Source organism: Variovorax sp. LARHSF232 (assembly GCF_052871435.1).
Window position 1 is genome coordinate 336,997 of sequence record NZ_JBIXJS010000003.1, and the last position, 113,404, is coordinate 450,400.

Annotated in this window: 100 protein-coding genes and 3 pseudogenes (2 of these 103 running past the window's edge); 51 read left to right on the top strand and 52 right to left on the bottom strand. The window is 67.8% G+C overall.

The features are described 5' to 3' along the window. The 6 genes in view from ACIPRI_RS10415 to fdrA (ACIPRI_RS10440) are tightly spaced (at most 38 nt apart) and all read right to left on the bottom strand, a layout consistent with a single transcriptional unit that may run on beyond the window. Positions 1-1,820, bottom strand: partial view of a branched-chain amino acid ABC transporter ATP-binding protein/permease gene (locus tag ACIPRI_RS10415; protein ID WP_446621357.1) — the 5' portion only. It extends 661 nt beyond the left edge of the window; only the first 1,820 of its 2,481 coding nucleotides appear in the window; its start codon is at positions 1,818-1,820; its stop codon lies off the left edge, out of view. Continuing rightward, positions 1,817-2,686, bottom strand: a complete 870-nt coding sequence (locus ACIPRI_RS10420) for a branched-chain amino acid ABC transporter permease (protein WP_446621358.1) — start codon at positions 2,684-2,686, stop codon at positions 1,817-1,819. The genes ACIPRI_RS10415 and ACIPRI_RS10420 overlap by 4 nt, the downstream gene beginning before the upstream one ends. 38 nt (positions 2,687-2,724) lie before the next feature. Further along, on the bottom strand, positions 2,725-4,308 hold the full coding sequence (locus ACIPRI_RS10425) for a gamma-glutamyltransferase family protein (RefSeq protein ID WP_446621359.1): 1,584 nt from the start codon (positions 4,306-4,308) through the stop codon (positions 2,725-2,727). Then, the gene (locus tag ACIPRI_RS10430; protein ID WP_446621360.1) at positions 4,302-5,747 is read right to left on the bottom strand and encodes a DUF1116 domain-containing protein; all 1,446 of its coding nucleotides are present in this window, start codon (positions 5,745-5,747) and stop codon (positions 4,302-4,304) included. Before ACIPRI_RS10430 ends, ACIPRI_RS10425 begins: the two co-directional genes overlap by 7 nt. A gap of 26 nt (positions 5,748-5,773) precedes the next feature. Continuing rightward, positions 5,774-6,763: a carbamate kinase gene (locus ACIPRI_RS10435; RefSeq protein WP_446621361.1), complete on the bottom strand. Its 990-nt coding sequence runs from the start codon at positions 6,761-6,763 to the stop codon at positions 5,774-5,776. Beyond that, on the bottom strand, positions 6,763-8,313 hold the full coding sequence (gene fdrA, locus ACIPRI_RS10440; RefSeq protein ID WP_446621362.1) for an acyl-CoA synthetase FdrA: 1,551 nt from the start codon (positions 8,311-8,313) through the stop codon (positions 6,763-6,765). The genes ACIPRI_RS10435 and fdrA (ACIPRI_RS10440) overlap by 1 nt, the downstream gene beginning before the upstream one ends. 106 nt (positions 8,314-8,419) lie before the next feature. Here fdrA (ACIPRI_RS10440) and ACIPRI_RS10445 point away from each other — a divergent pair, with 106 nt between their 5' ends. The 3 genes from ACIPRI_RS10445 (at position 8,420) to ACIPRI_RS10455 (ending at position 13,273) form a co-directional block, all read left to right on the top strand. Next, positions 8,420-9,331 (top strand): LysR family transcriptional regulator, encoded by a 912-nt coding sequence (locus ACIPRI_RS10445; protein ID WP_446621363.1) that lies wholly within the window; start codon positions 8,420-8,422, stop codon positions 9,329-9,331. Positions 9,332-9,478: 147 nt separating this feature from the next. Further along, the gene (locus tag ACIPRI_RS10450; RefSeq protein WP_446621364.1) at positions 9,479-10,678 is read left to right on the top strand and encodes an ABC transporter substrate-binding protein; all 1,200 of its coding nucleotides are present in this window, start codon (positions 9,479-9,481) and stop codon (positions 10,676-10,678) included. 159 nt (positions 10,679-10,837) lie between these two features. Beyond that, positions 10,838-13,273, top strand: a complete 2,436-nt coding sequence (locus ACIPRI_RS10455) for a DUF6351 family protein (RefSeq protein ID WP_446621365.1) — start codon at positions 10,838-10,840, stop codon at positions 13,271-13,273. A gap of 35 nt (positions 13,274-13,308) precedes the next feature. Here ACIPRI_RS10455 and ACIPRI_RS10460 read toward each other — a convergent pair whose 3' ends face one another. Genes ACIPRI_RS10460 through ACIPRI_RS10470 form a run of 3 tightly spaced genes read right to left on the bottom strand, consistent with a single transcriptional unit; the run spans position 13,309 to position 16,832 of the window. After that, positions 13,309-14,559, bottom strand: a complete 1,251-nt coding sequence (locus ACIPRI_RS10460) for a dihydrolipoamide acetyltransferase family protein (RefSeq protein WP_446621366.1) — start codon at positions 14,557-14,559, stop codon at positions 13,309-13,311. A 4-nt stretch (positions 14,560-14,563) separates the two neighbouring features. After that, a complete protein-coding gene (locus ACIPRI_RS10465) occupies positions 14,564-15,577 on the bottom strand; it encodes an alpha-ketoacid dehydrogenase subunit beta (protein ID WP_446621367.1) in 1,014 nt (337 codons plus the stop codon). Positions 15,578-15,581: 4 nt separating this feature from the next. Beyond that, positions 15,582-16,832 (bottom strand): thiamine pyrophosphate-dependent enzyme, encoded by a 1,251-nt coding sequence (locus ACIPRI_RS10470; protein WP_446621368.1) that lies wholly within the window; start codon positions 16,830-16,832, stop codon positions 15,582-15,584. A gap of 233 nt (positions 16,833-17,065) precedes the next feature. Between ACIPRI_RS10470 and ACIPRI_RS10475 the strand changes: the two genes are divergently transcribed. Next, positions 17,066-17,608, top strand: coding sequence for a hypothetical protein (locus ACIPRI_RS10475; protein ID WP_446621369.1), 543 nt, complete (start codon positions 17,066-17,068; stop codon positions 17,606-17,608). A 72-nt stretch (positions 17,609-17,680) separates the two neighbouring features. On the opposite strand, the gene ACIPRI_RS10480 is transcribed toward ACIPRI_RS10475, so the two are convergent. From ACIPRI_RS10480 to ACIPRI_RS10520, 9 genes are read right to left on the bottom strand one after another with little or no spacing between them, the layout of a single operon-like run. Next, the gene (locus ACIPRI_RS10480) at positions 17,681-19,108 is read right to left on the bottom strand and encodes an oxamate carbamoyltransferase subunit AllG family protein (RefSeq protein ID WP_446621370.1); all 1,428 of its coding nucleotides are present in this window, start codon (positions 19,106-19,108) and stop codon (positions 17,681-17,683) included. Beyond that, positions 19,105-20,664 (bottom strand): acyl-CoA synthetase FdrA, encoded by a 1,560-nt coding sequence (gene fdrA, locus ACIPRI_RS10485; RefSeq protein WP_446621371.1) that lies wholly within the window; start codon positions 20,662-20,664, stop codon positions 19,105-19,107. Before fdrA (ACIPRI_RS10485) ends, ACIPRI_RS10480 begins: the two co-directional genes overlap by 4 nt. Beyond that, positions 20,649-21,599 (bottom strand): DUF2877 domain-containing protein, encoded by a 951-nt coding sequence (locus tag ACIPRI_RS10490; protein ID WP_446621372.1) that lies wholly within the window; start codon positions 21,597-21,599, stop codon positions 20,649-20,651. Before ACIPRI_RS10490 ends, fdrA (ACIPRI_RS10485) begins: the two co-directional genes overlap by 16 nt. 11 nt (positions 21,600-21,610) lie before the next feature. After that, a complete protein-coding gene (locus ACIPRI_RS10495) occupies positions 21,611-22,825 on the bottom strand; it encodes an ankyrin repeat domain-containing protein (RefSeq protein ID WP_446621373.1) in 1,215 nt (404 codons plus the stop codon). 5 nt (positions 22,826-22,830) lie between these two features. Then, positions 22,831-23,646 carry a cysteine hydrolase family protein gene (locus ACIPRI_RS10500; protein ID WP_446621374.1) on the bottom strand — a complete coding sequence of 272 codons (816 nt, stop codon included), beginning with the start codon at positions 23,644-23,646 and terminating at the stop codon, positions 22,831-22,833. Positions 23,647-23,689: 43 nt separating this feature from the next. Further along, the gene (locus ACIPRI_RS10505) at positions 23,690-24,613 is read right to left on the bottom strand and encodes an ABC transporter permease (protein ID WP_446621375.1); all 924 of its coding nucleotides are present in this window, start codon (positions 24,611-24,613) and stop codon (positions 23,690-23,692) included. Further along, positions 24,610-25,728 (bottom strand): ABC transporter permease, encoded by a 1,119-nt coding sequence (locus ACIPRI_RS10510; RefSeq protein ID WP_446621376.1) that lies wholly within the window; start codon positions 25,726-25,728, stop codon positions 24,610-24,612. Before ACIPRI_RS10510 ends, ACIPRI_RS10505 begins: the two co-directional genes overlap by 4 nt. Next, positions 25,721-27,286 carry an ABC transporter ATP-binding protein gene (locus tag ACIPRI_RS10515; protein WP_446621377.1) on the bottom strand — a complete coding sequence of 522 codons (1,566 nt, stop codon included), beginning with the start codon at positions 27,284-27,286 and terminating at the stop codon, positions 25,721-25,723. The genes ACIPRI_RS10510 and ACIPRI_RS10515 overlap by 8 nt, the downstream gene beginning before the upstream one ends. 12 nt (positions 27,287-27,298) lie before the next feature. Then, complete coding sequence (locus ACIPRI_RS10520) at positions 27,299-28,288, bottom strand: BMP family protein (protein WP_446621378.1); 990 nt, start codon at positions 28,286-28,288, stop codon at positions 27,299-27,301. A gap of 287 nt (positions 28,289-28,575) precedes the next feature. On the opposite strand from ACIPRI_RS10520, the gene ACIPRI_RS10525 reads away from it, so the two are divergent. The 4 genes from ACIPRI_RS10525 to ACIPRI_RS10540 all read left to right on the top strand — a co-directional run bounded on the left by ACIPRI_RS10525 (position 28,576) and on the right by ACIPRI_RS10540 (position 31,485). After that, on the top strand, positions 28,576-29,049 hold the full coding sequence (locus ACIPRI_RS10525) for a nucleoside deaminase (protein WP_446621379.1): 474 nt from the start codon (positions 28,576-28,578) through the stop codon (positions 29,047-29,049). 68 nt (positions 29,050-29,117) lie between these two features. After that, a complete protein-coding gene (locus ACIPRI_RS10530; protein ID WP_446621380.1) occupies positions 29,118-30,038 on the top strand; it encodes a polysaccharide deacetylase family protein in 921 nt (306 codons plus the stop codon). A gap of 154 nt (positions 30,039-30,192) precedes the next feature. Then, entirely contained in the window at positions 30,193-31,035 is an 843-nt protein-coding gene (locus tag ACIPRI_RS10535) for a restriction endonuclease (protein WP_446621381.1), read from the top strand. Between the two features lie 96 nt (positions 31,036-31,131). After that, on the top strand, positions 31,132-31,485 hold the full coding sequence (locus ACIPRI_RS10540; RefSeq protein WP_446621382.1) for an antibiotic biosynthesis monooxygenase: 354 nt from the start codon (positions 31,132-31,134) through the stop codon (positions 31,483-31,485). 17 nt (positions 31,486-31,502) lie between these two features. Here the strand turns inward: ACIPRI_RS10540 and ACIPRI_RS10545 are convergent, their stop codons facing one another. After that, positions 31,503-32,276 (bottom strand): hypothetical protein, encoded by a 774-nt coding sequence (locus tag ACIPRI_RS10545; RefSeq protein WP_446621383.1) that lies wholly within the window; start codon positions 32,274-32,276, stop codon positions 31,503-31,505. Positions 32,277-32,370: 94 nt separating this feature from the next. Then, the gene (locus ACIPRI_RS10550; protein ID WP_446621384.1) at positions 32,371-33,084 is read right to left on the bottom strand and encodes an autoinducer binding domain-containing protein; all 714 of its coding nucleotides are present in this window, start codon (positions 33,082-33,084) and stop codon (positions 32,371-32,373) included. A 262-nt stretch (positions 33,085-33,346) separates the two neighbouring features. On the opposite strand from ACIPRI_RS10550, the gene ACIPRI_RS10555 reads away from it, so the two are divergent. From ACIPRI_RS10555 to ACIPRI_RS10580, 6 genes are all read left to right on the top strand, one after another. Next, complete coding sequence (locus ACIPRI_RS10555) at positions 33,347-33,751, top strand: DUF4902 domain-containing protein (protein WP_446621385.1); 405 nt, start codon at positions 33,347-33,349, stop codon at positions 33,749-33,751. Between the two features lie 60 nt (positions 33,752-33,811). Beyond that, a complete protein-coding gene (locus ACIPRI_RS10560) occupies positions 33,812-34,399 on the top strand; it encodes an acyl-homoserine-lactone synthase (protein ID WP_446621386.1) in 588 nt (195 codons plus the stop codon). 168 nt (positions 34,400-34,567) lie between these two features. After that, positions 34,568-35,554, top strand: a complete 987-nt coding sequence (locus ACIPRI_RS10565; RefSeq protein ID WP_446621387.1) for an exostosin domain-containing protein — start codon at positions 34,568-34,570, stop codon at positions 35,552-35,554. Between the two features lie 115 nt (positions 35,555-35,669). Further along, positions 35,670-36,032, top strand: coding sequence for a response regulator (locus ACIPRI_RS10570; RefSeq protein ID WP_446621388.1), 363 nt, complete (start codon positions 35,670-35,672; stop codon positions 36,030-36,032). 222 nt (positions 36,033-36,254) lie between these two features. Beyond that, the gene (locus tag ACIPRI_RS10575; protein ID WP_446621389.1) at positions 36,255-36,383 is read left to right on the top strand and encodes a hypothetical protein; all 129 of its coding nucleotides are present in this window, start codon (positions 36,255-36,257) and stop codon (positions 36,381-36,383) included. Positions 36,384-36,651: 268 nt separating this feature from the next. After that, positions 36,652-38,205, top strand: a complete 1,554-nt coding sequence (locus ACIPRI_RS10580; RefSeq protein WP_446621390.1) for an autotransporter domain-containing protein — start codon at positions 36,652-36,654, stop codon at positions 38,203-38,205. Position 38,206: 1 nt separating this feature from the next. Here the strand turns inward: ACIPRI_RS10580 and ACIPRI_RS10585 are convergent, their stop codons facing one another. Beyond that, positions 38,207-39,304 carry a helix-turn-helix domain-containing protein gene (locus ACIPRI_RS10585; RefSeq protein ID WP_446621391.1) on the bottom strand — a complete coding sequence of 366 codons (1,098 nt, stop codon included), beginning with the start codon at positions 39,302-39,304 and terminating at the stop codon, positions 38,207-38,209. A 161-nt stretch (positions 39,305-39,465) separates the two neighbouring features. Here ACIPRI_RS10585 and ACIPRI_RS10590 point away from each other — a divergent pair, with 161 nt between their 5' ends. Further along, entirely contained in the window at positions 39,466-40,290 is an 825-nt protein-coding gene (locus ACIPRI_RS10590; protein ID WP_446621392.1) for a sterol desaturase family protein, read from the top strand. 6 nt (positions 40,291-40,296) lie between these two features. Here the strand turns inward: ACIPRI_RS10590 and ACIPRI_RS10595 are convergent, their stop codons facing one another. After that, positions 40,297-41,238, bottom strand: coding sequence for an ABC transporter substrate-binding protein (locus ACIPRI_RS10595; RefSeq protein WP_446621393.1), 942 nt, complete (start codon positions 41,236-41,238; stop codon positions 40,297-40,299). Positions 41,239-41,481: 243 nt separating this feature from the next. Here ACIPRI_RS10595 and ACIPRI_RS10600 point away from each other — a divergent pair, with 243 nt between their 5' ends. The 11 genes from ACIPRI_RS10600 (at position 41,482) to ACIPRI_RS10650 (ending at position 54,456) form a co-directional block, all read left to right on the top strand. After that, entirely contained in the window at positions 41,482-44,178 is a 2,697-nt protein-coding gene (locus ACIPRI_RS10600) for a LuxR C-terminal-related transcriptional regulator (RefSeq protein WP_446621394.1), read from the top strand. A gap of 200 nt (positions 44,179-44,378) precedes the next feature. After that, positions 44,379-45,227 (top strand): TauD/TfdA dioxygenase family protein, encoded by an 849-nt coding sequence (locus ACIPRI_RS10605; protein ID WP_446621702.1) that lies wholly within the window; start codon positions 44,379-44,381, stop codon positions 45,225-45,227. 44 nt (positions 45,228-45,271) lie between these two features. Beyond that, complete coding sequence (locus ACIPRI_RS10610; RefSeq protein ID WP_446621395.1) at positions 45,272-46,330, top strand: 3-keto-5-aminohexanoate cleavage protein; 1,059 nt, start codon at positions 45,272-45,274, stop codon at positions 46,328-46,330. Positions 46,331-46,333: 3 nt separating this feature from the next. Further along, positions 46,334-46,735, top strand: coding sequence for a carboxymuconolactone decarboxylase family protein (locus ACIPRI_RS10615; RefSeq protein WP_446621396.1), 402 nt, complete (start codon positions 46,334-46,336; stop codon positions 46,733-46,735). A gap of 5 nt (positions 46,736-46,740) precedes the next feature. Then, the gene (locus ACIPRI_RS10620; protein ID WP_446621397.1) at positions 46,741-47,742 is read left to right on the top strand and encodes a Bug family tripartite tricarboxylate transporter substrate binding protein; all 1,002 of its coding nucleotides are present in this window, start codon (positions 46,741-46,743) and stop codon (positions 47,740-47,742) included. After that, positions 47,739-48,314 (top strand): RBBP9/YdeN family alpha/beta hydrolase, encoded by a 576-nt coding sequence (locus tag ACIPRI_RS10625; protein WP_446621398.1) that lies wholly within the window; start codon positions 47,739-47,741, stop codon positions 48,312-48,314. Before ACIPRI_RS10620 ends, ACIPRI_RS10625 begins: the two co-directional genes overlap by 4 nt. Positions 48,315-48,370: 56 nt before the next feature. After that, the gene (locus tag ACIPRI_RS10630) at positions 48,371-49,342 is read left to right on the top strand and encodes a quinone oxidoreductase family protein (protein WP_446621399.1); all 972 of its coding nucleotides are present in this window, start codon (positions 48,371-48,373) and stop codon (positions 49,340-49,342) included. Between the two features lie 11 nt (positions 49,343-49,353). Then, positions 49,354-50,718: an MFS transporter gene (locus ACIPRI_RS10635; protein ID WP_446621400.1), complete on the top strand. Its 1,365-nt coding sequence runs from the start codon at positions 49,354-49,356 to the stop codon at positions 50,716-50,718. A 40-nt stretch (positions 50,719-50,758) separates the two neighbouring features. Beyond that, positions 50,759-52,387, top strand: a complete 1,629-nt coding sequence (locus ACIPRI_RS10640; protein WP_446621401.1) for a 3-(methylthio)propionyl-CoA ligase — start codon at positions 50,759-50,761, stop codon at positions 52,385-52,387. A gap of 8 nt (positions 52,388-52,395) precedes the next feature. Next, positions 52,396-53,415, top strand: coding sequence for a YeiH family protein (locus tag ACIPRI_RS10645; RefSeq protein WP_446621402.1), 1,020 nt, complete (start codon positions 52,396-52,398; stop codon positions 53,413-53,415). 24 nt (positions 53,416-53,439) lie between these two features. After that, the gene (locus tag ACIPRI_RS10650) at positions 53,440-54,456 is read left to right on the top strand and encodes a Bug family tripartite tricarboxylate transporter substrate binding protein (protein ID WP_446621403.1); all 1,017 of its coding nucleotides are present in this window, start codon (positions 53,440-53,442) and stop codon (positions 54,454-54,456) included. Here ACIPRI_RS10650 and ACIPRI_RS10655 read toward each other — a convergent pair. From ACIPRI_RS10655 to ACIPRI_RS10695, 9 genes and pseudogenes are all read right to left on the bottom strand, one after another. Further along, positions 54,443-55,216 (bottom strand): class I SAM-dependent methyltransferase, encoded by a 774-nt coding sequence (locus ACIPRI_RS10655; protein WP_446621404.1) that lies wholly within the window; start codon positions 55,214-55,216, stop codon positions 54,443-54,445. The two genes, ACIPRI_RS10650 and ACIPRI_RS10655, sit on opposite strands and share 14 nt — an antisense overlap. 78 nt (positions 55,217-55,294) lie before the next feature. Then, the gene (locus ACIPRI_RS10660; protein ID WP_446621405.1) at positions 55,295-55,540 is read right to left on the bottom strand and encodes a hypothetical protein; all 246 of its coding nucleotides are present in this window, start codon (positions 55,538-55,540) and stop codon (positions 55,295-55,297) included. A 225-nt stretch (positions 55,541-55,765) separates the two neighbouring features. Beyond that, positions 55,766-55,934 (bottom strand): annotated as a pseudogene (locus ACIPRI_RS10665) (AraC family transcriptional regulator); the annotation flags it as partial. A 27-nt stretch (positions 55,935-55,961) separates the two neighbouring features. Continuing rightward, complete coding sequence (locus ACIPRI_RS10670; protein WP_446621406.1) at positions 55,962-56,552, bottom strand: cysteine dioxygenase; 591 nt, start codon at positions 56,550-56,552, stop codon at positions 55,962-55,964. A 78-nt stretch (positions 56,553-56,630) separates the two neighbouring features. After that, positions 56,631-59,081 (bottom strand): efflux RND transporter permease subunit, encoded by a 2,451-nt coding sequence (locus tag ACIPRI_RS10675; protein WP_446621407.1) that lies wholly within the window; start codon positions 59,079-59,081, stop codon positions 56,631-56,633. A 22-nt stretch (positions 59,082-59,103) separates the two neighbouring features. Then, complete coding sequence (locus ACIPRI_RS10680; RefSeq protein WP_446621408.1) at positions 59,104-60,114, bottom strand: WD40/YVTN/BNR-like repeat-containing protein; 1,011 nt, start codon at positions 60,112-60,114, stop codon at positions 59,104-59,106. Positions 60,115-60,131: 17 nt separating this feature from the next. Beyond that, a complete protein-coding gene (locus ACIPRI_RS10685; protein WP_446621409.1) occupies positions 60,132-61,481 on the bottom strand; it encodes a DUF1329 domain-containing protein in 1,350 nt (449 codons plus the stop codon). Positions 61,482-61,494: 13 nt separating this feature from the next. After that, a complete protein-coding gene (locus tag ACIPRI_RS10690) occupies positions 61,495-63,177 on the bottom strand; it encodes a DUF1302 domain-containing protein (protein ID WP_446621410.1) in 1,683 nt (560 codons plus the stop codon). Positions 63,178-63,373: 196 nt separating this feature from the next. Beyond that, positions 63,374-63,811 carry a MarR family winged helix-turn-helix transcriptional regulator gene (locus tag ACIPRI_RS10695; protein WP_446621411.1) on the bottom strand — a complete coding sequence of 146 codons (438 nt, stop codon included), beginning with the start codon at positions 63,809-63,811 and terminating at the stop codon, positions 63,374-63,376. Between the two features lie 178 nt (positions 63,812-63,989). Between ACIPRI_RS10695 and ACIPRI_RS10700 the strand changes: the two genes are divergently transcribed. Together ACIPRI_RS10700 and ACIPRI_RS10705 are read left to right on the top strand one after the other, a co-directional pair. Further along, positions 63,990-64,487: a tripartite tricarboxylate transporter TctB family protein gene (locus ACIPRI_RS10700; RefSeq protein WP_446621412.1), complete on the top strand. Its 498-nt coding sequence runs from the start codon at positions 63,990-63,992 to the stop codon at positions 64,485-64,487. A gap of 17 nt (positions 64,488-64,504) precedes the next feature. Further along, positions 64,505-66,019 (top strand): tripartite tricarboxylate transporter permease, encoded by a 1,515-nt coding sequence (locus tag ACIPRI_RS10705; protein ID WP_446621413.1) that lies wholly within the window; start codon positions 64,505-64,507, stop codon positions 66,017-66,019. Here ACIPRI_RS10705 and ACIPRI_RS10710 read toward each other — a convergent pair. Beyond that, complete coding sequence (locus tag ACIPRI_RS10710) at positions 66,016-66,951, bottom strand: LysR substrate-binding domain-containing protein (protein WP_446621414.1); 936 nt, start codon at positions 66,949-66,951, stop codon at positions 66,016-66,018. The genes ACIPRI_RS10705 and ACIPRI_RS10710 overlap by 4 nt on opposite strands. An 82-nt stretch (positions 66,952-67,033) precedes the next feature. Between ACIPRI_RS10710 and ACIPRI_RS10715 the strand changes: the two genes are divergently transcribed. Further along, positions 67,034-67,744 carry an FMN-dependent NADH-azoreductase gene (locus ACIPRI_RS10715; RefSeq protein WP_446621415.1) on the top strand — a complete coding sequence of 237 codons (711 nt, stop codon included), beginning with the start codon at positions 67,034-67,036 and terminating at the stop codon, positions 67,742-67,744. A gap of 54 nt (positions 67,745-67,798) precedes the next feature. Next, the gene (locus tag ACIPRI_RS10720; protein ID WP_446621416.1) at positions 67,799-69,067 is read left to right on the top strand and encodes an MFS transporter; all 1,269 of its coding nucleotides are present in this window, start codon (positions 67,799-67,801) and stop codon (positions 69,065-69,067) included. 25 nt (positions 69,068-69,092) lie between these two features. Here ACIPRI_RS10720 and ACIPRI_RS10725 read toward each other — a convergent pair whose 3' ends face one another. After that, positions 69,093-69,656, bottom strand: coding sequence for a BPSL1445 family SYLF domain-containing lipoprotein (locus ACIPRI_RS10725; RefSeq protein WP_446621417.1), 564 nt, complete (start codon positions 69,654-69,656; stop codon positions 69,093-69,095). A 94-nt stretch (positions 69,657-69,750) separates the two neighbouring features. Further along, positions 69,751-70,692 (bottom strand): class A beta-lactamase, encoded by a 942-nt coding sequence (gene bla, locus ACIPRI_RS10730; protein WP_446621418.1) that lies wholly within the window; start codon positions 70,690-70,692, stop codon positions 69,751-69,753. Positions 70,693-70,824: 132 nt separating this feature from the next. Between bla and ACIPRI_RS10735 the strand changes: the two genes are divergently transcribed. Continuing rightward, positions 70,825-72,399 carry a hypothetical protein gene (locus ACIPRI_RS10735; protein WP_446621419.1) on the top strand — a complete coding sequence of 525 codons (1,575 nt, stop codon included), beginning with the start codon at positions 70,825-70,827 and terminating at the stop codon, positions 72,397-72,399. A 19-nt stretch (positions 72,400-72,418) separates the two neighbouring features. Here ACIPRI_RS10735 and ACIPRI_RS10740 read toward each other — a convergent pair whose 3' ends face one another. Then, positions 72,419-74,113, bottom strand: coding sequence for a tannase/feruloyl esterase family alpha/beta hydrolase (locus ACIPRI_RS10740; protein ID WP_446621420.1), 1,695 nt, complete (start codon positions 74,111-74,113; stop codon positions 72,419-72,421). Between the two features lie 432 nt (positions 74,114-74,545). On the opposite strand from ACIPRI_RS10740, the gene ACIPRI_RS10745 reads away from it, so the two are divergent. Next, a complete protein-coding gene (locus ACIPRI_RS10745) occupies positions 74,546-76,129 on the top strand; it encodes a CYTH and CHAD domain-containing protein (protein ID WP_446621421.1) in 1,584 nt (527 codons plus the stop codon). 37 nt (positions 76,130-76,166) lie between these two features. On the opposite strand, the gene ACIPRI_RS10750 is transcribed toward ACIPRI_RS10745, so the two are convergent. Genes ACIPRI_RS10750 through ACIPRI_RS10800 form a run of 11 tightly spaced genes read right to left on the bottom strand, consistent with a single transcriptional unit; the run spans position 76,167 to position 86,649 of the window. Beyond that, positions 76,167-77,306 (bottom strand): 3-deoxy-7-phosphoheptulonate synthase, encoded by a 1,140-nt coding sequence (locus ACIPRI_RS10750; RefSeq protein ID WP_446621422.1) that lies wholly within the window; start codon positions 77,304-77,306, stop codon positions 76,167-76,169. Between the two features lie 30 nt (positions 77,307-77,336). After that, a complete protein-coding gene (locus ACIPRI_RS10755; protein WP_446621423.1) occupies positions 77,337-77,945 on the bottom strand; it encodes a glutathione S-transferase in 609 nt (202 codons plus the stop codon). 19 nt (positions 77,946-77,964) lie between these two features. Beyond that, positions 77,965-79,686 carry an FAD-dependent oxidoreductase gene (locus ACIPRI_RS10760; protein WP_446621424.1) on the bottom strand — a complete coding sequence of 574 codons (1,722 nt, stop codon included), beginning with the start codon at positions 79,684-79,686 and terminating at the stop codon, positions 77,965-77,967. Further along, positions 79,686-80,429, bottom strand: a complete 744-nt coding sequence (locus ACIPRI_RS10765; protein ID WP_446621425.1) for an SDR family NAD(P)-dependent oxidoreductase — start codon at positions 80,427-80,429, stop codon at positions 79,686-79,688. The genes ACIPRI_RS10760 and ACIPRI_RS10765 overlap by 1 nt, the downstream gene beginning before the upstream one ends. 24 nt (positions 80,430-80,453) lie before the next feature. After that, positions 80,454-81,203, bottom strand: a complete 750-nt coding sequence (locus tag ACIPRI_RS10770; protein ID WP_446621426.1) for an SDR family NAD(P)-dependent oxidoreductase — start codon at positions 81,201-81,203, stop codon at positions 80,454-80,456. A gap of 26 nt (positions 81,204-81,229) precedes the next feature. Next, positions 81,230-81,949 carry an ABC transporter ATP-binding protein gene (locus tag ACIPRI_RS10775; protein WP_446621427.1) on the bottom strand — a complete coding sequence of 240 codons (720 nt, stop codon included), beginning with the start codon at positions 81,947-81,949 and terminating at the stop codon, positions 81,230-81,232. After that, a complete protein-coding gene (locus ACIPRI_RS10780) occupies positions 81,942-82,706 on the bottom strand; it encodes an ABC transporter ATP-binding protein (protein ID WP_446621428.1) in 765 nt (254 codons plus the stop codon). The genes ACIPRI_RS10775 and ACIPRI_RS10780 overlap by 8 nt, the downstream gene beginning before the upstream one ends. Beyond that, entirely contained in the window at positions 82,703-83,686 is a 984-nt protein-coding gene (locus tag ACIPRI_RS10785; protein WP_446621429.1) for a branched-chain amino acid ABC transporter permease, read from the bottom strand. Before ACIPRI_RS10785 ends, ACIPRI_RS10780 begins: the two co-directional genes overlap by 4 nt. After that, positions 83,683-84,585 (bottom strand): branched-chain amino acid ABC transporter permease, encoded by a 903-nt coding sequence (locus ACIPRI_RS10790; RefSeq protein WP_446621430.1) that lies wholly within the window; start codon positions 84,583-84,585, stop codon positions 83,683-83,685. Before ACIPRI_RS10790 ends, ACIPRI_RS10785 begins: the two co-directional genes overlap by 4 nt. Before the next feature lie 22 nt (positions 84,586-84,607). Beyond that, positions 84,608-85,822 (bottom strand): ABC transporter substrate-binding protein, encoded by a 1,215-nt coding sequence (locus ACIPRI_RS10795; protein ID WP_446621431.1) that lies wholly within the window; start codon positions 85,820-85,822, stop codon positions 84,608-84,610. A gap of 47 nt (positions 85,823-85,869) precedes the next feature. After that, entirely contained in the window at positions 85,870-86,649 is a 780-nt protein-coding gene (locus ACIPRI_RS10800; RefSeq protein WP_446621432.1) for an SDR family NAD(P)-dependent oxidoreductase, read from the bottom strand. A 145-nt stretch (positions 86,650-86,794) separates the two neighbouring features. On the opposite strand from ACIPRI_RS10800, the gene ACIPRI_RS10805 reads away from it, so the two are divergent. Continuing rightward, positions 86,795-87,514, top strand: a complete 720-nt coding sequence (locus ACIPRI_RS10805; protein ID WP_446621433.1) for a GntR family transcriptional regulator — start codon at positions 86,795-86,797, stop codon at positions 87,512-87,514. A 4-nt stretch (positions 87,515-87,518) separates the two neighbouring features. Here ACIPRI_RS10805 and ACIPRI_RS10810 read toward each other — a convergent pair whose 3' ends face one another. Then, on the bottom strand, positions 87,519-88,541 hold the full coding sequence (locus tag ACIPRI_RS10810) for a class I fructose-bisphosphate aldolase (RefSeq protein ID WP_446621434.1): 1,023 nt from the start codon (positions 88,539-88,541) through the stop codon (positions 87,519-87,521). Between the two features lie 150 nt (positions 88,542-88,691). Here ACIPRI_RS10810 and ACIPRI_RS10815 point away from each other — a divergent pair, with 150 nt between their 5' ends. Genes ACIPRI_RS10815 through ACIPRI_RS10825 form a run of 3 tightly spaced genes read left to right on the top strand, consistent with a single transcriptional unit; the run spans position 88,692 to position 95,430 of the window. Continuing rightward, complete coding sequence (locus tag ACIPRI_RS10815) at positions 88,692-93,551, top strand: NAD-glutamate dehydrogenase (RefSeq protein WP_446621435.1); 4,860 nt, start codon at positions 88,692-88,694, stop codon at positions 93,549-93,551. Between the two features lie 41 nt (positions 93,552-93,592). After that, positions 93,593-94,693 (top strand): AI-2E family transporter YdiK, encoded by a 1,101-nt coding sequence (gene ydiK / locus ACIPRI_RS10820; protein ID WP_446621436.1) that lies wholly within the window; start codon positions 93,593-93,595, stop codon positions 94,691-94,693. Then, positions 94,690-95,430 carry a Crp/Fnr family transcriptional regulator gene (locus ACIPRI_RS10825; RefSeq protein WP_446621437.1) on the top strand — a complete coding sequence of 247 codons (741 nt, stop codon included), beginning with the start codon at positions 94,690-94,692 and terminating at the stop codon, positions 95,428-95,430. Before ydiK ends, ACIPRI_RS10825 begins: the two co-directional genes overlap by 4 nt. Positions 95,431-95,452: 22 nt before the next feature. Here ACIPRI_RS10825 and ACIPRI_RS10830 read toward each other — a convergent pair whose 3' ends face one another. Continuing rightward, complete coding sequence (locus ACIPRI_RS10830; RefSeq protein WP_446621438.1) at positions 95,453-95,998, bottom strand: ORF6N domain-containing protein; 546 nt, start codon at positions 95,996-95,998, stop codon at positions 95,453-95,455. 157 nt (positions 95,999-96,155) lie between these two features. On the opposite strand from ACIPRI_RS10830, the gene ACIPRI_RS10835 reads away from it, so the two are divergent. From ACIPRI_RS10835 to ACIPRI_RS10865, 7 genes are all read left to right on the top strand, one after another. Further along, a complete protein-coding gene (locus ACIPRI_RS10835; RefSeq protein ID WP_446621439.1) occupies positions 96,156-97,031 on the top strand; it encodes a hypothetical protein in 876 nt (291 codons plus the stop codon). 46 nt (positions 97,032-97,077) lie between these two features. Continuing rightward, positions 97,078-97,965 carry a RibD family protein gene (locus ACIPRI_RS10840; RefSeq protein WP_446621440.1) on the top strand — a complete coding sequence of 296 codons (888 nt, stop codon included), beginning with the start codon at positions 97,078-97,080 and terminating at the stop codon, positions 97,963-97,965. 186 nt (positions 97,966-98,151) lie between these two features. Further along, complete coding sequence (locus ACIPRI_RS10845; protein WP_446621441.1) at positions 98,152-98,835, top strand: hypothetical protein; 684 nt, start codon at positions 98,152-98,154, stop codon at positions 98,833-98,835. Between the two features lie 194 nt (positions 98,836-99,029). Continuing rightward, a complete protein-coding gene (locus ACIPRI_RS10850) occupies positions 99,030-100,313 on the top strand; it encodes a hypothetical protein (RefSeq protein WP_446621442.1) in 1,284 nt (427 codons plus the stop codon). An 89-nt stretch (positions 100,314-100,402) separates the two neighbouring features. Continuing rightward, positions 100,403-102,517 (top strand): LamG-like jellyroll fold domain-containing protein, encoded by a 2,115-nt coding sequence (locus tag ACIPRI_RS10855; RefSeq protein ID WP_446621443.1) that lies wholly within the window; start codon positions 100,403-100,405, stop codon positions 102,515-102,517. A 272-nt stretch (positions 102,518-102,789) separates the two neighbouring features. Next, positions 102,790-103,194, top strand: a complete 405-nt coding sequence (locus ACIPRI_RS10860) for a VOC family protein (protein WP_446621444.1) — start codon at positions 102,790-102,792, stop codon at positions 103,192-103,194. A gap of 151 nt (positions 103,195-103,345) precedes the next feature. Next, positions 103,346-103,774, top strand: a complete 429-nt coding sequence (locus ACIPRI_RS10865; RefSeq protein ID WP_446621445.1) for a hypothetical protein — start codon at positions 103,346-103,348, stop codon at positions 103,772-103,774. Positions 103,775-103,796: 22 nt separating this feature from the next. On the opposite strand, the gene ACIPRI_RS10870 is transcribed toward ACIPRI_RS10865, so the two are convergent. After that, a complete protein-coding gene (locus ACIPRI_RS10870; RefSeq protein ID WP_446621446.1) occupies positions 103,797-104,615 on the bottom strand; it encodes a hypothetical protein in 819 nt (272 codons plus the stop codon). 90 nt (positions 104,616-104,705) lie between these two features. On the opposite strand from ACIPRI_RS10870, the gene ACIPRI_RS10875 reads away from it, so the two are divergent. Then, on the top strand, positions 104,706-105,599 hold the full coding sequence (locus tag ACIPRI_RS10875; protein ID WP_446621703.1) for a LysR substrate-binding domain-containing protein: 894 nt from the start codon (positions 104,706-104,708) through the stop codon (positions 105,597-105,599). A 69-nt stretch (positions 105,600-105,668) separates the two neighbouring features. Here ACIPRI_RS10875 and ACIPRI_RS10880 read toward each other — a convergent pair. Beyond that, a pseudogene (locus ACIPRI_RS10880) lies at positions 105,669-106,838 on the bottom strand (MFS transporter); the annotation flags it as partial. 127 nt (positions 106,839-106,965) lie between these two features. On the opposite strand from ACIPRI_RS10880, the gene ACIPRI_RS10885 reads away from it, so the two are divergent. The 7 genes and pseudogenes from ACIPRI_RS10885 (at position 106,966) to ACIPRI_RS10915 (ending at position 112,501) form a co-directional block, all read left to right on the top strand. Next, positions 106,966-107,409, top strand: coding sequence for a winged helix-turn-helix transcriptional regulator (locus ACIPRI_RS10885; protein WP_446621447.1), 444 nt, complete (start codon positions 106,966-106,968; stop codon positions 107,407-107,409). Positions 107,410-107,836: 427 nt separating this feature from the next. Beyond that, positions 107,837-108,079, top strand: a pseudogene (locus ACIPRI_RS10890) (serine hydrolase); the annotation flags it as partial. A 1-nt stretch (position 108,080) separates the two neighbouring features. Then, entirely contained in the window at positions 108,081-108,596 is a 516-nt protein-coding gene (locus ACIPRI_RS10895) for a serine hydrolase (RefSeq protein ID WP_446621448.1), read from the top strand. Continuing rightward, positions 108,505-109,749: an MFS transporter gene (locus ACIPRI_RS10900; protein WP_446621449.1), complete on the top strand. Its 1,245-nt coding sequence runs from the start codon at positions 108,505-108,507 to the stop codon at positions 109,747-109,749. Before ACIPRI_RS10895 ends, ACIPRI_RS10900 begins: the two co-directional genes overlap by 92 nt. A 270-nt stretch (positions 109,750-110,019) precedes the next feature. Then, complete coding sequence (locus ACIPRI_RS10905) at positions 110,020-111,009, top strand: ABC transporter substrate-binding protein (RefSeq protein ID WP_446621450.1); 990 nt, start codon at positions 110,020-110,022, stop codon at positions 111,007-111,009. 172 nt (positions 111,010-111,181) lie between these two features. Next, a complete protein-coding gene (locus ACIPRI_RS10910; protein ID WP_446621451.1) occupies positions 111,182-111,568 on the top strand; it encodes a hypothetical protein in 387 nt (128 codons plus the stop codon). 132 nt (positions 111,569-111,700) lie between these two features. Further along, positions 111,701-112,501 (top strand): transporter substrate-binding domain-containing protein, encoded by an 801-nt coding sequence (locus tag ACIPRI_RS10915; protein WP_446621452.1) that lies wholly within the window; start codon positions 111,701-111,703, stop codon positions 112,499-112,501. A 183-nt stretch (positions 112,502-112,684) separates the two neighbouring features. Here ACIPRI_RS10915 and ACIPRI_RS10920 read toward each other — a convergent pair whose 3' ends face one another. Beyond that, positions 112,685-113,170: a SixA phosphatase family protein gene (locus ACIPRI_RS10920; RefSeq protein ID WP_446621453.1), complete on the bottom strand. Its 486-nt coding sequence runs from the start codon at positions 113,168-113,170 to the stop codon at positions 112,685-112,687. 176 nt (positions 113,171-113,346) lie between these two features. Continuing rightward, positions 113,347-113,404, bottom strand: partial view of a hypothetical protein gene (locus ACIPRI_RS10925; RefSeq protein ID WP_446621454.1) — the 3' portion only. It continues 671 nt past the right edge of the window; the window shows 58 of its 729 coding nt (coding positions 672-729); its start codon lies off the right edge, out of view — the gene reads right to left on this strand; it ends in the stop codon at positions 113,347-113,349.

Genomic DNA, 113,404 nt, shown 5'->3' on the forward strand with positions numbered 1-113,404 from the left:
GTGCCGCCGTAGCCGGCGTTCACGCCCTTGACCACCAGCAGCTGATCCGGTGCCGGCCGCCAGCCCGGTGCGCGCGGACGGGTCGAGAACTGCGCGCCGCCCAGGTAGGCCTCGATCACGGCCTTGTCGGCGCGCACGGCTTCCGGTTTTCCGTGCGCCAGGCGCCGGCCGGCGTCGAGCACCACGATGTGGTCGGAGATGCCCATCACCAGCGTCATGTCGTGCTCGATGAGCACCACGGCCAGGCCGGCGTCCGCGATGGTGCGCAGCAGCTTGGCCAACGCCACCTTGTCGGAATGGTTGAGGCCGGCGGCCGGTTCGTCGAGCATGAGCACGCCGGGCCGCAGCGCCAGCGCGCGGGCGATTTCCAGCAGGCGCTTGTCGATGTGGGCCAGGTCGCCGGCCAGGCGCTGCAGGTCGCCGCGGTAGCCCACGTATTCCAGCAGCGCGCGCGCCCGGTGCACGGCCGCGCCGGCCGCGTCGGATTCCAGGTCATTCACCGGCGAATGCAGCGCGCCGCCTTCCATTGCCACCAGCAGGTTCTCCAGCACGGTCATCTGGTCGAACAGCTGCGGCGTCTGGAAGGTGCGCGCAATGCCGGCGCGCGCCACCTTGAACGCCGGCTGGCCAGCCAGCTCCGCCGCGCCCAGCCGCACCGCGCCGCCGCTGGGACGGTAGAAGCCGCAGATCAGGTTCAGCAGCGTGGTCTTGCCGGCACCGTTCGGGCCGATGATGCTGGTGACCTGCCCGGCCTTCATGCGCGTCGACACGTCCGCCACCGCGCGCAGCCCGCCGAAGGTGATGCCCAGCGCGTCGATCTCGAGCGCCTCCCGCGTCGGGCGGGCGCCCACCAGCAGCTGCGCGGACACCGGCGCCGGCGCCGGCTCCTCGGGCCGCGCGCGGCTCCAGCGCCGGGCCAGCGCGCCGGCCACGCCGCTGGGCGCGAAGCGCAGCACCGCCAGCAGCAGCACGCCGAACAGCAGCACGCGGTACTCGGCCAGGTCCGACAGCGCCTCGGGCAGCGCCACGACGATGGCGGCCCCGATCACCGGCCCGTAGGTGCGGCCGGAGCCGCCAATGACCACGGCCAGCACGAACAGGATCGACTGGAAGAACGAGAAGGCGCTGGGCGTCACGAAGGTGGTGGCGGCCGCGTAGAAGGAGCCGGCCACGCCCGCCAGCACAGCCGAAAGCGTGAAGGCCAGCGTGCGCACCGCCAGCGGGTTGACGCCCATCGAGCCGGCGGCGATCTCCGAGTCGCGCACCGCGCGCATCGCCAGGCCCCAGCTGCTGCGCACCAGCAGCTTGTAGAACACCAGCGTGGCCAGCATTAGCACCACCGCCGCAATGGCCACCCCGCGCTCGCCGAGCGACCAGCCGGCCAGCGCCGGGTACGGGATGTTCATCAGCCCGTTCTGCCCGCCGGTCACGTGCTCCCATTCGACTGCGGTGAACTCCACCACGAAGCCGAAGGCGATGGTGACCATGGCCAGGTAGGGCCCCTTCACCCGCAGGGCCACCAGGCCGAGCAAGGCGCCCAGCACGCCGGTGATGAGCATGCTGACAGGCAGCGTCCACCAGAAGCTCCAGCCCAGCTTGGTGCTGAGCGCCGCCGTCGCGTACGCGCCGATGGCGTAGAAGCCGACGTGGCCGAAGGAGACCAGCCCCGTCAGCCCCATCAGCACGTTCAGGCCGACACCGACGATGACGGTGAGTGCGCCGATGATCAGCAGGAACAGGTAGTACTGGTCCGCCAGCGCGGCGAAGGCGAGCGTGGTCGCGGCCAGCGCCAAAAGAATGGAATCGCGCGGTGCATTCATACCTTTTTCACCCCCGCCTTGCCGAGCAGCCCGTGCGGCCGGACGGCCAGGGCAAAGATCACCAGGCCGAAGGCCAGGATGTTGGTGTAGGCCGACCCCAGCATGGAGGTGATGAGCGCCTCCACGATGCCGAAGATGAAGCCCGCGAGCACCACGCCGCGCGCGCTGCTCAGCCCGCCCAGGATGGCCACCGCGAAGGCCTTCACGCCGAACAGCGTGCCCATCTCTGCCGACACCGAAAAGAGCGGCGCGATGAGGATGCCCGCGATGCCCGCCAGCACCGTCGATGCGGCGTAGCAGTACATCACCGTGCGCGGAACGTCCACGCCCATCAGACTCGCGGCCTGCGGGTTCTGCACGACGGAGAGCATGGCCTTGCCGTACTTCGTGCGGGTAGAGAACGCATGCAGGCCCGAGGCGACCCCGATGGCCACGACCAGGATGGCGATCTGCAGTGGCGAGACCGCCAGGCCGCCGACCGAGAAGGCCTCACCCGAGACCGGCAGCACCAGCGAGCGCGGCTCCTTGCCGAAGGTGAACATCACCGAATGCTCGAGGATGATGCCCACCGCGATGGTCGCCATGAGCCACGCGTTGGAGCCGGCGCGCACGAAGGGCCGCACCGCCGTGCGCTCGATCAGCATGCCCCACAGCGCGCACAGCGCTAGCGCGGCGACAATCGCCAGCCCGATCGGCCAGCCCCAACTGGCCGAGAACACGTAGCAGAGCACCGCGCCCAGCATGAGCGAGGTGCCGTGCGCGAAGTTGACCGTGTTCGACACGGCAAAGGTGATGTGAAAGCCCAGTGCCAGGAGGCCATACATGCCTCCCATGCACAGGCCCGAGACGAGTGCCAGTGATATCAATTTTTGTCTCCATCATTTCTAGTTGCCCAACCTGCACTTCAGAGCGCTGCCACCGCGCCGTCGGAACGCGGATCGGCCGCGCCCGAGATCATTCCGTTCGGGTGGCGCACCAGCGCGCCCGCATGGCCGACGAAATCCGAAAAGCCACTGATGAGTTCCACGTCGTGGCCTGCGTCGCGCAGCGCCGCCACCACGGCCGGATCGAGCCGGTCCTCGACCTTCAGGCTCACGCTCATCTGGCCCCAGGTGCGGCCCAGCAACCAGCGCGGCGCGGTGACGGCCTGCTGCAGATCCTGGCTGAACATCGCGTAGCGGCTGAAGACAGCGGCCTGGCTCTGCGGCTGGCCGTCGCCACCCATGTTGCCGTAGACCATCTCGCGCCCGTCGGAGAGCCGCGCCAGCGCCGGGTTCAGCGTGTGGAAGGGCCTGCGCCCCGGCGCGAGCGCGAGGTGCGAAGCGGGGTCCAGCGAGAAGCTCGAGCCCCGGTTCTGCCAGTTGACGCCCGTGTCCTGCAGCACCACGCCCGAGCCGAACTCCCAGTAAACGCTCTGGATGTAGCTCACCGCGCAGCCCTCGCTGTCCATTGCGCCCATCCAGACCGTGTCGCCCTTGATGGCCGGTTCGGGCCAGGGGAGTGCGCGCGCCGGGTCGATGGCCTCGGCGCGCTCGTCCAGCGCCGCGCCGCGCAGGAAGTCGGCCGGGTCGACCGTCATCGCTTCGGGGTCGCAGACATGGCGGTTGCGCACCAGAAAGGCCTGCTTGGTCGCCTCGACCAGGCCGTGCACATGCGCAAAGCCGTCGGCTGCCGCGCCGTGCCGGATGCGATCGAAGATCGCCAGAATCATCAAGGACGCGAGCCCTTGCGTGGGCGGCGGCATGTTGTATGCCGTGCCGACCGAAAGCTCCACCGCCAGCGGCGCGACGAGCGAGGCATGGTGGCGCCGCAGGTCTTCCACGCGCAGCGGGCTGCCCAGGCGCTCGAGCTCCGCGGCCAGGGCATGCGCGAGTTCTCCGCGATAGAAGTCGGGCAGGCCGCGGCGTGCCAATTGCTCCAGCGTGGCCGCGAGCGCCGGAAAGCGCTGCACGCTGTGCGCCGCCGGCAGGTCGCCGTCACGCAGGAAGGTCTGCGCGAAGCCGGGCTGCGGTGCCAGCTCCTCACGGAACTTCTGCGTGTAGTCGACCTGGCTCTGCGTGACCGGCGCACCGTTGCGCGCATACCAGATGGCGTCCTGCAGCACGCGCGACAGCGGCAGCGAGCCGCCGGCATGCTCCAGCGCGGCCTGCCAGCCAGACACCGCGCCAGCCACCGTGTTGGCCGCCAGCGGCCCGCGCGCGGGAATCGCATCGTGCCCGGCGTCGCGGTACCACTCGCGCGTGGCCAGGCCCGCGGCGCGCCCGCAGGCCTCGATGCCCTGCGGCGGTTTGCCCGGCCGGCTGACGAGCCAGAAGCCGTCGCCGCCGATGCTGTTCATGTGCGGATAGACAACGGCGATGACCGCGGCCGCCGCCACCATCGCCTCGACCGCATTGCCGCCGTCGCGCAGCACGCCGGCGCCGGCCTGCGCGGCCAGGTGGTGGGGCGCGGTCACCATGCCGCGCGGGGAACTGAGCGCCCTCAGCATGCCGACCGCTCCTGGGTCTGCGCCAGGGCCATCACCGCCTGCGTGAAGCAGTCCATCGGCGAGCGCACGATGCCCGCGCCGATCTGCCCCACGCCGGCCTGTTTGTGCGCGATGCCGGTGGTGACCACCGGCCGGATGCCGTTGTCCACCACCTTGCGCACGTCGATGCCGCACGGCGCGCCGGCGAAGTCCAGGTTGGGCAGCGACAGCGCCGCGTTGCGCGCGGCCGTGATCTCGTACATCTCGCGCGAGTAGCCCACTGCCTGCGCCACCGTGCCGCCCACCAACTGCACCAGCGCTGGTGAGGCCGCGAGCGAGGAGCCGCCGTAGCCGGCCGTCTCGCAGATCGCGCTGTCGCCCAGGTCGGGGTTGCCGTCGGCGGCAACGAAGCCGGGGAAGTACAGGCCCTGGGGCATCTCCGAGGGCGACTGGAACCACTGCTTGCCCAGGCCGCTGACGCGCACACCCGTGGTCACGCCGTTGCGCGCGATGGCGGTGACGATGCTGCAGTTCTCGATGCCGTGCACGGCGTCCATCGTGGCCTTGGACGAGCTCATCGACAGGTTCAGGAAGAACTGCGAGTTGCCCGCGATGAACGCCAGCGTCTCGCGCACCGGCCCGCGGTCGCCGGGCGAGTCGGCCAGCGGCACCGAGATGGCGGCCAGGAATTGCAGCGTGGCCGCGGCATTGCGGCTGTGGACCTCGTCGCCCATGAGCAGCGCCTGGGCCTGGATCGCCCGCAGGTCCAGCCCGCCGATGCGCCGCACCGCCGTCTGCAGCGTGGGCGCCAGCACGTTCTCGATCCAGCGCAGGCGGTCGATCACGTCCTGCCCGTTGGCGCCGAAGCGCAACACGCGTCCGATGCCTTCGCTCATGTTCGAGTAGGCCATGTTGCCGAAGGTCTCGTTGCGCACCACGAACAGCGGCATCGACGACGAGATCACGCCGGCCATCGGCCCGACGGCACCGTAGTCGTGGCACTGGGCGAACTTGAAGTCTCCGCGCGCGAGCATCGCCTCGGCCTGGCTCTCGGAGTCGGCCCAGCCTTCGTACAGCACCGCGCCGACCATGGCGCCGCGCATCGGGCCGCACATCTTGTCCCAGGCGATCGGCGCGCCCGCATGCAGCAGCGTGCGCCCCATGTCCGGCCACACGTCGCGCGCGTGCAGCGCCACGTCCACCAGCATCGGCTGCGCGGCGGTGATCCGCGCGACCGCTTCCTTGTTGGCGCGGTCGATACGCGAGCCGATGCAGTCGGGGTCGTCGGCATCACCGGCCAGGCCGGCCAGCGCCCAGGCCAGCGCGGCATCGCCATTGCCCGGCGGCTGCCAGTCCAGTTGCAGGGCCTGGCCGCCGCTGTCGGCCACGCTGCGCGTGAACGATTCGAGGCCCACGTTGATCACGCTGAGATGGGGTTGCGCCAGAAGCTCGACACTCATGTTTTCTCCTTCTTGTAGGCCCGTTGTCACGGGACGATCCGGGTTCCGGCGGTGCCCTGCAGCGCGTCGTGCAGGCACTCGATGGAGGTGATGATCACTTCGGTGCCGCCGCCGTCCAGGTAGTGCAGCGCGGCCTCGATCTTGGGGCCCATGCTGCCGGGCGGGAACTGCCCTTCGGCGTGGTGGCGGCGGGCCTCGGCGGCGGTCATAAGCGCCATCGCGCGCTGGGTCGGCTTACCGAAGTCGAGTGCCACGCGATCGACGCCGGTCAGCATCACCAGCGACTGGGCGCCCAGCGCGACGGCCAGCATCGCGCTGGTCAGGTCCTTGTCGATCACGGCCGAGACGCCGTGGTAGCAGCCGTGCGCGTCGCGCGTGACCGGAATGCCTCCGCCGCCGACGGTGATGGGAATCACGTCCGCCGCCAGCAAGGCTTCCATCGCCCCCAGCTCGACGATGCGCTTGGGCTGCGGCGAGGGCACCACGCGCCGGTAGCCGCGGCCCGAATCCTCGACAAAGCGCCAGTCCTGCTCGCGCGTGAGCTTCTCGGCTTCCTCCTGGCTGAAGAAACGGCCGACCGGCTTGGTCGGGTTGGCAAAGCCGGGGTCGTTGGCGTCCACCTCGACCTGCGTGATGATGGCGCCGACCTCCATGTCCACGCCGTGTTCGTGCAGCACATTGGCCAGGGTCTGCTGCAGCATGTAGCCGATGCCGCCCTGCGAGTGCGCAACGCACACGTCCATCGGCATCGGAGGCAGCTCGTTGGCGGTGCGCGCCATGCGGAACAGGATGTTGCCCACCACCGGCCCGTTGCCGTGCGTGACGACGATCTTGAAGCCGTCCTGCACGATGCGCGCGAGATGCTCGCAGGCCTGCGCCATCAACGAGATCTGTTCCGAGGCCAGGCCCTTGATGTTGGGCGGGTAAGCGGCGTTGCCGCCAAAGGCAATGACGACGCGGCGCTGGGCGGCCCGCAAATCGCGCTGCGCGGCGATGGCGTCTATCCGGCTGTTCATCACTTCACCGCTTCCAGCGAAGGTTGCTCCACGCGCGCCGCGGCGCGCTGCCCGATCTCGCCGGCCATGCGCGCGGCGGCGGTGCTGCTGGGCAGCATCAGCGCCCCGGCCTCGCGCAGGCACGCCTGCTGGGCCGACAGCCGCTGCGGGTCGCGTTCGGTGCCGCACACGAAGGTCACCACCGACAGATGCCGTCCCGCCTGCGCGCACGCTGCCTTGGCGCTGGCAATGGCCGGCGCCAGCGCGCCGGCGGGGTCCTCGTGGCCGGCGTAGCCCAGCACCACGTCCAGCACGATCACCGCGGTGGCCGGATCGGCCGCCTCGCGCGCGATGTGTTCCAGCCGGGCGTTCGGGTCGATCATGGGATGCGGGCGGCCGACGGTGTATTGGTCGTCGCCCAGGTCGATGGCCTCGTGCCCGTCCTGCACGCGCAGGCCGAGCCGGCTCCAGAGGATCTGCGCCTCCGAGGCGAAGGTGCCGCCCGAATAGAGGCCCCGCACCGCATGCTGGCCGCGCGCCAAGCGCTGCGCCTCGGCCTGAGCCGCGCGCACCGATTCCTCGCTTTGCCGCGACGCCGCGAAGGGCTTGCCCTCGAGCAGCGCAACGGCGCCCGCGGCTGCATCGAAGAGCGTGCTCACCACGACGATGTTCGGCGGCAGCTGGCGCGCCGGCGGTTCGGCGCCGAGGAAGAGGACCACGGCCGGCTTGTCCACCGCCTCCAGCTGCTCGAAGATGCGCGCGGCCACCTCGGGCGCCGGCGGCTTGGAGACGATGCCGATCACGCGCGTGGCCGGGTCGGCGGCCAGGAGGTCGATCGCCTGGCGCATGGTGGTGCCGCCGATCTCGGCATACACGTCGCGCCCACCGGTGCCGATCGCGTGGCGGATGCCCTGGCCCAGCTTGTCGATCTGGCTGCTCACTTCCTGCAGGCCCGTGCCGGATGCGCCCACCAGTCCGATGGCGCCGTCCTGCACCACGTTCGCGAAGCCCAGCGGCGTGCCGCGGATGATGGCGGTGCCGCAATCGGGCCCCATCACCAGCAGGCCCTTGCGCGCCGCCAATTCCTTGAGCGCGCGCTCCTGCTCCAGCGGCACGTTGTCGCTGAACAGGAAGACGTGCATGCCGTTGCGCAGCGCCTTCATGGCCTCGCCCGCCGCGTAGGGGCCGGGCACCGAGATCTGCGCCAGCACCGCGTCGCAGCGGGTGCGTGCCATGGCGATGGAGCGCAGCGGCAGCTTGGCGGCCTCGGCGCCGCCAGACTCAGCTTGGTCCTTGCGCTGCGTGCCTTCGAGCTGCGATGCGACCTCGGCAAGCGCCGCATCGAGCTGCTCGCTGTCCGCCTCGACGCTGATCATCACATCGCCGGGGCGCGCGGCCTCCAGCGCCGGGTCGAGCAGGCCGGAGGCGGCAAGGATCGCCTTGTTGGCGGGTGTTCCCATCAGCAAGGTCACGCGCTGCACGCCCTCTTGCGCCAGCGCGAGCTGGCCGATGCGCATCAACGCGACTGAATCCTTGTACAGGTTCGGTTTGATAGAGACGGAGACTGGCACGTGATCCCTTTCGTCGGTTCGGTGCAACGGTGGTGTTGTGCGGGCACTGTATGAATTGGGTGCATGGGGTGTCCAGACGGCATCGGATATGTTTAAGATTCACGCCGTGGATAACAGCCTCCGCCTCAGCTCGCTGGATCTCAACCTGCTCGTGGTGTTCGACGCGATCCTGAAAGACCGCAACATCACGGCCGCGGGCAGGCGCATCGGCCTGTCGCAGCCGGCCATGAGCAACGCGCTCGCGCGCCTGCGCAAGACGTTCAACGACCCGCTGTTCGTGCGCACCGGCGGCGGCATGCAGCCCACGCCCTATGCGGAAATGCTCGGCCCACCGATCCAGCGCGCCTGCGAGCTGGTGGCCAATTCGCTGAACATCGACACCACCTTCGAGCCGCTGTCGGCAACCTGCACCTTCAACTTCTACGTCACCGACATCGGCGCAGCCGTGTTCCTGCCCAAGCTGCTCGGCACCATGGTGCAGCGCGCCCCAAATACCAAGGTCAATGTGCTGCGCATTCCGGAATACGGCGAGCAGGCCGCGATGGCCTCGGGCGACGTGGACCTGGCCATCGGGTTTTTCCCCGATCTACGGGCGGGTTTCTATCAACAGCGCCTGTACGTCGACAACTTCGTCTGCCTGCTGCGCGCCGACCATCCCCGCGCGCGCGGCCGCGTCAGCATCGAGCAGTTCACCGGCATGCGGCATGCCGTCATCACTACGCCGGGCACCGGCCACGCGGCGGTGGTGCAGCGCGCGTTTGCGCGGCACCGGCTGCCGGTGGCACTGACCATTCCGCACTTCACCGCCGTGCCGATCATCGTGAGCCAGTCCGACTACGTGGTCACGGTGCCGCGCCGCCTGGCGCTGGCCTTCGCGGAATTCCCGGGCATCAAGATGATCGAGTCGCCCATCAAGATTCCTTCGTTCGAGATCAAGCAGCACTGGCACGAGCGCTATCACCACGATCCGGCCAACCGTTGGATCCGCTCGCTGATCGCCGAACTGCTGGTGCAGTGAGCCGCGAAGGCGGCGGCGCACCGCCCGCCCGCGCGCGCCACTCTATTCACTACATGAATTCGGACTATGCGCCTGGGCAGGCTGCGAACGCCTTGGGCTGGGACTAAATTGCGCTGGCGTTCCACACATATATATATGGAGACAAGCATGCCCGGAAACCGTTCCAGCCGTGTGCGCATTGCGCGCCGGCACCTGATTGCTGCCGTGTGCGGCGCCCTGCTCACCGGCCCGCTGGCAGCAGCGGAGGCCGTGAAGATCGGCCTGGTGACGGCCTTGTCCGGCCAGTCGGCAAAAGCTGGCGAAGCCATCCACCGGGGGCTGTCGATTGCCATCGACGAGATCAACGCCAAGGGCGGCGTGCTGGGCGGCCGCCAACTGCAGCTGGTGCGGCGCGACGACGAAGCCAACCCCGCCAAGGGCCAGGTCGCCGCGCGCGAGCTGATCTTCAAGGAGAAGGTGGCGGTGCTCATCGGCGGTCTCGACACGCCCGTGTCGCTTGCCATCATCCAGATCACCAACGAGCAGAAGGTGCCCTTCATGGGCCCATGGGCCGCGGGCACGCCGATCACCCGCAACGGGGCCAACCCCAACTATGTGTTCCGGGTCTCCGCCGTCGACGAGATCGTGGACCGCGCGATGCTGCAATACGCGCAGAACCGCTACGCCGCCAAGAACCCCGGCGTGATCGTCGTCAACAACCCCTGGGGCGAATCGAACCTGAACGGCCTGCTCGCCGCGCTCAAGGCCAAGGGCCTGAAGCCCGCCGGCGTGGAGAAGTTCGAGGCCAACGACGTGGACGTGACGCCGCAGCTGTCGCGCCTGAAGTCGGCCGGCGCCGACGCGCTGCTGATGGTGGGCAATGTCGGCCCGTCGGCGCAGGTGGTGAAGTCGCTCGACCGCATGGCCTGGAAGCCGCCGATCGTCTCGCACTGGGGGCCGGCCGGCGGACGCTTCAGCGAGCTCGCGGGGCCGAATGCGAAGGACGTGGTCTTCGTGCAGACCTACAGCTTCTTCGGCAAGCAGACGCCGGTGGGCGACAAGGTGCTCGACGCGCTGAAGAAGAAGTACTCCGACATCAAGGGCCCGGGCGACGTGACGCCCGCGGTGGGCGTGGCCAATGCGTATGACGCAATGCACCTGGTGGCCATGGCCATCGACAAGGCCGGCAGCACCAGCGGCGACGCGATTCGGCAAGGCTTCTACAAGATCGACAAGTACGAAGGATTGATCAAGACCTACAACAAGCCGTTCACGCCGGAGAACCACGACGCCATCAACGAGAACGACTATGTGTGGACCCGCTTCGTGGGCAATGAGATCTTGCCGGTGGATGTGAACGCGAAGTAGGTGATGCGGGTTTCCTTGCCCCTACGCCCTATGGTCATGCAAAGCCAAAAGGTCTAGTCTTCGCGCCGCGGCGCCCGCGTGCGGGCGATCTGCAGCGCAGGGCCGGCGTGTCCGGCTCCGACAACGACAACAAAGGCCTGGGGGCCTCGAGGAGACGCAATGACATCCAAAGGTCTGGCGGCCGCTTGGGCCGCGTGTGCAGTGCTGCTGGCTTCCTGCGGCGGGGGCAGCGGTGGCGGAGGCGCCGGATCGGGCGTCAGCGCCGGCAGCGCGAAAAGCAGCGCCGAGAGCGACACCGCGCAGCAGGCGAGCACCGTGCGCCTGCGCGTGCTGTCGAGCGCGCCCGAGCACGTCTCGGGCGGCGATGCGCGCATCGAGGTGCGCGCCGCGCCGGGCCTGCGCGACAAGCTGGAACTATGGCTCAACGGCATGCGCCTCGATGTGGCGCTCGCCGAAACCGCGGCCGGCCTCGAAGGCGTGATCAGCGGCCTGAAGGTGGGTGCCAACACGCTGGAGGTGCGCCATCGCAGCGACAGCGGCCAGCCGCGCGACCAGCTCACCCTGACCAACTACCCGATCACGGGCCCGATGTTCACCGGGCCGCAGCAGACGCCCTTCGTCTGCACCACGATCCAGGGGGCAGTGGGCAAGCAGCCGCTGGTGGACAGCGCCTCGCCGCCGGGCTACCCGGTGCGCGATGCCCAGGCCACCCTGCTGGGCTACAGCCGCGACTGCTCGATCGCCACCTTCGTGAGCTACCAGTACCGCAGCACGGCGGGCGGGCTCAAGCCACTGCCGGCCGACGGCTCGCGGCCGTCCGACATGGCCCAGGCGACGCTGGCGGACGGGCGCACGGTGGACTTCGTCGTGCGCCGCGAAATCGGCAGCATCAACCGTTTCCTCTACAGCATCGCGATGCTCGCGCCCATGCCGGCGGCCGACAACGGCACGCAGACCGACACCTCGCTGTGGAACGGCAAGCTCTTGTATTGGTTCCAGGGCGGCGTGGCCATCGGCCACAGCCAGGGCACGGTGCATGGCGGCTCGATGAACCTCGACGTGCTCGGCCGTGGCTGGGCCATCGTGCACTCCAGTGGCAACAACACCGGCACGCACTACAACATGAACCTGGCCGGCGAGACCGCGATGATGACCAAGGAGCGCTTCGTCGAGCGCTATGGCGTGCCGGTCTACACCGTCGGCCTGGGCGGCTCGGGCGGCGCCATCCAGCAGTACATGATCGCGCAGAACAACCCGGGCGTGCTCGACGGCCTGCTGCCGGTGCAGAGCTACCCCGACATGGTCACGCAGACCCTCCACGTGGGCGACTGCGAGCTGCTGGAGCACTACATGGACGCGACCGACCGCACCAACGGCAAGTGGCGCGTGACCAAGAACCGCAGCTGGCTGGTGGGCATGAACGCCGAGGAGAACCCCGAAGGCGGCCCCAACCCGCGCGTGAACGATGCGCTCGCGCCGCTGAAGACCGCGCTGGGCTACAGCACCGCCAAGGGCTCGACCGAATGCGTGCCGGCCTGGCGCGGCCTCACGCCGCTGACGCTGAACCCCTGGTACGGCCAGGCGCCCAACCAGCAGCTGTACGAGCCGCAGAGCGACATCGCGGCCATCCGCTGGACCCACTACGACGACCTGCGCAACGTGTACGGCGTGGACGCCACCGGCGCGGCGCGCGTCACCTGGGACAACGTGGGCGTGCAGTACGGCCTGAAGTCCCTGCGCGCGGGCCACATCACCATGGACGAGTTCGTGCACCTGAACTGGCACGTGGGCGGCTGGAAACACCCCAGCGACATGGTGCAGGAGGGCTTCCCCTTCTTCGGCACCACGCCGGCCGAGGTCAACAAGGCGCTCACCGTGCCCGGCTACTTCGACCCCTGGAGCGTGCGCAACATGCGCCTGGCCACGTCGGCCGATGCGCCGGCGCCGCGCACCGCGGGCGACCCGATCGCGATGCGCGCCGCCTACACCTCGGGCCATGTGTTCACCGGCCGGCTGGACGTACCGGCCATCGACCACCGCCAGTACATGGAGCGCGAGCTGGACATGCACAACAGCCACCAGTCCTTCGCCGTGCGCCAGCGCGTGCTGCAGAGCATGGGCAGCAGCGACAACCTGGTCGTGTGGTTCACCGACACCACGCCCGGCGTGCCCAAGGCCAGCCAGTCGATGCAGGCACTCGACGTGATGGACCAGTGGCTTGCCAACATGCGCAACAACCCCGCAGGCGGCATCACGGGCAACAAGCCGGCCGACGCGGTGGATGCCTGCTTCAACCTGCAGGGCCAGCGCATGAGCGCCGGGTCCGGCGTGTGGGCCGGCATCCTGGACAGCCAGTCGGCGGGCGCCTGTACGCAGGCCTTCCCGCTCTACGGCACCTCGCGCACCGTGGCTGGTGCGCCCATCGAGGGCGGCATCTACCGCTGCGCGCTCAAGCCGGTGGAGCAGGCCCTGGCGGATGGCACCTATGGCAATTCGGCGCCCAGTGCACAGCAGGTCGAACAGCTCAAGCGCATTTTTCCGGCAGGGGTGTGCGACTACGCGCGGCCGGATCAGGCGCGGCCTGCTGCCGGGTAAGCAGCGCCGAATCGAGCGGGCCGGCTTCGTCGCTGCTAGTCGATGAAAAGCAGCGCTGGCGACTCCAGCGCCGCCCGCACCGCCTGCACAAAGCCGGCCGCGCACTGGCCGTCGATGACGCGGTGGTCGAAGGAGCATGACAGGTTCATCATGCTGCGGGGCAGCATCGCGCCGTCGCGCACGACCGGCCGCAGCACGATGCGGTTGACCCCCACGATCGCCACCTCGGGCAGGTTGATGATCGGTGTGGAAGCGATGCCGCCCAGAGCCCCCAGGCTGGTGATGGTGATGGTGGAGCCGCTCAGCTCGTCGCGCGTTGCATGGCCGGCGCGCGCGGCGGCGGCCAGTCGCGCGATCTCGGCCGCGCTGGACCACGGGTCGCGCGCCTCGGCATGGCGCAGCACCGGCACCATGAGGCCGGCCTCGGTCTGGGTGGCGATGCCCACGTGCATTGCGCCGTGGCGCGTGAGCACGCCGGCCTCGTCGTCGAAGCGACCATTGACCTGGGGATAGCGCTGCACCGCCAGCACCAGGGCGCGCACCAGCAGGGGCAGCAGCGTCAGGTGCGGGCGCTCGCCGTCCCACCGCTCGTTGAGCTGCGCGCGCAGGCGCTCCACTTCACCGACGTCGACTTCCTCGACGTAGGTGAAATGCGGGATGCGGCGCGCCGACTCCTGGGTGCGCTGCGCGATGCGTCGGCGCACGCCGGTGATGGGCACGGCCTCTTCGTCGTGGCGCTCCACGCCGCGCAGCGCGCTCGCGCAGGGCTGCTGCGGCGCACTCTGTACGCCGGGATGGCGGGCCTGCCAGGCGTCGAGGTCGGCCTGGACGATGCGGCCGGCGGTGCCGCTGGCGGGTATCTGCCGCAGGTCGACGCCGAGCTCCCATGCGCGGCGCCGCACGGCGGGCGAGGCGATGGGGCGCTCGCCCGGCTGCGCGGGCGCGGGCTTGACGGCTGAAGTGGCGGGCGGGCGCACTGGTGCTGGCGCCGGCGCCAGCGTGGGCCCGGCCTTCTGCGTGCCAGCCACCTCCACGTTGCCGCCCCCCTCCACCTCGAGGCGAATCAGCTCCGCACCCACCGCGATCAGCTGCCCCACCGTGCCCCCCAGCGAGAGCACCTTGCCGGCGACCGGCGAGGGAAGCTCGACGGTGGCCTTGTCGGTCATCACGTCGGCCAGTACCTGGTCTTCCGCCACCGGATCGCCCGGCTGGACCCGCCAGGCGACCAGCTCCACTTCGGCGATGCCTTCGCCGATGTCCGGCACTTTGATCGCAAGCTCGCCCATTCGCTCAGTCCTCCATCACGCGCCGGAAGGCGGCGCCGACGCGCGCCGGGCCGGGGAAGTAGGCCCACTCCTGCGCATGCGGATAGGGCGTGTCCCAGCCGGCCACGCGCTCGATCGGCGCCTCGAGGTGGTAGAAGCAGTGCTCCTGCACCAGCGCCGTCAGCTCGGCGCCGAAGCCGCTGGTGCGCGTGGCCTCGTGCACGATCACGCAGCGGCCGGTCTTCTTGACCGAGTCCACCAACGTGGGCAGGTCCAGCGGCCACAGGCTGCGCAGGTCGATGATCTCCACATCGATGCCGGTCTCGCGCGCCGCCGCCTCGCAGACGAAGACCATGGTGCCGTAGGTGATGGCCGTGAGCGCGCTGCCGGGCCGGAACACCGTGGCCGACTCCAGCGGCACCGTGTAGTAGCCCTCGGGCACCTCGCCCAGCGGATGCTGGGACCAGGGCACCAGCGGCTGGTCGTGGTGGCCGTCGAAGGGGCCGTTGTAGAGGCGCTTGGGCTCCAGGAAGATCACCGGGTCGTCGTTCTCGATCGAGGCGATCAGCAGGCCTTTGGCGTCGCGCGGATTCGAGGGCATCACCGTGCGCAGCCCGCAGACATGGGTGAACAGCACCTCCGGGCTCTGGCTGTGCGTCTGCCCGCCGTAGATGCCGCCGCCGCAGGGCATGCGGATGGTGATGGGCGCGAAGAAGTCGCCGGCCGAGCGAAAGCGCAGCCGCGCCGCCTCCGACACGATCTGGTCGTAGGCCGGGTAGAAGTAGTCGGCGAACTGCACCTCCACCACCGGCCTGAGGCCGTAGGCCCCCATGCCGATGGCCGAGCCGACGATGCCGCCCTCGGAGATCGGCGCATCGAACACGCGCGAGCGGCCGTACTTGGCCTGCAGGCCTTCGGTCACGCGGAACACGCCGCCGAAGTAGCCCACGTCCTGGCCGTAGATCACGACGTTGTCGTCGCGCGCGAGCATCAGGTCCATGGCCGAGCGCAGCGCCTGGATCATGGTCATGGCGGGCATTGCTTCAACCTTTCTGGAACTGCGAGAGCTGGCGGCGCTGTTCCTGCAGGTGCGGCGGCACGCGCTGGTAGACATCCTCGAACATGGCCGCGGCGCTGTGCAGGTGGCCGTCGGCCAGCGAGCCGTAGCGCTCGGCCTCCTTCAGCGCCGCGCTTACCTGGGCTTCGAGCTCGGCTTGCGTCTTCTCGTGCTCCTCCTCGGACCAGGCGCCGATGCCGCGCAGGTGCTGCGCCAGGCGCGCAATTGGATCGCCGAGCGGGAAGTGCTGCCAGTCGTCGGCCGGCCGGTAGCGCGAGGGATCGTCCGAGGTGGAATGCGCGCCCGCGCGGTAGGTGACCCATTCGATCAGGGACGGCCCCAGGTTGCTGCGCGCGCGCTCGGCCGCCCAGCGCGAAGCGGCCAGCACGGCGAGCCAATCGTTGCCGTCCACGCGCAGCGACGCGATGCCGCATCCGACACCGCGTGCGGCGAAGGTGGTGGCCTCGCCGCCGGCGATGGCCTGGAAGGTCGAGATCGCCCACTGGTTGTTGACCACATTGAGGATCACCGGCGCGCGGTACACGTGCGCGAAGGTCAGCGCGGTGTGGAAGTCGGACTCGGCGGTGGCGCCGTCGCCGATCCAGGCCGATGCGATCCGGGTGTCGCCCTTGATGGCCGAGGCCATGCCCCAGCCCACCGCCTGGATGAACTGCGTGGCCAGGTTGCCTGAGACCGAGAAGAAGCCGGCGCGCTTCATCGAATAGCACACCGGCAGCTGCCGTCCCTTGAGCGGGTCGCGCTCGTTGGACAACAGCTCGCAGATCATGTCCACCATCGAGACGTCGTTGCGGGCCAGCAGCAGGCCCTGCTGGCGGTAGGTGGGAAAGCACATGTCGCCCTGCGCAAGCGCCAGCGCATGGCCGGTGGCGACGGCTTCCTCGCCCAGGCACTGGATGTAGAAGGAGATCTTCTTCTGCCGCTGGGCGATCAGCATGCGGGCGTCGAAGACCCGCGTCTTCATCATCGCGACCAGGCCGCGGCGCAGCAGCGCGGCATCGGCCTCGGGCACCCAGGGGCCGACCGCCCGGCCCTCCTCGTCGAGCACGCGCACCAGGGTGTAGGCCAGGTCGCTGGTGTCGGCCGGAGCGGCCTCCACCGGTGGCCGCCGCACTTCGCCGGCGCGCGAGAGATGCAGGTAGGAGAAATCGGTCTCGCGGCCCGGCCGCCCGGTGGGCTCCGGCACATGCAGACGAAGAGGGGTGGCGCCCTGGCTCATCGCGTTGTCTCCCGAGCTCGTTGTTGTCGCTTGCAAGGCAAAGCCTAGCGAAATTCGCGCGTTCGCGCAGCCGGGCAACCGCGCGAGTTCCCATTGACACCCGGCGGCCGAGCGGCCCCGCACCGATGGCCACAGGGTTGGCTGCGTGCGACCGACACCGAAAAGGGCGTTTGAACTTACTATCCTCCAAAAGCAAGGTTGCTCCCTACTCTGACTGCGACAAGGAGAATGCGATGACCATAGTCACTGGCTTGTTCAAGGACAAGGACAGCGCGGAGCTCGCTTTCCAGTTCGTTGTCGATCTGGGCTACGACAAAAGCGATGTCAATGTGGTCATGTCCGACGAAGTTCGCCAACGATACTTTCTCGCCCACAACCCGACCACAGATGATCCAGATGCGACTGATCTGGAAGAGAAGGCCGCCGCAGGAGATATCAACAACCCAGCGAACAACACGTGGGGTGGTCCGGTGGGTGGGACGGTTGGCACGCTTGCACCCGTAGTTGCAGCTGTGGGCGTGCTACTGATTCCTGGCTTCGGGATAGCTGCCGGGCCGTTGGCCATATCACTGATAGCTTCCGCAGCGACTGGTGTAGCGATCGGCCTCATGGGAATACTCAAGAATTGGGGCATTCCGGACTCGCGCGTCGAGCAGTACGAAGTCGGACTCCGTGCAGGCGGCATTCTGCTTGGAGTGAAAGCGCACTCCGACGCAGATGCCTTGCAAATCCAGCAACGTTGGCAAGAAAGCGGTGGAGAACACATTCATTCGTAGGCCCCTGAGCCATCGCGCTGGCAGTCACCTCGAAGGGCCACCCGATTTCCTTGTCCCGGAACCGCTACACAACTACGAATCGAACTTGGCCGCAAACGCCAACACCGCCTTCTCAAACGCCTCAGCCGGCGGATGCGTGATCCCCGCCCCGATCATCCCGATCCCCGGCTCCTTGTGCGCAATCGCCGTGCTGATCACCGGCAGGATGCCCGTCTGCACCACCTTGCACACATCGATGCCGGTCGCAATGCCGCGGAAATCCAGCAGCGGAATGGTCACGTTGGGGTTGGTCGTCGTCGTGATCTCGCCCATGCTCAGCGAATACGCCACCGCGTCATCGGCGGTGCCCCCGATGAGCGCTACGATCGCCGGCGCCGCCGCCATTGCGAAGCCGCCCAGGCCATAGGTCTCGGTGATGGCGCTGTCGCCGATGTCCAAGCCTGAATCCTCCGGCTTGTAGCCCGCAAACATTGGCCCGATCACTGGTTGCGCCGGGCCGGTGAACCAGGTGTTGCCGGCCATGCCGCTGACGCGGATGCCGAACTCCACGCCGTTGCGGCACATGGTGGTGACCACCGTGCTGCCCTCGACGCCGTGCGCCGCATCGAGCGCGCATTTGCACAGCACCATCCAGGTCGGCCCCGAGAAGTAGTCGCTGCTGGCCACGAAGTCGAAGACCTCGCGCTTTTGCGCCGTGGGAAAGTCAGTCTCCAGGATGTAGGGCGCCAGCTTCTGGATGAGGAGGCAGGTGCCGGCGTTGTTGCGGTTGTGGCACTCGTCGCCCATGTGCAGCGCCTGCGACAGCATCAGGCGCAGGTCGATCTCGCCGGCCTTGTCCATCGCCGCGGCGAGGATGGGGCCGAGCACGTCGCGCATCCAGTTCAGCCGCTCAATCACGCTGGCGTCGTTCGCGCCCATGCGCAATATCTTCGCCATCTGCTCGCTCAGGTTCGTGTAGGCCACGTTGCCGTAGGTGCGGTTTCTCACCACGTGCACGTACATCGACGCGGAGGTCACGCCGGCCATGGAGCCGACGCAGTCGTGCTCGTTGCAGGGCGAGAAGGCGATGTCGCCCGACGCGGCCACGCGCGCCGCTTCGTCCAGATCCCTGGCCAGACCTTCGAACACCAGTGCGCCGGTGACCGCGCCCTTCATCGCGCCGTTCATGCGCTCCCAGCTGATCGGCGGGCCTGAATGCAGGATGGTCGTCTTCGTCATGCCCGGAACGACGTCGATGGCGCGTGCGAATCCCACCAGCATGGGCTGCGAGGTGACGATGCGCCGCACCGCCTCCTCGTTGGCCGCGGCGATGCGTGCCGCTGCTTCGGGGCTGGCCAGGCGGTCCAGCGCCGCGATGACCTCGGGCTTGCCGCCGCCCGGCGGGCGCCAGTCGACGTGGGCCACGGGCGCACCCTGCCGGAGGATGTCCCCCTTGAAGAACTCGATGCCGACGTTGATGGCGCTGACGCCTTCTTCAAACAACTGGTGGATGCGACTCATGGCTGTGCGCCCTTCTTCGTGACAAAGCCGCGTGCCAGCAGGCCCGCGTTGGTACAGCTGCTGGCCAGCGTGACGCCCGCATCCGTGAGCTTGCGGGTCTGCTCGCCCAGCGACGGCGTGTCGTGCTCGGTGCCGAGCACATACGCCAATATCTCCAGGTGCCGGCCTTCGCGCCGGGCGAGCGCCTGGCCCTCCAGGATCGCCGGCAAGGTGACGCCCACCGGGTCTTCGTGCGCGCCAAAGCCCAGGATGAAGTCCAGCACGATCACGCCCACCGAAGGGTCGCGCGCCTCTTGCAGCAACCGTTCGATGCGCAGCGACGGGTCGATCATCGGGTGCGGCCTGCCACGGGTGAACTCGTCGTCGCCAAAGTCGATAAAGCTGTGCGCGCGGCTGCGGCCCGCATCCTCCAGGCGGTGCGCCGGGTCTTTGGCGATGTTGCTGTAGACATTGGGCAAGGTCTCGCGGGCGATGAGCGACAACTCCTCGCACAGCGTGCCGCCACACATCAACCCTCGGATGTACTGCTGCTGCGGCCCGAGCTTGGCGCGCACCTCCTCGATCAGCGGCAGGTTGAGTGCGCGCTTGTTGATCTCGCTTTCCTTCTGGCCGCCCAGGATCACGGCCTTGAGCGCCGCTTCCTTGGTGGTGCGCGCAAAGTGCCCGCCGGCCTGCGTGACCGGGGCCTGCGAGCCGCCCAGGAAACACACGACCACCGGTTTGCCGCATTCCGCAACGGCGGCGAGCACTTTCTTTTCGACGCTCTTGGCCGGCGGCTTGGACACCAGCACGATCACCTCGGTGGCCGGGTCGTTGGCCAGCGCGCGCATGCCGTCGAGCATCATGATCCCGCCCACGGCCTCGCTCAGGTCGCGCCCGCCGGTGCCGATCAGCTGTGTGATGCCGCCGCCGAAGTCGTGGATGCGCACGCTCAGCTCCTGGCTGCCGGTGCCCGACGCGCCCACGATGCCGATGTTGCCGCGCCGCACCGCATTGGCGAAGCACAGGCCGACGCCGCCCAGGATCGCGGTGCCGCAGTCCGGCCCCATCAGCAGCAGGCCCTTGTCGTGCGCGGCCTGCTTGAGCGCGATTTCGTCCTCGATGCCCATGTTGTCGCTGAACAGCAGCACGTGCAGGTCCCTGTCGAGCGCCGCCCTGGCTTCGCGTGCCGCGTATTCGCCCGGCACGGAGATGATCGCCAGGTTGGCGCCGGCCACGTTCTCGGCCGCGCTGGCCAGCGTGGCATAGCGGATCTCGCTGCCGGCGCCACCGCGAGGCTTGTCGCGCTTGTCCAGCAACTTCGCGACTTCGCCCAGCGCGCTTTCGCAGCGCGCGTCGCTCGCGGCCTTGACCACGATCAGCAGGTCGCCGTTGCCCGCGGCATCGACCTCGGGCGTGAACAGGCCGACGTTGCGCAGCACGCCCTTGTTCATCTCCGTGCCCATGGCGACCACGGCTTGCTCGATGCCTTCGATCTGGTTCGCCCTGGTCGACAGGGACATCAGCGAGACGGAATCGAAGTACGTGTTCTTCCGAACGATCACCTTGACTGGCATGAGCGCCTTCCTTCGTGTGAGATGTTGAGTTCGAGGCCGCAGCGGACCCCGGCGACGATGTCGGTGCCCGAGGTGGACCCGATCGCGAGCACCCGCCGCAGCGCCGGCCCAAGTTCCCCCGGCGCGCCGTACATGAGGTGGCCGATGAGCGACGCGATGGTTTCTCGCACCCGGCCGCGGGCGGCCTGGGTCAGCGCCGCAAGGCTGATTGCATGGGTGGATCGTTCGGCGCCGGCCAGCACCTCGGCGCCGCCGCCCAGCCAGCCGCAGCACGGGCTTGCGGAGATGTTCAGCACCGCGAAAAGCCCGACCAGAAAATCGTCGCCGGATGGCGTGAGGCCCGGGCCCAGTCCGAACAGGCTGCTCGCATGCTTGCGCGCGGCCGCATGGTCGCCGTGCGCCAGCGCATCGGACAGCTGGGCTGAGCGCTGTGCCAGCGTGTCCGCCACGGCCAACTCGAATGCGCTTCCGCCGCGCGGCGGCGCGAGCATGCCGCCGGCCGCGCCCAAACGATCGAGCTGCGCCTGCAGCCAGCGCAGGTTGGCTCGCAGCCGGATCGTCTTGAGGGGATAGGCAGGCAAGGCGCATTCCCATGGGGATGCGTCCGACAGCTCGATCCAAAGCCGCTCGCCAACCTGTATGCCCGCCGCATCGCCCCGGACGGCGTCCCCTTCGGTGATGCCCGATCCGCCGAAACCCGACAGGCGGACGATGACCGTGTTCGGCGCGCTGTCGAGACCGCGGCAGGCCAGCGTGAACAGCTCGCCGCCCTGCTGCTCGATGTTCACCACGCGCTCGAACACGCTGTGCACGCGCCCGTGAAATCCCTCGCGTTGCAGCGCTTGGAGGAAGGCCGTTTCGATGCTCGCTGCGCGCACTTCGCCGGCGCTACGGCACGGCCGTGCGGCGGGTGCTGTCGATGTCGCGCTGGCCATGCCCGCTCCGCTCAAGCCCGATGCGCCACCGCGCCGGCGTTGGATGCGGCGCGGCCCGGCGCGCGCAGTTCCAGCGAGCGAGCGCGGTGCGCAAGGAAGAGCGCATTCGTGGCATCGACGGCCAGCGCTTCCTCGATGGCCGCCAGCGCCTCCTCGTGCCGTGCCAGCGAGCGCAGGCTGTTGGCCGCGTGGAACCAGTAGTCGGCGCGCCGCGGTTGCTGCGCGAGCAGCACCTCCATCTCGGTCAGCGCCTGGTCGTGCCGGTTCAGTTCGCGCAGGTAGTTCGACTTCTGGTAGCGCGCGAACGCCGCGCCGGGCTGCAACGCAATCGCCGCGTCCCACTCGTGCAAGGCCTCCTCGGCAAGCTGCAGCCGGCGCAGGCACTGGGCGATGTAGGCATGGAACTCGATGGCCTTGGGCTCGGCGTCGAGCGCCTGCCGGTACTGGGCGATGCTGTCCTCGAAGCGGCCCAGCTCGCCCAGCAGGTAGCCGCGGTAGTAGTGCAGGTCGAGCGGATCGCACTCGAATCCGCTGTCTTCGCCGAGCATGTCGAGCGCGGCGCCGTACGACTGGCGGCGGATCAGTTCGCGCACGCGGTCCAGCGGCGGCGGCCCCGGCGGATGCGCGCCGGCAACGCAGATGTGCAGCACCAGCGGCTGGTCCTGGGCTTCGGCATGCCAGATCGCCGAGTGCCCGGCCCGGTCGCGCAGGTGGCTGTCCGCGCCGGCCGCCACCAGCGTGGCCACGACGTCGGCGAAGAGCCGCCCGCCATCGCCCAGGATCACCGCCTCCAGCAGCGCCGTCCAGCCCAGGCCATTGAGGTGGTCCGGCGCAAGGCCCGCGTCCAGGCACAGCTGCACCGTGCGCAGGTAGCCCTTCTCCGCGGCCGGCAGCAGCGGGGTGGCGCCGAAACGGTTGAGGCTGTCCAGGTCGGCTCCGCCCTCGATGCTGGTGCGGAATATTGCGTCGAAGCCGTTCGCGCCGGCGTACAGATAGGGCGACAGCTGCGTCTCGTCTCGCGCGTTGACATCGCAGCCGGCCCGGATCAGGCGCTGCGCGAGCACCACGTTGTTGGCCTGCGTGGCGGCCATGAGCGCCGTGCGCCCCCGCGCATCGCGCCAGTCCAGCGGCGCGCTGCCCTTGAGCAGGCGCTCCACCGTGCGCACATCGCCGCGCTCCACGGCCGCCAGCAGTTCATCGCCTTGTTCTTTTTCTTGCATCGCCATGCCTCTCATTCCTTGAGCGTGCGCAGCGCGTTCGTCACGTGCTCGGAGCGCGTGACGAAGCCGAAGCACTTCTTCACGTTGAAGATCGTCGCCTCGGTGCAGCAGGCCGGTGAGGTGGTGGCGCAGCAGTCCTCCAGCATCACGCAGCCATAGCCCAGGAAGTTGGCGTCCTGCAGCGAGCACATCACGCACTGGTCGGTGTTGACGCCCGCGAACAGCAGGCTGCGCACGCCCATGTTGCGCAGGATGCTGTCCAGCGGCGTGTCCCAGAAGCCGCTGATGCGGTACTTGTCGACGCAGATGTCGCCGGGCTGCTTCTCCAGCTCGTCGACCACCGCGGCGGCCCAGCTGTCTTTCTCCAGCACATGCGCGCCGTGGCCCGGCAGCGGCTCGCCCAGGCCGATGCCCACGCCATGGGGCTTGTACAGGTGCAGCTGGTTGGGCGGCATGTTCATCAGGTCCGGCCGGTTGCCCCAGTTCACCCAGATCACGGGCACGCCGGCCGCACGCAGTTCGGGCATCAGCCGCTGCAGCGGACCGATGGGGGCGCGGTCGGGCGTGTAGTCCACGCCCAGGTGGTCGACCCAGCCCCGCTCGGCGCAGAAGTCGTTCTGCATGTCGATCACCACCAGCGCGCTGCGGCGCAGGTCGATGGTGAGGGTTTGCGGTTCGGCATGAAAGGTCAGCGGCAGTGGCGCCGGGGCCGGCGCCGCCATGTCCACATGCGATGCGTTGACGCGCCATTTGTAGACGGGCCCCGAGCCCAGCTCGAACGACTGCTCGCTGGCGGCCTGCGACGTAAGGGATGCGATCGTGCTCATGGTTGCTGTCTCCGGCGTTGAAGTTGTGATTGCAATGGCGGTCCTAGCCGCCCCGCCTGAACGCCAGCGTGAGTGCGGCCGGCTGGCGGCTGGTGCCGACGAAGCCGGCCACCGCGAACAGCGCCAGCACGTAAGGGAGCATCAGCAGCAGCGCCACGGGCACGTCCAGCTTGAGCGTGGGCACCAGGAACTGCAGCGCGGTCGCGAAGCCGAAGAGCAGACAGGCGGCCAGCGTCTTCCACGGATTCCAGCCGCCGAAGATCACGGCCGTGATCGCCAGGTAGCCCGCGCCCTTGGTCATGCCCTCGGTGAAGGTGTTGCTGTCGGCCACCGACATGAAAGCGCCGCCCAGCCCGGCCAGCGCGCCGGCATACAGCACGCCCAGGTAACGGGTGCGCGTCACATTGATGCCGGCCTGGTCGGCCGCACGCGGATCCTCGCCGACCGCGCGCACCGCCAGGCCAAAGGACGTGTACTTCAGCAGGGCCCAGGTGGCCAGCACCAGCGCGAACGCGACGTAGGTGAGCCCGGTCTGGTTGAACAGCGCCGGCCCGATCACCGGGATCTCGCTCAGCCCCGGCACCGCCACTTTGCCGAAGCCCGGAATGGTGTCGCGCGACAGCGGCCCGAAGATCTCGCGGTAGAGAAAGGTGGTGGCCCCCAGCGCGAGGATGTTGAAGCCGATGCCCACCACCAGCTGGTTGGCGCGCAAGCTCACGCTGAGAATGGCCTGGAAGAAGGCAAACACCAGGCTGGCCAGCACGCCCACCAGCAGCCCCACCATGGGCGACTTGGTGAGCCATGCCGCCAGCGCCGCGGCGAAAGCAGCGGTGAGCATCATGCCGTCCAGGCTCAGGTTGAGCACGCCGGCGCGCTGGCTCAGCAGCTCGCCCGTACCGGCCAGCAGGATGGGCATGGCCAGGCGCAAGCCCGAGCCGATGAACACGGCGAGTTGGTCTTCGGTCATCTTCTTCCCGCTTTCTTGTCGACCAGCCAGGTGGACCCGGCCACCGCGATCACGATCAGGGCCTGGCAGATCAGCACCACGGCGGCCGGCACCTGCGCGCTGATCTCCATGGCGATGCTTCCCGAGCGCAGGAAGCCGAACAGCAGCGCGCCCACCACCACGCCCAGCGGCGAGCCGCGCGACAGCAGGCCCACCACCAGCCCGTCGAAGCCGTAGCCTGAGGAGAACTCGCTGGTCAGGTAGTGGTTCTGCCCCTGGATCAACACCGCGCCGGCCAGGCCGCCCAGCCCGCCGGCCGCGGCCATCGCCAGCACCACCAGCCGGCCCGTCTGGATGCCGGCGCGGCGCGAGGCCATGTCGTTCAGGCCCACCGCGCGCAGCTTCAGCCCGAAGGCGCTGCGCTTGAGCAGCACCCACACCACCACCACCGCGGCCACGAACAGCAGCAGCCCGATGTGCAGCGGCGAGGTCGGGTCGGCGGGGAACAGCATGGGCAGCTGGGTCTGCACAGCGATCTCCGCAGACTCGGGCAGCGACGACACCTCGGTCATCGGCTTGCGCAAAAGGCGCACCGACTCGACCGACCAGTACACCACCGGCAGCGCGATGAAGGTGAGCAGCAGCGTGGTGATCACCTCGTTGGTGCCGCGCCAGGACTTGAGCCAACCGGCCACGCCGCCCCACAGCGCGCCGGCCGCGGCGCCCGCCAGCAGCGGCAGCACGAAGGCCAGGCCGAAGGGCAGCGCCGCCGCGCCGTGCAGCGCGACGGCGGTGGCGATCATCCCGCCGATCGCGAGCTGGCCTTCGCCGCCCACGTTGGTCAGGTTGGCCCGGTTCGCAAAGATGAAGCCCAGCCCCACGAAGCCGAGGCTGATCGCGCGGTTGACCGAGGCGCCGATGTTGTAGCTGCTGCCGGCCATGCCGTCCCAGAAGGCTTCCATCGAGTCGGCCACCGAGCTGCCCGTGCTGGCGATGATGATGAGGCCGACGAGCAGCGCCGCCACGGTCGCAACCACCGGAACGGCGATCTTGAGCAGGGTGCCCGGACCCAGGCTGCGCGGGCTGACTGGCGACTGGATGGGCTGCATCGCCAGGGTGCCTGATTGCCTATTCATGTGCGTGTCCGGACATCATTGAGCCGATGGCTTCGCGGTTGGCCGCGGTGGCTTCCATTTCGCCGACGATCCGGCCGCGGTACATCACGGCGACCCGGTCGGAGACGGCAATCAGTTCATTGAGTTCGCTGGAGATCAGCAGCACGCCCAGCCCCTTGTCGCGCGCCGCCTGGATGCGGCCGTACACCGCTTCGACCGCGCTCACGTCCAGCCCGCGGGTGGGCTGCGCCGCCAAGAGCAGCTTCAGCGGCGACAGCGTGAGCTCGCGCGCCAGCACCGCCTTCTGCTGGTTGCCGCCCGAGAGGCTGGACATGGGCGCATCGGCATGGCTCGCGCGCACGTCGAACTCGCGCATCAGCGCCGTCGCTGCCTTCCTCATCGCTGCGCGGTCGAGCAGGCCGAAGCGGCTGAAGCGCCGGGTGGCGCCCAGGAACATGTTCTCGGCGATGCTCAGCTCCGACACGACGGCCACCGCATGGCGGTCTTCCGGCACGATGCCGACGCCGCAGGCGGTGATGTCCTTGGGCGTCGCTGCTGTCAGGTCGGTGCCGTCCACGACGATGCTGCCCTCGCTGGCGCGGGCCAGCCCGGCCAGGATTGCGCCCAGTTCGCTCTGCCCGTTGCCCTCGACGCCGGCGATGCCGACCACCTCGCCCGGCCGCACCTTGAGCGAGACCTCGTCCAGACGCGTGACGCCGCCCGCGTCGCGGTAGCTCACGCCCTTGAGCTCGAGCGCCGGTGTGCCGGCAGCGGCGGCGGCCGCGGGCTGCGGCGCCGGCGGCGCGCGACCCTCGGCCGGCGCATCGGCCAGGCCGAGCGTCGCGGCGAGCACGCCACCACCGCTCTGGATCTCGTGGCCGATCATCGAGCGCACCAGCGCGCGCATGTCGGCCCCCGCCATCGGCACGGTCTCGATCACGGTGCCTTGGCGCAGCACCGTCGTGCGGTCGGCCACCTTGGCGATCTCGGCCAGCTTGTGCGTCACCAGGATCACGGCGCGCCCGTCGTCGGCCACGCGGCGGCACACGGCCAGGAAGGAATCCACCTCGCCCGGCGGCAGCACCGCGGTGGGCTCGTCGAGCACCAGCAGCTTCGGGTCGCCCAGCAGGCACTTGATGATCTCCACTTGCTGGCGCTCGCCCACCGACAGTTCGCGCACCACGCGCCAGGGGTCGATCTCCAGCTTGTATTCGTTGGCCAGGCGCTTCATGCGCGCCACCACCTGCGATGCATCGAGGATGGGCCCGGTGCGGCCCATCATCAGGTTCTCGACCACCGTCATCGTGCCCACCAGGCTGAAGTGCTGATGGACCATGCCGATGCCCTGGCGCAGCGCGTCGGCCGGCCCGTCCGGCGCGAAGGGCATGCCGCCAAAGGCGATGCGGCCCGCGTCGGGGCGGTGCACGCCGAAGATCAGGTTGCACAGCGTCGATTTGCCGGCCCCGTTCTCGCCGAGCAGGCAGTGCACCTCGCCGCGTTCGACGTCGAGGGTGATGTCGGTCAGGGCGGCAACTGCGCCGAAGCGCTTGCACACGCCTGCAAGTTCGAGCAGCGCCACGGCGTCAGCCCGTCAGCCGATGGCGACCTTGATCTTGCCCGCCAGGAGGTCCTGCTGGATCTCCTTGATCTTGGCGGCTATCTGGGGCGTGCCGCCGCCGCACACTTCCATGCCCGCCGAGCTTGGCCCCATCGCCAGGCCGAACTGCTTGTACTCGGGCTTCCAGGTGCCGGCCATGAACTGGTCGATGGCGTACTCGACCATGAAGCCGATGCCGCTGACCGTGTAGGCCGCGTAGAGTGGGTTGGCGTCGGCGCAGTAGTTGGCGTAGCTGCCGATCAGCCGGGTGCTCTTCTCGCGCGCTGCCTGTTCCATGCCGCGGATGCCCAGGTTCAGGATGTTGTAGTGCACGTCCGCGCCCTGCGCAATGGCCGCCAGCGTGGCCTCCTTGGCCTTGGCCACGTCGTCGAAGTCACCGGTGTAGGCATCGAAGTACTTGATGTCGGGCCGCACGTAGCGCGCGCCGTTGCCGAACTCCTTGCCCGTGTTCACGATGGCCGGGATCTCCATGCCGCCGACGTAGCTCACGGCGCCGTTCTTCGACAGCATGGCCGCCACGGCGCCGGCCACGAAGCCGATCTGCGCCTGCAGCACGTCGTACTGCGCCACGTTGTCGGTGGGCGTGCCGGTCGGCCCGACGATGGAGAACTTGACCTTGGGGAAGCGCTTGGCGACTTTCAGCACCGAGGCCTGGGTCTGTCCGCCGCAGCCGATGACCAGGTCGTTCTTGGAAGCCAGCGCCACCAGCGCCTGCTCCATGTCGCCGAACTTCACGTTCTCGATGTAGGTGATCTTGGCCTTGCCGTCGTAGCGCTTCTGCGCGGCCTTCACGCCGTTGTAGCCCGACTCCATCCAGCCGTGGTCGGACTTGGAGCCCGGAATCAGCACGCCGATGCGCGGCGCATCGGCGGCCCAGGCGCTGGCCCCCAGGCCCCATTGCAGCGAGAACACGCCGGCCGAGGCCGCGCTTCGCGTCAGGAAGAGTCTGCGATCGATGCTCATGTCCTTGTCTCCTGTTGATCTCTTGAAGCGTTCTGCATGACGGGCCCTTCATTCGCGCCCGCTGCGGCCTGCAATCGGCTGGCATGGATGACATCGCTTTTGGATGGCGATGTCTATGCGCCTCGGACGCATGTGGACTATCCGTTCGATGAATGTTGGTGCGGCTTGGCCGCTCGGGCTTCCCCACTATTTCGCGCGTCAATGTGGCGCATCAGCCCCCGCTTCTCGACACGGGTCGGAGCGCTTCCTACATTGATTCGCGAAGATATGAGGGAAAGGAAATCACCATGACCCTGAACAAGGACTATCTGCGCATGGCCGTCGGCCTGGCGCGCAACAACGTGCTCGAGCACGCGGGCCGCCCCTTCGGCGCGGTGCTCGTGAAGGACGGCGAGATCCTGGCCACCGGCGTCAACGAAATCCTGGCCACCCACGATCCGTCGACGCACGCCGAGATGCAGGCGATCCGCGCGGCCACGGCGGCGCAGAAGAATCCGCGCCTGGACGGGTGCGAAATGTATGCCAGCGGCCAGCCCTGCCCCATGTGCCTGTCGCTCATGCACATGGTCGGCATCAAGGCGGCGTACTTCGCCGCCTCGAACGCGGATGCCGAAGCCTACGGCTTGTCGACGGCGCGCATCTACGCCGAAATGGCCAAGCCCATCGAGCAGCAGTCGGTTCTGATGTCGTACGTGCCGGTGGAGGACGAGGGAGAGAGCCCGTACGCGGCATGGCAGGAGGCCGCGCGCAAGCAGGGCTGAGCTTGAGTGTTGACAATCGCATGCGCCCCACGTGCATCGCGCCATGCACCAACTGGAATTTCCTCCGTATGTCCAAGCCCGTTTTTGCCCCATTGGCGCCCGTGGCGCACCATGGCCGCTTTCACTACCAGGCCATCAACCGGCGCCCCGACTACGCATGGCCGAACGGCGCGCGGCTGGCTGTGTACCTGGGTTTCAACCTCGAGCATTTCGCCTTTGGCGAGGGCCTGGGCGCCAACATCGGTCCGGCGCATCCGCATCCCGACGTGCTCAACTATTCTTGGCGCGAGTACGGCAACCGGGTCGGCGCTTGGCGGTGCCTCGAACTGTTCGACAGCCTGGGCCTGCCGGCCGCCACCCTGCTCAACACCGCCCTGTACGACCACTGCCCCGAATTGGTGGCCGCCTGCGTGGCACGCGGCGACGAGCTGGTGGGCCACGGCCACAGCAACTCGGTGCGCCAGGCCGATCTGAGTGAAGCCGATGAAGCTGCGCTGCTGGCCGCCTGCCGCGACCGCATCCAGAAAGAAAGCGGCGTGCATCCGGCCGGCTGGCTCTCGCCCTGGATTTCGGAGAGCCACGCCACGCCGGACCTGCTGGCCGAAGCCGGCTACCGCTACACGCTCAACTGGGCGCACGACGACCAGCCCGTGCCCATGCGCGCACGCGGGGGCGCCACGCTGTGGTCGATTCCGTACCCGCAGGAGCTCAACGACATCCCGATGATCATCGCGCGGCAAATGGACGCGAAGGACTTCGCCCAGATGGTGATCGACAACACCGACGAGATGCTGCAGCAGTCGCGCGCCCAGCCGCTGGTCATGGGCCTGGCCTTGCACCCCTACATCGTGGGCCAGCCCTACCGGCTGCGGCACCTGCGGCGCGCGCTGGAGCACCTGGCGCGGCTGCGCGATGCCGGCCAGGTGTGGTTCACCACCCCCGGCGCGATTTGCAACCACGTGGTGCAGGCGCCGGGACTTGCGCCTTGACTCGGTGTGCAAAACATCACGCTCTAAGCCGAAACCTTTTCCAAACCTCCCCTCAATTGAGGAGATCCAGACCGCTTGCATTTACTTACATTGGCGCGCTGAGGAAAGCATGTGCATTGGCTCACAAGCACACTCAGCCAAAAGGATCGTCGCCATGGCAAGACGCAAGAAGACCGGCACCTTCGACGACCTGATCGAACTGGTTTCCATGTTTCCGTGGTGGGCAGGCGTACTGCTGGCCCCGATCACTTTCGTTCTGGCACGGGCTTGGGCCGCGCATCAGCAGGCGGCCATGGCGGCCAGCCCGAGCGCTGCGTCGGGCATCCTCTACATGCTTGCAACGCTGGCGCAATATGCCGTGCCACTGGCATGCGTGCTCGGCGCGTGTGTCTCGGCACTGCGCCGCCACCGGCGCACGACCCTGGCCGACAACGTGGCCGCCGCTGCAGCGGCCGATGCCTTGCAGGGTATGAGCTGGCGCGAGTTCGAACTGCTGGTGGGCGAAGGCTTTCGGCAGAAGGGCTATCAGGTCGAGGAACTGGGCGGCGCGGGCGCCGACGGCGGTGTCGATCTGGTCCTGCGCAAGGCCCGCGAGAAGTACCTGGTGCAGTGCAAGCAATGGCGCGCCCACAGGGTCGGCGTGATCGTCGTGCGCGAGTTGTATGGCCTGATGGCCGCGGTCGGCGCGGCGGGCGGCTTTGTCGTGACGTCGGGCCGCTTCACGCCAGAAGCGCGGGCGTTTGCGAAGGGGCGCAATGTCGAGCTGCTGGACGGCGATGCGCTGTTTGAACTGATACGCGCGGGGCGGCGGGGCGCGGCCGCCGTGTTCCCGACTGTGAGGCCCGGCGAGGAGCTCGTGGCGACTACGGAGGTCACGGCGCCGGTCTGCCCTCGGTGCCTGGGCCCGATGGTTCGGCGGGTGGCCAGGAAAGGGGCGAACGTGGGCGAGGCGTTCTGGGGCTGTGCAGTTTTTCCGAAATGTCGGGGAACGATGTGAGATGCAGGCACCCCACTCTTGCGAAGTTTCGCTGCAGCGTGGACATTGGACGGGGTGCCACGGACAACGCCACGTACAAGGATCGATGCAAAACGGATGAGCCCCATACTTCGCACCTGGACCTTCTGGATCCACACCGCGCTGCGCGAGGAGTGCCGCCTGCACCTCGAGGCGACCAAGCTGCCCGAGTTGCGAGTTCAGCCCGGCAACCGCCGGGCGGCAGCCGTTTTTCGGGATCTGGACGATGGGACGACCGAGGTCGTCGTCATGTCGGTCTGGGATTCCATGGCCAGCATCGAGGCCTTCACGGGCAAGGTGCCGCTCGCGCCCACGATCGACCCCAACGATCGCCCCAAGCTATTCGATCACGAGCCGCAGGTGCGGCACTATCCCATGCGATCGCTGGACGATGTGCCGGCGGAGCTGTTGCTGCGCGCGTTCAACCCCTGAGTGGCCGCCAACGGCGCCTACAGAGCGCCGCACAGCGCCACCGCGTAGGTGGCATCGCCCCGGGTGTCGAAGCCCTGCTTGGCCGGAAGCCGCAGGTCGACCACCCCGCCAGATGGGCCGCTGCGCTCGCTGTTGGCAAAGCGGCGCACCACGCCTTTGAGGGTCATGTCCACCGTCTGGTGCGCGGCGCGAGGGCGCACCACGATGTCTCGAATTCGGTTGTGGTCGTGCCGCACAAGCGCCTGGTGATCGCCTTCCACCACGCACAGCGTGCCTTCCTCGGTCTTCAGCACGTTCTGGAAGCGCTTCCAGACCGCCGCGACGGAGGGCTTGATGGCGCCCAGCTCGCAGCCGCACTGGCTTGCAAAGTCCGCCAGCTCGGCCTGCAGCTCAGACGAGATGCAGGACACCAACTGGTCGCCTTCCGGCGAGGGCTCGGCGAAGAAGAAGCACACGGAGCGCGAGTCGCCGCTGTACAGCTGCTCGTAGTGGGCGCGGGCATACGCATAGCGGCTGTCCGGGTCGACCCATGCAGGCGACCAGGGCAGGACGAAGTATTGGGCTTCCGTCGGACCCACGATCCAGACCAGCGGGCGCCGGGCGGGCGATTCCAGCATCCAGGCCTGCAGCGCGGCCATGGCAGCCGGCCGTTCTCCCCCGAAGTATTGGAAGCTTGCCTTGCGGGAAACCTTGGGCCGGCCCCACGAGCGCTGCACCTCGCAAGCGATCAAGGCACCGGGCGCCAGGTGCACGCGAATCTCGGCCCCGCTCAGAAGTTTCGGAAGTCCCATGCCCCGATTGAACCGGGTTTCGGCGCTGGGGAAAGCTCACAAAGTTGATAGGTCCGCGACGGCGCGCGGCACGGCAAGCTAGGAGCCCGGGCTCCTAGTTGAGCAGCCCCGCGAGCAGGGCTTGCACCACGGCGGCTGTCTTGTTGGCGGCCTTCATCTTGTAAACCACGTTCTTGATGTGAAAGTTCACCGTCGGCACCGAAATCGCCAGGATCGCACCGATGTCGGCAGCCGTCTTGCCGTCCGCGGTCCACTTCAGCACCTCGATCTCGCGCGGCGTGAGGGGGGCCTCGGGCTGTACCGCATAGCGCGGCTTCATCAGGCGGGACAGCGCCAGGTGCGCCGCCTGCACCAGCCACCGCATTTCGCTCTCCTTGGCCGCGAGCTCCCGGGCGTCGAGCTGCTCCCCCGATCGCGAAAGCGTGAGCATGCCGCCGACCCCGAAGCCGTCCAGGCTCGACTGGGCCCAGCCGACCCGCAGGCCATGGTCGCGCGCCTCGTCCCACAGCGCTCGAGCAGAGGCGAACACTTCGTCCGTCCACACCAGCGGCCGCTGGCTGCGCTGCCCGTGCCGCACGCTGGGGTCAACTTGCAAGTAGCCGGCTTCCGAGTAGCGCGCCTGCCATGCAGGGGGGTAGTTGTTGAGCGTGATGACCTTGGGGTTGGACACCGGTACGGCCAGGCGCAAGCCATAGGCACAGTGCTCGAAGCCGAGCCGGAAGGCCTCCGCCTGCAGCGCGTCGAACACCACCTTTTCACTGGGTGCGCGGTCGAGCGCCGTCAGCAGGTTCTCAGAGGAGGGCTGCATGGAGGCCGACCTGCGTTCGGGCGCGTGACGTCAGGAGATCATGGTTTGGCATCGCAGGCTCGGTGTGGCGTCGCCGCCCTGATCGTGAACGAATGTCACCTTAAACCTTAAATCTACATGAAACACACCAACCTGACTGCAGATTCGACGTCGGCCTGCCGACTGAAAAAGACCAGCCGGCGTGACGATTTCCGCAGAAAGCGTCGCGACCTGCGTCGCTAGCGTTGGCGCCAACACACATCGTCAAGAGAAGGGACAGCGTATGAGAACAATGTCACCGGATGGCTACCTGCGGCTGAAGACGCAGGACCTGGGCCGCATCCCGCTGCGGCACCTGATCTCCAGCATCGACGAAGAGGCCGCCGGTCAGGAACCGCGCTGCGGCGCCGCTGTGACCGTGTCGGGGTATACGGAATGGGTCAGTCCGGCCGAGCCTGCGCTGAGCATCGGCTGGGACTGGGAATGGAAAGCCCTGCCTGGCGCGGCCGGCGTGGTTCGCCTGGGCCTTCCGCGCACCAACATCCTCGTCGTTTCCGATGCCAGCGTGCCCTTGCCCTGGGAGGAAAGCCTGCAGGTCCTGGCCTGTCTCATCGATGTCATCGACTGGCAGCGCGCCGCGCTGGACGCGGCCTTTCGCGCAGGCGCCGGGGCGACCTACAAGAACTGATAGTTCCGCAGGCACGGCCTGGGCGTTGAAATGTCTCGATACAACCCCGGGACTAAACAAATGGAAGTACTCGCCGGCCGGCCTCATGAACTTGCGCCCCAGTTGCTCGAGAGCGTCGAGCGCTACCGCTACAAGGTCTTCGTCGAAATGCTGGGCTGGGCGCTGGACACGCCCCCCGGCCTGGAGCGCGACCAGTTCGACCATGGAGGTACGCTTTATCTGGCCGCACGCGATGCGCACCAGCAGGTGGTGGGCACCGCGCGTCTGCTTCCGACCACCAGCCCCTACCTTCTGGGCGACGTTTTCCCGCAGCTGATGGGCGGCGCGGCGCCGCCGAAGGACCCGCTGGTGTGGGAGCTGTCGCGATTCGCGGCCGTCGACTTCACCGCACCCAACGGAGGTGCGCTCGGACAGTTTTCCTCGCCGGTCGCGGTCGGGCTGTTGGAGAAGGCGATTGAAATGGCGGCAGAGCAGGGTGCGCAGCGGCTGATCACGGTGTCGCCACTGGGCATCGAGCGGCTGCTGCGGCGCGAGGGCTTTCGCGCGCACCGTGCTGCGCCACCGCTGATCATCGATGGTCACCCAATCTTCGCGTGCTGGATCGAGGTCGCCCCGCGCTGCCCGCCGGTGCCGCGCTGCCTGAACTGAGCTGCACCTGACGCCGACTCCAGGCGTCGAAACTCACCTACGCAAGAAGGCTCCGGATTTCCGTGCGCAGATGGCGCGCCTGCCCTATCTTTCGGGGCTGCGTCAAAAGGAGCCGCGAGCGTCTTCGCCTGCTCCGCCATCTGTCTGCTCTGCAGTGGAGCCTGCGCGATGAAACTTCGATTCCTGAAGCCGAACGATGTCCCGCTGGCCAGTGCCGATGTTTCGTTGATCGAATCGTTGCGCAGTGAGCTGCTGCAGCGTCCTGGCATGGTGGAGGAGAGCGACTTCGGCGCTGCCGACGCCCTCGTGATCCACGAGCCCTGGGCCTTCAGGGAGTGGCGCTACATCGACAAGCTGATCGCCGACCCGGTGATCGGCCGCTTCTCCCACAAGGTGTACACCGTCAACGGCGACGATGCTGCCGCCGGTTTGCTGCGCGGGGTTTACAGCTGCCTGCCAAGGAATCGATTCGATGCCACGCTGCACGCGGCAGCGCCGTTTCTCGAACAACCGAACGAGCAAGTGCTGGCCCATGCCGGCATGCGCCGCGCGCCTGCGACCCATCTTGGCACCTGGCGGGGCAATCCCAAATCCAATCGCAGGGTGCGGGAGCGATTGCTGAACACCTTTTCCGGCTCGTCGAACTTCAAGGTCGAAGCCACCCAGAGCTGGCTGAATCACGGCGCCGACGAGAAGCTGCATTACGTGCGGCTCGTGCGTTCCGGCAAGTTCTCGCTGTGTCCCGGCGGATGGGCGGCCGCTTCAATGCGGATTTTCGAAAGCATGGCACTGGGCGTGGCGCCGGTCATCATTGCCGACGAGTTCGTCGAGCCGGCAGGTCCCGACTGGCAGGCCTGTTCGCTGCGCGTCAGGGAGGCCGACCTGCCATCGCTCGAGTCCATCCTCCAGCTACACGCCGGGCGTCACGAGACCATGGGCGCCCATGCCTACGAAGCCTGGTGCAGGTACTTTCACCCGAGCCGCCTGATCGCGTATTACGCCGACGCGCTGCTTCGCTGCATGCGCGCGAATGCCGGAGCGGGCTCCCCGAAGTCGGACGTCGAACGGTGGCGTTCGCGCCGGACGTACAAGGCCAACGGGTGGACGGTGCCGCAGCGCGTGTCCAACCGGCTCAACAGGCTGCTGCATTGCTAGGAGGGCCGCGCCGCAAATCCATGACGAGTTGAGGGGTATCGCTTGGTGCCCAGGGTCCAGAAAGTTCATCCTGTGCAGTTGCCGCTAGCTGATGCGCGCTGGCCAGGAGAGGAACATGACTGCAGATGCGGTTCAGGTGGTCGTAGTCGACGACGCCAAGGACGAAGCTGACCTGCTGGCGGCGTTGCTCCAGGTCAACGGGTATGAAGTGCGCACGGCCGGTACAGCCGAAGAAGCGCTAGCGCTCATCGAGCGCTCCAAGCCGCACTGCGTGCTGTTCGATGTGCGCATGCCCGGCATGGGCGGGGAAGAGTTGTGCCGCCAATTGCGCGATCACCACGGCGACGACATCGTCCTGATCGCGGTAAGCAGCTACAACGATGAGCGGATCACCGCCACCTTTGCCATGGCGGATCACTTCTTTGCCAAGCCCATGGATTGCGCTTCGCTCATGGCGGTGTTAGCACCCGTGAAATGAGCGCGCCGCTTGCGCAAGACCAGCGCTTTCAACTGCTGGTCAACGCGATCACGGACGATGCGCGATCTACATGCTTGATCCGGCAGGCCGCGCCACCCACTGGAGCGCAGGCGCAGAGTTGATCAAGGGCTAGGCCGAGCACGAGATCGTCGGCCAGCATTTCTCCCGTTTCTCGAAGTCGGACACACCGTCACCCGCGCAGCCAATGCCGGCGAAGTTGCGTTGACGAGCGGCTACAGCCATGTGCTGAAGAACAGCGAGGGACGCCACGACTTCGAGCTGCTTCAGAAGCCCTACTCCATCCAGGAGTTGGAGAGCTTCCTGAGCCGGATCCCGCCGCGGGAGCGGTAGGGCGTCCCCGCCGAGGTATCGGCGCGGACGGCGGGGAGCCCTTGGCCCAGCGGGTCGCGCTCCAGACCTGCTGCCTCGGCCAAAAATGAAACCCAAAGATAACGTTCTTGCCGGAAAGTGTGCAATTTGTTGCAACTAAAGCATTCATTTAGAGGGTTGAGTACTTTCACGTAACGTTTTGTGTGAATTGTTTCCTGTGTAATTGAATACCAAGGTCTTAACTTCAAAAGTATTCAATTTCCCGTCTCGGCGGGGCAGGAGCAACACCATGAATCGCATTTTCAAGCTCGTTTGGAACGCATCGAAGGGCCAGTGGGCCGCGACCTCCGAACTGGCAAAGGGCAGCGCCCCCGCCACGGCGACTTCGAAGGGGCTTCAGGCCGGGGTGGCCCTGGCGCTCCTGGCCTTCGCCGGCGCCGCCTCGGCGGCGAACTGCGGCAACGACAAGGATGTGGGCAACGCGAACTGCGGGGCTCCGGCTCCGGCTCCAGCCCCGGCTCCAGCTCCAGCTCCAGCTCCAGCTCCGGCTCCGGCTCCGGCTCCGGCTCCGGCTCCGGCTCCGGCTCCGGCTCCGGCCCCGGCCCCGGCTCCAGCGCCAGCGCCAGCTCCGGCTCCGGCTCCAGCGCCAGCTCCAGCGCCAGCTCCGGCTCCGGCTCCGGCCCCGGCTCCAGCGCCAGCTCCGGCTCCGGCTCCGGCTCCGGCCCCGGCTCCAGCGCCAGCGCCGGCCCCGGCCCCGGCCCCGGCCCCTGCACCCGCACCCGCACCGTCGGCAGCAGCGCCAGCCGAAGAGCCGACCAAGAACGCGGGCCCCGCGACCGCCGAAGCAACGAGCGCTCAGACCGAAGCCCAAGCGCCCCTGGCCGCGCCTGCGCCTGCGGCGCCGACCTATCAGAACGAGGCGCCCCTCTTCGCTGCGCTTCCCGCGCAAGTGCGCCAGGGCGATCTGGCGATGATTGGCAACCTGCATCGCCGCGCCGGCGACACCGGGCCGGCACGGGGCGCCTGGGCCCGCGCCATCTACGCCGATCTGGACATCCGCCAAAGCGGCAGCGCCGCGCCCGACAGCCAGGGCCATGTGAGTGGCCTGCAGGTCGGCAGCGACTTCCTGGTGGCCGGCAACTGGCGTGTCGGGGCCTTCGTCGGTGCGCTGGACGGCAATGTGGACGTCAGCGGCAACCTGCAGGGCAGCTTCGGCAGGGTCGGCAACAACGATCTGCGCTCGACCTACCTCGGCGCCTATGCAACCTGGCTGGACGCGAGCGGCTGGTACGCCGATGCCGTGCTGCAAGCGGGCAGCCACCGCTACGACGTGAGCCCCGACACCGGCCCGCAGGCGTCCAGCAAGGCAAGGAGCTACTCGGCATCGCTCGAGGTCGGCAAGTCCTTCGCGCTGACGCAGACCTGGAGCATCGAGCCGCAAGCGCAGCTGATCCGCCAAAGCACGAGCTTCGACGACGTGCAGATCGCCGGCGCGCGCGTCCAGCAAGACGCCGAGGGCGGCTGGATCGGCCGCCTCGGCCTGCGCATCAAGGGCGACTTCTCCACCTCGGCTGGCCGCCTGCAACCCTATGCACGCGTCAACGTGTACCGCGCGGATTCGGGCGCCGACCTGGTGAGCTTCGTCGGTCCCGCCGGCACGGCCCGCATCTCCAGCGCGAGCGGCTACACCTCGACGGAAGTGGCGGCTGGCTTCTCGCTGTCGTTGACGCCCGCCACGATGCTTTATGGCGAGCTGGGGCGGCTGTTCAGCGGCGGCAGTGGCAACGACGCCCAGGTGAAGTCGTCGGTGCAAGGCTCGCTGGGCGTGCGCGTGGCTTGGTGAGTCAGGCGGCGAGGGCGCCGCGCCGGCTTCTGAACGCCGTCGGCGACATGCCATGCCGCTCGCGAAAAGCGCGGTTGAAGGGGCCGATCGAACCGAAGCCGGCCTCCAGCGCCAGCGTGAGGATCGGTCGCCTGTCGCAGGCCGGGTCGGCCAGGCGCAACTCCACCTCGCGCAGCCGGTGCGCGTTCACGAAGGCAGGGAAGTTGCGAAATCCCAGGCGCCGGTTGATCAGTTCGCGCAGCCGATATTCCGGCAGGCCCAAACGCATGGCGAGCCCTGCGACGCTCAACTCGGGCTCACGATAGACGCGCTCCCGGCGCATCAGGACGTCGAGGCGCTCGAGCCACAGGGCTTCGTCGTCGACGGCGATGCCGGCCGGCGCTGCTTCGGCGGGCGCCGCGGGTGCTTCGCCGCCACCACCGGGCGCATCGCGCGGCTCCTCACCGAACAGGGTCTCGACGGCTGTTGTCCGGAAGCCGAGCATGAGTATCAGCGCCACCGCCAGCGCCAACCCGATGGCCGCGACATTCCAGGCATCCAGCCACAGCGGCGCGCGGGCGCCGCGAAGCCAGAGTTCGACGGCGAGGATCGCCAGGCCATGAGCGCCGATGTAGGCGAGCAGCCAGCCGCGCAGGCGGCGCCGGCCGGCGACCAAGTCTTGCGCGCCGCTGCGCCAGAGCCGCCACAGGCCGGCGGCCACGAAGCCCACGGCGATCGCCTTTTGCAGCGCATGCGGGCCGTCGCCCGACAGGGAGACTTCGGCGCCGGCCGGCCGGCTCAGCAGCCCCGCCGCGACCATGACGGCGGCCGCCGCCCAGGCCGGCCAGGGGACGTCGACCCGGTCGTCGAAGGCACTGCGTACCAGCCACCAGAAGGCCAGCGGAAAGAGTAGGGCGCCCAGCGACAGCGGCAGCAGCAACCCGACGGGCCAGCCCCGGGCCTGTGGCGCCGAACGCAGGAGGTAGCTCGCGAGGCAGGCCAGCAGGGGCAGCAACGCGAACTGCGCCCGGCGCGGCAAGCCGACCAAGCCGGCCAGCATCAGTGCCAGGGCCAGGCCGACGGCCGTGAAGCGCAATGCGAGTGTCGGATCGTCCGCCATGGTTTCTCTCGACAAGATGCTTGGTCTGGCGCGGCAAGTCTCTCCGAATCCTGCGAAATCGCGGCGATTCGAAGAATCGGCCAGGGGCGGCGGGCAATCGGCGCGACGCGCCGGAGCCCCGCTTCTAGTGTGGCGCATCCATCACAGACAGGAGCGACCAAATGCCCGACATCAGTCCCACTTGCCCATTCGCCTTCGCGCTGCAGGCCTGGCCGGCCATCTGGCTGGGCGATCTGCTGCGCTACCTCGTGCCGGCGTCTTTCGCCGCGCTGCTGATCGCCGGGCTCCCGCTGGCTTGGCGCCGGCGCCGCCAAGTCCGGGCCCGCGGACCGTTGCCGGGCCAACGCTGGCGCGAGTTCGGCTACTCCATGGTCACCGTGCTGATCTTCTCGGCCAACGGCGCGTTGATCGGCGCCGGCGCGAAGGCCGGCGTGCTGCGGCTGTACATCGATTTCGCCAGGCACGGCTGGCCCTACGCGGTCGCCAGCCTGGCCGTGCTGGTGGTGGCGCACGACGCCTGGTTCTACTGGACGCATCGGCTGTTGCACCAGCGCTGGCTGTTCCGCTGGACGCACCACACGCACCACCGCTCGCTGGCGCCAACGCCTTGGGCGGCCTACAGCTTCGCGCCGGCCGAGGCCGTCGTGCAGGCGGTCTTCCTGAGCGCGATGCTGCTGGTGCTGCCGCTGCACCCGGCGGTGATCCTCGCGTTTCTCACGCACATGATCGTGCGCAACGTGCTCGGCCACGCGGGCCTCGAGCTGATGCCGCGCACCTGGCTTGGCGGCTGGTGGGGCCGCTGGCTCACCACCACCCTGCACCACGACATGCACCATGCATTCGGCCGCTGCAACTATGGCCTGTACTTCACCTGGTGGGACCGCCTTTGCCGTACCGAGCACCCGGCCTATCGCGAGCGCTTGCGCCAGGTCGTCGAGCGAATGGGCGGCGCCTCCGCTTCGAAAGAAGTCCCGCGCGGGGCCTGAGGCTGATCACTCGAGAACCGCATCCGCCGTGGCGAGCCGCGCCTGCGGCACGGTGATGCCGAGCGCCTTGGCCGCCCGCTTGTCGATCACCAGCTCGAGCTTGGTGGCCTGCTCGAAGGCCATGGTGGCGGGCTGTTCGCCCTTGAGGATCCGGTCGACCAGGGCCGCCGCGCGCCTGAACATCGCGGGAAAGTCCGATTGGTAGGACGCCAGGCCGCCGCCGGTCAGGAAGTCCCGCCCACCCCACACCGAGGGCATGCGCCGGTCGAGGCAGAGCTGATTGAGCCGAACCCGGTGCGTGTAGCTGTTGTTGTCGGCCAGCACCACCAGGCCGTCGATGCCGTCGCGTGCCATGGCGGCGAAGACGCCATCGAACTCGGCCGGCTCGCGCGCGTGGTACATGCGGATCTGCACGCCGAGCGTGCGTTCCCAATCGGGAATCACGCCGGACAAACCCCCGCGCAGGCCTGCGTCAGGATTGGCCAGGATGGCGATCCGGCGCGCATGGGGAACGAACTCGCGCACCAGCTGCACCCGCTTGGCCACCAGGCCGCCCGCGTGGCCGCTGATGCCGGTGATGTTGCCGCCCGGCCGCGCCATGGTCTGTGCCAGTCCCATGTGGACCGGGTCGTCGACGCCGGCGGTCACCACGGGGACGGTGCGCGTCGCGTCCTTGGCAGTCATGGCGGGAGCCGGGAAGGCCGCCACCAGGACATCGAGGTCGAGCCGCAGCAATTCGTCGGCCAGACCCCGCAGGCGCGCATGCGTCCCCTCGGCCGAGCGGATCTCAAGGACCAGGTTGCGGCCTTCGATGTACCCGAGCCTGCGCAACTCTTGTCTGAAGGGCTCGAGGAGGCCCTGCTGCATGTTCTGGTCGAGGGATGGCTCGACCAGGAAGCCGATCCGCGCCACGCGGCCGGTGATCTGGGCCCCGGCGATTCGCGGCATCGCCAGCAGCAATGCAAAAGAAGGCGCCGCAACGCAAAGCGTCCGGCGACCCGTCGGGCTGCATTGCCCATCAGCGCCGTGCACGTTGTCCGCGTGTCGCCAATCTGGAATCATGGTCGTCCCCGATGCTCGCCGGCAGGACTTCAGGCCGGATGACGCTACGCTCGCGCCATCCCAAGGTCAAGCGCAACAATTCAACCGCCTCCGCATTCGCTTGCGGCGGCATCTACTCAGGAAGCCTTCGTGACGCGTGCTGCCGGTGAAGTCGATGACGACCTCCTGCTCAAGGTCTCGCCCCCTCGGGTGCCACGCCACCTGGTGTCGCGCGCCCGCCTGCTGACGGAAGAGGCATCGATTCGGGGCGTTGCGGCCATCCTGGTGCAGGCGCCAGCCGGCTTCGGCAAGACCTCGCTCCTGGCCCAGTGGCGGCTCGAGCATCTGGCGCGCGGCGCGGTGGTGGCCTGGGTGTCGGCCCAGCCGCAGGACGATCCGCAGCGGCTGGCGCAAAGCCTGGCGCTTTCCGTGCGGCGCGCCTCCGGGCGGCCGACCTTCGGCCACACCTTGCTCGAGGCGGTCGGGCCCGGCGGCCTGGAAGGCATCACCGTGTGGCTGGCCGAGATCGCGCAGTCGGCGCTGGACGTGGTGCTGATCGTGGACGAGGCCGACCGCCTGGCGCCGCACGCGCGCGAAGCCCTGGGCTACCTGCTGCGCAACGCGCCGCCCAACCTCAGCGCAATCGTCGCCGCGCGCACCGACTGCCGGCTCGACATCGACGACCTCATCGCCTATGGCCAGTGCGTCGTCGTCGGACCGGGCCACCTGCGCTTCCGGTTGGAGGAAACGCTGGAACTGGTGCGCGGGCGCGTGGGCAACCGCGTCAACGCCGACATCGCGGCCCGCCTGCACGAGCTGACCGAAGGCTGGCCGCTCGGGCTGCAGCTGGCACTGGCCATCATTTCGCGCGGCGCCGATGCCCACGCCGATGTCGCCAGCATGGCCGCGCTGGACGGCGAGCTGCACGAGCATTTCGTCAAGCTGCTGCTGGCCAACCTGGACCCGGGCGACGGCGACTTCCTGATCCGCATCTCGATCCTCGACCATTTGCACCCGCAGCTGTGCCGCGCCGTCACGCAGCAGGACGACGCCATCGAAAGGCTGGCCCGCCTGGGCCGCGACACCCCGGTGTTCGCCGCTGCCGAGCGGGGCGACTGGCTGCGCATGCACACGCTGTCGCGCGATGTGCTGCGCAAGCTGTTTTCGGCGTTGCCGGCGCAGCAGCAATCCGAGGCGCACAGTCGCGCCTCCGAATGGCTGGCCGAGCATGGGCTGCTCGAATATGCGGCGCGGCATGCGCTCACGGCCGGCCAGCGCCAGAAGGCCTATGGGCTTGCCGAGCGCAGCCTTTACGAATCGATCATGCGGCACGGCCGCCAAGGCGCGGTGCTGGATTGGCTGGGCGAGCTTCCCGCCGACGAGCTGGACCGGCGGCCGCGACTGTTGTTCGCCGCGGCCTGGACCCTGGCGGTCAGCGAGCGCCACGACGAGGCCCAGCGCCTGGTGGCGCGCATCCTGGCGCAGCGCGAGGTGAGCGAGGAGCTGCGCTGTGAATGCGCGCTCATCCTGGGCGGCGCCGCGGTGTTCGCCGACGACCCCGACCGGTTTGCCGAGCTGTACGACCCTTGGTCGGATGCGGCGCCGCTGCACGACCCGATGCTGCTGCGCGTGCATGCCAACCGCAGCGCCTACCGCGCGCTGATCGAAGGCGAGCCGGCCCTGGCCCGGCTGCGCGAGCAGCAGGCGCCGCGCGGCGACTTCGGCCGTGGCGTGGGCTATACCGCGCGCTGGGGCGAGTTCGTCGTTGGGCTCAGCTACATCTGGGAGGGCCAGTTCCTCCTGGCCGACAAGCTGCTGCGCCCGGCGGTGGCCAGCGCCGACGCCGACCTGGGACGCCGCAACCCCTTCAGCTGCATGCTGGCGGCCCTGCTCGCCGCCGCCGCCTGGGAATGCGATCGCCCGGACGACGCAGCGGCCCTGCTGGCCGACCGGCTCGACATCCTCGAGCGCAGCGGCATGCCCGAGGCGCTGCTGCTGGCCTACCGCACCCGGGCGAGGATCGCAGCGGCAGCCGGGGCCGAGCACCAGGCGCTGGAGCTGCTGTCGGCGCTCGATGCAGTCGGCGCGGCCCGCGGCCTGCCGCGCCTGCGCATCGCCAGCCTGAGCGAGCAGGCACGCATGCATGCGGCGCGCTATCGGGCGGCCAGCTGCCGCGAACTGTGCGAGCGCATCGACACGCTGCTGCAGGACGACGCCCTGCCGCAAGGGCGCCTGTGGCGGCGCGGCGTGCAGCTGCTGCGCGACGTGGCTCGCGGCTATGCCGCCATTGCCGCCAAGGACTGGCGCGGCGCGCTGGCCCCGCTGGCGCTTGCCGACGAGACGGCCCGCGCGCTCAAGCAGGGACGCCTGCACATCGAGCTGTTGGGCCTGCATGCCTTTGCGCTCGACCAATGCGGCGAGGACGCGCAAGCGCGCCTGCGCGAAGCGGTGGACCTGGCCGACGCCTACGGCCTGCGCCGGGTGTTCGCCGACGCCCATCCCGACCTGGGCGCGTGGGTGCGCGAGGCCGCGGCGCAGCAGCAAGCGCCGCGCGCCGAGCAGAAGAGCCCTGCGCCGAAGCTCGTGGCGCCCGCCCGTCCGATTGCGGAGGCGGTGCGTGCATCGGCGGCTACGCCTTACGGCATGGTGCTCACGCCGAAGGAGCGCGAGGTGCTGGAGCTGCTGGCGCGCAACCTGTCGAACAAGGAGATCGGGCGTGCGCTGCAGGTGGGCGAGACCACCGTCAAGTGGCACGTGAAGAACCTGTTCGCGAAGCTCGACGCGGGGACGCGCAAGCAGGTCGTTCAGCGGGCGCGCATTCTTGGGTTGATCAAGGCGGCTGACTGATTTTCTGACGCTCCTTTTGGGCGTGGTTGGTTCTCTCGGACCAGCGCGTCCGAGTATTTCTGAAGGCCCGGCCCCTGCTGCAAGGAGGGGGCATCAACGGCCCCTTCTTCCTATTCTTCGTCCTGCACCCGCCGCCAAGCAACAACCGGCGGGGCAACACGGAGACAACGGAGACCATGAATTCCGCAACCCAATCGAGCATCCAGGTCGAACCGCTGACCTGCGCCATCGGCGCGCAACTGCGCAACGTGCACCTGGGCGCGGCCTCGCGTGATCCCGAGCTGGTGGCGCAGATCCGCGCCCTGCTGCTGCGGCACAAGGTGCTGTTCTTTCGCGATCAGGACATCACCCGCGCCGAGCACGTGGCATTCGCCCGCCACTTCGGCGAGCTGGAAGATCATCCGGTGGTCGGCAGCGACCCCGAGCATCCCGGCCTGGTGCGCATCTACAAGAACCCCGAGACGCCCAACGACCGCTACGAGAACGCCTGGCACTGCGATGCCACCTGGCGCGAGAAGCCGCCCTTCGGCTGCGTGCTGCGCTGCGTGGAGTGCCCGCCGGTCGGCGGCGACACCATGTGGACCAACATGGCGCTGGCCTACGACAGGCTGCCCCAGTACATCAAGGACCAGATCGCGCCGCTGCGCGCCCGTCACAGCATCGAGGCCAGCTTCGGCGCGGCCATGCCGATCGAGAAGCGGTTGGCGCTCCATGCGCAGTTCCCAGATGCCGAGCACCCGGTGGTGCGCACCCATCCGGAGACGGGCGAGAAGGTCCTGTTCGTCAACGGCTTCACCACCCACTTCACCAACTTCCACACGCCTGCCAACGTGCGCTATGGCCAGGATTGCAATCCGGGCGCCGCGATGCTGCTGGCCTACCTGGTGAGCCAGGCGGCGATCCCCGAATACCAGGTGCGCTGGCGCTGGCAGCCGGGCGACGTGGCGATGTGGGACAACCGTTCCACCCAGCACTACGCAGTGATGGACTACCCGCCCTGCCACCGAAAGATGGAGCGCGCCGGCATCGTCGGCGAAGCGACCTTCTGATCGGCCCCCTTTCTTCCCATTCCCCATCCCACGAGGTCTTCACCATGAACTTTCTCGACGGCGCCCTCTACCCTGAAAACCAGCAACCCCTGATCATCACGGCCGCGCCCTATGCGCCGTCGTGGGTGCCCTCCGACTTTCCCGAGGACATCCCGGTCACCATCGACCAGCAGATCCAGAAGGCGGTCGACTGCTACAACGCCGGCGCCACCGTGCTGCACCTGCACGTGCGCGAGCTCGACGGCAAAGGCAGCAAGCGCCTGTCCAAGTTCAACGAGCTGATCGCGGGCGTGCGCAACGCGGTGCCCGAGATGATCATCCAGGTGGGCGGCTCCATCAGCTTCGCGCCGGAATCCGAGGGCGCGGCCGCCAAGTGGCTAAGTGACGACACGCGCCACATGCTGGCCGAGCTCGATCCCAAGCCCGATCAGGTCACGGTGACCATCAACACCTCGCAGATGAACGTGGTCGAGCACTGGGAGTACGAGGACTACAAGGGCACCTCGATGGAAGACCCGGCCGTCTTCAACGCCTACAAGGAAATGACGGTGCCGGCCCAGCCCGGCTGGGCCGAGGAGCACATCCGCCGCCTGAACGAGGCCGGCATCCAGAGCGCCTTCCAGTGCTACAACATCAACAGCTTCGAATCGGTCGAGCGCTTGATGCGCCGCGGCGTCTACAAGGGCCCGCTGGTGATGAACTGGGTGGCCATCAGCGGCGGCATGGACGCGCCCAACATCTACAACCTGGCCAACTTCGTGCGCGCCACGCCGGACGGCGCCGTGCTGACGGTGGAAAGCTCGATGCGCAACGTGCTGCCGGTCAACATGATGGGCATCGCCATGGGCCTGCACGTGCGCTGCGGCATCGAGGACAACCTGTGGAACCAGGCCCGCACGAAGAAGATGGGCACGGTGGAGCAGATCGAGCAGCTGGTGCGCATCTCGCGCGAGTTCGGCCGCGAGGTGGCCACAGCCAGCCAAGCGCGCGAGATCAGCAAGATCGGCGTGTTCTACGACACGGTGGAAGAGTCGCTTCTGGCCAATGGCTTCGCGCCCAACCGCAACGGAGGCCACCAGGGCTTCCTGCGCAAGGCGGCCTGAACCATGGACGCGCAGAAAGAACCCTCCACGCCCATCTGCGACGCCATGCGCGCCGCGGGCCAATGGAACCGCAACTGGCAGCCCATGGCAGAGCTCGACGCAGAGTGGACGGAGAAGTTCATGGCCATGGTCAGCGCGCCGCTGAACTCCGGCGTGCTCGACCCCAAGACCTTCGAGCTGCTGGCGATCGCCGTCGATGCCTCGGTCACGCACATGTATGGCCCGGGCGTGCGGCGCCACATCCGCCGCGCTCTGGCCCTGGGGGTTCCCTCGGAGCAGATCGTGGCGGTGCTGCAGCTCACCAGCACGCTGGGCCTGCACACCATGAGCCTGGCGGCGCCGATCCTGGTGGAAGAAATGGAAAACCACCGGCGCGGTCTTTTCACCGAGGTGAGCGAAGGCTGATGGACATGAAGACTTCTGCAGCGTTGAAACTCTCGCGCCGTCGCGCCTGCCTGCTGGCGCTGACGTGCGCCGTGGCCTGGCCTGTGGCCCATGCCCAGCAGCAAAGCGCCTGGCCGAACCGGCCTATCCGGCTGCTCGTGCCGGCGCCGGCCGGCGGCGCCTCCGACATGATCGCGCGCACCATCGGCGAGAGCATCCGCTCGAGCACCGGCCAGACGGTGGTGGTCGATAACAAGCCGGGGGCCGGCGGCATCCTGGCGGTGGAGGCCATGCTGTCCGCGCCGCGCGACGGCTACACCTTCGTGCTGTCGCCCAACTCGCTGGTGACCGAAGGGCCGTACAGCTACAAGTTCCGTGTCGATCTGTTCAAGGACCTCGCGCCCGTCGCGGAGGTGGCGAAGGTCGCCCTGGTGCTGGTGGCCGACCCGAAGCTGCCGGTGCAGAACGTCAAGGAGATGGTGGCCTACGTCAAGGCGCACCCGGGCAAGACCACCTATGCCTCCTACAGCCCGGGATCACTCTCCCATATCAAGGGCATGCAGTTCAACAAGGCAGCCGGCCTCGACATGGAGCATGCCGGTTACAAGGGCTCGCCGCCCGCCTTGGTGGATTTGATGGGCGGCCAGGTGCAGTTCATGTTCGACGGCATGGGCACCTCGCTGCCCTTGATCAAGACCGGGAAGCTGCGTCCGCTGGCGGTGACCTCGCCGACGCGCTCGCCTTTTCTGCCGGACGTTCCGACCTTGGCCGAAGCGGGCTTCGCGAACCTGACGCAGACCATGGGAACGGGCGTCTGGTCCACCCCCGACGTGCCGGCCGACATCCGCGCCAGGTTCCGGGCCGAACTGCTGAAGGCCATCGCGACACCCTCGGTGCGCGAGCAGCTTCAGGCCCTTGGCATGGACACGGCCAGCACGAACCTGGGCGTCGAGGAATGGAGCCGGACGCTGAAGCAGGACTACGAGCGCACGGGCGAGAACCTGCAGTCGATCAACGACAAGCCATGACTGAAACCCCCACCATCCTGATCGTCCCCGGCCTGCGCGATCACGTCGACGCGCATTGGCAAACCCTGCTCGCAGCGCGCCTGCCGCGCGTGCGCACGGTGCCGCCGATGGGCCGCGAGGACCTCGATTGCGCCGCCCGCGTGGCGGCCATCGAGCGCGAGGCGCAAGCCATCGAAGGTCCCCTGCTGATCGTCGCGCACAGCGGCGGCGTGGTGATGGCGGTGCACTGGGCCCGGCAGACGCAGCGCAAGGTCCTGGGCGCGCTGCTGGCCACCCCGCCCGATTTCGAGCGCCCCATGCCGGACGGCTATCCGACCGTGGCGCAGCTGGATGTCAGCGGCTGGCTGCCGGTGCCGCGCGAGCGCCTGCCCTTTGCCAGCATCGTGGCCGCCAGCCGCAACGACCCGCTGGGCCAGTACGAGCGCATCACAGACATGGCGGGCAACTGGGGCAGCCTCTTGGTCGACCTGGGCGAAGTCGGCCACCTCAATCCGGCTTCGGGCTTCGGCCCCTGGCCGCGCGCCGAGCAGCTGATCGCCGACGTCGCGGCCATGGGCGCCGTGGCTGCCTGAGCCGCCGGCCCCGCACCCACCTCTTCTCATTTCAAAGATCCGCTAGGAGACATCTCATGGCAAAAGCCATTCGCCTGCACGAAACCGGGGGGCCGGAAGTGCTCCGCGTTGAAGACGTCGAGGTCGGCGACCCCGGCCCCGGCCAGGTCCGCGTGCGCCACAGCTACGTGGCCGTCAATTTCATCGACATCTATTTCCGCACCGGCCGCTATCCCTTGCCCTTGCCCAATGGGCTGGGCTCGGATGCGGTGGGCGTGGTCGAGGCCGTGGGCGCCGGCGTGACCGCGGTCCGTGCGGGCGACCGCGTGGGCTACCTGATGGGGCCGCAAGGCGCGTACTCGGACGTGCGGCTGATGCCGGCCGAGTTCCTGATCCCGCTGCCAGACGGCATCTCGGACCGCACGGCCGCAACGCTGATGATGAAGGGCATGACGGTGCAGTACCTGTTCCGCCAGGTCTTTCCGCTGCATGGCGACGAGACCATCCTGTACCACGCGGCCGCCGGCGGCGTCGGCCTGATCGCCTGCCAGTGGGCACGCGCCATGGGCGTGCGGATGATCGGCACCGTGAGCACCGACGAGAAGGCCGCGATCGCCAAGGCCAACGGCTGCGAGCACGTGATCGTGACCTCGCGCGAGAACATCGCGCAGCGCGTGCGAGAGATCACCGACGGCAAGGGCGTGCCGGTGGTGTACGACTCGGTGGGCAAGGACACGCTGGAGGCTTCTCTCGACAGCCTGCAGCCGCGCGGTTCGCTGGTCAGCAACGGCACCAGCTCGGGGCCGGTCGTCATCGACACCATGCAGCTCGCCGCCAAGGGCTCGATCTGGGTCACGCGGCCGGCGATGATGCACTACATCATGCCGCGCGAGCACATGCTGAAGATGGCCGACGAGCTGTTCGGCCATGTGCTGGCCGGTCACATCACCAGCGAACCCAAGCAGGTGTTTGCGCTGGCCGATGCGGCCGATGCGCACCGCGCGCTCGAGTCGCGCGCGACGGTCGGTGCGACCGTGCTCGTTCCCTGAGGCTTCGTGCGATGAACGCCGGCGCGAATCCCCCCGCACTGCAGGGCCAGGGCGATGGCTACCTGTTCAGCCGCGGCCAGGCCTGGTTCGCCTTCGCGATGACCATCGGCCTGATGATGTTCGACTACATCGACCGCCAGGTCATCGTCGCGCTGTTCCCCTACCTGAAGGCCGAATGGGGCCTGTCGGACAAGCAGCTCGGCGGCCTGGTGTCGGCGGTCTCGGTGACGGTGGCGCTGGCCGCCATTCCGGTGGCGTTGCTGGCCGACCGCTCCAGCCGCATCAAGAGCGTGGTCGTGATGGCCATGGTCTGGAGCCTGGCCTCGATCTCCTGCATGTTCAGCCGCGGCTACGGCTCGCTGCTGGCGGCACGCGCGCTGGTCGGCCTGGGCGAGGCGGGCTACGGCTCGGTCGGCGCCGCGCTGATCGCCAGCCACTTCCCGGCGCGGCTGCGCGGCGCGGTGATGGCGGCCTTCTTCGCCTCCGCGTCGGTGGGCTCGGTGCTGGGCGTTCTGCTGGGCGGCCTGATCGCCGCACGCTGGGGCTGGCAGGCTGCGTTCGGCGCGGTCGGGGTGCCGGGCCTGTTGCTGGCGCTGCTGTACCTGAAGGTGCGCGACTACCCGACCGTCAAGCTCACGCCCCGGCTCGACCAGGCGACCCGCTCGCCGCGCGACACGTTCGGGGCCATCGTGCAGGCGCTGCTGCGCTCGCGCTCCATGCTGTGGCTGTGCCTGGCCGGGGCGGCGCAACTGGTGGTGGTGTCGGCCGTGTGGGCCTGGCTGCCGAGCTACCTCAACCGCAGTCACGGCATGGCACCCGAGCAGGCCGCCATGCGCGCGGCAATGGTGGTGCTGTGCGGCGCGCTCGGCGCCGTGCTGTGGGGTGCGCTGGCCGACTTTGCCGGGCGTCGCCGCCCGCGCGCCAGGCTGCATGTGACGGCGCTGCTGTGCCTGGCCTCGATGGCCGTGCTGATCGGCGCCTTCGGCGCCGCCAGCTTCGGCTACCCGATCTCTGCCGGCACGCAGTTTGCGCTGCTGGCCCTGGGCGGCTGCCTCATGACCTGCACGGTCGGCCCAATGGCCGCCGCCGTGATCGACGTGGTCCACCCCGGCGTGCGCGCTACCGGTTCGTCGGTGCTGTCGCTGTTTCAGAACCTGCTGGGCCTGGCCGCGGGGCCCTTCATCGCGGGACTCTTGTCGGATGCCTGGAGCTTGCAGCAGGCCTTGACGGCCATCCCCCTGTTCAGCCTGCTGGCCGCCGCCGCGCTGCTGACGGCCTCCCGCCGCTACGAGGCAGACCTGCGGCGCGCCGGCGAGGCGAGCGAGCAGGAAGCGGCGATGCCCGCGGCCCCGGCCCCGCGCCGCGCGCTGGCCTGACCCCAACTACCCACCATTCACTTTTCGAGGAAGAGACTCCATGTACGGATCGATGATGGAGCAGCCGTTGCTGATTTCGACGCTGCTCACCCACGCCGAGCGCCACCACGGCGAACAAGAGATCGTGTCGCGCCGCGTCGAAGGCGACCTGCACCGCACCACCTACCGCGAACTGGCTCAGCGCTCGCGGCGCCTGGCCAACGCGCTGGCGGCGCGTGGCATCCGGTTCGGCGACCGCGTCGCCACCCTGGCCTGGAACGGTTACCGCCACATGGAGCTGTACTACGCGGTGTCGGGTTCGGGCGCCGTGCTGCACACGCTCAACCCGCGCCTGCATGCCGACCAGGTGAACTGGATCGCCGACCATGCAGAAGACCAGATCCTGTTCTTCGACCTGAGCTTCCTGCCGCTGGTGGAGGCCATCGCTCCACGCGTGTCGACCATCAAGGCTTTCGTGGCCATGACCGACCGCGCGCACATGCCTGTAGAGGCCAAGATCCCCGGCCTGCTGTGCTACGAGGACCTGGTCGAAGCTCATTCGGATGCGTTCGCCTGGCCCGAGTTCGACGAGAAGACGGCGTCGTCGCTCTGCTACACCTCCGGCACCACCGGCAACCCGAAGGGGGCGCTCTACAGCCACCGCTCGACCGTGCTGCACACCTACGCGGCGGCGCTGCCCGACTCGCTGAACTGCTCGGCCCGGGATGTCATCCTGCCGGTGGTGCCGATGTTCCACGTCAACGCCTGGGGCCTGCCCTATGTGGCGTGCATGGTGGGCGCCAAGCTGGTGTTTCCGGGGCCATGGCTCGATGGCAAGTCGCTGCACGAGCTGTTCGAGGCCGAGGGCGTGACCATGTCGGCCGGCGTGCCCACCGTGTGGCAAGGCCTGTTGGCGCACGTGGAAGGCAATGGCCTGAAGTTCCGCACCATGCGCCGTACCGTGATTGGCGGCTCCGCCTGCCCGCCGGCGATGATGCGCGCCTTCCAGGAGCGCTTCGACGTGCAGGTGCTGCACGCCTGGGGCATGACCGAGATGAGCCCGGTGGGCACGGTGTGCACGCTCAAGCCGGGCCAGCTGGCCCTGGACGGCGAAGCGCGCCTGGCCATCCAGGCCAAGCAGGGCCGTTCGGTGTTCGGCGTCGACATGAAGATCGTCGGCGATGACGGCAAGGAGCTGCCGCATGACGGCAAGACCGCCGGCGAGCTGATGGTGCGCGGCCCCTGGATCATCGCCAACTACTTCAAGGGCGAGGGCGAAGGCCCGCTGGTCGGCGGCTGGTTCCCCACCGGCGACGTCTCGACCATCGACGCCGACGGCTTCATGCAGATCACCGACCGCAGCAAGGACGTGATCAAGTCGGGCGGCGAATGGATCGGCTCGATCGACCTGGAGAACATCGCCATGGCCCATCCCGCCGTGGCCATGGCGGCCTGCATCGCCGCGCGCCACGCCAAGTGGGACGAGCGCCCGCTGCTGGTGGTGACGTTGAAGGCTGGCCAGGCGCTTTCGCGCGAGGAACTGCTGGCCTTCTACGAGGGCAAGATCGCCAAGTGGTGGACGCCGGACGACGTGGTCTTTGTCGACAGCATCCCGCTTGGTGCCACCGGCAAGGTGCTGAAGAACAAGCTGCGTGATTCCTTCCAGGATCACCTGCTGGCCACGGCCTGAGCCTTCGCATGACGACGACACTGTCCATCGCCGCCTGGCCTTCGCGCGCCCGCGTGCTCTTCCCTGGCGTGCTGGCCAGCGCGGTGGTGGCGGCCGCCGCCACCTTCTTGTCGCAGCACTACGGCGCGCCGGTGATGCTGTTCGCCCTGATTCTGGGCATGGCGATGAACTTCCTGACGTCGGACGGTGGAACCTGCTCGCCCGGCATCGAGTTCACCGCGCGCCAGGTGCTGCGCTGGGGCGTGGCGCTGCTGGGCCTGCGCATCACCGTGGGGCAGATCGCAGAGCTCGGCTGGCATCCGGTGCTGTTGGTGGTGGCCTCGGTGGTGATCACCATCGGCGTCTCCATGATGGCTGCGCGGCTGCTGGGCTTCCAGGGCCTGTTCGGCCTGCTCACCGGCGGCGCCACCGCCATCTGCGGCGCCTCGGCCGCGCTGGCGCTGGCCGCCGCGCTACCCAGTCATCCGCAGAAGGAGCGCGCCACGCTGTTCACGGTGGTCGGCGTCTCGGCACTGTCGACGCTGGCCATGATCGCCTACCCCATGCTGGCCCATTGGCTCGGGCTCGATGCCCGGGCCGCCGGCGTGTTCCTCGGCGCCACCATTCACGACGTGGCGCAGGTGGTCGGCGCCGGCTACAGCATGTCCAAGGAAACCGGCGACGTCGCCACCTTCGTCAAGCTGATGCGCGTGGCCATGCTGCTGCCGGTGATCGTCTTTGCCGTGATGTGCACCCGTGCCCGCGGCAAGGGTGCCGGCGGTGGTCCTCGTCCACCTTTGCTGCCGTGGTTCGCCGTGGCCTTTGCCGCCCTGGTGGCTATCAACAGCACGGGCTGGATCGCGCCGGCGCTGAGCGTGCTGGGCGGCGACGTCTCGCGCTGGTGCCTGGTGGCGGCCATCGCGGCCATCGGCATGAAGACGCAGCTGCGCGACCTGGCCACGGTGGGACTCAAGCCCGTGGCCCTGATGCTTGCCGAGACCGCATTCCTCGCCATACTGGTGCTCGCGCTGCTGCGCTGGGCGCCCTGATCCTCAAGACTCAGGAGACTCCACATGATTTCGATTCACCCCAAGAGAAGGCTGCGGCACGTCGCCCGCGCCGTGTGCGTGAGTGGCCTGGCGGCCGCCAGCCTGGCGGCCCTTCCCGCGCAGGCCCAGGCCCCAGCACCGAAGTGGCCCGACAAGACGGTGCGCATCATCGCCGCCGGCCCGGCCGGCGGCTCGGCGGACATCGTCGCGCGCCTGATGGCGGACAACCTGGCCAAGGACGGCAGCGTGGCCGTCGTGGTCGATCCCAAGCCCGGCGCCGGCGGCGTGCTGGCGGTGAACGAGCTTTCGCTGGCGCCGCATGACGGCTACACGGTGCTGGTGGGCGTGAACTCGCTGGTCAGCGAGATCCCGCACATCGTCAAGCTGCAAAAAGACATGGCCAAGGAAATCAAGCCGCTGGCCGAGCTCTCGCGCGGCGGCCTGGTGCTGGTCGGCACGCCCTCTGTGCCCGCCAAGAACTTCGGCGAGCTGGTGAGCTGGGTGAAGGCCAATCCGGGCAAAGTCAGCTATGCCTCCTACACCGCGGGCACGATCTCGCACGTGCTGGGCCTGCAGCTCAACAAGGCGGCCGGCCTGGACATGACGCATGTGGGCTACAAGGGTTCGACGCCCGCGCTCACCGACGTGATGGGCGGCCACGTGCCGCTGATGTTCGACGCCATGCCCAGCTCGCTGCCCATGCTCAAGGGTGGAAAGATCAAGGCCTTTGCCATCAGCACCGCCAAGCGCTCGCCGCTGCTGCCCGATGTGCCGACCTTCGCCGAACTCGGCTACCCGCAGCTCGAAGCCACCGGCTGGATGGGCCTGTGGGTCAAGCCCGACGTGCCGGCGGCGCAGCAGGCGCGCATCCGCGAGGCCGCGCTCAAGGTGCTGCAGCAGCCGGCCGTGCGCGAGCGGCTGCAGGACATCGGCTTCGAGGCCGGCCAGCCGCGCAGCCCCGAGGAACTGAGCAAGACTCTGGCGACCGACTACCAGCGCATGGGCGCGGTGCTCAAGGCGATCGACTTCAAGCCGGAGTAAGGGCCTGCGCTTTCATTGCTCTCCGGCACACAAGCAGGACCTCGTCTACCTCGTCCATGGCGATCATCCCAGGAGCGAGTCGCAACTCCTTCTGGAATCGCAACGCGAGCGGCATGATGGTCCGGTTGTATGTGTTCATGGCCAGTTCGCGATGATTCGAGAGCCACCACATGCCGATGTCGACCAGGCGCGGCGAACGCGGCTTCATTCCGAAAACCGCGCTGCGCTCCACCACCAGGTTGCTCCGCGCCAGCAATTCAAGAAGGCATGGCGGGTCGTAGCGTCGCTTGTGGCCTACGAAATCGTCAAACGCGGTCCAATGAGAGGGGTGCAGTGGCGTCGAAATCAAGAGAACAGCACCTGACTTCGTCACTCGCACCAACTCTGCCAGCGCAGCGTCCCCATCGTCGACATGCTCGATGATGTCCAGGGCGCAAACGAGATCGAATGTGCCGTCGGTGAACGGCAGGGACGTCACCTCACCAAGTGCAACCCGTCCACCACATTCGCGAAGCACCGCAAGCGCTGGGGCACTGATGTCCACAAAATGCGTGCCCTCGATCGGCAGGTGCGGCCGGAGGCCAGGCCCAACCTCCAACCGTCGCCCGCCTTCAGGCAGCAGGGATTGCACAAGTGGCCAGGTGTTGAAGCGATGAGGCTTGACGAGCTCAGCCCCGGACCAAAGTGAGTCATAGAACCGGCGGTTCTGATCGAGAAGCTTGTCCGCATCCGAGGGCTGCGCTAGCTTTCGCTGCATCATCGAAATACTGTAGCAGTAGCGGGCAATCGCGAGTCGCCGACAGCTACCTGTGCCGGCAAAAGCTGCCTATGCCCTGCGCTAGGAGCGCCGATACATTGCCCACTTCACTGTGAGAAGGTCCGCGGCGATTTTGGCGGCGTTGACCCCGGCATACGATTCGGCGGGATCGAACTCGAAGGCCTCCTTGTAGCGGACGACCTGCGCATAGTCCTTGTCGAAGGTCATCGGACCCATGAGGTCGATCGGATTGACTCCGGCGGGAATCGCCAGGAATTTCTTTGGATTCGTGGCGCTCTGGTAGAGGTCGACGCTCATCAGCTTCATACAACTTTCCTCGACGGGTTGAGATCGGTGAGGCGAACCACGAGTGAGTTCAACGTCACGGCTGTGCCCCAGCGAAAGTTTTGCTATCGCAAGGGCTCAACGATCCTCTCCCCTATCCGCGCCACAGGCAATCAGCGCCGGCCTACATTTTGTCGGCCAGTGCCCGTCACCCGCCTCGCAGGCGACGACATTGCACTGCGGATTCAATCGGTCGGCGCAAGCGTATCAAGTCGTCGCAAGGAGGAACGGCATGATGTTCCGCATCGCACGCGCGACGTAGTCGTCCTTCTCCCCCACTGGCGACATAGTGCATCGCGTCCTTTGCCGCCTCGATGCCCGCCAGGCGTGCAATCACCCACGCGGCCAGGTACTGTGACGCGAGGCAGCCCCCGCGGTGGCGACAACCTCCCGTGGGCCGGCCTCAGCTTTCGTTATGCGCGACCTCGATGCGACGGCGCGTACGCGCGGGCACGTCGTAGATGTTGAAGTTGCTCATGGACCTGCCGTAGAGGTGCAGGCTGACCGCCCGGGGCCGTTCTGCCGGAACCCCCGTGACGTGGATGTGATCGGGATTCGGCACGAAGCTCGTCACCGCGCCGCGTTGCAGCAAGACGATGCCGCCTCGCGCGAGGTCGATCTCCTCATCGGCGCCCCGGTCCGGCGACAAGCGGACGTAGCTGCGCTCCTCCAGCACACCTTCGAGCACGCCGACGACACCCCAGCTTCCGTGGTCGTGGACAGGAGTCCATTGGCCGGGGAGCCAGACCAGCACATACAGGGAGAGACTCTTGTCCGCTGCCTCGTAGACGAGGTTGCGGGTGTAGCCGTCACTGGAGGCGCGATAGTGCCGCGGCGCCAGGAACTCATCGGCCTGGTCGATCAGGTGCAGCATCAGCGGCGCCAGCGCAAGCACGCAGTCGGCTGGGTCGGGTTGATTCCGGCTGCGGCTTTGGGCCTCGGCGACAAAGGCTGCGAGTGCAGGCGAGGCCAGCTGTGAAGTGGTGATGGACATTTGGGCTCCGCTCATCGATTCCGGCGATTGGCGGCATTCTGCCCCCCCGCTGAGCGGCAGCGGTGTTCCATCGATCCATCAGGGCAAGACCAGGGTCAGCGAGTCCGCCGGCGAGGCTACCGGCGCCCGCGGGCGCAGCAGGAAATACGACAGCGCCGGAATCAAGAGCACCGCGCCCACCATGTTCCAGATGAACATGAAAGCCAGCAGGATGCCCATGTCGGCCTGGAACTTGATGGGCGACAGCGCCCAGGTGAGCACCCCCGCGGCCAGCGTGACGCCCACCAGCACCACGACCTTGCCGGTGAACTGCAGGGCCAGGCGATAGGCCTCGCCCAGGGTGGCGCCGGCGCGTTGCTGGGCCAGCTGCACGCTCAGCAGGTACAGCGCATAGTCCACGCCGATGCCCACGCCCAGGGCAATCACCGGCAGCGTCGCCACTTTCACGCCGATGCCCAAGGCAACCATCAGCGCCTCGCACAGCACGGACGTGATGACCAGCGGCAGCACGGCCACCACCACCGCGCGCCAGCTGCGGAAAGTGATGAAGCACAGCACGATCACGGCGGCGTAGACCAGGAGCAGCATCTGCGTCCAGGCCTTGCGCACGACGATGTTGGTGGCGGCCTCGATGCCGGCGCTGCCGGCGGCCAGCAGGAAGCTGCGCTCGCCATTGCTGTGCGCCTGTGCAAACTCGGCGCTGGCCTGCACCACGCGGTCCAGCGTCTCGGCGCGGTGGTCGGCCAGGTAGGCGATCACCGGCATCACCGAGCAGTCGGTGTTGAAGAGTTCCGGGTTGTTCACACCGGCCTGCTGCGCGCCGTAGTTCAGCACGTCCTGGTTGCGCGCGATGGTCAGCCACTTGGGGCTGCCCTCGTTGCTGCCGGCGGTGATCTGGCGCACCGCGTTGGCCAGCGAGGTGGTGGTCTGCACGCCCGGAATCTGCTGCAGGGCCCAGGCCAACCGGTCGGCTTCGATCAGCGTCTGGTATTTCAGGCAGCCTTCCTTGGCCGTCTTCACGATCACCGCGAAGGTGTCGCTGGACAGCGAATAGTGGACGGTGATGTAGGCGTTGTCCTTGTTGTAGCGCGAGTCGGGCCGCAGCTCGGGCGCGCCGGGGTCGAGGTCGCCGATCTTCAGCTGGGTGCTGACCGCCAGGCCGATGGCCAGCAGCGCGGCGGCGGCTGCCACGGTGCCGATCGCCCAGCGCCGCTCGGTGAAGCGGCCCAGCCAGGCGTAGACGCGGTCCATGCCGCGCGCATCGATGCCGGGCTGCTCGGCGCGCAGGCTGCGCTGCGCCGCCTTTTCACCGACGCCGATGTACGACAGCAGCACCGGCAGCAGGATCAGGTTGGTGAGGATCAGCACCGCCACGCCGACGCTGGCGGCCAGCGCCAGGTCCTGGATGACCGGAATGTCGATCAGCATCAGCACGGCAAAGCCCACCGCATCGGCCACCAGGGCCGTCAGGCCGGCCAGGAACAGGCGCCGGAAGGTGAAGCGGGCGGCCACCAGGCGGTGCGCGCCGCGGCCGATGTCCTGCATGATCCCGTTCATCTTCTGCGCGCCGTGCGACACGCCGATGGCAAACACCAGGAAGGGCACCAGGATGGAATAAGGGTCCAGCTCGAAGCCGAAGGCGGCGATCAGCCCCAGCTGCCAGACCACCGCCACCAGCGAGCAGGCCACCACCAGCGCGGTGCTGCGCAGGCAGCGCGTGTGGATGTAGATGATGAGGGTGGCCACCAGTGCGGCCAGCCCGAAATACAGCGCCACCTGGTGCAGGCCTTCGATCAGGTCGCCCACCAGCTTGGCAAAGCCGATGCTGCGCACGTGCAGTCCCGTGGGCTGGCCCTGCGCGTCGGTCTCGTAGCGTGCGCGCATGTCGTCCAGGGTGCGCGACAGCGCGCGGTAGTCGATGCGCTGGCCGCTGGCCGCGTCCTGGTCCAGGAGCGGCACCACGATCATGCTGGACTGGAAGTCCTTGCCCACCAGTGCGCCCACCAGGCCGGCGCGTGCGATGTTGGCGCGCAGCTGCTCGATGGCGGCCGGCGAGCCGTCGTAGTTGTCGGGCATCACCGGGCCGCCGCGAAAACCTTCCTCCGTCACTTCGGTCCAGCGCACGGCGGGCGCCCACAAGGACTTCATCCAGGCACGGTCCACGCCGGGCGTGAGGAACAGCTCGTCCTGGATCTTCTTGAGCGCGTCGAGGTAGCGGGGCTGGTAGATGTCGCCCTGGTCGTTCTCCACCACGATGCGCAGCGAGTTGCCCAGGCCGCGCAGGTCGGCCTTGTGCGCCAGGTAGTTCTGGATGTAGGGATGGCCCTGGGGAATCATCTTCTCGAAGCCGGCGTGCAAGGTCAGCCGGGTGGCGGCCACCGCGCCCAGCAGCAGTGTGAGCAGGGCGCACAAGACCATCACCGCAAGGCGGCGGTTGAAGATGAGGCGCTCCAGGCGCGAGCCGGAGCGTGGGTCGAACTGGTCGAGCGAAAGGGGCGCGGACGCATCCGCGTGGTTGGGGGTGTGCATGAGAGTTTCTCCGGCTGCCCGTTCAGGGCAGCTGCAGCGCCTGGGCGCCGCGTGGTCCGGCCAGGACCAGTGTTCCCTGGGAGGAAGCCGCTACCGCGGCGGCGGGAACGGTGCGTTCTGTCTTGGCGACCTTGAAGCTGGCGCCGTCATCGTTGCTGACCAGCACGTGGCCGGCCTGGCTCACGAGGACGATGCGCCCGTCGTCCTGCCGGGTGCCGGCCGTCAAGCCCACCTGCAGCCCGGTCGGCGTGGGCAGCCAGTTGCGCCCGCCATCGCTGCTGCGCAGCACGGTGCCGCGCAGGCCGTAGGCGACCAGCGATTGCGCGCTGCCTGTGATCCCGAACAGGGTGCCCTTGTAGGGCAGTTCCAGCGCCCGGAAGCGCGTGTCGCCCTGCGCGAGCTTGAGCATCAGGCCCTGCTCGCCGGCAATGTAGACATCGGGGCCGAAGCCGCGCACCGCGTACAGGTGCAGGCTCTTGGGGTTGTCCGTCGCGTGCATCAGCGGCTGCCAATTGGCGCCGCCATCCTGGGTTTGCAGCACCAGGCCGAAGGCGCCAACCACGTAGCCGTTGGAGGCATCGCGGAACCAGACGTCCAGGAAGGGGTTCTCCGCGCCCGGGGACTGGGGGCGGTCGGCCGCCTCGATCGGCTGCACGGTCCAGCGCTTGCCGCCGTCCTTGGTTCGCAGCACGACGCCGTCATGGCCGACGGCCCAGCCGTTCGTCGCGTCGGGAAAGCTGAGCGCCACCAGGTCGGAGCTGATCGGCACCTCGGCCTGCAGCCAGCGCCGGCCGGCGTCGTCCGAATAGACGATGTGGCCGCGCTGGCCCACCGCGACGAGGCGCGTGCTGCCGGCGCGGGCGATGCCGTTCAACAGTGCGCGCGAGGCGAGCGGGCTCTGGATGGCGGGCGTGTCCAGCACGTCGCGCCAGGCCTGGCTGTCGCTGGCGGCCTGCACCGCCCACGCGGCGGCGCCGGTGGCCAGCAGCGCGGCGAAGAGGCGGCCGCCGCGGGCGGGGCGCTTGGCAGTCATGGGCAAGCCCCGTTCATTCAGCGGATGCCGGCGCCGGCCAGCGCATCGGCCGTCCATTCGCGGTCGGACAGTGCCTTGGTGTGGCGCAGGCCACCGGTCTCTGCGATGTAGCCCGTCAGCGAATAGACGCGCGAGACGAAGTCGTAGTGGCCGAACATGTCGGTGTACGGGGCCGGCAGGTCGTAGCTGGGCGCCATGTAGGCGAAGCCGGCGCGGTAGAGCTGGCCGCGCGCGTCGTAGTTGTCCGAGGCCAGCGCCGCCCACGAATCCTCGTCGAGGTAGAAGGTGCGCTTTCCGTAGACGTGGCGCTTGCCGTCGCGCAAGGTGGCTTCCACCACCCACACGCGGTGCAGCTCCCAGCGCACGATGTCCGGGTTCAGGTGGTTGGGCTTGAGCAGGTCGTCCTGCTTGGACTGGTAGACCGCGCCATAGGCGTTGTAGGGCACGACCATTTCCTTCTTGCCGACCAGCTTGAAGTTGAAGCGATCCATCGCGCCGTTGAAGATGAAGGTGTCATCGAAGGTGGTGGCGCCGGCAGTGCCCGGGTTGGGCGTGTCGTAGGAGAGGTCGGGCGCGACCTTCACGCGGCGTTGCCCGGGCAGGTAAGTCCAGGCGCGGCGCTCCTTGGTGCCGACGTCCAGCGGGTCCACGATCAGCAGGGCCTCGCCGGCGCGGCGCGCCGGGCCGGTGTAGGTGAGCTTGATGCGCCAGTAGGTGTCGGCCGCGGTCTTGGTCGCATCCCAGAAAGGAAACTCCTGCACGCTCACGCCTTCCGTGGCCAGGGCCGGGCGGCCGCTGGCGTCCACGTTCAGGTTGCGGTACTTGGCCTCGTAGCTCTGGCCATTGAAGCGCACCAGGTGATTCCACATGGCTTCATAGCCGTCCTTCGGGATCGGGAAGGGGAAGCCGGCATGTGCGCCTTCGATCGAGCGCCCCTCGTTGCCCGTCCTGGCCTTGACCGCGCTGGCCGCCGTGTTGTCGGTGACGAACTTCGGGAAGGCGACGCTGCGGTGCGTCGGGTAGACGTCGACGCGAAAGCTCGAGTGGGTCTTCAGCAGCGTCTTGGTGCCCTCGGTCAGGCGATCCGCGTGTTCGGCCATGTTCTTGGCGTCGATCACCAGGCGCGGCTTCTCGCCGGCGAAAGGATCGGGCCGGATGCCGTCGCCGGTCTTGAAGCCGGCGGGCACGCTCTTCAGGCCGCCGGTGTAGGCGGGGATGGTGCCGTCCTTGTTGCCGGCCTTCTCGGCGCCGACGGCGGTGAGGGTGTTGCCGAGCGCCTTGGCTTCCTCGGCCGTGACGGCCGCCTGGGCGGCCAGGCTCGCGCAGGCGGCAACGGCGCCGGCGAGCAGGGTGTGGGTGAATCGCATGGTGGGTTGTCTCTTAGAAGGTGGTCTTGAAGGTCAGGCTCACGAAGCCGCGGTCCTTGAGCAGCGTGGTGAATCCGTTCTGCGCGGTGACGGCCTGGCCGTTGTCCTTGTAGTGGCCGAGGTAGTCGATGTATTTCAGGTCGAAGCGGTACTTCTGCTGCACGTCCACGCCCAGGCCCACGCTGTAGTTGCCGTTGCCCTGGTTGCCGCCGAAGATGGTCGCGGCATTTCCCTTCAGGCCGATGGCATAGCTGATCGGCGCCGACAGGTCGATGCCGGGGAAGACCTGGAACCAGGTCGGCGTGAACGACAGGCCCATGCCGAAGTAGTTCTTCGTCGTGCAGCCCTCCCACTTGTTCCTGCCGGCGCAGGCGGCGAAGCCTTCCGCGAAGAACAGGTTCTCGCCGCTGGTGACCTTGTCCCAGCTCGACCACACCAGTTCTGCCGCCCAGGCCGCGGTGTCGAACAGGGCCGTCTTCGGAACGAGGCCGACCGCATTGACCAGGCCGTGGTAGGTATTTCCGCGCGGGCCCTTGGTATCGCCTTGTGCCGGCAGGCCGGGCGCGATGCCCAGCACCGTGCTGTTGAGCGGCGTGTTGTGGCGGTAGGAAAGTTCGCTGCCGAAGCTGATGCCGCCGATGTTCTTGGCCAGGCTCACGCCGTAGATGTCGATGTCGTCGGCGTAGATCAGGTTGTAGCGGCTGACGTTGCGGCCCACCTGCGTCAGGAAGGTCTGCGGCAGCTTGTCCGCCATGTTGCGGTAGTAGAAGCCCAGCGTGCCGTCCAGCCACGCCGGGCTCCAGCGTGCCGATGCGCCGCCTTCGCCGCGCTGCTTGGGCTCGACCGGATTGCCGCGCGCAGCGAAGCCGAGTGCGGGCGAGATGAACTGCCGGTCCGGACCGTTGAAGGCGAAGTCCACCGGGCCCAGGTAGGTGCCGCCTTCCGGATAGCGGTAGGACTCCCACTCGAGCATGTACTGCGCCGCCACCGAGAGGGTGTCGGTCAGTTGGGCCTGCGCCGACACCTGGTTGAGCGGGCGGAACAGTTCCTTGGCTTCCACGCCCGGCGTGGCAAAGCCCTTCTGCAGGTCCAGCGGGTTCTGCGCGTAGGCCACGCTGTGCAGGTTGCCGCCCAGGAACAGCGACTCGCCCCAGTAGAGCGAGTGACGGCCCAGCTTGGCGTTGACCGGCACTTCGCCGATGTCGGCGCCGCCGAACACGAAGGCATCCAGCAGCTCGCCCGAAGGCCCGTGGTAGTAGCGCTTGGTGTAGTCGCTGTATTCCTTGTTGATGTAGCTCGGGATGGCGTTGAGCGGCGGGTTGGGGTTGGTCCGGCTCTGGCTGCCATAGGCGGCGTCGTACCAGCCGGCCGCGCTCACGCGGGCGCCGAAGCGCTTGCGGTAGGTCACGTCCAGCTCGGTCAGGATGTCGAGGCGGTCGGCCACCGAGTCATGGCGGTCGAAGCTGTAGGTGCCTTCGTCCGACACGGCCGAGTTGCCGATCTTGGAATCACGGCTCTCCAGGCGGTTCGCATGGTTGTAGCGGACCGTGTTGTCCCAACGGATGGTCAGGTCGGGGTTGCCGGTGTCGAACTCGAAGGCCTGTGCGCCGACCGGGGACAGTGTCACCAGAAGGGCAGCGGCCGAGATGGTGGCGATGCGGAAGGACGGGCGGGTCTGCGCGCGCGCCGTCGTCATGCGTTGTGGGTGGTGCACGTGTCTCCAGTTTCTTGATTTGCTGCCGAGAAAGCCCAGCGCGCGAGTCGCCAGGGAACGGGCAAAATTTTCTGGTTGGCACGTGCGCGCCACCCCCTCCTTGGTGGAGGGGGGCAGGGGGTGGGAAAGCCTCAGGACGGCGCTTCTGACCGGCCGCGGAGGCCAAGGGGCGAAAGGCCTATTGCGCCTGGGCTTGATCCGGGTTGCCGGCGCGAACACTGCTGGCCAACCGGATCGCATCCGCCAGGTCCGACAGCTCGTCGGCATGCACGGCGGCCAGCTTCTTCAGGATGCGGCGCCCCTTGGGCAGCAGGTGCACTTCGACCTGGCGCCGGTCCGCCGCACTGGCCTTGCGCTTTACCAGGCCGGCCGCCTCACAGCGCGACACCAGCGCCACCACGCCATGCGGCGCCGCCTGCAGGCGCTCGGCAATCTCACCCACCGTGGCCCAGTCGCGGCCCGGGAAGCCCTGGGTGTGCAGCATCAGCTGGTAGTGCAGCACGGTGATGCCGGCCTCGCGCGCTGCGTCTTCGCTGAAGCGCAGAAAGCTGCGCAGCCTGAATCGGAATTCAGATAGCGCTTCCAGGCGCTGCTTGGTGATGGGCTGCTCTTGCATGGGCGCGAATGTAGCAAGTCGCCGGGCGCCCATGCGCGGGGCCGGACGCATGGGCGCAGGGTAATTACTCATGATGTGACATATAAAAACTCATAGCATGATGCAAATGGACGCGCTGGCCCAGGCAACTCGGGTCGGCGCGTCCGCGCTTTTTTCTGTCACACCGCAATCACTTTTCATGAAGATCAAGAGTCAAAGAGATCTCTTCGCCGGCCTCATGTTCGCCACCGTCGGCGCCGCTTTCGCCATTGGGGCCACCAGCTACAACGTCGGTTCGGGCGCCCGCATGGGGCCAGGCTACTTTCCGCTGATGCTCGGCATCCTGCTGGCCGCCCTGGGGCTGGTGGTGGTGTTCGGCTCGCTGAGCGGCGAGAGCGCCGAACGCGCCGACGGCGATCCGGTCGGCCAGATCGCCTGGAGGCCGCTGGTCTACATCATCGGCGCCAACTTGCTGTTCGGCGTGATGCTGGGCGGCGTCCGGTCGCTGGACATTCCGGCCATGGGCCTCGTCGTAGGCATCTACGCGCTGGTGTTCATCGCCTGCCGCGCACGCCAAAACTTCCCACTCAGGTCGACGCTGGTGCTGGCAACGGTGCTGGCGGCGGGCAGCTACCTGATCTTCATCCTCGGGCTGCGCTTGCAGTTCCCCACCTGGCCGACCTTCATCACCGGCTGAGCGCGGACACCTTCATCATGGAACTGATTGACAACCTGGCCCTCGGCTTCTCCTCGGTCCTGACCCTCCAGAACCTGGCCTATGCGGCGCTCGGCTGCCTGCTGGGCACCTTGATCGGCGTGCTGCCGGGCATCGGCTCGGTGCCCACCATCGCGATGCTGCTGCCCGTCACCTACTCGCTGCCGCCGGTGGCGGCGCTGATCATGCTGGCGGGCATCTACTACGGCTCGCAGTACGGCGGCTCCACCACCGCCATCCTGGTCAACCTGCCGGGCGAATCCTCCTCCGTCGTCACCGTCATCGACGGCCACCAGATGGCCAAGAACGGACGCGCAGGCCCGGCCCTGGCGGCCGCCGGCCTGGGCTCCTTCTTTGCCGGCTGCGTCGGCACCCTGATCCTGGCGGCCTTCGCGCCACCGCTGACCGAGCTGGCCTTCAAGTTCGGCCCGGCCGAGTACTTCGCGCTGATGGTGCTGGGCCTGATCGGCGCGGTGGTGCTGGCATCGGGCTCGCTGATCAAGGCGATCTGCATGATCATCCTGGGCCTGCTGCTGGGCCTGGTGGGCACCGACGTCAACTCCGGCGTGGCGCGCTATTCCTTCGACATCCCCGAGCTGACCGACGGCATCAGCTTCATCGCGATCGCCATGGGCGTGTTCGGCTACGGCGAGATCATCGCGAACCTGGCGCAGCCCGAACAAGACCGCGAACTGCTCACCAACAAGGTGAAGGGCCTATGGCCCACGCGGGAAGACTTCCGCAACATGTTCCCCGCCGTGCTGCGCGGCACTGCCCTGGGCTCGGCCCTGGGCATCCTGCCCGGCGGCGGCTCGGTGCTGTCGGCCTTCGCCTCGTACACGCTGGAGAAGAAGCTGCGCGCCCGCCCGGGCGAGGTGCCCTTCGGCCAAGGCAACATCCGCGGCGTGGCGGGGCCGGAGTCGGCCAACAACGCCGGCGCGCAGACCTCCTTCATCCCGCTGCTCACCCTGGGCATTCCCGGCAATGCGGTGATGGCGCTGATGGTGGGCGCGATGACCATCCACAACATCCAGCCGGGGCCGCAGGTGATGACCAGCAATCCAGAGCTGTTCTGGGGCCTCATCGTCTCGATGTGGGTCGGCAACCTGATGCTGGTGGTGCTCAACCTGCCGATGATCGGCATCTGGATCAAGCTCCTGTCCATTCCCTACCGCTGGCTGTTCCCGTCCATCGTGCTGTTCTGCGCCATCGGCGTGTACTCGACGAACAACAACACCTTCGACATCTGGATGGTGGGGCTGTTCGGTGTCGTCGGCTACATCTTCCACAAGCTCTCGTGCGAGCCGGCGCCGTTGCTGCTGGGCCTGATCCTGGGGCCGATGATGGAAGAGAACCTGCGGCGCGCGCTGCTGCTGTCGCGCGGCGACTGGGGCGTGCTGGTCAGCCGGCCGATCTCCGCCGGCCTGCTGGTGGCGGCTGCCATGCTGCTGCTGATGGTGCTGATGCCGGCCGTCAAGGCCAAGCGGCAGGAAGCCTTCGTCGAAGAGGGCTAGGCCGCCTGCCCGGCGACCCACTGCCACACCGCATTCACGGCCGGCTCGCTGCGCCGCCCTTTGGCCGTCGCCAGGAAATAGCTGCCGGTGGACAGCACCGGCCCGAAGGGTTGCACCAGCGCGCCGCTGCGCAATTCCTCGGCCGCCAGGGTCAGGCTCAGCAGCGCCACGCCATGGCCCGACAAGGCGGCCAGAAGCGCGTGGGTTTCGTCTGAAAAGGACAGGTCCGGCCGGCGTGTTGCCCGCCCCTTCTTGGCGGCGGGCGCCGGCAAGCCGGCCTCCTTGAACCAGCGTGACCACAGGGCCGGTGCGCTGGCGTGGGGCTGCCAGTCGCAGTGGATGAGCGGATGCCGCCCCAGGTCCGCAGCACGCGCCAGGCCCAGCTGCGGACTGCACACCGGCGCGTAGCGCTCGTGCATCAGCGCCAGCGCTTCCACGCCAGGCCACTCGCCCTGCAGGCCGGAGCGGATGGCAATGTCGGCGTCGCCGCGCGCCAGGTCGACCAGCGTGTCGCTGGCATGCAGGCGCAGTGTGATGCCGGGGCATTGCACGCCGAAAGCCGCCATGCGCGGCATCACCCATTTGGCGGCGAAGGCGGTGTTGGTGCTCAAGGTGACGGTATCGTCCGTCGCCGAGCGGGCGCGCAGCGCGTGCACGCCGGCCTCCAGCATGTCGAAGCCCTCGCGCAGCGCGTGCGCCAGGCGCAGGCCGGCGGGCGTCAGCTCCAGCCGGCGCGCCAGGCGCCGGAACAGCGGCTGGCCCAGCGCCTCTTCCAGACCGCGCACCTGGTGGCTGATGGCGGTGGGCGTGACCGAGAGCTCGCCCGCCGCCCGCTGAAAGCTCAGGTGCGCGGCAGCCGCTTCGAAGGCGCGCAGCGCGGCCAGGGGCGGGAGCCGGCGCGGCCGCCTGACGGATGAGGCAAATTCATTCATGGCAAAGAAATCATCGTTTGTATGAGAAGGATGACACCCATAAATTGACTCATCCATCCACTCATCTTCTCAGCAATTCGCCATGCGCAATCTTTCTCTCCTGCACATCGACGCCAGCGCCCGTCCGGGCCGTTCCGACATCGACCCCCATGGCTCCCACACGCGCCGGCTGTCGGCGCGCTTTGCCGAACGCTGGCGCACGCAGCGGCCGCACGACCGCGTCGATTACCTGGACGTCGGGCAGCAGCCGCCTTCCCCCGTCACCGGCCGCTGGATCCATGCGGCCTTCACGCCGCCGGCGGCGCGCGAGCTCTGGATGCACGAGACGCTGGCTGAAAGCGACCGCCTGGTGGACCAGCTGATCGCGGCCGACCTGATCGTGGTGGGCCTGCCCATGTACAACTTCAGCGTGCCGGCGCAGTTCAAGTCCTGGATCGACAACATCGTGCGGGTGGGCCGCACCTTCGGCTTCGACCGCGCACGAGGGGCGCAGCCCTATTGGCCGATGCTGACTGGCGCCGGCAAGCGCCTGGTGCTGCTGAGTGCGCGCGGCGACCACGGCTACGGCCCCGGCCAGCGCATTGCGCACCTCAACCACACGGAGGCCAGCGTGCGCTCGGTGTTCGGCTATATCGGCATCACCGAGGTCCACGAGATCGCCGCCGAGTACGACGAATTCGGCGGCGAGCAGCTGGCCGCTTCGCTGCGCCAGGCCGAACTGGCCATCGACCAGCTGGTGCAGGACCTGGCCCGCCCGGGCCTGCCGCGCGAAAAGGAAGCAGCCGCCGCTTGAGCCCGCGCGCTGGCAGCGCTACAAAGGCCGCCCCGCCTTTCAGCTTGCCCCATCTTGGCCCCTGACCCACCGCCGCGCCGCCGTGTCGGCCTGCATGCATGGCTGCTGCCGGCGCACACCGATCCCGTGGCGCTGCCCTTGCTGGCCGCGCGCGGCCTGCGCGCGCTGGGCGACGGCTACATGGCGGTGCTGCTGCCGGCCTATCTGCTGGCGATCGGCCTGGGGACGCTGGAGGTGGGCCTGCTGGCCACCGCGACCCTGCTGGGGTCGGCCCTGGGCACCATGGCCGTGGGCGCCTGGGGCCACCGCCTGGCCGCGAGCCAGCTGCTGCGCCTGGCCGCTTGGCTGATGGTGGGCACCGGCCTGGGCTTTGCCGCTTTCTCTTCCTTCTGGCCGCTGCTGATCGTCGCATTGGTCGGCACCCTCAACCCCAGCTCGGGCGATGTGAGCATCTTTCTTCCGTTGGAGCATGCCCGCCTGGCCGCGGCGGCGCAGGGCAGCGCGCGCACCTCGCTGTTTGCCCGCTACAGCCTGGTGGGCGCCCTGTGCGCCGCGCTGGGTGCGCTGGCGGCTGCCCTGCCCGATGCGCTCGTGCGGCAGCTGGCGCTCACGCAGCTGGCCGCCCTGCGCTGCATGTTCTTTGTCTATGCGGGGCTCGGGCTGGCGGTCTTTTTGCTGTACCGCCGATTGCCGCGCGGCAGCAGCGGGAACGGCGCGCTCGAAGCGGCGCCGGCCGCGCCGCTGGGGCCATCGCGCGGCGTGGTGCTGCGCTTGGCGGCGCTGTTCTCATTGGACGCCTTCGCCGGCGGCCTGGTGGTCAATGCCTTGATGTCGCTGTGGCTGCTGGAGCGCTTCGGCCTGTCGTTGGCGCAGGCCGGCGTGTTCTTCTTCTGGACCGGCCTGCTCGGCGCCGCCTCGCAGATGGCGGCGCCCTGGGTGGCCCGGCGCATCGGGCTGCTCAACACCATGGTGTTCACCCATCTGCCGGCCAATGTGTGCCTGGTGCTGGCCGCGCTGGCGCCCAGCCTGCCGCTGGCCTTGGGCCTGCTGTTCGTGCGCAGCGCCCTGTCGACCATGGACGTGCCGACGCGCACCGCCTATGTGATGGCCGTCGTGACCCCGGAGGAGCGTGCCGCCGCCGCCAGCTTCACGGCGGTGCCGCGCAGCCTGGCGGCGGCGCTCAGCCCCAGCCTGAGCGGCGTCTTCTTCGCCGCCGGCTGGATCTCGCTGCCGTTGGTGGCCTGCGGTTTTCTCAAGATCGTCTACGACCTGAGCCTGTGGCGCGCCATGCGGCGCCAGACGCACGACAAGAAAATCGACTAGGAGCCCGCTCTTTACCGCGCAGGCTCTAAAGGTCGAGCTTGTTGATCTTGGTGCCGTCGATGCTGAGGTTGGCCATCAATCCGACATTGCTGAGCGCGTAGCCCACGATCGGCTGCTGCGCCGTCTGGGTGTCGACGCCGGCCGAGGCACCCACCTTGAGCATGGTGACCGAAGCATCGGCGCCGGCGGTCCAGCCCTTGCTGGCGCGGAACTTGTCGAGCGACGCCTGGTTCATGAACAGCAGGTAGATGGCCTTCGATTCGGCACCCGCCAGAAGGCCGGCCGATGCCGCGGTGGTGCTGTAGTAGCCCTCGGTCTTGCCACCGGTGCGCAGCGCACCCTGCCCATAGGAGCCGCCGACGACGAAGCCGGCCGACACCACCGAGGGGAACACCAGAACGCCCCTGGACTTGCCGACCATCTCGCGCGAGCCCGGCACCTGGGCATAGAGCTTGGACAGCGCGCTGTCGACCTCGGCGTCGATGGCGGTGCGCTTGGCAGCCGGGCTGCCGCTGCTGCTGGTAGTGGTGGTGCATGCCGTGGCGAGCACGGCCAGAAGCCCGGCGGCGAGGAAGGAGCGCTTGTTCATGATTTATCTCCTGCAGTTTGCTTGGCAGGTCATTGTGGGCGCCGCACCGAAGGCACTCAAGTCATGAACATTTCATTCTGTAACAAACCGGCATTCAGGACTTGGCGCCCAGCACTGCCGCCACCACCGCCGCGGCTTGCGCATGCGCCGCATTGAGCGTGGCCGCCGGTTGGCGCGAGCCGTTCAGGTAGACCGCCAGCACGATCGGCGCGCGGCCTGGCGGCCAGGTGATCGCCACGTCGTTGGCGGCGCCGTTGGAGCCGGTGCCGGTCTTGTCGCCCGTGCGCCAGCCCTTGGGCAGGCCGGCGCGCAGGCGCTCGAAACCCGTGCTGGCGCCTTCCAGCCAGGTGATCAGTTGCTGGCGCGAGGGCGCGCCGAGCACGTCGCCGGTGAGCAGCGCCTTCGTCGTCTGCACCATGGCCTTGGGCGTCGTGGTGTCGCGCGGGTCGCCTGGCAAGTTGGTGTTGAGCGAGGGCTCGTTGCGGTCCAGCCGCGTCACGCTGTCGGCGCAGTGCTCGCGCAGGAAGGCGGTCAGGCCGGCCGGCCCGCCCACCAGGGGCAGCAGCAGGTTGGCGGCGGCGTTGTCGCTCACCTGCACGGTGGCCTCGCAGGCTTGGCGGGCGGTGATGAAGCCTTGCGCCAGGTGCGTGGCCGTGACGGGCGAGTGGGTAATGAGGTCGGCTTTCGTGACCCGCAGGCGCTGGTCGAGCACGCCGGGCGCCCGGTCGTTGCGGTGCAGCACGGCGGCCGCCAGCGGCAGCTTGAAGGTGGACGCCATGGCAAAGCGCTGCGCCTCCTTGTAGCCCAGCGTGCGGCCGCTGCCGGTGTCGATGGCATGCAGGCCCAGGCTGCCGCCGCTGCGCTGCTCGATCTCGGCCAGCGCTGCTGCGGCATCGGCCTCGCTTGTTACTGCGGCGGCGGTTGGATTGCCCTCGGCCCAGGCCAGGCCGGCGGAACACAGGCTGCCCAGCAGCAGCGTGCGGCGCGACAGGCTGGCGCCAGGGCGGGCTGAGGAGAGTAGGGATTCAATACTCATGGCGGGAGGTCGCCTTCTTTTCTGAAGATGAGTTGATGGATGCGCTGCGCGGCTGGCACTATCGGTCCGCCGCAGGGCAGCCACAAGCTTGCGTGTCCTCACGCTCATCACCATCCTCACAAACATAACGCCGTGCCTGAACCTCAACGCCTCGACGTCCAGCTGCAACGCCCCTTCGCCGTGGCCGGCCGGCCCGCCACCCGCCTGGCCGTGTGGCTGCTGGCGGCCATCGCGTGGCGATCCGGCCGGTCCAACGCCATGGACGGGCGAGGCATGGTCAGCGCGCAGGAAGTGGCCGCGCAGCTGGAATCGGCGGCGGCGCTGCCGATGGCGCTGAGCCGCCTGTTTGCGCTCTTGAACCCGCCGGCGCTGGAGATCGGCTGGGGCGTCGATGCCAGCCTGGCACCGTCCACTCTGGCGCTGCGCGGCCGCTCGCGCGGGCCCTTCTGGATGGCGCCCGAGACCTTGGCGCGCCTGCGCTTTCAAATGGGCGAGCATCCCGCCTCGCCGGCCGAGCTGGCGCGCTTCGTCGGGCTGGGCGGCGCGGCTGCCACGCTGCCCCGGGCAGGCGCCGCATCATCCGCGCGAAGTGGCCCGGCGCCGGCCATCGTGGCCGATGACCTGGACCGCTGGTATGCGCTGCTCGATGCACGCCAGCGCAGCGAGGAGGAGGGCGGCGCCGGCCGCGCCAGGCCGCTGCAGTCCTTGACCGATCTGCGGCTGGCGCCGCACGAGCGCCTGGCGCGCGCCTGGCGCCTGTTCTTCTCGGCCCGCAACGCGCGCCGCGCCGGCGACGTGGCGGCGGCGCGCAAGGCCCAGCGCGCGCTGGTGCGCGAACTGGGCACCAGTACCGACCCGCGCGAGCAGGTGGCGCTGGCGCTGGCGCGCATCGGACTGGTCTGGTGCGACCACCAGGCCCGCCGGCTGGCGCAGGCGGAGGCCGGATTGCGCCTGCTGAGCCTGGAAGCCGAGCGCCCGGGCGGGGCGGTGTGGCGCATCAACTCCCGCATCGCCTGCGAGTTCCACAACCTGCGCGCCCTGGTGCTGCGCGCGCGGCTGGTGGAAGGCGTCGTGCCCGAGGCGGTGCGGCCGGCCGCCGTGCGCGGCGTGCTGGCGGATCTGCGCGAGGCGCTGATCTGCGCCGTGGAAAGCGATGCCTTCACCTTGCTGGAAAGCGTGGCCGCCAACCTGGGCTACACGCTGTGGCTGCTCGAGCCCTGGCTGCCGCCCGAGGTGGCGCGCCAGGGCACGCGGCTGGAGGCCGTGCGCTGGATCCTCTTGAGCGAGTGGCTGTGCCAGCGCCATGGCCTCGCGGCCGGCTCGCCGTGGAACCTGATCAACGTCTGCCGGGTGGCGCGCGGTGCCGGCCAGCGGGCCGGCCAGGCACCGATGCCCGCGCTCGCGCTGGCGCGGGTGCGCGACAAGGTCGGTGCGACCGCGGCGCTGCTGGGCCCGCCCGGCCGGGTGCGCGACTGGATCAACCTGACGGCCGCCCTGGCCGACAGTGCCCTGGCCGCCGACACCGACTACACGCCGATGCAGCAGGTGGCGGCGCTGGTGGAACATGCCTGGCAGCTGGCGGGCGCCGGCCGCTGGGTGGAATTCAAGCGTTACCGGGAATCGGCGCTGGCCTTGCTGCCGCGCCTGGCCGCGTCGGACCGGCGCTTCTTTCGCCGCGAGATCGACGGCGCCGGGCCGCGCCAGTAGCGGCCCGCCGCTGCGTCACCTACTGGCAGCTGTAGCTGGCGGCCTCGGTGATGGCGCCGCCGCCCTTGTAGCTCGCCTTCTGCGGGTGCGGGCACACCGGCATGCTGACGCTCGCGTCCGCCGACTTCAGCAGCAGCGATTCAGGCGCGTTCTTGTTCTCGACCCACGCAACCAGCGCCTCGAAGAACTGGTTGCTGGTGGGTAGCGGCACGCGGTTGGCATCCGCCGCTGGGCCGGCGCTTCCGCTCACCGTGCCGATACCGGCGCAGTGGCCCATGGCCGGCACGAAGTACAAGCGATTGAACTTGTTGGTCTCGGCAGGGCCGCCCACCACGTCGGACACCCGTGTGTAGTAGTTGAGGGATCCGGCCGGCGTGATCAGCTGGTCGGACAAGCCGTGGTAGCTGATGATCTTCGCGCCCTTGTCGCGTGCCGGCCGCAGGTCCGGGTCATCGGAGTTGATGTTGCCGAAGGCCGACTGCAGCGCAATGCCGCGCGCGTAGGCGTTGGCCAGGCCGCTGTAGCTCAGCTGCTTCCATCGGTTCGCGCCGTTGCCGGTGGCGTTGAGGAAGCTCGGCATGGCGTAGCTCGGGTCTTGCAGTTCCAGGGCCACCATGTCGGTGGCGATGGGGAAGGGGTTGCTGCCCGCCAGCGCGCCCAGGTTGGTGCCGCGCGTGAGGCCCCACCACAGCTGGCTCGACGCCAGCGTGGCGCTGTTGCCGTTGTCCAGCGCCGGGTCGGGCGCGCTGCCGTCGGCGGTCTGCCCGTACCAGATCTTGTTGACGACCTGTGCTTCCAGCAGCGACACGCAGGATGTCGTGGCATTGCTGCCGACCACGCCGCCGTTGCCCTGCACGCCGTTGCATAGCGCAGCGGCATCGCGGGTGGGGTCGTAGCGGCACTGGCCCGGATCGGCGATGAAGCCCAGATGCGCGCCGCCCACGCCGCCCACCCCGCCCACCGTATCGCAGGCGCTGACGGCGGCCGCGCTGAGCGCCGCGAGCTTGGCGCCCGCGATGGGGCCGCCGAGCTCCTGCTGCATCGCGACCTGCGGGTTCAGCTCGGAGGTGATGAACTTGGTCCAGTTGAAGGCCGGCGCGCCATTGAGGTAGCCGTCGTAGTCCTCCGGATGCGTCTGCGCGATCTTGTAGCCCTGGCGGCCGCCGGTGGAGCAGCCGTTCCAGTACGCGTATTGCTGCGGCTTGGCGTAGTAGGCCTGCACCAGCGCCTTGGTCTTCAGGGCCAGCTCGTGCAGGCTGCGTTCGGCAAAGTCGGTCCACAGCACGGTATTGATCGTGCCGTCCTCGCGCATCGCGAAGGAACCGTTCGCAACGGTATGGCCGGTGTCCGTGGTGCCCACCGCGTAGCCGGTGGCCGCCGTGGCGGCGGCAGCCGATGCCTGCGCGCTGAGCAGGGTGGGCGAGCCGTGGTTGCCGCCTTGCCAGCCGCCGCCGCCCAGGTTCTGGATGCGCGTGTTCCAGTTGGCGGCCGTGGGCAGCCAGATCTCCATGCCGATGCCGGGCGAGGTCGAGGGCGCGCCGGCTGTGCCCGCGTGGCCCGGCCCGACATTGAGCTTGACCAGGCACAGGTCGGCCGGGGCGGTCGCCGGCGCCGGTGTCGCCGCGGTCCCCGACAGTGCCAGCGGATCGCCGGCCTTGTACGCCTTGACCTGCACGACGCTGGTGCTGGCGTCAGGCTTGAATGCGGCCTTCATGGAGTCGTCGCAGCTCAATGCGACCGGTGGCGTAGGCGGGGGCGTGGCGGGCGGCGGATGGCTCGAGCCGCCGCAGGCACCGAGCAATGCAAGCATGCCGAGTGCGCAGGCGGATGCAGCTGCGCGTCGCGATGGAACGGCAGCGCGCCGCTCCTCAGACACTGTTTTCTTCATTGCTGGGGCCTCAAGGAGGACGTGACCACGAGTCACATCGATGCAGCAAGATACTGCATGAATCAATAGTGAACTATGTTGCGTGCTTCGCAGTGCGGACTTACACCATGCACTGGAAGTGAGTGAGCCCGGCTCCTCCAGGTGATCGCGTTGATGTCATTTGTTCCGAACTAAAGTGCATGTTCTGCGGTGGCGCGTGCGCAAAAACATGCCGGGACTAGACTTCCTTGTCGACATGACGACAGACCAGGCCCCCCTTTGACCGAAATCGAATTCAAGTTCCAGATCCCGGCCGGCCAACTGCAGGCGCTGGAGAAAGCGCTGCGCCGCGCCAAGGTGGCGCGCACCCACATGCAGGCGCGCTATTTCGACACCGAAGATGGCGCCTTGGCCTCGAACGGTGTGGCGCTGCGCTTGCGCAAGGAGGGGCGGCGCTGGGTGCAGACCGTCAAGGCGCTGGGCGACGGGCCGCTGCACCGGCTGGAACACAACGTCGACCTCGGCGTTGCGCGCGGCGGGTCGCCAATGGCCGATGCGCGGCGACACCAGGGCACGCCGGCGGGCGACCGGCTCGACGCGCTGCTGTCGCACGGCGATGTGCCGCTCATCGAAACCTTTGCCACCGACATCTGGCGCACCACGCGCAACGTGCGCGTGGGGCCCAGCACGGTGGAGCTGGCGCTGGACGTCGGCCGCGTGATCGCGCCGGCCTTGGGTGGCAGGCCGCAGCGCGTGTCGCCCGTGTGTGAGCTCGAGCTCGAACTGGTCCAGGGCAGCGTGTCCGACCTGGCGGCGCTGGCGCAGCGCTGGTCGCAACGCCATGGCCTGTGGTTCAGCACGATGACCAAGGCCGAGCGCGGCGAGCGGCTGCGTGAAGAACAAGAAGAAAAGGACGGATCGGAGGCGCCTTCGCGCGCCGTCAAGGCCAAGCCGCCGCAGTTTGCTGCCGATGGCGGGGGCGGCGACCACAAGAAGGGTGGCCTGCAAGTCGGCGCACGCGAAGTCCAGCGCGCGGTGCTGGCCGCCTGCCTGGCGCAGATCCTGCCCAATGCCAGCGAGATTGCCAGCGAGATTGCCGGCGGCAGCGACGAGGCGGAGCTGATCCATCAGCTGCGCGTCGGCATCCGTCGCCTGCGCAGCGCCTTGCGCGAGCTAGACGGCCTGGCGCCGGGCCGCTTCGACATCGCAGCCTGGGAGCCGCCCCTGGTCGACGCCTTCCGCGACCTGGGCGCGCAGCGCGACCGCGATGTGCTGTCCGCCACCCTGCAGCCGCGCCTGCAGGAAGCTGGCGCGCCGCTCAGCGAACTGCCGCCTGCGCCTGACGAACAGAAGGCACCAAGCCCGGCCGAAGTGGTGCGCAAGCCGCGCTTCCAGCAACTGCTGGTGGAGCTGATGGCTTTCAGCGCGCCCAGCGAGGTCGTGGGCGAAGCAGCGACCGGCAAGGCAGAAGCCGATGCCGTGCGGCGCGCCCTGGCCGAGCGCTTGAACAAGCTGCACCGCCAGTTGGTGCGCGATGGCAAGCGCTTCGAGAAATTGCCCACCGAAAAGCAGCACCGCGCGCGCAAGCGCCTCAAGCGGCTGCGCTACCTGTCCGAGTTCGTCGCGCCCCTGTTCGACAAGTCCAAGGCCGAGCGCTACGTCGAACACGTGCTGCCGGCGCAGGACGCACTGGGCGACTACAACGACGAGGTGGTCGCCATCGATGCCTACAGCAGCGCCGCCGCGCAAGACCCGCGCGCCTGGTTTGCGGTGGGCTGGCTGCGCGCACAGTGCCCGGCGCAGGCCAAGGCCTGCGGCAAGGCGTTGGCTTCGCTGGCAGACGCGCGCAAGTTCTGGAAGTAGGTGCCTGGGCCGCCTGAAGCGCGCCGGTGGCGCGACTTCACGCGGCCTTCACGTCGGCCTTCACGTGGCGCCGACGCTGCGCCACCGCCCGCGCCAGATCGTGCAGCACCGGCACCGTCTGCGCAAAACCGATGCAGGCATCGGTGATCGAAACGCCATGCTTGAGCGGCACGCCGGCCACCAGGTCCTGCCGGCCTTCTTCCAGATGGCTTTCGATCATCACGCCGGTGATGCGCTGCTCGCCGCCGGCGATCTGCGCCGCCACGTCCTCTGCCACCACGATCTGGCGCTGGTGCTGCTTGCTGCTGTTGCCGTGCGACAGGTCGATCATCACCTGCTCACGCAAGCCGTTGGCGCGCAAGGCTTCGCAGCTTGCCGCGACGTCGGCGGCGCCGTAGTTGGGCACCTTGCCGCCGCGCAGGATGACATGGCAGTCGTCGTTGCCGCGCGTCTCGAAGATGGCGGCCATGCCCATCTTGGTCATGCCCATGAAGGCATGCGGCGCGCGCGCCGCCAGGATGGCGTCGGCCGCCACCTTGATGCTGCCGTCGGTGCCGTTCTTGAAGCCGATCGGGCAGCTCAGGCCCGAGGCCAGCTGGCGGTGGCTCTGGCTTTCGGTGGTACGCGCGCCGATGGCGCCCCAGGCCACCAGATCGGCGATGAATTGCGGGCTCAGCAAGTCCAGGAACTCGGTGCCGGTGGGCAGGCCCAGTTGGGTGAGCTCCAGCAGCAGGCGGCGCGCGCGTTCCAGCCCCTCGTTGATGGCAAAGCTGCCATCCAGGTGCGGGTCGTTGATGTAGCCCTTCCAGCCGACGGTGGTGCGGGGCTTCTCGAAGTAGGCGCGCATCACGATGAGCAGGTCGTCCTGCAGTTCGTCGGCCACGGCCTTGAGGCGGTGCGCGTAGTCCAGCGCCTGGTCGTGGTCGTGGATGGAGCAGGGGCCCACCACCACGACGAGACGGTCGTTGCGGCCATGCAGCACGTCGGCGATGGCGCGCCGACTGTTCTCCACCAGAGCCAGGGTGTCGTCGCGCACCGGCACGCGTTCCTGCAGCAGGGCCGGCGTGATCAGCGGGCGCACCGCGCCGATGCGCACGTCGTCGATGCGGGTGGTGTCCAGGGTGCTGTCGCGCGAGCCGACTTCGGCGTCGTGGAAAGGGTCGTCGAGATGCTTCATGGCGGCCGATTGTCCCACCCCCGCATCGGGTCAGTTCGCCGGCATCGTGGCCTGCATCGAAGGTCGTTGGTTGAACGTCGCAAACCATTTCGCGCTGCTCGGCGCCTGTGCGCGCCAGTCCACCGACGGAAAGCGGAAGTCCATGTAGCCCAGTGCGCAGCCGAAGGCGATGGTGCCGATGTCGACGCGATCGCCGAACGACGGCGCCGCCGCCTCGAGCCATTCGAGGCCGGTGCGCACCTTGTCGAGCTGGCCATCGGTCCAGTCGCTCCAGCGCAGCGCTTCGGGGCGAAGCATGGTTTCGTAGCGCGCGAGCAGCGCGGCGCTGGTCATGCCGTCGGCCAGCGACAGCTCGGTCAGCCTGGCCCAGCGTGCGGCCCCGCCGGCCGGAAACAGGTGGCCGTCATGCGCCGTGTCGAGGTACTCGCAGATCACGCGGCTGTCGAACAGCACCTGGCCGTCGTCGGTGAGAAAGGTCGGCACCTGGCCGAGCGGGTTCTTCGGAAGGATGCTCGCGTCGCGCTTCACTGGTCCGGCTGCGCTGGGCAGTTTCTCGATGCGATCGGCCACACCCAGCTCGTGGGCCACGACCATGCACTTGCGCACGAAGGGGGAGGCTGGGGAGTAAAAGATTTGCATGATGATGAACCGATGTCTTTTAGGCGTTGTCGATAGAGCCGTGGGCCATGTGCATGCCAGCCACCCAGCCGAAGGTTAGCGCAGGGCCGAGCGTGATTCCCGGTGCGGGGTACTCGCCGCCCATCACCGAGTGCATGTCGTTGCCGGCCACGTAGAGGCCGGCGATGGGTGCCCCCTGTGCATTGAGCGCGCGCGCGTGGCCGTCGGCGCGAATGCCGAGCGCGGTGCCGATGTCGCCCGGGTACACCTTCACCGCGTAGAACGGCGCCTGCTGCACCGGCGCGAGGCAGGCGTTGGGCTGGTGATCGGGGTCGCCGAGGTAGCGGTTGTAGGCATCACTGCCTTTGCCGAACGCCGGGTCCTGGCCTTGCGCCGCGGGCGGGTTGAACATCGCCACCGTACGTGCCAGGCCGGTCGGGTCCACGCCCGCCTGCTGGGCCAGTGCTTCGAGCGTGTCGGCGCGGTAGAGGTAGCCGGCTCGCACCAAGTGCTCGCGCGGCCGCCCGCCGGGCAGCGCAAGGCCCAGGCCCCACTTCTCCATGAACGCGCTGTCGCACACCAGCAGCGCGGGAATGCTCGTTGCCTCGTCGTTCGCTCGGTACATGGCGCGCACGAACTCGTGGTACGAGGTTGACTCGTTGACGAAACGCTCGCCGCGTGCATCGACCGCGATGAGGCCGGGCTTGGCGCGGTCCCACACCAAGTGCGGATAGCGCAGCACGCTGCCGTCGGGCCGCGTGAGCAATGAGACGGGCGCCCACAGCGCCGGTCCCGAGTGGCCGGTGCCGAGCACGCCACCGACCTGTTGTGCCATCGCGATGCCCTCGCCGGCATTGTCCTTGGGCGACATCGAATACGGACCGGTGGTCGCCGGGTAGTGTCGTTCGCGCATTGCGGCATTCCACGGAAATCCGCCGGTCGCGACGACCACGCCGCGTCGTGCGCGAACCGACGTTTCCTTGCCGTCGCGGCGCACGCGCACACCGGTGACGGTGCCCGCCGCATCCTTCTCCAACGCCAGCGCCGGTGTGTTGAGCCAGAACGGAATGCCCTGCTTCAACACGCTGTGAAAGAGCCGTGCCGCGAGTGCGTTGCCCAAGAGCAGGCGCGTGCCGCGGTGGTGGCCGCGGAGGCGGTCGCCGAAGTAGCGCAGCACCATCTTCACGCCGTGCTTCCACGACGCGAACGAGCGCCAGACCGCGAGCAGATGCTTCACGTCGGTCATGTTGACCATCATGCCGCCGAGCACGCAGAACTCGGGCAGCGGGTTGCGCAGGGTCTTGAAGTGTGGGCCGAGCAGCCGACCGTCGAACTCGATGGGGTCGAGCGAACGGCCGCCCATGGCGGCGCCTTCGCGGTCGGGGTAGTAGTCGGGCGAATAGGTGCGCGCGGCCAGCTGCACGTCGGTCCGCTCGCGCAGGTAGCGCAATGCGAGCGGGCCGGCATCGAGGAAAGCGTGGCGCAACGATTCGTCGCCGGCCGCGCCCACGGTGTTTTGCAGGTAGGTCCCGGCCTTGCCGCGCGTGTCGGGATGGCCGGCCGCCTCGGCCTGGTCGTTCAGCGGCACCCACACGGCGCCGCCCGAGATGGCGGTCGAGCCGCCGATGCGGTCGGTCTTCTCGACCACGAGCACGTCGAGGCCTTCGAGCTTCGCGGTGAGCGCGGCGGACAGGCCGCCCGCACCACTGCCGATGACGACGACGTCGTAGTCGGTCTTCTCCTGTGGCTGCTTCTGTGCCATCAGGACCCCGAGCCGCCGAGCGATTTACCGCCATCGACAAACAGCACCTGGCCGGTGACGAAACAGGTGGCGGGCGATGCGAAGAAGGCCACCGCATTGGCGATGTCTTCCGGCTTGCCGGCCGCACCCGTCGGCTGCAGTGCAAGCTGCGCTGCCAGCCGTTCGGGCGAGAGCCCGCGCAGAAGCGGCGTGTCGATCAGCCCCGGTGCGATGGCGTTGACCATGATGCCGCGCGGCGCCAGTTCCATGGCGCTGGCGCGCGTGTAGCCGACCAGCGCGGCCTTCGAGGCCACGTAGTGCGCGTGGTTCTTCGCGCCCAGATAAGCACGCGATGCGATGTTGACGATGCGCGCACCGTGCGCCATCTTGCGCGCGGCCTCCTGCGTGAGCGTGGCCACGGCCAGCAGGTTCACTTCGTACATGCGGCGGAAGTCGGCCGAGGTCACGTCGAGAAAAGCACGCTCGTCGAAGATGCCCGCGTTGTTGACCAGCGCCGCGAGTAGCGGCAGCTGCTGCACCATCGCGCGCACGGCGGGCTCGTCTGTCAGGTCGATGGCGCGGTATTCCACGTCGAGGCCGGCCGCGCGCAGCACCTGCGTTTCGCGCTCGGCCAGTTCCCCGTTGAAGTCGGCCATCACCACGCGCCAGCCGTCGCGCGCCATGCGCTCGACGATGGCGCGGCCCATGCCGCTGGCGCCGCCCGTCACGAGGACGAGCGGCTTGTTGTCACTGCTGTTGTTCATGGTTGTTCCGTTGAAGCGCGGTGCTCAGACCGCCAGGTAGCCGCCATCGACCGGCAGCACCACGCCATTGACGTAGCTGGCCATCGACGACGCAAGAAAGACGACCGGCCCGGCGATCTCGTCAGCCTCGCCGTGGCGCTTGACTGGCACGCGGCTCAGGTACCAGTCGGTGCCGTGTTCGGTTTCGCGCTGGCCGGCCGTCATGTCCGTGACCATCAGGCCCGGCGCCACCGCATTCACGCGCACGCCGTAGGGCGCGAGGTCGCGCGCCAGCACCTGCGTGAGCGAACGCACGCCGCCCTTGGCCACCACGTAGCCGGCCGACGAGATGCCCGCGCCGAAAGCCACGATGGACGACAGGTTGACGATGCTGCCCTGCGAACGCTTGAGCGCCGGCACGAAGGACTGCGTGACGTTGAACACGCCCTGCAGGTTGACCGACATCACGCGGTCCCAGGCCTCGCGCGCGCCGGGCTCGTCGAACTTCGAGCGCACCGAGATGCCCGCGTTGTTGACCAGCACGTCGATGTCGCCGTGCGACGCCGCAACGCGCACCGCGAGTGCATCGACCGCCGCCGCGTCGCTCACGTCGACGCTTTCGGCATCGGCGCGGCCACCGGTTTCACGGATCGATGCCGCCACTTGTTGCGCGACGGCGAGGTCACGGTCGACCACCAGCACGTGCGCGCCTTCGGCCGCCATACGGCGCGCGATGGCCTCGCCCAGGCCGCGCGCGGCGCCGGTGACGAGCGAGAGTTTGTCTTGGAGGAGCATGGACCTTCTTTCAAAAAGCGCCGACGTCAGACGCCGAGGTAGGCGCGGCGCACCGCTTCGTCGTTCGCGAGCTGCGCCGCGGGACCGTGCAGCGAGATCTCGCCGTTCTCGAGGATGTAGCCGTAGCTCGACACCGCGAGCGCGAGCTGCACGTTCTGCTCGACCAGCAAGATGGTGATCTTCTGTTCGCGGTGCAGCCTTTCGATGATCTCGAACATCTGCTCCACCAGCAGCGGCGACAGGCCCATCGACGGTTCGTCGAACAGCATCACGCGCGGCCGTGCCATCACGGCGCGGCCGATGGCCAGCATCTGCTGTTCGCCGCCCGACAGCGTGGCCGCCATCTGGTGCTGGCGCTCCTTCAGGCGCGGGAACATCGTGTAGACCGACTCCAGGTCGTTGCGGATGCCCGCGCGGTCGCGCCGCAGGTACGCACCCAGGTCGAGGTTCTCGCGCACGCTCATGTCGCGGAACACCTGGCGGCCTTCGGGCACCTGCACGATGCCGCGCTTGACCAGCGCGTCGGAGCCGAGCTTGTCGATGCGCTCGCCGCCCAGGCGCACTTCGCCCTCGGTGCAGTCCACCAGGTTCGAGATGCAGTTCAGCGTGGTGGTCTTGCCCGCGCCATTGCTTCCGAGCAGCGCGACGATTTCGCCCTCGGGCACATCGACCGACACGTCGCACAGCGCCTGGATGCGGCCATAGGCGGCCGAGATGGCGCGCAGGGACAACAGTGCTTCAGCCATGCGCGGCTCCCTTCCCAAGATAGGCTTCGATCACGCGCGCATTGCTGCCGATTTCCGCGGGCGTGCCTTCCGCGATCTTTTCGCCGAAGGCCATGACGGTGATGCGGTCCGAGATCGACATCACCAGCTGCATCACGTGCTCGACCAGCAGCACGGTGATGCCGTCGCGCGCCACCAGTTCCTTGAGCAGCCGGTCGAGGCTTTCGATCTCCCGGTTGCGCAGGCCCGCGGCCGGCTCGTCGAGCAGCAGCAGCTTGGGCTTGATGGCCAGCGCGCGCGCCAACTCCAGCAGCTTCTGGCGGCCGAAGTCGAGGTCGCGTGCGGGCTGGTGGCGTTCGTCGGCCAGGCCGACGCGCTCCAGCAGGTGCATGGCGAAGTCTTCGGTCTCGCGATCGGGACGTCCCAGCAGACGGCCCAGCGTGCTGGCGCCGCGCGCGTGCGTGCCGAGCAGCACGTTCTCGTGCACCGACAGTTCGGCGAACAGCTCCAGGTTCTGGAAGGTGCGCGCGATGCCGAGCGAGGCCATGCGGTGCGGCGACACGTGGGTGAGTTCGCGGCCTTCGAAGGTCACGCTGCCGCTGCTGGGCGTGTAGAAGCGCGAGATGCAGTTGAAGGTGGTCGACTTGCCCGCGCCGTTCGGCCCGATGAGTGCGTGGATGCGGCCCTGCTCCACCTGGAACGAGAGGCCGTTCACCGCCTTGAGGCCGCCGAACACCACGCTGATGTCGCGCACGTCGAGGAATGCAGCCGCGCTCATGCGTGCTTCTCCGTTGCGTTCACGGAGGTCGCGCGCTGCGACTTGCGGCGCGCCACGAACAGCGACGCCATGCCCTTGGGCAGGAACATCATGAAGAGCATGAGGATGCCGCCGTAGATGATTTCCTGGTACGACGGGGCCTGCCGCAGCAGCTCCGACGCCAGGCCGAACACGATGGCGCCGGCCACCGCGCCGCGCACCGAGCCGAGCCCGCCCACCACCACCATCGTGAGGACCAGGATAGTGGTCTGGAAGCCGAGGCTCTCGGGGTGGATGAACGAGGTGAACAGCGTGTACATGCCGCCCGCCACGCCCGCGAAGGCGGCCGACAGCACGAAGGCCGTGACCTTCACCGCGCGCGTGTTCACGCCCATCGCGATGGCCGCCACGTCGCTCTCGCGCACCGCGCGGAAGGACGAGCCCAGCCGCGAGCGCGACAGCGCCACCGTGAGCCACAGCATCAGCGCCGCGATGGCGACCACGAAGGGGTAAGCCTGCAGGTCGTTCATGAGCTGGTAGCCGCCGAGCGAGGCCGGCTTCATCTGCAAGCCGTTCGATCCGTTGGTCACCTGCTCCCAGTTCAGGAACACCCACTGCATCGCCTCGCCGAAGGCGAAGGTGGCCAGCGCCAGGTAGATGTCGCGCATGCGCAGCGCCAGCAGGCCGATGACCCAGCCCAGCGCGGCCGACAGCACGGCGCCCGCCACGATGGACACGAAGAACGGCGGCTGCCACTGGTTGTTGATGAGCCCGGCCGTGTAGATGCCGATGCCGAAGAAGGCCGCGTGCGACAGCGCGAACTGCCCCGTCTCGCCGATGACCAGGTGCATGCCGAGCGCGAGCACCGAGAACACCATCAGCAGGTTGACCACGTACAGCACATAGCCGCTGGTGGTGAAGGGCAGCACCGCGAGCACCACGGCCATGCCGAGCAGCACGCCGCGATCCCACCACGGGGAGGAAACCGACGACGCGCTCATACCTTCTTCACCTGAGGCTTGCCGCCGAGCAGCCCTTGCGGACGCACCAGCAGCACCACCATGATCGCCACGAAGGGCGCGACCACGATGGCGTTGGACGAAATGAAAAGCCCCACCAGGTTCTCGACGATGCCGATGATGAAGCCGCCGACCACCGCGCCCGGCAGGCTGGTGAAGCCGCCGACGATGGCGGCCGCATAGGCCAGGATGGCGATGTGGCCGATGTCGGGCGTGATCAGGATCTTGGGCGTGATGAGCAGCGCCGAGATGGCCGAGATGACACCCGTGAGTGCCCAGATCTGCATCCGGATCGAGTCGAGCTTCACGCCGACGATCTGCGCGCCGCGCGGATTCATGCCTACCGCGCGCATGGCCTGGCCGGTGCGGGTGCGCGTGAACATCAGGTACAGCAGCACCATCACCACCACGGCCGAGCCGAAGATGGCCAGGTCGAGCAGCGTGAGCGAGGCCTGCCCGATCGTGATCGGGTCCTGCGGCACCAGCGAAGGCAGCGAGCGCGGCGTGTCGCCCAGGCCGGTCTTGCGCACCAGCCCCTTGAGCAGGTACGCAAAGCCGAGCGTGGCGATCACCAGTTGCACGCCGACACCGCGCGAGGCGGTCACGCGCTGCATCACCACGCGCTGGAACGCGGCGGCGAGCAAGGCGGTGACGGCGATGCTGGCGAGCACGGCGCCCCAGTAGGGCCAGCCCCACACCACCAGCGGGAACAGCGCGGCGTAGCCGCCGGCCATGAAGATCTCGCCTTGCGAGAAGTTCGGCACGTCGGTGGTCTTGAAGACCATGACGATCGCCACCGCCAGCAGTGCGTAGACGCTGCCGGTGACGATGCCGGACAGCACGCCCTGCTGCACGAAAAGCCAGATGTCGGAAAGGCTCATGGGATGGATGCCTGCTGCGCGCTCAGGGCGTGTAGGTCCACATGCTCTTGTAGCTGCCTGGCACCAGGGCCATGTTGCTGCCGTCGAATTTGATGTAGATGGCCGACTCTTGCGCGGCGCGGTCCTGCGCGCCGAACTCGATCGGCCCGGCCATCACGCCGGAGTCGAACTTCATGGTCGAGAGCGCCGTGAGCACCTTCTCGCGCGTCGGGTTCGGGCCGGCCGCCTTCAGGGCGTTGACCACCGCCATCGCGGGCGGAATGCCGTACGGCATGTAGGCTTGCGGATGGCCGGGCTTGGAAGCCAGGTCGGGGTAGGCGGCCTTGTACATGTCGTACACCCACTTCAGCTTGGGGCCGCCGGGCACGTCGGCCAGCACCTCCTGGATGTAGACGTTCTTGAAGGCGTCCTTATTGCCGACGTTCTCCACCAGTTGCTTGAGGTCGGCGGTCGAGTTCACGGCCAGCACGATCGGCTTGTTGAAGCCGAGTTCGAAGGCCCGCTTGACGATCAGACTCACGGGCCGTGCATAGGTGGTGAGCAGCAGCACGTCGGGGTTGGCAGCCTTGATCTTCAGCATCGGCGCCGTAACGTCGGTGATGTTCGGGTTGACCGACTGCACCTGCAGGTCGATGCCGCCGCGCGCCTTGGCCTGCGCCTGGGCTGACTCGAGGTTCCAGCCGCCGTAGGCGTCGTCGTGGTTGATGTAGCCGATCTTCCTGGCCTTGAGCTGCTCGCTCGCGAACTGCACCATCGAGCCGCCCACCGCGTGCTGCGAGATCGAGAACGCGCCGTAGATGTACTTCGATGGCGGGTACAGCGCGCCGTCGCCCGAGGCGTTGAGCATGACCAGCGGAATCTTCGCGCGCTCGACGTATTCACGCGCGCCGACCACGGCCGCCGAGCACGAGCCGCCGTTCAGCAGGAACACCTGGTCCTGTTCGGTGAGCTTCTTCACTGCGGCCAGCAGATCGTTGGCGTTGCAGCGGTCGTCTTCTACCACCAGCTCGATCTTGCGGCCGTTCACGCCGCCTTCCTTGTTGACCTTGTCGTAGTACATCTTCGCGGCGTTGATGACGTCGAAGCCGTAGTTCATCGACGCGCCCGACATCGGCGAAAACATGCCGATCTTGATGGTCTTGTCGGTGAGGCCGGGCTCGGCCTGTGCGAACGCAGCGCCCGCCAGGGTGCACAGCGCCAGGGGTACCAGGGCTGAAACCAGAAAGTTCTTCTTCATGAGCTGTCTCCGTTGGTGTGAATGAGCAAGAGAAAGGCGCGGCCCGCCTACTGCATGCGGTAGCCGCCGTTGACGTCGATCACGTTGCCCGTGATGTACGCCGCCTGTTCCGAGACCAGGTAGTCGACAGCGCCGGCCACGTCGTCCACCGTGCCGATGCGCCCGAGCGGGATGTTGGCGGCCGCGGCTGTCAGCGCGCCGCTGCTCTGCACGGTGCCGCGCAGCATGTCGGTGTCGATCAGGCCCGGGGCCACCGAGTTGACGGTGACGCCCATGTGCGCCGATTCGCGCGCCATCGCTTTCGTGAGGCCCAGCACCGCCGACTTGGCGCCGATGTAGGTCGCGCTGGAGCGGTAGCCGCCGAGCTGCGCCGCCACCGAACCGAAGGTAACGATGCGCCCGTGCGCCACCGGCGCGGCCTCGCGGCGGCGTAGGTAGGCACGGCCGCACAGGAACACGCTGCGTGCGTTGACGGCGAAGGTGCGTTCCCAGTCGTCGAGCGTGGTGTCCTTGATGAGCGAGCGTTCGCCGCCGGGCATCAGCAGGATGCCGGCCACGCAGACCAGCGCGGCGACGGGGCCGAGCTGGCTTTCGATGCCGTCGAATGCGGCCTCGACCGCGGCCTCGTCGCTCACGTCGAACTGGCGGAAATGGTGGCCTTCGCCCAGTGCCTTTGCCACGGCGCGGGCGTTGTCGCCGTCAATGTCGGCCACGACGACGCGAAGGCCGCTGGCCGCGAGGCGGTGACAGACGGCCTCGCCGATGCCCCGGCCGCCGCCGGTCACGAGGGCCAGCCGGCCGGGCGCTTGTGCATGATGTTCCGTCATGGGCTGCGAGGTCTCCGTGCCGCTTCATGCGGCGTGAAAGTTGATCGAGGGCCGCATTGTGTATACATGAAGACTTTCTTAGTTCCTCGTTTACCCTGATATCAGGCCTTATTCTTGAGTTTCACTGGCATCATGTATACCTGACATGGACACACTCTCCCAGCAAGTCACAGAGACACTGCGCACATGGATCCTTCACGGACGGCTTTCGCCCGGCATGCGGGTGGAGGAAGTGCCGATCGCGGAAAGCCTCAAGGTGTCGCGCACGCCGGTGCGCGCCGCGCTGGCCGCGCTGGCGATGGAAGGGCTGATCGACCACCAGCCGAAGAAGGGCTACCTGGTGCGCTCGTTCGCGCTCGAGGACATCCTCGCGGCGTACGAAGTGCGCTCGGTCCTGGAAGGGCTGGCGTGCCGGCGCTTCGCGGCGCTGGGTGTGGACGACTCAACCGCCGCGCTGCTGCGCGAGTGCCTGCGCGAGGGCGACGAGATCCTGGCCAAGGGCCAGTTGCTGGTCGAGGACCTGGCGCCCTACCAGCAGATGAACGTGAAACTGCACAACGCGTTGATGCATGGCGCCGGCAACCAGTGGATCGTGCGTTTCGGCGCGCAGGCGCAGGCGGTGCCTTTCGCGTCGGACCGGATCATGCTGTGGAACGACCACGGCGTGATCCTGCGTTCGCACGACGACCACCACCGCATCGTGCAGGCCGTGATCTCAGGCGATGCCGCGCGCGCCGAGCAGCTGATGCGCGAGCACGTGTATTACGCCGGCATCCTGCTGCGCGACAACTACCAGCGGCTGCTGGACGAGCGCAGCCGCGACGGGCTGCTGCCCACGCTCACGAACGAGCCGTCGGCTTCCTGATCCTCTAGGCCTCGCTTTCCATCGCCGCCGTATACGCCCCCTGGCTCGCCGCGCCGTTCAGCCGGGCGCGCTTGCGCAGCGCAGCCTGGCAGTGGTCCCCTTGCGCGGCGTGGCCGCGCCAGGCCTGCATGGCCGGATCCTGCAGCGCGCGCCCGTAGGAAAAACTCAGAACCCAGGGCTGGGGACCGAGGCGGTTCATGGCGTCGAGGTTGGCGCTGGCCTCCTCGGGCGACTGGCCGCCGGACAGGAAATTGATGCTCGGCACCGCCGCGGGCACCGTGCGCCGCAGCACGCGCAGCGTCTCCGTCGCCACTTCGGCTGGCGTCGCCTGCAGCGCATGGGCCTTGCCCGACACCACCATGCTGGGCTTGAGCAGCATGTGTTCCAGGGCCACGTGGTGGCGCTGCAGTGCGTTGAAGACTTCGCGCAGCACGCCCTCCGTCACCTCGGCGCAGCGCGCCTGCGAGTGGTCGCCGTCGATCAGTACCTCGGGCTCGACGATCGGGACCACACCCGCTTCCTGGCAGATGGCCGCGTAGCGCGCCAGTGCCTCGGCATTGGCCTCCACCGCCGCTCGGCTTGGGAGCCGGTCCGAGACGTTGTAGACGGCCCGCCACTTGGCAAAGCGCGCGCCGCGCTGCTTGTAGCCCTCGAGGCGTTGCGCGAGGCCGTCCAGGCCCTGCGTGATCTCGTCGCCCGGGCACAGCGCCAGCGGGATCTTGCCGGCATCGACCTTGATGCCCGGCACGATGCCCAAGCGCGCCGCCAGCGCGGGCAGCGCTTCGCCATCGTCGGCCTTCTGGCCCAGCGTCTCCTCGTACAGGATGACGCCGCTGATGTATTGGCCCAGCCCCGGCGTCGCCAGCAGCAGGCTGCGATAGGCGCGCCGGTTCTCCTCGGTCGACTCGACGCCGATGGCCTTGAAGCGCTTGGCAATCGTCGGGCCGCTTTCGTCGGCGGCCAGGATGCCCATGCCTTTGCGGGCCAGCGCTTCCACAGTGGCCTGCAGTTCGCTCGAGGTGCTCATGGCGATCCTCCTGGTAAGGCGGCCAGTCTCCTGCTGGAAGGCATCGCCGCGCAAGCCCCTTTTGGAGCATGATGCCTCCCGCTTTGACATTGGCAAGCCGGCGTCACATCGGCGCCGTAGATTGCAAAGAACACTCAAGGAGCGAGATACATGCTGACACCTACCAAGACAACAGAGGCTGGACGCAGGGACGAGCGTCTTGGCGAAGTGGTTCAACTGATCGAGGCCAAGGTGGCGGATGCCGCCGCGGCGCAGCAACTGGGCGAATTCGTGCGCCAGTACTTCGGCCAGGTCGATCCGGAAGACCTGGCCGAGCGCCAGCCGGCCGACCTGTATGGCGCTGCGCTGTCGCACTGGAGCTTTGCGCGCAAGCGCGAGCCGGGCCAGACCAAGGTGCGGGTGTTCAACCCCAGCATCGCCGAGCACGGCTGGCAATCCACCCACACCATCATCGAGATCGTCAACGACGACATGCCCTTCCTGGTCGACACGGTGACCATGGAGGTGAACCGCAACGGCCTCACACTGCATCTCATCATCCATCCGCTGGTGGGCGTGAAGCGCGATGCGCAGGGCCAGCTGGTGCAGATCGGCGGTGCCGACGCGCTGCGCGAATCCTTCATCCACGTGGAGGTCGACCGGGTGGCCGATTCGGCGCAGCTCGAGGCGCTCGCCGCCGACCTGGCGCGGGTGCTGGGCGATGTCCGGCGGGCCGTGGCCGACTGGCAGAAGATGCAGGAGCGGGTGCTGGGCATCGTCGCACAGCTGGAAAAGGACGCGCCGCCCATTCCCGCCGAGGAGCTGGCCGAAAACCTCGCCTTCCTGCGCTGGCTGGCCGACGGCCACTTCACCTTCCTGGGCCACCGCAGCCACGAGCTGGTGAGCCAGGGCGGCGAAGACGCGCTGAAGACGGTGCCGGGCTCCGGCCTGGGCATCCTGCGCGAATCGGGCAAGGACCCGGGCGCCGCCTTCGCCGCGCTGCCGCCGCAGGTGCGGGCGCAGGCGCGGCTGCCGCAACTCTTGATCATCACCAAGTCGACCTCGCGCTCGACCGTGCACCGGCCGGGCTACCTTGACTACATCGGCATCAAGCGTTTCGATGCCAAGGGCCAGGTTTGCGGCGAAGACCGCTTCCTGGGCCTGTTCACGTCCACCGCCTACAGCGCCAGCCCGTCCGAGATTCCCTTGCTGCGCAAGAAGGTGGCCGACGTGGTGGCGCGCGCGGACCTGGCCAGCGGCAGCCACTCGGGCAAGGCGCTGGTCAACATCCTGGGGACCTATCCGCGCGACGAGCTGTTCCAGACCGGCGGCGACGAATTGCTGAACACCGCGATGGGCATCCTGCACCTGGAGGAGCGCCAGCGCTTTCGGCTGTTCGTGCGGCGCGAACCCTACGAGCGTTTTGTCGCCTGCATGATCTACGCGCCGCGCGAGAACTACACCACCGAGCTGCGCCAGAAGTGGCAGGCCATCCTGGAGCAGGCCTTCAACGGCCAGGGCTCCGAATTCAACGTGCACTTGTCCGAATCGATGCTGGCGCGCATCCAGATCACGGTGCGCACCAGGCCCGGCGAGATTTCGCCCTACGACGTGCGCGAGCTGGAGCAGCGCCTGGTGGCCGCCGCGCGGCGCTGGGACGACGACCTGAAGTCGGCCCTGATCGAGGCCGCCGGCGAGGCGCGCGGCAATGCGCTCTTGCGCCAGTACCAGGGCGCCTTCCCGGCCGGCTACCGCGACGAGTTCGCGGCCCGCGTGGCGGTGCACGACATCGAGCTGATCGACAAGCTCAGCGACGGCCATCCCCTGGGCATGAACCTCTACAAGCCGCTGGAGGCGCCGCCCGGCATGCTGCGCTTCAAGCTGGTGGTGCGCGGCGCGCCGCTGGTGCTGTCGGCCAGCCTGCCGATGATGGAGCACCTGGGCATGAAGGTGCTGGACGAGCATCCGCATCGCATCGCGCCCGCCGGCGACGGCGACGCGCCGGTGTGGATCCATGACTTCGGCCTGGCGAATGCGCTGGGGAGTGCGCTGGGCGGCGCCGACACCGACACCGACGTCGATACGCTGCGCCCGGTGTTCGAAGAGGCCTTCGGCGCGGTGTACGCCGGCGCCGTGGAGAACGACGACTTCAACCGCCTGGTGCCGGCGGCGCGCCTGCCGGCGCACGACATCGTGGTGCTGCGCGCCTATGCCAAGTACATGCGGCAGACCGGCTTTGCGCTGTCTCAGGCCTTCATCGAAGGCACCCTGGTGGCCAACCCGGCGATCGCGCGGCTGCTGGTCGAGCTGTTCCGCCTGCGCTTCGACCCGGCGCCGGCCGCCAGCCCGGCCGCGCAGGACGCCAAGGTGGCCGAGTTCGAGGCTGCGCTGGAAGACGTCGCCAACCTGTCGGAAGACCGGGTGCTGCGCCACTACCTGGCGCTGATCCTGGCCACCAGCCGCACCAATTTCTGGCGGCGCGATGCGGCAGGCAAGCGGCGCAGCTTCCTGTCCTTCAAGTTCGACTCGAGCAAGGTGCCGGAGCTGCCGGCGCCCAAGCCGATGTTCGAGATCTTTGTCTACTCGACCCGCTTCGAAGGCGTGCACCTGCGCGGCGGCCGGGTGGCGCGCGGCGGCCTGCGCTGGTCCGACCGGCCGGAAGACTTCCGCACCGAGGTGCTGGGCCTGGTGAAGGCGCAGATGGTGAAGAACACCGTGATCGTGCCGGTGGGTTCCAAGGGCGGCTTCGTGCTCAAGCGCGCGCCGTCGCCGGCCGACCGCGACGCCTACCTGAAGGAGGGCGTGGCCTGCTACCAGAACTACCTGCGCGGCCTCCTGGACATCACCGACAACCGGGTGGGCACCACCATCATGCCGCCGGCGGACGTGCGCCGCCACGACGAGGACGACCCCTACCTGGTGGTGGCGGCCGACAAAGGCACCGCCACCTTCAGCGACTACGCCAACGGCATCAGCGCCGAATACGGCTTCTGGCTGGGCGATGCCTTCGCTTCCGGCGGCTCGGTGGGCTACGACCACAAGGCCATGGGCATCACGGCGCGCGGCGCCTGGGAATCGGTCAAGCGGCACTTTCGCGAGATGGGCCTGGACACCCAGACCACCGATTTCACCGTGGCCGGCGTCGGCGACATGTCGGGCGACGTGTTCGGCAACGGCATGCTCCTGTCGCGCCACATCCTGCTGGTGGCGGCTTTCGACCACCGCCACATCTTCCTGGACCCGGCGCCGGATGCGGAGAAGAGTTACGTCGAGCGCGAGCGCATGTTCAATTTGCCGCGCTCTTCCTGGGCCGACTACGACGCCAAGCTCATTTCCGAAGGCGGCGGCATCCATCCGCGCAGCGCCAAGTCGATCGCCCTCACGCCGCAAGTCAAGCAAGTGCTGGGCATCGACGCCAAGGTGCAGTCGCTGACGCCGACCGAGCTGGTCAACGCCATCCTGAAGGCGCCGGTCCAGCTCATCTACAACGGCGGCATCGGCACTTACGTCAAGGCCAGCACGGAAAGCCATGCGCAGGTGGGCGACCGCGCCAACGACGCGCTGCGTGTGAACGGGCGCGAGCTGCGCTGCAAGGTCTTTGCCGAGGGCGGCAACCTGGGCTGCACGCAGCTGGGTCGCATCGAGTTCGCGCGCGCCGGCGGGCGCATCAACACCGATGCCATCGACAACTCGGCCGGGGTCGACACCTCGGACCACGAGGTCAACATCAAGATCTTGTTGGGCCTGCCGCTGGCCGAGGGCGAACTCACCGAAAAGCAGCGCAATGCCATCCTGCCGGAGATGACGGACGAGGTGGCGCAGCTGGTGCTGCGCGACAACATCTTCCAGACCCAGGTGCTGTCGGTCACCGGCCGGGTGGCGCCGCAGCTGCTGGATGCGCAGACGCGCTTCATGCAGTTTTTGGAAAAGGCCGGGCGCCTGAACCGCGCCATCGAGTTCCTGCCGACCGACGAGGAGATCGCCGAGCGTCGCGCCAAGGGCCAGGGCCTGGCCGCGCCCGAGGCGGCGGTGCTGCTGGCCTACAGCAAGATCTGGCTTTACGACGAGCTGCTGGCCTCGCCGCTGCCGGATGATCCGTGGGTGGCCACGGCGCTGGAGCGCTACTTCCCGACGCTGCTGCGCCAGCGCTTCGCCGGCTGGATGCCCAAGCATCCGCTCAAGCGCGAGATCATCGCCACCCACGTGACCAACAGCACCATCAACCGGGTGGGCAGCACCTTCGTGCACCGGCTGGTGGAAACCACCGGCGCCCGCGCTTTCGAGGTGGTGCGCGCCTATCTGATGAGCCGCGACATCTTCGGCATGGTGCCGCTGTGGTCGGCGGTGGATGCGCTGGACAACAAGGTCGACGACGCGGTTCAGTCCAAGCTGCTCATCGATACCAGCCGCCAGCTGGAGCGCGCCACCAAGTGGTTCCTGCGCTCGCGCCGCCTGGCCGAGGACATGCAGTCCACCATCGACCACTTCAAGCCCAACGTCGATGCGCTGTCGGCTCGGCTGCCGCAGCTCCTGGATGCCGACGAGCGCGGCCGCGACGAGGCGGCGGTGGCGCAGTACCTGGCCGGCGGCGTGCCGCGCGAGCTGGCCGAGCAGGTCGTGACCTTCGATTCGCTCAATGCCACCCTGGACATCGCCGAGCTGGCCGGCAGCGCCCGCTGGCCGGTGGAGCTGGTGGCGGCCATCTACTTCGACCTGGCGAATCGCCTGGGCATGCCCTGGCTGCGCGACCGCATCGCCGCGCTGCCGGGCGACGCGCACTGGCAGATGCTGGCCAAGGGCGCCATGCTGGACGACCTGTCGGGCCTGGAGCGCTCCATCACGGCAGCGGTGCTGGCCGGCGGGCGCGACGAGGAGACCGAGGCACCCGACACCCTGGTCGATGCCTGGCAGGCCAGCAACGGCCGCACCCTGGAGCGCGCGGCCCAGCTCATGTCCGAGCTGCGCGCGGTGCCGGCGCCGGACGCAGCCATGCTCTCGGTCGCATTGAGGGAGCTGCGGGCACTGGCATAGTTGGGGCCGCAAAACCCTTGCTCCAAAAAAAGCCTGCCTCCATGAACGAACACCGCCCCGACCTGGCCAAGATCACCTTCGGCGTACTCAGCATCGTGCTGCTGATCGCTTCCTCTCTGTGGGTGCTGCGCCCCTTTCTGGGCGCCACGATCTGGGCGGCGATGGTGGTGGTGGCCAGCTGGCCGGCCTTTCTGTGGTTCGAGGCCAGGCTGTGGGGACGCCGCTGGCTCGCGGTGCTGGTGATGGTGGTGATCCTGCTGCTTTTGTTCGTGCTGCCGCTCACCCTGGCCATCACCACCATCGCTGAGCATGCGGACACGATGGTGGCCTGGGCCAAGGGCCTGATCACCGATGGGCCGCCGCAGCTGCCGGCCTGGGTCGGCAATCTGCCCTTCGTCGGCCCCAAGGTGGTCACGTTCTGGGACGAGCTGGTGGCCTCGGGCGTGGCCGGGCTGGAGGACAAGGTGACGCCCTACGTGCGCCAGGTCACCACCTGGCTGGTGTCGCAGGCGGGCGTGGTGGGAACCCTCACCGTGCAGTTCGTGCTGACGGTGGCGATCGCCGGCGTGATGTATGCCAACGGCGAAGGCGCCGCCAACGAGGTGCGGCGCTTCGGCCGGCGCATCGGCGGCCTGCGCGGCGAAGAGGCGGTGGTGCTGGCCGGCAAGGCCATTCGCGGCGTGGCGCTGGGGGTGGGCGTCACCGCCATCATCCAGTCGGTGATCGGGGGCATCGGCCTGGCCATTGCCGGCGTGCCGCTGGCGGCGCTGCTCACCGCCGTCATGTTCATGCTGTGCATCATCCAGGTCGGGCCCACGCTGGTGCTGCTGCCGGCCACCATCTGGGTGTTCTGGCAAGGCGACACCGGCTGGGGCATCTTCCTGGCCATCTGGACGCTGGTGGTGGGCACCATGGACAACTTCCTGCGCCCCTGGCTCATCAAGCGCGGGGCCGACCTGCCGCTGCTGCTGATCTTCGCCGGCGTCATCGGCGGCCTGCTGGGCTTCGGCCTGGTCGGCATCTTCGTCGGGCCGGTGATGCTGGCCGTGTCCTACACGCTGATCGATGCCTGGCTGCAGGATGCGGACGCGCCCGATCCGGCAGCCGACGCTGCCGCTGCTGCCGCGCAGGCCAAGCAATGATTTCCGACGACGAGCACGACGACGAGCCGATCCTCAGCAACGAGGAGCGCAAGGCCATCAGCAACGGGCGCTGGTTCTCGTCGCTCTCGCCTTCGCTGCGCCACGACATCTTCAGGCTGGCCTATGTGCGGCGCTACGCGGACGGCGAGCTGATCGCGGCCCGCGGCGACCCTTGCGAGCACTGGCGCGCCTGCGCCAAGGGCGCAGTGCGCATGAGTTCGACCTCGGTCTCGGGCAAGCTGGTGGCGCTTACTTATCTGGAGCCGGGCGCCTGGTTCGGCGACGTCGGCCTGTTCGACGGCGATCGCAACACGCACGACATCTACGCGCATGGCGACACCACCGTGCTGTGCGTGGCGCGTGCCGATTTCGAGAAGATCCTGTCGCTGCATGTGGAGCTCTACCAGGCCCTGCTGCGCCTGCAATCGCGCCGCATCCGCGCGCTGTTCGGCCTGGTGGAAGACCTCAACGCCCTGCCGCTGCGCGCGCGGCTGGCGCGCCAGCTCATCCACCACGTGCGCAGCTACGGCGTGCCCAGCCTGTCGGACGCCAACCACGTGCGCATCGGCCTGCAGCTGGCGCAGGAGGAAATAGCCCAGCTCCTGGGCGCCTCGCGCCAGCGCGTGAACCAGGAGCTGAAGGCCATGGAGCGCGACGGCGCCATCCGCGTCGAGCCCGAGGGCCTGGTCGTCATCGACCGCGCGGTGCTGCGGCGCATCTCGGACGGGGACGAGTAGGCACGCCGCCCGAGCGGGCGGGTCATGGCGTTTGGCGGCGGCCTGCTTTCGGTGCCTTCTTGTCTTGCGGCGTCACAAAGCCGATGGGGCGCTTGGGCGGGTCCGGCGCAATGGTCAGGACGCGAATCGCTTCGAAGAGCTGGCGCAGTTGATTGCCGGTGTTGCGACTGAAGGTGTCGTGAGCAAGTTCCAATCCTTCTGCTTTCTCTTCGAGTTCAGTCAGTCGCCGGGAGAGATCGGCATGCAGTGCGCTGGCTTGGCGCAACTGCACGAATGCGCGCACGACGTGAATCCCCATCTCGATCGCCTCGCTGGAAGCCAGCACGTTGGCCGCCTGGATGGCCCCGTGCTCGGTAAAGGCATAGGGCAGTGAGCTGGAGAACTTCAGCTTGGCAAGGTGGTCACAGTTCGTGACCAGCTCGGTCTTCTCTGCCGCGCTGAGCTGGAACATGAAGTCGTGGGGAAAGCGCGCGCCATTGCGCTTGACGGCCTGGTTGAGTGCCTTGGTCGGCACGCCGTAAAGGGCCGCCAGGTCTGCGTCGACGATGACCTTGAGGCCTCGAATCATCTGTATTCGTCCCTCGATTCGAGGCGCCAATGTGTTTGCCGGAGGCGTCGTTGACATCTTTGCATCCCTCTTCAATGAGTCGGGCATCCAGTATGTCGGACCGCATGTCTGCCTGCGCTGATTGACGAAGCTCCGGCGCCCCGGCATAAGGGGAGCGATGGACTTTCACCATCCGCTCTTCCAGAGCTTGGCGCTTCCGCTGGTGCTGTCTTTCGTGGCCACCGGCGTGCTGCGGGCCATGCTGGGGCCGGGCGCGGGCGCGCGTTGGGCGGCGGCGGGGGTTCCGCTGGCCTTGCTGGTGGCATCGAGCTGGGCCCTGGGCTGGCGGCTGCCGCCAGGCAGCTTCACCGAGAAGCTGCCCTGGGTCTATGCGGCAGCGGCGCTGGTGGGGCTGGCGTTCGAGGCCACGCGGGCCGACCGGCGCGCGCTCTGGCTCGCGGCCGGCATCCTGTGGGCGCTGGTGCTCGTCGTGCTCGGCCAGCAGCCGCTGCTGCCACGCATCGGCAGCTGGCTGGTGGGCATGGCGGTGATTGGCGCTGCCTTGTACGAGGTGCATTCGCGCGCCGATGTCGCCGCCATGCTGGTGGTGGCCGGCGTGGGCCTGGCCCTTTTGTCGATGATGTCCGGCTCGGCCCTGCTGTTCGAGATGAGCCTGGCCTTGGCCGCCGCGGTGGCCGGTGCAGCGCTGTGGCTGTGGCCGGTGCCGCGCATTTCTTTCGGCGCCAGCGGGCTGCTGGCGGCGGTCGTGGCCTGGCTGGTGCTGGCGCAGGGCACCGCGCTGCTGACCACCGTCCGGCCGGGCGCGGTGCTGCTGCTGGCCGCGGCCTTCTGTTCCTGCGCGCTGGTGCGCGTGCTGCGGCGGCGCCTGCACCGCGGCGAGGGCCGCGCCTGGGCCGAGTCGCTGCTGGTGGCCGCGGTCGCCGCGCTGTGGGTGGCGGCCGCGCTGGCGCTGGCCCACTGGAGCGGCCCGGTGCGAAGCAGCGGTGGCGCCGCGACGCCGGCGGACGATCCCTACTACACGCCCAAGTGGTGAGTGAATGAAGAATGACCTTCAGCAGCGAAAGGCGAACCCCCGCATCATGAGTTTCAACACGAGCCCCGCGCTGGGTGTGGATGCCCTGTGGTCCCTGTGCCTGGCGCTGGTGCGCGAGCGCCGCGCAGGCGCCGCGTTTTCGGACTTGCAGGGCATGGGCGGCCTGCGCTGGCAAGAGGAGCCGCAGGGTTGGGTGCTGGGTGCCGGCTGGGACGATGCGGCCGTTGAGCGCTTCGCGCTGCTCAAGCCGGTGCTGGACCGGCGTTCGGGTGGCAAGCCCTGGGTCATCGGCCAACTGGGCCAGAGCCTCAATGGCTGCATCGCCACGCGCGGCGGCGATGCCAACTACGTCAACGGCGAGGAGGTGCTCACGCACCTGCATCGACTGCGCGCGCTCTGCGATGCCGTCATCATCGGTGCAGGCACGGCCGCCATCGACAACCCGCAGCTCACCACGCGCCGCGTGCCGGGCGAGCATCCCGTTCGCGTGCTGATCGATCCGGCACTCGGCCTGCCGGACACGCTGCGCGCCTTCGGCGACGGCCAGGCCCCGACCTTGCTGGTGTGCGACGCACAGCGGGCCGACGAAGCCGCCAAGCGGCTGGGCGGCGACCAGGTGCTGGGCGTGCCGGGCCTGCTGGACAGCGCCAGCGGCGCGATGCAGCTGCGTCCCTTGCTGGACGCGCTGGCGCAACGGGGCTTGCACGTGCTTTTTGTGGAAGGCGGTGGCGTCACCGTGTCGCGCTTTCTGGCGCAAGGCTGCCTGGACCGGCTGCACCTGAGCATCGCGCCCGTGATCATCGGCGATGGCCGCCCGGGCCTTTCGCTGCCGCCCAGCGCCTTCATGCGCGACTGCCCGCGTCCGGCGGGGCGTGTGTTCCGGCTGGGGGGCGACATGCTGTGGGACTTGGACTTGCGTGGGTCGCACGCATGACTGCGAAGGGGCTTGCCTCTGCGATCGGCTCACGGTTACGCTCGTCGTCGCATGTCATCATTTCGTCACAATGCTTCGACTGGACTCGTCCAAGCGGACGCGAGCGTGCTGACGTGGTGGCGGATTCTTCGCGCGCTTGCCGTGCTGAATATTTTCCTGTGGTTGGCCGTACTTCACTTGGCGCCCGTGAGCGGTGTCCACGCAGGGCTGCAGCTGGCGTTGTCGGGCGTCTACGTGCTGGTGTGTGCCTACCGCTCGATGCTTCCCCGGGTGGACCTCGAGCGGCTGGTTGTCGTGGACACGCGCCTGTCCAGCATCTTCTTGGGCCGCGCGGCAGCCACGGTCGCTGAGGTCTGCTTTGCGCTGCAACTGGGGCTGCTGGTCCATCAGCTGGGCGTGCATGCAGGCGTACCGTGGGTACAAATGGCTGCGTGGGCAGTCCCGATGTTCATGGTGGTGGCCCAAGGTTTCTGCTGGCACAGCGTATTGACGCTGAACCACATCACCCAGGCCGTCGAGTCCTTGCTCTGGGCTGCTGGCTTCTCCTGGATGGCGGCCTTGCTGGGCGCCATCGCGCTGGCCAGCAGCGGCTGGGTCAACGCGTTGGCCGTCTTCGGGATCCTGGGCTCGGTGTCCTTCGTTGCCTATGTCCTGGGCGTGGACGTGCCGATGTACTGGCGCCGTTACCAGCATGGCCGCGCTCGTGGGCAGGGCTACATGCGCCTGAACCAGGGCGCGCGCGACGCTTGGCACCGCCGAGTGCAAGACGGCAGCTGGGCGGCATGGAAGGCCGATGCGCTCTGGTTGACGCCCTACTTCAGTCTGGGCGTCTGGGTCAGCATCGCGATGGTGTGCGTTCCGGGCGCCTGAGGGACGAGGGCATTTCCTTTTTGTCGGCCTCCACCTAAGAGCTGACCACAACTGTCGCACGTCGAATCCGAAGCGACGCGCCGTGTCACTTTTCTGAATCAATTCGCCTGCTTTTCCTTGGTAGGGAAGCGGGGCATGGATCGTGCACTTTGTGCCACGGCCGGCGAGCGTGACCTGCTCGGGCCGGCGACGACATGCCGTTCTTTCAATCTCAAGCGTTTTTCATGATCATTTTTTTCCGACGATGCGTTTCTGCACTAATGCTTTCGGTGCTCCTGTTCGGCTGCGGCGGCGGAGGCGGCGGTACCCAAGGTGATGGCCTGGCGGGCAACAGTGGTAGTCAAGGCGATGCTGGCGTCAGTCAGGGTGGCGATAGCCAAAGTGGCGGCGGTACAGGTGGCCCAGGTGGAGACGCCACGCCCGTCGCGGCGACCACCGCATTGGTGACCAGGCTCGGCAAGCCGGCTCGGGTGCTGATCGGGCTCGGCACGGGCAATAGCCTCGCGCAAATGAAAAGCCAGGACATTCATCCCGACATCGTGGACGCCTATCTCGTGGGCGTTGGTGCAGGTGCCTGGCCCAGCTGGAACAGTCCCGACGGCGCGTACATCACGTACACCGCGCAGGCCATTCAGGCTTACGGCGCGATTCCGATGTTCACGCTGTACCAGATGACGGCGAACGGCGAGGGCAATCTGAGCGGCCTCAACGACGCGATCTTCATGAACAACTACTGGGCGCAGGTCCGGCTGATGTACCAGCGCATTGCAGCCCTCGGTGCCCCCGTCCTCGTCAATCTGGAGCCGGACTTCTGGGGATTCGTTGCAGCGCAAGCGCCGGATCGCGATGCGACGCGAATGACCGCCGTCGTGAACAGCCAGCCCGAATGTGGCGGGTTGCCGAACACCGCCGGTGGCCTCGGCCAATGCCTGGTGCAGATGGGCAGGCAGATCGCGCCCAAGGCGCTCGTCGGATTCCCGCCCGCCTTCTGGAGCGGCACCCCTGCGGCGGTCGGCGCCCAGATGCGGGCGGTCGGGGCGCATCAGGCGGACTTCATCGTCGCCCAGACGAGCGACCGCGATGCGGGCTGCAGGGAAGTCCCGTCGCCTCCCGCGGAATGCACGGGGCGAAGCGGTCCGTTCTATTGGGACGAAAGCAACATCGCCAGCCCGAATTTCCATGAGTCGCAGCGCCAGATTGCGGACTATCGTGCTGCCCTGGGCAATGGGTTGCCGATCCTGTGGTGGCAGACGCCGATGGGCGTGCCGTCCGCCACGCCCGGCGGGACCGACCTGCACTACCGCGACAACCGTGTCGACTACATGCTGCGCAACACCCAGGAGTATGGCGACACCCACACGTTCGCGATCGTCTTCGGCGCCGGCGGGGCCCATCAAACCACGATCAACACCGATGGCGGGCAATTCTCTCGCCTGTCGAGTCAGTACCTCGCACGAGGGGGTGCCACCTTGAAGTAGCGCACCGGCCCCGTGCGGGTGTCGCGCCATGAACGCAGGCATGCATATTGCTGATTTTTTCCTTCAACAGAACTACGCCAGTCTCGACAGTGAACCCATCAGAAAACGACAACAACATTTCATTGGATCGCCGCCTCTTTTGCGTGGGCGCGGTGAGCTTCGCAGCCCTCGGAACCGCGGCCTGCGGCGGTGGCGGAGGCAGTGGACCCAGTAGCGCAGGCGCGCTCGGCAGCGCGCAGCAGGATGCGGCGACTTCGGCGGCCGCGGCCACCGAAACCCCGGCGTCCACGACGTTCGAGCCCTCGACCTCGACGGCGCAGGCGCGCAAGTTCACGCATCCGGGCCTGCTGCACACCGAGGCCGATTTCGAGCGCATGCGCCTGAAGGTCGCGGCCGGCGCTCAGCCCTGGCTGACCGGCTGGAACGCGTTGATCTCCAGCGGCCGCTCCCAGCTCGGCGCCAGCCCGCGTCCGCTGGACATCGTGATCCGCGGCGGCACAGACTCGAACTTCGCCCAGATGTACATCGACATCGCGCGCGCCTATCAATTGGCGTTGCGCTGGAAGGTCTCCGGCGATGCGCGCTATGCCGATCTCGCGGTGGTGTTCCTGAACGCGTGGTCCTCCACCCTGACCGCGATCCAGGGCAACGCGGACCGCTTCCTGGCCGCAGGCATCTATGGCTACCAGTTCGCAAACGCGGCCGAGATCATGCGTTCGTACGCGGGCTGGGCGGCGAGCGATCTGGCGCGCTTCCAGAACATGATGCTCACGGTGTTCTATCCGCTCAACCACAGCTTCCTCGTCAACCACAACGGCGCCCAGATCACCAACTACTGGGCCAACTGGGACCAGTGCACGCTGGCGTCGATGCTGGCCATCGGCGTGCTGTGCGACCGGCAGGACATCTACGACGAGGCGCTCGGCTACTACAAGGACGGCGCCGGCAACGGCGCGGGCCTGCAGGCGGTCTACCACGTGCACCCAGGCTATCTCGGCCAGTGGCAGGAGAGCGGCCGCGACCAGGGCCACTGCACCCTCGGCATCGGCCTCGCGGGGGTGTTCTGCGAGATGGCGTGGAACCAGGGCGACGACATCTACGGCTACGAGAACAACCGCTTTCTCGCCGGCGCCGAGTACGTGGCGAAGTCCAATCTGCGCGATGCGACCAGCGCCTTCTACACCGTGCCCTTCTTCACCAACGTCAACAGGCAAGGCACCCAGTCCGTGCTGTCGAATGCCGGCCAGGGCCATCTGCGCGGTGTCTGGGAAAGCGTGCACAACCACTATGCCAATCGCCTCGGCATCGCGACGCCCTATGCGGCGATGCAGGCGGTCCAGATGCGCCCCGAGCCCGATGGCGGCAACGGCGATCAGCTCGGTTTCGGAACCCTGACCTTCACGCGCGACCCCATGGCGGCGCGCGGCCGCCCGAGCGGGCTCACGGCGCGGGTGCGCGGCGCACAGGTGCTGCTGTCGTGGTGGGGCTGCACCGACGCGCTGAGCTACACGGTCAAGCGCGCGGACAGCGCGGGCGGGCCCTATGCGACCGTCGCCGCCGGCATCACCGACACGCTGACTTTCACGGACAGCACCGTCGTCGCCGGCGCCGTGTACCACTACGCGATCGTTGCGGTGAATGCGGCAGGGGAGAGCGCACCATCGGCCGAAGCGAGGGCGGCGATCAGATCCGAACTGCTGCTGCAGAAGAAGACCGACGACGGCGCGAACGGCCACGCCACGCTCGCGGCGGGCCTGGTGAAGGATCTCGCCGACTTCACGATCGCAATGCGGGTGTACCTGGACAGCGCGGCCACCTGGTCGCGCGTCTTCGACTTCGGATCCGGACCGCGCCGCTACATGATGCTGACGCCGCGCAGCAATGCGGGCACGGTCCGTTACGCGATCTCCACGGTCCACGGCTACAACGAGCAGGCGATCGACGGCGGCGCAGCACTGCCGACCGGCCGCTGGGTGCATGTCGCGGTGAGCTTGTCGGGCAGCCTCGGGACGCTGTACGTCGATGGCCTCGCGGTCGGCACCAACACGCAGATGACGCTGGCGCCCTTCGATCTCGGCGAGACCACGCAGAACTGGCTCGGGCGCTCCCAGTTCACCGCGGATCCGACGCTGCCGGGGCGCGTGGACGACTTGCGGCTCTATCACGGCGCCTTGAGCGCGGCCGAGATCGCCGCGTTGGTCTAGCGGGCTGCAACGTTGAATCGGAAACCATGGATGAGCAAATCGCAGGCAGCAGTCGTATCAGCAATCTGCAAGGAGCCATTTCATGCTTGAACGAGCACTTCTCTTTTTGGTTCTCCTGGTTGCTGGTTGCGGAGGCTCGTCTAGGCCCCTTGAAGACAATGCAGTGCGCCGCGCGGCCTAGAAGGTCGACTACTTGGAAGCCGGTGCACAGGCAGAATCCGGGCCATCAGCGGACGGTCGAGGGTGCCCTGCAAATTGCCTGAGGAGCCAACGTGTTTTCCCATGTCTTCGTCAGCGTCAGCGATTTCGAGCGCGCCCTTCACTTCTACGGCGCTGTGATGGACAGCCTGGGTGTCGAGCTGCGCTTCTGCGAGCGAGACAGGCCATGGGCTGGCTGGCAAAGCGCAGGTGGGGCGCGCCCCTTCTTTGTCATCTGCAAGCCGTATGACGGACAGCCTCACAGCCCCGGAAATGGGCAAATGGTTGCCTTCGCAGCGCCCTCCAGGGCGGTCGTCCGAGCAGCGTACCAGACTGCCCTGGAGAACGGCGGCACCTCTGAGGGGCCACCAGGGCTGCGCCCGCAGTACCACGACAATTACTACGGGGCGTACTTTCGCGACCCGGATGGGAACAAGCTCTGCGTTGCCTGTCACGCCGCGACGACCGACGGTGCGTGAGGGCCAGGAGCGGACACTGAGGACCGCTGCCTGAATCGGATACAAGATCCGCATACCCTGGCGCGAATCCACGGCTGAAGAGCTGGCGAGTCGAGCAATTTCAAGGTGGCGCTCTTTTGCTGAAGAGGTTCGCCTTGGCCCTGCTGTGCCCGTGCTAGACGGTCAGCTCTTTCACGGCGACCTTACCAATCTCTTCCTGATGGAGGCGAGCTTCGATGAAATCGCGGCGTACTGCGAGAGCGTGGCCAGGCTCATCAGGCCATTGCATCCGCTTGTCGTCTACCTGCGGCAGGAGAGCGTGGAGCGCGCCGTGCACACCGTTTGCACAGAGCGGGGGGAGGCCTGGGTGAAGTATCAGGTCGACTGGAAGTTGAAGGGGCCGTACGCGGTGCGCCGGAACTTGATGGGTCTCGAAGGCCTCATCAAGCTGTACCAAGACTACCGACTCATGACGGACGCGCTATTCGCCCGACTGTCGATGGACAAGATGGTCATCGAGAACTCGGGGCGAGACTGGGCTCGATACAACAAGTTGGTCCTCGAACGGCTTGGCCTGGACGGCGTAGCAAGCGCCGGGTAAGGCTCGCGTTCACGTTTGGCGCTCATTGCGCATTTGCTTTTCTATACCGCCGCACAGTGCCGTCGCCCCAGTTGCCCACTGCGACTTCCGAGCCGTCGGCGGACCGAGCCACGGCTACGGGGCTTCGGAGGTCTTGAATCACTGCCGTGGCTGAGCCGCTTCTGGTCACACGCCATACCGAAGTGCCTGCGTAGTCGGACACCAGTACCGCATCGGCCCCATCCGCCACGATGCCGACCGCTGGTGCACCGAGTTTTCTAGTCAGCTCACTTTGCGTACCGTCGGGCCGAACTTCGACAACGCCGCCGGCAAAGTTCGAGACGACCAGCGTCCCATCGGCGAGCTCGACTGCACCGACGGGTGTCGGAAGCCCATCCGCCAATACGCGCGTCGCGCCAGATGCGTCTGCCCGCAAGACCTGATTGAGGCCCCGGTCGGCAATGAGCAGGTTGCCATCCCGGCCGATGGAGAGACCTGCTGGCGTGCGCAAGCCGCGTACAAACACCTGGGGTTTGCCGCCGGGGCGCAAGCGATGAACCACTCCATCCGAGTAGGACGACACGTAGACGACGCCGTCGCCACCCACTGCGATGCCCGAGGGCGAACGGACCAGGTCGGTGACGAGCTTTCTCGCGCCAGCTTGGTCGATATGGGTCACCCGATGGGCCGACCATTCGGTGACGTACAGGCCGCCGCGGACGTCATACGCGAGGCCGGTCGGCGCTGAAAACGTACCTGGTACGGATTCAACGCTCCATGGTTTCACTGGCTGATCGGCGACAGCAGACAGCGCGGCGAGCGCGGCGAGGCCGGCTGCTGCAACATGGCGAGAAAGGGGCATGAAGTCCTCCTAAAGGTTGACGCAGGTCACTGTAGAAATGAAATGACCTCCGGCATGAGGAATGACCAAGTTCGTGATACCTTTTTTGGTATGTCAAGCCGCCTGGATTCACGCTCACTCGCGTTCTTTCTTGCCGTCGCGGATACGCTGAGCTTTCGCCAGGCGGCGGACACACTGCACCTATCTCAGCCGCCGCTAAGCCGGGCGATTCGCGAGCTGGAGGAGCGGTTGGGAACACGGCTGTTCGACCGCAACACAAAAGGCGTGAACCTCACCGACGCTGGGCACAGACTGCTGCCCTATGCGCGCAGCATCGAGAAGTTGCTTCGCGAGGCCGAAGCGGAGCTCGCGACCCAGGGATTGCCGGCCACGCTTCGGCTTGGGCTGACCAGCGCAGTGGAGCCGACCTGGTTCCGTGGGCTGGCACAACGAGTGCAAGCAACTCATCCAGGAACGGCCGTGACAACATTTTCCGATACCTCGCCGAGGCTGGTACGCCAGCTTCGCGCCGGCAAATTGGATGCGGCGTTCGTCGCACTGCCTACAGATGCACCTGGGTTGGATGTCTTGGAACTCGACAGCCTGCCGATGGTGGTCGCGATGCAGTCCTGCCATCCGCTGGCGAAGCGCAAGGCGGTACGCCTCGCGGACCTGGCGCGTGAATCGGTTTTCTGGTTCGAGCGCGCGAGGCAGCCCGCGTTTTACGACCACTGCCAGAAGATCTTCGCGCGCTATGGCTTCGCCCCGTCAAAGCTGAGGGAACCGGCCGACCACCACGTTCTGCTGGGTGACGTGGCCAGTGGACGTGGCATGGCCCTGTTGCCCAAATCGTTCACGGGATTGAGACGGGCGGGCGTTGTCTACCGGTCGCTGGTCGAGGGCGAAGAACTGGCTGTCGGTATCGGGCTGGCTACGCTCAAGGACCGGCAAGCAATGCGCGACATGCTGACCGTCGTGGCAGGCATCACTGACGCTTCGCACTAGCCGACAAGGGGACCATGGGCCTTCTGTCCAGGTCCGAGGTTCCTCCAGCATCACTTGCGACACTTGGCATGCCGCACTGGAACGAGGGAGCGCCCGAGTTGCGGTCCAGATGACCAGCGCAACTCCGCTCACGGAGGCGCCCAGAATGCACAACCCAGACCAGCCGGCGTGCGCGTACACGGCGGTCGATGCAATCGCCCCCGCCCCGCTGCCCACAGCGTAGAACAACATGTAGCAGCCAATGAGGCGCCCATGCGATTCGGCCGGCCCTCGGAGAATCATCGCCTGGTTGGTGACATGCAAGGCTTGACTGCCCACGTCGAGCAGCAAGATTCCAGCAGCCAGCCACCACAGGGAGGACTCCGTGAAACTGAGAGGTATCCATGCCAGCAGCAGCAGCACGAGCGCAGCCGCGCTGGTGTGCTGGCCCCAACCCCGGTCGGCCCACCGTCCTGCTCGCCCCGCAAACAACGCACCGACAGCGCCAAGCAAACCGAACGCACCGACAGCTGAATGTGACAGCGACAGTGGTGGCGCCGTGAGAGGCAACGCGAGAGCGCTCCAGAAGATGCTGAAGACAGCGAACATCAGTAAGGCCAGGGCGCCACGTGTTCTAAGCACCCGGTCCGTCAGCAAGAGGCCTAACGTCGATCGGACGAGTTTGATGTATGGGAGACACGAGGCTGTGGCCGGCTGTGCGGGCAACTTCCGCCAGATGAGCGCCCCAAGCGCAGCCATGACCGCCGCGGAACCGACGTACACACCGCGCCAGCCGACCAGGTCCGCAACAATGCCCGACCAGACTCTTGCGAGCAGGAGTCCGACGACCACTCCCGCCTGCGCGGCCCCGACAACGCGCCCGCGTTCATGAGGAGCGGCGGTGCTCGCCGCATAGGCAATCATCCCTTGCGTCATGGCGGTGCCGAGAAGGCCGACCGCCAACATGCCTGCCATCAGGGCGATGGTGCTTCGGGCCATGGCTACGCTGCCAAGGGCAAGGACAAGGCCCACCAGCTGAAGTCGGGTGAGTCGCCGGCGGTCGTACTGGTCGCCCAAAGGAACGAGCAACAGCAAGGCCAGCACCGACCCAGCCTGAGTGGCCGTCACGACACCTCCGATGGCGGCCGGTGCGACGCCGAAGTCCACCGCCAAACTATCGAGCAAGGGCTGTGCGAAGTACACGTTTGCGACGCTGACGCCGCTCGTGCAGGCAAAGAGCGCGACCAGCTTCCGCGGCATGGTCCGGGAGCTGCTCGATGTATCTAAGGGCATGGCAATACCAGTTGCAAATTAAAACCAGCCAGAGCATAGCTCATTGGTTTTAAAATGCAACTAGTGGCGGCAGTGTCGCTGCCCGGAGATGTCGATGGCTGAACGAAAGCGAATGAACACTGCGAGATGTCCCGTGGCGCGAGCGCTGGACGTCATCGGCGACCGTTGGTCGCTGCTGATAGTGCGAGATGCTTTTGACGGGGTTAGTCGGTTTGGCGACTTTCAAGCGAGCCTGGGCGTAGCTCGCAACATCCTCGCTAGCAGGCTCAAGGCGCTCGTGGAGGAAGGGGTGCTGGAGGCTCAGCCGGCCTCTGACGGCACCGCGTACCAGCAATACGTCCTGACGCCCAAAGGGCAGACGCTCTTCCCTGTCATCGTTGGCTTGAGGCAATGGGGTGAAAGCAACCTCTTTCGCCGCGGGGAGCGTCATTCACGGCTTGTCGAAAGAGCAAGCGGCAAGCCGGTCGCACGCCTAGTGGTCTCTGGTGCCGAGGGGCACGCTCTGGCTTCCGGCGATGTAGTGGTCGTAGAGAAGTAGGGGCTACAGTCGGCCGCAACCGGACATACCCTTCTTCCCCCCATTGCCAGATGACCCGCGCAATTCCAGAACTGCAGACACGGCGGCTGCGCCTCAGGGCCTGGCGCGATGAGGACCTGCCCCTTTTCGCGGAACTGAACGCCGACGGCGAGGTCACGCGCCAGTGCTGGGGACAGGGCTTCGCCACCGAGGCAGCTCGAGCGGCCCTGGAGTTTGGTTTTCGAAACCGTCGACCTGCCCGAAATTGTGGCGTTGACCGTGCCAGGCAACGCACGTTCTCGTGCTGTGATGTCCAAGCTTGGGATGACGCGAGAGGTGTCCGATGACTTCGACCACCCCCTCGTCCCGGCTGGTCACCAGCTGACAAGGCATGTCCTGTATCGCTTATCCAAGAAGCATGGCTTCGGACGAGGGGGCTGCCGCGCCGATGGGCGTGGCAGAACTTGACTCTGTGCGGCCGGTCGCCGAGGCAACGGTCTTCGATGTCGCCTCGTTGAGCAAGCCCGTCGCCGCATACATTGCGCTTCAGCTCGCAGATGGCGGGACTTTCGACCTGGACGAACCTCTGTCCAGAACTGTTCAGAAAGATGTGCCTCCCCAGCTCGCCTCATCGCCCATCACAGCCCGTCATGTATTGACGCACACCTCGGGTCTGCCAAACCTTCGCGGCGATGAGCCGCTGCGGACCTACTTTCCGCCATGCTTCGTATTCCCTTCAGACGACAGCTGGCGACTACGCAAAGTTCATGGTCGCTGTTCTCAACGGCGCGTCGTTGAGCGAGGCGACACGCCACCAGTGGTTGACACCCACAGTGAGAGTGCCCCGAGGGGACGCCACCCACCTAAAGGACAGTCCCCCCAAGACGGAGCGCGACATCGGTTGGGGCCTCGGGTGGGGAGTTGAAGCGACTGACGGCACATTCTTCCAATGGGGAAAAATGGATGGCATCAGGGCCTTCGCAATGGGCAATCCAACGACCCAGTCGGCGGTCGTCCTGCTTACCAACAGCAACCGCGGTCTTCGTTTGATGGACGCGGCGGCCGTCTTTTTGCATGTCCGCAAACGGCCAGCGCGGCGGCGCAATACAACCGACCATGAGTCTTTCTTGTGCCACCGCTATGACCTCCAAGCTTCCTCGTTCATTCGCCGTGCTTACCGGCGCAAACCTCGTGGCCCAGTTGGCTGAGCAGTTGAGCCTTGCGGCCGTGCCCATGATCGCGGTGCTCTTGCTCGACGCGGGGCCGGGCGAAATCGGCCTGTTGGCCGCGGTCCAGACTCTCCCCTTCCTGTTGCTCTCGCTGCCGCTGGGCTTGATGGTCGACCGCATGCCGCGGCGCCGTCTCATGATGGCGGCCGAGATGTTGCGCGCTGCATCGCTATTGGCGTTGCTAGCCGCGGTGCTAACGGGCTTTCTGTCGATAGGCTGCCTCGCAGTTTTGGGCTTCGTCGGCGCTGTGGGAACAGTGGCTTTCAGCGTCGCCGCACCAGCCTTGGTGCCCGCGCTGGTGCCGCGCGCAGCGCTGGCGCAGGCCAACGGACGGCTTGAGCTAGCGCGCAGTGCAGCCTATGTCGGCGGGCCGGCGCTCGGTGGGGCACTGGTGTCATGGGCCGGTGCGTCAGCGACTTTCGTGCTGGCGTCGGTGATGTCACTCGCGGCAATCGCGTTGCTGTGGCGGCTTAGCGAACCGCTGCTGGCGTCACGCGCCGCACGCCATCCTTTGCGCGAAGTGCAGGACGGCGCACTCTTCGTCTGGCGCAACTCGATGCTGCGGTCCATACTGCTGACCGCCGCGGTTTGGAACATTGCCTGGTTCGTCTTGCAAGCAGCCTATGTTCCTTATGCGATGCGGGTGCTCGGCCTAGGCGCCGATGTGGTCGGTGTAACGCTGGGTGCCTTCGGCGCAGGCATGGTGGTTGGCGCGCTGCTGGCACCGCGCATCGTGCAAGTTATGCCCTTCGGGCGCGCCATCCAAATAGGGCCGGTGGTTTCAATGTTCGCGGCCGCAGTGATGGTCTCAACGCTCGTCATGCCGAGCGCCTGGGTGGCTGGACTATCCTTCTTTTTGTTCGGTGCCGGGCCGATCGTATGGACCATCACCTCTACGACGCTGCGCCAGAGCCTTACACCCGTCGCGATGCTCGGACGCGTGGGTGCCTTGTTCCTTACGGTGAATGCCGGCGCCCGGCCAATGGGCGCTGCGCTTGGCGGGGTGATCGGCGGGCGCTGGGGCGAGGCTGCTTGCCTGTGGCTAGCGCTGGGGGGCTTCGCGCTGCAAGCGCTGCTGATCATGCGGTCACAGCTGAGCTCGCTACAGCGCTTGCCCGAAGCCGTGGCTTAGTCAGTCTGGACAGCGTGCGCACGCCCATCACGACTGCTTAGCCGCTTCGGGCCCTGAGCTCGCCCAGCGGTGACGGGCTACAGTCGGCCATGAGCGGAAGGTCGGACCGCCCGCCGGAAAGCAGTCGCTCGCAGCCGCGGGCCCAGCTCATTGACGCACTCGAGCGGTCGAGCGCTCACGCCTCGGTGCTTCGCGAGAGCAGGATAGGCAGCAAAGGGATAGCGGCGTAGCATCGCCGTTCTATCAAAGGGCAGCGCCCGAGGAGGTACTGTGCTGCGGAAAACTGTGCTTGCGCTTGCCTTCGTTCTTGGCATCTGGTCGATTGCGGTGCCACTCGCCGCAGAGGCTCAGCAGGCACGGCGGGTATACAAGATTGGCGTTCTCAGCCTCACCATGTTCGACGGCACGACGCTTGCCAAGGTGGTGGTGGAGGGACTCGGTAGGCGCGGCTACGTTGTCGGACGAGACATTGTCATCGAGGACAAGTCCGCCGATGGGAAGGCAGATCGGCTGCCGGCGCTTGCCTCGGAGCTCGTGGGCCTCAAGGTTGATCTCATTGTTGCGGGCGCGGCTGTGGCCATTCGCGCTGCTCACGACGCTACAACGACGATCCCGATCGTCATGGCATTCAGTGGTGAGGACCCCGTTAAGAGCGGGTTCGTGGCCAGCCTGGGGCGGCCTGGCGGCAATGTGACCGGGGTAACCGCGGTCGCGCGCGACTTGGCCCCGAAAACGCTCGAGCTACTCCGCGATGCCGTGCCTGGGCTTACGCGGGTCGCGGTCCTGACCAATCCCGCCAGGCCAGAACACGCCGAGTATTTGCGCATCGTCCAGGCGGTACGGCCGCAGATTGTGCAGCTGCAGGTGTTGGAAGCCGCGGGGCCCGATCAATACGATGCGGCGTTTGCAGCAATGACGCAACAGCGCGCCGAAGGACTCGTCATCTTCGGAGATGTGATGTTTACGCGTGATTCCGAACGGCTGGCCGAGCTCGCGCGGGTGCATGCGTTGCCATCCGCATATTTGCACAGGGCATTTGTTGTCGCTGGTGGACTGATGGCTTACGGCCCCGATCTGCGGCAACTTCTCGATCTCGCCACGGAATACATCGACCAGATCCTCAAGGGCGCGAATCCAGGCTCGTTGCCCGTGCAGCAACCAACAACGTTCAAACTGGCTATCAACATCAAGACCGCGAAGGCGCTCGGGCTGTCGATTCCGCAATCGCTACGCCTGCGGGTGGACGAGGTAATTGAATGATTGGACGTCGCCAATCGGTTTGGTCTAGCTCATATTGCGGGTATCTGCTTCGGCTATGCGACCGGCCGAGATGGGCCGAAGCTCCTAGCCGGCGACCGGCTACAGTCGGCCAAAAAGCGGTCCTTACCGTCGTGGCTCTACATCACAAGAATCAACGCCTCAGAGAATCAGAATGCGCTTCTTCCGGGTAGTCCTCGCAATCGCGGCTGTGTCCGGGCTCGCGTCCGGCCCCTGGGCACTCGATGCCGCGGCGGCCAGCAATCCGCCGCTCCACTGGCAAGACGTTTCGCTGATATTCGCGGGCAGCGCTGCCAGCCTTCCATTGATTCTTGGACTCCAGGCATCCTTGGGCAACGACAAGGCTGTCCGTGTGGGCTGGCACTTCTTTCTATTGGGCGCGGTCAACTTCTTCGCGACCGGAATCTCGACCGCAGGGGTGGCACTCGCGAGCGCCGCGATTTCGCCACATTCGCTGCTGTTTCTCGCGATGGGCTCCGGGCTTCTGGTTGGTGTGGCGGGAAGCAGAGTGCTCTTCGCCTCCAAATTCGCAAAGGCTTAGCGGAGCCGGATACGGGCCAGGAGCGGACCATCGCGGCTGGCCGCGCTCGGAAACTGGAGTCCTGGTTTTGACGGCTGCCCGCCGCGATGCGCGGCTTTGCGTCAGAGAGCGGCGATTTCAGAGGAGCACACCATGCAAATACGTGACTGGATACAGGCAGCGGTGGTCGGGCTGTACATCGGCGGCTGCGCGGGAATGCAGGAGGGAGTGAACCAGGAGACGAGAGCCGCGGTGGCACCAACGGGCACGCTTCGAGTCGCATTTCTCCTCGGGCCGATTTATGCGAGCAAGGATTCAGCGACCGGCGAACTCAAAGGCGTTGCAGTCGACCTCGGAAAGGAGCTCGCGCGCCGCGTTGGCGTGCCGTTCCAAGCGGTCGTGTATTCCAACCCTCCCGCGCTGATCGGCGGTGCGAAGTCCGGCGAATGGGACGTCGCACTGGCCGGAATCAATGCCGAGCGGGCGGCGGCGATGGAGTTCTCTGCGCCTTACATGGAAGTCGAACAGGGTTACCTCGTCCGCGCCGGTGTCCCTGTCGCCACGGCGGCGGACGTGGACAAGGCGGGGATCCGGATCGGAGTGCTCGAAAAATCCGGCGCAGAGCTCCACCTCTCGAAGACCTTGAAACGCGCCGAGCTGGTCCGAGTCAATAGCCCTGCCGAAAACTTCGCCTTGCTGGATACCGGAAAGGTCGAAGCGATTGCCGCCACCAAGACGGCCCTCTTCGCCGGAGCGACGAGCCGGCCAGGCTCGCGAGTTCTCGAGGGCCGGATCGTCGTGGAGCCGATCGGCATGGGCGTGCCCAAGGGGCGCAGTGCTGCCGCGGCCATGTACGTCGCCAAATACGTCGAGGAGGCGAAGTCGGCGAACCTGGTGGCGGCCGCGATCAAGGGGGCTGGGCTGCGCGGAGTCGCCGTTGCTCCACCCAGGTAGATGCTCTCTAACGGCGCCTTCCCGGAGGTCGAGTGTCTTTCGCAGGAAGTCCGGATCGGCCCCGAAGCGCCAGAGGGGCGCAACCGGCAACAGTCGGGCCAAGACCAGACATGCGCTATCGGCGTCTAGTCCGCGTCTGCCCGTGAAGTCAACGCGTCAAAGCCGCGAGCCTCGAAGGTTGAACTACTTCTTCGGCGCGTCCAACTTGACCTTCGCCGGGCCGACCTCCCCGACATCCGCCCACGCCTTTGCGTCGAAGCGGAACTCGGCGACGGCGCATGTGGGCATGTCGATGACGTCGCTCGACAGCCGGTGCGCGAGGTTGCTGAACTCGGGGTTGTGGCCGAAGAGCATCGCGCGGTCCACCTTGTCATCGAGTGCGCAAATGATAGCGAGCAAGTCGTCCGGGCTGCTGGCGTAGAGCCGTTCATCGACAATGATGTCCTTGCGTTGGTAGCCGATCTCGTCGGCGATGAGTTGCGCCGTCGTCAGCGCGCGCAGTGCGGGGCTCGACACGAGCAGATCGGGCTTGACCCCGCGCTTGCTGAGGCGCTTGCCCATCGCGGGCGCGTCCTGGCGGCCGCGATCGTTCAACGGTCGTTCCCGGTCGGGCAAGGACGGATCGTCGCGACTCGATTTGGCATGCCGCACTAGAAACAGAGTTTTCACGATCAACTTTCGAGCCGATTCAACTCTACACCGGCGTCCCTAGCGGCCAAGAGATTTCTTCACGTCCACTACGGCGCTGAAACGGAATAGTTTGTCGGTACTTTGCGACAGCTTATTTCGGTGAGCGCGTGCGCACTGACTGAGCCTGCGCCAAGAATCGGGCCAGAAGCGGTCCTTCAGTCCGCCAAGATGTAGCTGCCAAGTTCTGTTTGAACCGCGCTGTAGATCTTGTCG

Bases quoted from the DNA above. Each gene is read 5' to 3' on its own strand.
- ACIPRI_RS10700 (WP_446621412.1), top strand. From the start codon at position 63,990: ATGAAGATCAAGAGTCAAAGAGATCTCTTCGCCGGCCTCATGTTCGCC.
- ACIPRI_RS10885 (WP_446621447.1), top strand. From the start codon at position 106,966: ATGGCTGAACGAAAGCGAATGAACACTGCGAGATGTCCCGTGGCGCGA.
- ACIPRI_RS10835 (WP_446621439.1), top strand. From the start codon at position 96,156: ATGGACTTTCACCATCCGCTCTTCCAGAGCTTGGCGCTTCCGCTGGTG.
- ACIPRI_RS10555 (WP_446621385.1), top strand. From the start codon at position 33,347: ATGAGAACAATGTCACCGGATGGCTACCTGCGGCTGAAGACGCAGGAC.
- ACIPRI_RS10550 (WP_446621384.1), bottom strand. From the start codon at position 33,084: ATGCAGCCCTCCTCTGAGAACCTGCTGACGGCGCTCGACCGCGCACCC.
- ACIPRI_RS10610 (WP_446621395.1), top strand. From the start codon at position 45,272: ATGAACTTTCTCGACGGCGCCCTCTACCCTGAAAACCAGCAACCCCTG.
- ACIPRI_RS10660 (WP_446621405.1), bottom strand. From the start codon at position 55,540: ATGAAGCTGATGAGCGTCGACCTCTACCAGAGCGCCACGAATCCAAAG.
- ACIPRI_RS10465 (WP_446621367.1), bottom strand. From the start codon at position 15,577: ATGCCCGCCATGACCATGATCCAGGCGCTGCGCTCGGCCATGGACCTG.
- ACIPRI_RS10775 (WP_446621427.1), bottom strand. From the start codon at position 81,949: ATGGCTGAAGCACTGTTGTCCCTGCGCGCCATCTCGGCCGCCTATGGC.
- ACIPRI_RS10615 (WP_446621396.1), top strand. From the start codon at position 46,334: ATGGACGCGCAGAAAGAACCCTCCACGCCCATCTGCGACGCCATGCGC.
- ACIPRI_RS10705 (WP_446621413.1), top strand. From the start codon at position 64,505: ATGGAACTGATTGACAACCTGGCCCTCGGCTTCTCCTCGGTCCTGACC.
- ACIPRI_RS10895 (WP_446621448.1), top strand. From the start codon at position 108,081: ATGAGCCGCTGCGGACCTACTTTCCGCCATGCTTCGTATTCCCTTCAG.
- ACIPRI_RS10455 (WP_446621365.1), top strand. From the start codon at position 10,838: ATGACATCCAAAGGTCTGGCGGCCGCTTGGGCCGCGTGTGCAGTGCTG.
- ACIPRI_RS10640 (WP_446621401.1), top strand. From the start codon at position 50,759: ATGTACGGATCGATGATGGAGCAGCCGTTGCTGATTTCGACGCTGCTC.
- ACIPRI_RS10520 (WP_446621378.1), bottom strand. From the start codon at position 28,288: ATGAGCATCGATCGCAGACTCTTCCTGACGCGAAGCGCGGCCTCGGCC.
- ACIPRI_RS10830 (WP_446621438.1), bottom strand. From the start codon at position 95,998: ATGATTCGAGGCCTCAAGGTCATCGTCGACGCAGACCTGGCGGCCCTT.
- ACIPRI_RS10625 (WP_446621398.1), top strand. From the start codon at position 47,739: ATGACTGAAACCCCCACCATCCTGATCGTCCCCGGCCTGCGCGATCAC.
- ACIPRI_RS10540 (WP_446621382.1), top strand. From the start codon at position 31,132: ATGAGCCCCATACTTCGCACCTGGACCTTCTGGATCCACACCGCGCTG.
- ACIPRI_RS10670 (WP_446621406.1), bottom strand. From the start codon at position 56,552: ATGTCCATCACCACTTCACAGCTGGCCTCGCCTGCACTCGCAGCCTTT.
- ACIPRI_RS10430 (WP_446621360.1), bottom strand. From the start codon at position 5,747: ATGAGTGTCGAGCTTCTGGCGCAACCCCATCTCAGCGTGATCAACGTG.
- ACIPRI_RS10680 (WP_446621408.1), bottom strand. From the start codon at position 60,114: ATGACTGCCAAGCGCCCCGCCCGCGGCGGCCGCCTCTTCGCCGCGCTG.
- ACIPRI_RS10805 (WP_446621433.1), top strand. From the start codon at position 86,795: ATGGACACACTCTCCCAGCAAGTCACAGAGACACTGCGCACATGGATC.
- ACIPRI_RS10570 (WP_446621388.1), top strand. From the start codon at position 35,670: ATGACTGCAGATGCGGTTCAGGTGGTCGTAGTCGACGACGCCAAGGAC.
- ACIPRI_RS10825 (WP_446621437.1), top strand. From the start codon at position 94,690: ATGATTTCCGACGACGAGCACGACGACGAGCCGATCCTCAGCAACGAG.
- ACIPRI_RS10500 (WP_446621374.1), bottom strand. From the start codon at position 23,646: ATGAGCACGATCGCATCCCTTACGTCGCAGGCCGCCAGCGAGCAGTCG.
- ACIPRI_RS10750 (WP_446621422.1), bottom strand. From the start codon at position 77,306: ATGAAGCATCTCGACGACCCTTTCCACGACGCCGAAGTCGGCTCGCGC.
- fdrA (WP_446621371.1), bottom strand. From the start codon at position 20,664: ATGCCAGTCAAGGTGATCGTTCGGAAGAACACGTACTTCGATTCCGTC.
- ACIPRI_RS10435 (WP_446621361.1), bottom strand. From the start codon at position 6,763: ATGAACAGCCGGATAGACGCCATCGCCGCGCAGCGCGATTTGCGGGCC.
- ACIPRI_RS10900 (WP_446621449.1), top strand. From the start codon at position 108,505: ATGAGTCTTTCTTGTGCCACCGCTATGACCTCCAAGCTTCCTCGTTCA.
- ACIPRI_RS10710 (WP_446621414.1), bottom strand. From the start codon at position 66,951: ATGAATGAATTTGCCTCATCCGTCAGGCGGCCGCGCCGGCTCCCGCCC.
- ACIPRI_RS10630 (WP_446621399.1), top strand. From the start codon at position 48,371: ATGGCAAAAGCCATTCGCCTGCACGAAACCGGGGGGCCGGAAGTGCTC.
- ACIPRI_RS10915 (WP_446621452.1), top strand. From the start codon at position 111,701: ATGCAAATACGTGACTGGATACAGGCAGCGGTGGTCGGGCTGTACATC.
- ACIPRI_RS10590 (WP_446621392.1), top strand. From the start codon at position 39,466: ATGCCCGACATCAGTCCCACTTGCCCATTCGCCTTCGCGCTGCAGGCC.
- ACIPRI_RS10580 (WP_446621390.1), top strand. From the start codon at position 36,652: ATGAATCGCATTTTCAAGCTCGTTTGGAACGCATCGAAGGGCCAGTGG.
- ACIPRI_RS10760 (WP_446621424.1), bottom strand. From the start codon at position 79,686: ATGGCACAGAAGCAGCCACAGGAGAAGACCGACTACGACGTCGTCGTC.
- ACIPRI_RS10505 (WP_446621375.1), bottom strand. From the start codon at position 24,613: ATGACCGAAGACCAACTCGCCGTGTTCATCGGCTCGGGCTTGCGCCTG.
- ACIPRI_RS10685 (WP_446621409.1), bottom strand. From the start codon at position 61,481: ATGCGATTCACCCACACCCTGCTCGCCGGCGCCGTTGCCGCCTGCGCG.
- ACIPRI_RS10780 (WP_446621428.1), bottom strand. From the start codon at position 82,706: ATGAGCGCGGCTGCATTCCTCGACGTGCGCGACATCAGCGTGGTGTTC.
- ACIPRI_RS10800 (WP_446621432.1), bottom strand. From the start codon at position 86,649: ATGACGGAACATCATGCACAAGCGCCCGGCCGGCTGGCCCTCGTGACC.
- ACIPRI_RS10460 (WP_446621366.1), bottom strand. From the start codon at position 14,559: ATGGGCGAGCTTGCGATCAAAGTGCCGGACATCGGCGAAGGCATCGCC.
- ACIPRI_RS10675 (WP_446621407.1), bottom strand. From the start codon at position 59,081: ATGCACACCCCCAACCACGCGGATGCGTCCGCGCCCCTTTCGCTCGAC.
- ACIPRI_RS10510 (WP_446621376.1), bottom strand. From the start codon at position 25,728: ATGAATAGGCAATCAGGCACCCTGGCGATGCAGCCCATCCAGTCGCCA.
- ACIPRI_RS10695 (WP_446621411.1), bottom strand. From the start codon at position 63,811: ATGCAAGAGCAGCCCATCACCAAGCAGCGCCTGGAAGCGCTATCTGAA.
- ACIPRI_RS10525 (WP_446621379.1), top strand. From the start codon at position 28,576: ATGACCCTGAACAAGGACTATCTGCGCATGGCCGTCGGCCTGGCGCGC.
- ACIPRI_RS10725 (WP_446621417.1), bottom strand. From the start codon at position 69,656: ATGAACAAGCGCTCCTTCCTCGCCGCCGGGCTTCTGGCCGTGCTCGCC.
- ACIPRI_RS10870 (WP_446621446.1), bottom strand. From the start codon at position 104,615: ATGCCCCTTTCTCGCCATGTTGCAGCAGCCGGCCTCGCCGCGCTCGCC.
- ACIPRI_RS10840 (WP_446621440.1), top strand. From the start codon at position 97,078: ATGAGTTTCAACACGAGCCCCGCGCTGGGTGTGGATGCCCTGTGGTCC.
- ACIPRI_RS10425 (WP_446621359.1), bottom strand. From the start codon at position 4,308: ATGCTGAGGGCGCTCAGTTCCCCGCGCGGCATGGTGACCGCGCCCCAC.
- ACIPRI_RS10530 (WP_446621380.1), top strand. From the start codon at position 29,118: ATGTCCAAGCCCGTTTTTGCCCCATTGGCGCCCGTGGCGCACCATGGC.
- ACIPRI_RS10910 (WP_446621451.1), top strand. From the start codon at position 111,182: ATGCGCTTCTTCCGGGTAGTCCTCGCAATCGCGGCTGTGTCCGGGCTC.
- ACIPRI_RS10785 (WP_446621429.1), bottom strand. From the start codon at position 83,686: ATGAGCGCGTCGTCGGTTTCCTCCCCGTGGTGGGATCGCGGCGTGCTG.
- ACIPRI_RS10565 (WP_446621387.1), top strand. From the start codon at position 34,568: ATGAAACTTCGATTCCTGAAGCCGAACGATGTCCCGCTGGCCAGTGCC.
- ACIPRI_RS10475 (WP_446621369.1), top strand. From the start codon at position 17,066: ATGACCATAGTCACTGGCTTGTTCAAGGACAAGGACAGCGCGGAGCTC.
- ACIPRI_RS10740 (WP_446621420.1), bottom strand. From the start codon at position 74,113: ATGAAGGCCGCATTCAAGCCTGACGCCAGCACCAGCGTCGTGCAGGTC.
- ACIPRI_RS10480 (WP_446621370.1), bottom strand. From the start codon at position 19,108: ATGAGTCGCATCCACCAGTTGTTTGAAGAAGGCGTCAGCGCCATCAAC.
- ACIPRI_RS10650 (WP_446621403.1), top strand. From the start codon at position 53,440: ATGATTTCGATTCACCCCAAGAGAAGGCTGCGGCACGTCGCCCGCGCC.
- ACIPRI_RS10490 (WP_446621372.1), bottom strand. From the start codon at position 21,599: ATGGCCAGCGCGACATCGACAGCACCCGCCGCACGGCCGTGCCGTAGC.
- ACIPRI_RS10655 (WP_446621404.1), bottom strand. From the start codon at position 55,216: ATGATGCAGCGAAAGCTAGCGCAGCCCTCGGATGCGGACAAGCTTCTC.
- ACIPRI_RS10790 (WP_446621430.1), bottom strand. From the start codon at position 84,585: ATGAGCCTTTCCGACATCTGGCTTTTCGTGCAGCAGGGCGTGCTGTCC.
- ACIPRI_RS10595 (WP_446621393.1), bottom strand. From the start codon at position 41,238: ATGCCGCGAATCGCCGGGGCCCAGATCACCGGCCGCGTGGCGCGGATC.
- ACIPRI_RS10560 (WP_446621386.1), top strand. From the start codon at position 33,812: ATGGAAGTACTCGCCGGCCGGCCTCATGAACTTGCGCCCCAGTTGCTC.
- ACIPRI_RS10810 (WP_446621434.1), bottom strand. From the start codon at position 88,541: ATGAGCACCTCGAGCGAACTGCAGGCCACTGTGGAAGCGCTGGCCCGC.
- ACIPRI_RS10495 (WP_446621373.1), bottom strand. From the start codon at position 22,825: ATGGCGATGCAAGAAAAAGAACAAGGCGATGAACTGCTGGCGGCCGTG.
- ACIPRI_RS10690 (WP_446621410.1), bottom strand. From the start codon at position 63,177: ATGACGACGGCGCGCGCGCAGACCCGCCCGTCCTTCCGCATCGCCACC.
- ACIPRI_RS10715 (WP_446621415.1), top strand. From the start codon at position 67,034: ATGCGCAATCTTTCTCTCCTGCACATCGACGCCAGCGCCCGTCCGGGC.
- ydiK (WP_446621436.1), top strand. From the start codon at position 93,593: ATGAACGAACACCGCCCCGACCTGGCCAAGATCACCTTCGGCGTACTC.
- ACIPRI_RS10875 (WP_446621703.1), top strand. From the start codon at position 104,706: ATGTCAAGCCGCCTGGATTCACGCTCACTCGCGTTCTTTCTTGCCGTC.
- ACIPRI_RS10755 (WP_446621423.1), bottom strand. From the start codon at position 77,945: ATGCAAATCTTTTACTCCCCAGCCTCCCCCTTCGTGCGCAAGTGCATG.
- ACIPRI_RS10450 (WP_446621364.1), top strand. From the start codon at position 9,479: ATGCCCGGAAACCGTTCCAGCCGTGTGCGCATTGCGCGCCGGCACCTG.
- ACIPRI_RS10770 (WP_446621426.1), bottom strand. From the start codon at position 81,203: ATGCTCCTCCAAGACAAACTCTCGCTCGTCACCGGCGCCGCGCGCGGC.
- ACIPRI_RS10815 (WP_446621435.1), top strand. From the start codon at position 88,692: ATGCTGACACCTACCAAGACAACAGAGGCTGGACGCAGGGACGAGCGT.
- bla (WP_446621418.1), bottom strand. From the start codon at position 70,692: ATGAGTATTGAATCCCTACTCTCCTCAGCCCGCCCTGGCGCCAGCCTG.
- ACIPRI_RS10635 (WP_446621400.1), top strand. From the start codon at position 49,354: ATGAACGCCGGCGCGAATCCCCCCGCACTGCAGGGCCAGGGCGATGGC.
- ACIPRI_RS10470 (WP_446621368.1), bottom strand. From the start codon at position 16,832: ATGAGCCAGGGCGCCACCCCTCTTCGTCTGCATGTGCCGGAGCCCACC.
- ACIPRI_RS10645 (WP_446621402.1), top strand. From the start codon at position 52,396: ATGACGACGACACTGTCCATCGCCGCCTGGCCTTCGCGCGCCCGCGTG.
- ACIPRI_RS10795 (WP_446621431.1), bottom strand. From the start codon at position 85,822: ATGAAGAAGAACTTTCTGGTTTCAGCCCTGGTACCCCTGGCGCTGTGC.
- ACIPRI_RS10585 (WP_446621391.1), bottom strand. From the start codon at position 39,304: ATGGCGGACGATCCGACACTCGCATTGCGCTTCACGGCCGTCGGCCTG.
- ACIPRI_RS10620 (WP_446621397.1), top strand. From the start codon at position 46,741: ATGAAGACTTCTGCAGCGTTGAAACTCTCGCGCCGTCGCGCCTGCCTG.
- ACIPRI_RS10850 (WP_446621442.1), top strand. From the start codon at position 99,030: ATGCCGTTCTTTCAATCTCAAGCGTTTTTCATGATCATTTTTTTCCGA.
- ACIPRI_RS10535 (WP_446621381.1), top strand. From the start codon at position 30,193: ATGGCAAGACGCAAGAAGACCGGCACCTTCGACGACCTGATCGAACTG.
- ACIPRI_RS10545 (WP_446621383.1), bottom strand. From the start codon at position 32,276: ATGGGACTTCCGAAACTTCTGAGCGGGGCCGAGATTCGCGTGCACCTG.
- ACIPRI_RS10765 (WP_446621425.1), bottom strand. From the start codon at position 80,429: ATGAACAACAGCAGTGACAACAAGCCGCTCGTCCTCGTGACGGGCGGC.